This is a genomic window from Snodgrassella sp. B3800 (genome assembly GCF_026535865.1).
Taxonomy (GTDB): domain Bacteria; phylum Pseudomonadota; class Gammaproteobacteria; order Burkholderiales; family Neisseriaceae; genus Snodgrassella; species Snodgrassella alvi_E.
This window is the reverse complement of sequence record NZ_JAFNPH010000005.1, coordinates 1-115,343: the sequence shown is the minus strand read 5'-3', so window position 1 is coordinate 115,343 and position 115,343 is coordinate 1. Positions and strand designations below refer to the sequence as shown.

The 115,343-nt window shown below is 44.0% G+C and carries 85 protein-coding genes and 1 tRNA gene (1 of these 86 running past the window's edge); 41 read left to right on the top strand and 45 right to left on the bottom strand.

Annotated elements, in window-relative coordinates:
- A protein-coding gene (gene pepN, locus J3U64_RS08405; RefSeq protein WP_267408911.1) for an aminopeptidase N crosses the window boundary here: on the top strand, positions 1-680 show its final stretch. It extends 1,966 nt beyond the left edge of the window; only the last 680 of its 2,646 coding nucleotides appear in the window; its start codon lies beyond the left edge, outside the window; the stop codon is at positions 678-680.
- A gap of 123 nt (positions 681-803) precedes the next feature.
- Here pepN and efeB read toward each other — a convergent pair whose 3' ends face one another.
- From efeB to J3U64_RS08380, 5 genes are all read right to left on the bottom strand, one after another.
- Positions 804-2,093 carry an iron uptake transporter deferrochelatase/peroxidase subunit gene (gene efeB, locus J3U64_RS08400; RefSeq protein ID WP_267408910.1) on the bottom strand — a complete coding sequence of 430 codons (1,290 nt, stop codon included), beginning with the start codon at positions 2,091-2,093 and terminating at the stop codon, positions 804-806.
- Positions 2,094-2,101: 8 nt separating this feature from the next.
- Positions 2,102-2,992 carry an EfeM/EfeO family lipoprotein gene (locus J3U64_RS08395; protein ID WP_267408909.1) on the bottom strand — a complete coding sequence of 297 codons (891 nt, stop codon included), beginning with the start codon at positions 2,990-2,992 and terminating at the stop codon, positions 2,102-2,104.
- The gene (locus J3U64_RS08390; protein ID WP_267408908.1) at positions 2,989-3,819 is read right to left on the bottom strand and encodes an FTR1 family iron permease; all 831 of its coding nucleotides are present in this window, start codon (positions 3,817-3,819) and stop codon (positions 2,989-2,991) included. Before J3U64_RS08390 ends, J3U64_RS08395 begins: the two co-directional genes overlap by 4 nt.
- A gap of 14 nt (positions 3,820-3,833) precedes the next feature.
- The gene (locus tag J3U64_RS08385; RefSeq protein ID WP_100140757.1) at positions 3,834-4,169 is read right to left on the bottom strand and encodes a cupredoxin domain-containing protein; all 336 of its coding nucleotides are present in this window, start codon (positions 4,167-4,169) and stop codon (positions 3,834-3,836) included.
- Between the two features lie 98 nt (positions 4,170-4,267).
- A complete protein-coding gene (locus J3U64_RS08380) occupies positions 4,268-4,813 on the bottom strand; it encodes an iron transporter (protein WP_100140756.1) in 546 nt (181 codons plus the stop codon).
- A 429-nt stretch (positions 4,814-5,242) separates the two neighbouring features.
- Here J3U64_RS08380 and J3U64_RS08375 point away from each other — a divergent pair, with 429 nt between their 5' ends.
- Positions 5,243-5,368: a hypothetical protein gene (locus J3U64_RS08375; RefSeq protein ID WP_267391549.1), complete on the top strand. Its 126-nt coding sequence runs from the start codon at positions 5,243-5,245 to the stop codon at positions 5,366-5,368.
- Here the strand turns inward: J3U64_RS08375 and J3U64_RS08370 are convergent, their stop codons facing one another.
- Entirely contained in the window at positions 5,369-5,725 is a 357-nt protein-coding gene (locus tag J3U64_RS08370; protein ID WP_100140754.1) for a hypothetical protein, read from the bottom strand.
- Between the two features lie 71 nt (positions 5,726-5,796).
- On the opposite strand from J3U64_RS08370, the gene J3U64_RS08365 reads away from it, so the two are divergent.
- Positions 5,797-6,018, top strand: a complete 222-nt coding sequence (locus J3U64_RS08365; RefSeq protein ID WP_143558393.1) for a hypothetical protein — start codon at positions 5,797-5,799, stop codon at positions 6,016-6,018.
- A 1,149-nt stretch (positions 6,019-7,167) separates the two neighbouring features.
- On the opposite strand, the gene J3U64_RS08360 is transcribed toward J3U64_RS08365, so the two are convergent.
- The 8 genes from J3U64_RS08360 to J3U64_RS08325 form a co-directional block, all read right to left on the bottom strand.
- On the bottom strand, positions 7,168-15,351 hold the full coding sequence (locus tag J3U64_RS08360) for an ESPR-type extended signal peptide-containing protein (protein WP_267408907.1): 8,184 nt from the start codon (positions 15,349-15,351) through the stop codon (positions 7,168-7,170).
- A gap of 783 nt (positions 15,352-16,134) precedes the next feature.
- Positions 16,135-16,902, bottom strand: a complete 768-nt coding sequence (locus tag J3U64_RS08355; protein WP_267408906.1) for an SDR family oxidoreductase — start codon at positions 16,900-16,902, stop codon at positions 16,135-16,137.
- An 18-nt stretch (positions 16,903-16,920) separates the two neighbouring features.
- A complete protein-coding gene (locus tag J3U64_RS08350) occupies positions 16,921-18,075 on the bottom strand; it encodes an isochorismate synthase (RefSeq protein WP_267408905.1) in 1,155 nt (384 codons plus the stop codon).
- A 166-nt stretch (positions 18,076-18,241) separates the two neighbouring features.
- Positions 18,242-18,988: a 4'-phosphopantetheinyl transferase family protein gene (locus J3U64_RS08345; protein ID WP_267408904.1), complete on the bottom strand. Its 747-nt coding sequence runs from the start codon at positions 18,986-18,988 to the stop codon at positions 18,242-18,244.
- A gap of 64 nt (positions 18,989-19,052) precedes the next feature.
- The gene (locus tag J3U64_RS08340) at positions 19,053-20,633 is read right to left on the bottom strand and encodes an ATP-binding cassette domain-containing protein (RefSeq protein ID WP_267408903.1); all 1,581 of its coding nucleotides are present in this window, start codon (positions 20,631-20,633) and stop codon (positions 19,053-19,055) included.
- Positions 20,630-22,231 carry an ATP-binding cassette domain-containing protein gene (locus J3U64_RS08335; RefSeq protein ID WP_267408902.1) on the bottom strand — a complete coding sequence of 534 codons (1,602 nt, stop codon included), beginning with the start codon at positions 22,229-22,231 and terminating at the stop codon, positions 20,630-20,632. The genes J3U64_RS08340 and J3U64_RS08335 overlap by 4 nt, the downstream gene beginning before the upstream one ends.
- A gap of 53 nt (positions 22,232-22,284) precedes the next feature.
- Positions 22,285-23,160 (bottom strand): isochorismatase family protein, encoded by an 876-nt coding sequence (locus J3U64_RS08330; protein ID WP_267408901.1) that lies wholly within the window; start codon positions 23,158-23,160, stop codon positions 22,285-22,287.
- A gap of 32 nt (positions 23,161-23,192) precedes the next feature.
- Positions 23,193-24,806 carry a (2,3-dihydroxybenzoyl)adenylate synthase gene (locus J3U64_RS08325; protein WP_267408900.1) on the bottom strand — a complete coding sequence of 538 codons (1,614 nt, stop codon included), beginning with the start codon at positions 24,804-24,806 and terminating at the stop codon, positions 23,193-23,195.
- A gap of 215 nt (positions 24,807-25,021) precedes the next feature.
- Between J3U64_RS08325 and J3U64_RS08320 the strand changes: the two genes are divergently transcribed.
- Together J3U64_RS08320 and basC are read left to right on the top strand one after the other, a co-directional pair.
- Entirely contained in the window at positions 25,022-27,868 is a 2,847-nt protein-coding gene (locus J3U64_RS08320) for a condensation domain-containing protein (protein WP_267408899.1), read from the top strand.
- Positions 27,869-27,927: 59 nt separating this feature from the next.
- Complete coding sequence (gene basC, locus J3U64_RS08315) at positions 27,928-29,244, top strand: putative histamine N-monooxygenase (RefSeq protein ID WP_267408898.1); 1,317 nt, start codon at positions 27,928-27,930, stop codon at positions 29,242-29,244.
- Between the two features lie 55 nt (positions 29,245-29,299).
- On the opposite strand, the gene J3U64_RS08310 is transcribed toward basC, so the two are convergent.
- The 5 genes from J3U64_RS08310 to J3U64_RS08290 form a co-directional block, all read right to left on the bottom strand.
- Complete coding sequence (locus J3U64_RS08310) at positions 29,300-31,564, bottom strand: TonB-dependent siderophore receptor (RefSeq protein WP_323811401.1); 2,265 nt, start codon at positions 31,562-31,564, stop codon at positions 29,300-29,302.
- A gap of 102 nt (positions 31,565-31,666) precedes the next feature.
- The gene (locus tag J3U64_RS08305) at positions 31,667-32,653 is read right to left on the bottom strand and encodes a siderophore ABC transporter substrate-binding protein (protein WP_323811400.1); all 987 of its coding nucleotides are present in this window, start codon (positions 32,651-32,653) and stop codon (positions 31,667-31,669) included.
- A 2-nt stretch (positions 32,654-32,655) separates the two neighbouring features.
- Positions 32,656-33,426, bottom strand: coding sequence for an ABC transporter ATP-binding protein (locus J3U64_RS08300; protein ID WP_100156536.1), 771 nt, complete (start codon positions 33,424-33,426; stop codon positions 32,656-32,658).
- Positions 33,423-34,367: an iron chelate uptake ABC transporter family permease subunit gene (locus J3U64_RS08295; protein WP_323811399.1), complete on the bottom strand. Its 945-nt coding sequence runs from the start codon at positions 34,365-34,367 to the stop codon at positions 33,423-33,425. Before J3U64_RS08295 ends, J3U64_RS08300 begins: the two co-directional genes overlap by 4 nt.
- A complete protein-coding gene (locus tag J3U64_RS08290) occupies positions 34,367-35,308 on the bottom strand; it encodes an ABC transporter permease (protein WP_267408897.1) in 942 nt (313 codons plus the stop codon). The genes J3U64_RS08295 and J3U64_RS08290 overlap by 1 nt, the downstream gene beginning before the upstream one ends.
- 426 nt (positions 35,309-35,734) lie before the next feature.
- Between J3U64_RS08290 and J3U64_RS08285 the strand changes: the two genes are divergently transcribed.
- Positions 35,735-37,828, top strand: a complete 2,094-nt coding sequence (locus tag J3U64_RS08285; protein ID WP_267408896.1) for a condensation domain-containing protein — start codon at positions 35,735-35,737, stop codon at positions 37,826-37,828.
- A gap of 69 nt (positions 37,829-37,897) precedes the next feature.
- Here the strand turns inward: J3U64_RS08285 and J3U64_RS08280 are convergent, their stop codons facing one another.
- The gene (locus J3U64_RS08280) at positions 37,898-39,769 is read right to left on the bottom strand and encodes an AMP-binding protein (protein ID WP_267408895.1); all 1,872 of its coding nucleotides are present in this window, start codon (positions 39,767-39,769) and stop codon (positions 37,898-37,900) included.
- A 377-nt stretch (positions 39,770-40,146) separates the two neighbouring features.
- Here J3U64_RS08280 and J3U64_RS08275 point away from each other — a divergent pair, with 377 nt between their 5' ends.
- Together J3U64_RS08275 and J3U64_RS08270 are read left to right on the top strand one after the other, a co-directional pair.
- Positions 40,147-40,578 (top strand): hypothetical protein, encoded by a 432-nt coding sequence (locus tag J3U64_RS08275; protein ID WP_267408894.1) that lies wholly within the window; start codon positions 40,147-40,149, stop codon positions 40,576-40,578.
- Positions 40,579-40,647: 69 nt separating this feature from the next.
- Positions 40,648-41,037 carry a MarR family winged helix-turn-helix transcriptional regulator gene (locus J3U64_RS08270; RefSeq protein WP_267408893.1) on the top strand — a complete coding sequence of 130 codons (390 nt, stop codon included), beginning with the start codon at positions 40,648-40,650 and terminating at the stop codon, positions 41,035-41,037.
- A 211-nt stretch (positions 41,038-41,248) separates the two neighbouring features.
- Here the strand turns inward: J3U64_RS08270 and J3U64_RS08265 are convergent.
- Positions 41,249-41,324: transfer RNA gene (locus J3U64_RS08265), tRNA-Phe, on the bottom strand.
- A gap of 236 nt (positions 41,325-41,560) precedes the next feature.
- On the opposite strand from J3U64_RS08265, the gene ampD reads away from it, so the two are divergent.
- From ampD to galU, 4 genes are all read left to right on the top strand, one after another.
- The gene (gene ampD, locus J3U64_RS08260) at positions 41,561-42,145 is read left to right on the top strand and encodes a 1,6-anhydro-N-acetylmuramyl-L-alanine amidase AmpD (protein ID WP_267408892.1); all 585 of its coding nucleotides are present in this window, start codon (positions 41,561-41,563) and stop codon (positions 42,143-42,145) included.
- A gap of 92 nt (positions 42,146-42,237) precedes the next feature.
- Positions 42,238-43,515, top strand: coding sequence for a cell division protein ZipA C-terminal FtsZ-binding domain-containing protein (locus J3U64_RS08255; protein WP_267408891.1), 1,278 nt, complete (start codon positions 42,238-42,240; stop codon positions 43,513-43,515).
- Positions 43,516-43,603: 88 nt separating this feature from the next.
- Positions 43,604-46,024, top strand: coding sequence for an NAD-dependent DNA ligase LigA (gene ligA / locus J3U64_RS08250; RefSeq protein WP_267408890.1), 2,421 nt, complete (start codon positions 43,604-43,606; stop codon positions 46,022-46,024).
- 11 nt (positions 46,025-46,035) lie between these two features.
- Positions 46,036-46,902 carry a UTP--glucose-1-phosphate uridylyltransferase GalU gene (gene galU / locus J3U64_RS08245; protein WP_267408925.1) on the top strand — a complete coding sequence of 289 codons (867 nt, stop codon included), beginning with the start codon at positions 46,036-46,038 and terminating at the stop codon, positions 46,900-46,902.
- A gap of 130 nt (positions 46,903-47,032) precedes the next feature.
- On the opposite strand, the gene rtcR is transcribed toward galU, so the two are convergent.
- Positions 47,033-48,646: an RNA repair transcriptional activator RtcR gene (gene rtcR / locus J3U64_RS08240; protein WP_267408889.1), complete on the bottom strand. Its 1,614-nt coding sequence runs from the start codon at positions 48,644-48,646 to the stop codon at positions 47,033-47,035.
- Between the two features lie 666 nt (positions 48,647-49,312).
- Here rtcR and J3U64_RS08235 point away from each other — a divergent pair.
- The 5 genes from J3U64_RS08235 (at position 49,313) to J3U64_RS08215 (ending at position 57,154) form a co-directional block, all read left to right on the top strand.
- Positions 49,313-50,890, top strand: coding sequence for a slipin family protein (locus tag J3U64_RS08235; RefSeq protein ID WP_267408888.1), 1,578 nt, complete (start codon positions 49,313-49,315; stop codon positions 50,888-50,890).
- A 58-nt stretch (positions 50,891-50,948) separates the two neighbouring features.
- A complete protein-coding gene (locus tag J3U64_RS08230) occupies positions 50,949-52,169 on the top strand; it encodes an RtcB family protein (protein ID WP_267408887.1) in 1,221 nt (406 codons plus the stop codon).
- A gap of 517 nt (positions 52,170-52,686) precedes the next feature.
- The gene (locus J3U64_RS08225) at positions 52,687-53,115 is read left to right on the top strand and encodes a hypothetical protein (RefSeq protein WP_267408886.1); all 429 of its coding nucleotides are present in this window, start codon (positions 52,687-52,689) and stop codon (positions 53,113-53,115) included.
- Positions 53,116-54,098: 983 nt separating this feature from the next.
- Positions 54,099-54,860, top strand: a complete 762-nt coding sequence (locus tag J3U64_RS08220) for a DUF1837 domain-containing protein (protein ID WP_267408885.1) — start codon at positions 54,099-54,101, stop codon at positions 54,858-54,860.
- The gene (locus J3U64_RS08215) at positions 54,830-57,154 is read left to right on the top strand and encodes a helicase-related protein (protein ID WP_267408884.1); all 2,325 of its coding nucleotides are present in this window, start codon (positions 54,830-54,832) and stop codon (positions 57,152-57,154) included. Before J3U64_RS08220 ends, J3U64_RS08215 begins: the two co-directional genes overlap by 31 nt.
- Before the next feature lie 189 nt (positions 57,155-57,343).
- On the opposite strand, the gene gyrB is transcribed toward J3U64_RS08215, so the two are convergent.
- The 3 genes from gyrB to dnaA all read right to left on the bottom strand — a co-directional run bounded on the left by gyrB (position 57,344) and on the right by dnaA (position 62,789).
- Positions 57,344-59,734, bottom strand: coding sequence for a DNA topoisomerase (ATP-hydrolyzing) subunit B (gene gyrB / locus J3U64_RS08210; protein ID WP_267408883.1), 2,391 nt, complete (start codon positions 59,732-59,734; stop codon positions 57,344-57,346).
- Positions 59,735-60,044: 310 nt separating this feature from the next.
- Positions 60,045-61,148, bottom strand: coding sequence for a DNA polymerase III subunit beta (dnaN, locus tag J3U64_RS08205; RefSeq protein WP_100140729.1), 1,104 nt, complete (start codon positions 61,146-61,148; stop codon positions 60,045-60,047).
- A gap of 15 nt (positions 61,149-61,163) precedes the next feature.
- Complete coding sequence (gene dnaA / locus J3U64_RS08200) at positions 61,164-62,789, bottom strand: chromosomal replication initiator protein DnaA (RefSeq protein ID WP_267408882.1); 1,626 nt, start codon at positions 62,787-62,789, stop codon at positions 61,164-61,166.
- 222 nt (positions 62,790-63,011) lie between these two features.
- Between dnaA and rpmH the strand changes: the two genes are divergently transcribed.
- From rpmH to yidC, 4 genes are read left to right on the top strand one after another with little or no spacing between them, the layout of a single operon-like run.
- Positions 63,012-63,146, top strand: a complete 135-nt coding sequence (gene rpmH, locus J3U64_RS08195) for a 50S ribosomal protein L34 (protein WP_004283944.1) — start codon at positions 63,012-63,014, stop codon at positions 63,144-63,146.
- Between the two features lie 8 nt (positions 63,147-63,154).
- Entirely contained in the window at positions 63,155-63,514 is a 360-nt protein-coding gene (gene rnpA, locus J3U64_RS08190) for a ribonuclease P protein component (RefSeq protein ID WP_267403867.1), read from the top strand.
- A complete protein-coding gene (gene yidD / locus J3U64_RS08185) occupies positions 63,511-63,720 on the top strand; it encodes a membrane protein insertion efficiency factor YidD (RefSeq protein WP_267391578.1) in 210 nt (69 codons plus the stop codon). Before rnpA ends, yidD begins: the two co-directional genes overlap by 4 nt.
- 21 nt (positions 63,721-63,741) lie before the next feature.
- Complete coding sequence (gene yidC, locus J3U64_RS08180; RefSeq protein WP_267408881.1) at positions 63,742-65,397, top strand: membrane protein insertase YidC; 1,656 nt, start codon at positions 63,742-63,744, stop codon at positions 65,395-65,397.
- Positions 65,398-66,614: 1,217 nt separating this feature from the next.
- Here the strand turns inward: yidC and J3U64_RS09950 are convergent.
- On the bottom strand, positions 66,615-67,310 hold the full coding sequence (locus J3U64_RS09950) for an OmpA family protein (protein WP_100151878.1): 696 nt from the start codon (positions 67,308-67,310) through the stop codon (positions 66,615-66,617).
- Positions 67,311-67,611: 301 nt separating this feature from the next.
- Here J3U64_RS09950 and cysS point away from each other — a divergent pair, with 301 nt between their 5' ends.
- Together cysS and rpmE are read left to right on the top strand one after the other, a co-directional pair.
- On the top strand, positions 67,612-69,021 hold the full coding sequence (gene cysS / locus J3U64_RS08170) for a cysteine--tRNA ligase (protein WP_267408880.1): 1,410 nt from the start codon (positions 67,612-67,614) through the stop codon (positions 69,019-69,021).
- Between the two features lie 268 nt (positions 69,022-69,289).
- On the top strand, positions 69,290-69,505 hold the full coding sequence (gene rpmE, locus J3U64_RS08165) for a 50S ribosomal protein L31 (protein WP_100090964.1): 216 nt from the start codon (positions 69,290-69,292) through the stop codon (positions 69,503-69,505).
- A 257-nt stretch (positions 69,506-69,762) separates the two neighbouring features.
- Here rpmE and J3U64_RS08160 read toward each other — a convergent pair whose 3' ends face one another.
- From J3U64_RS08160 to J3U64_RS08150, 3 genes are all read right to left on the bottom strand, one after another.
- The gene (locus J3U64_RS08160) at positions 69,763-70,242 is read right to left on the bottom strand and encodes a contact-dependent growth inhibition system immunity protein (protein WP_267391581.1); all 480 of its coding nucleotides are present in this window, start codon (positions 70,240-70,242) and stop codon (positions 69,763-69,765) included.
- A gap of 302 nt (positions 70,243-70,544) precedes the next feature.
- Positions 70,545-70,745, bottom strand: coding sequence for a hypothetical protein (locus J3U64_RS08155; RefSeq protein ID WP_267391582.1), 201 nt, complete (start codon positions 70,743-70,745; stop codon positions 70,545-70,547).
- Between the two features lie 491 nt (positions 70,746-71,236).
- Complete coding sequence (locus J3U64_RS08150) at positions 71,237-72,199, bottom strand: urea transporter (protein WP_267408879.1); 963 nt, start codon at positions 72,197-72,199, stop codon at positions 71,237-71,239.
- 1,156 nt (positions 72,200-73,355) lie between these two features.
- Here J3U64_RS08150 and J3U64_RS08145 point away from each other — a divergent pair.
- On the top strand, positions 73,356-74,336 hold the full coding sequence (locus J3U64_RS08145) for a TerC family protein (RefSeq protein ID WP_323811362.1): 981 nt from the start codon (positions 73,356-73,358) through the stop codon (positions 74,334-74,336).
- Positions 74,337-74,451: 115 nt separating this feature from the next.
- Here the strand turns inward: J3U64_RS08145 and J3U64_RS08140 are convergent, their stop codons facing one another.
- Entirely contained in the window at positions 74,452-75,003 is a 552-nt protein-coding gene (locus J3U64_RS08140) for a flavodoxin family protein (RefSeq protein WP_267408878.1), read from the bottom strand.
- 473 nt (positions 75,004-75,476) lie between these two features.
- Between J3U64_RS08140 and J3U64_RS08135 the strand changes: the two genes are divergently transcribed.
- From J3U64_RS08135 to J3U64_RS08125, 3 genes are all read left to right on the top strand, one after another.
- On the top strand, positions 75,477-76,868 hold the full coding sequence (locus J3U64_RS08135; protein ID WP_100140785.1) for an NAD-dependent succinate-semialdehyde dehydrogenase: 1,392 nt from the start codon (positions 75,477-75,479) through the stop codon (positions 76,866-76,868).
- Between the two features lie 307 nt (positions 76,869-77,175).
- A complete protein-coding gene (locus J3U64_RS08130; RefSeq protein WP_267408877.1) occupies positions 77,176-77,964 on the top strand; it encodes a YaaA family protein in 789 nt (262 codons plus the stop codon).
- A 113-nt stretch (positions 77,965-78,077) separates the two neighbouring features.
- A complete protein-coding gene (locus J3U64_RS08125) occupies positions 78,078-78,416 on the top strand; it encodes a zinc ribbon domain-containing protein YjdM (protein ID WP_267408876.1) in 339 nt (112 codons plus the stop codon).
- Between the two features lie 108 nt (positions 78,417-78,524).
- Here J3U64_RS08125 and J3U64_RS08120 read toward each other — a convergent pair whose 3' ends face one another.
- The 3 genes from J3U64_RS08120 to hutW are packed head-to-tail and all read right to left on the bottom strand — an operon-like array spanning position 78,525 to position 81,106.
- Positions 78,525-79,169, bottom strand: a complete 645-nt coding sequence (locus tag J3U64_RS08120; RefSeq protein ID WP_267408875.1) for an NAD(P)H-binding protein — start codon at positions 79,167-79,169, stop codon at positions 78,525-78,527.
- Positions 79,169-79,681: a heme utilization cystosolic carrier protein HutX gene (gene hutX, locus J3U64_RS08115; RefSeq protein WP_267408874.1), complete on the bottom strand. Its 513-nt coding sequence runs from the start codon at positions 79,679-79,681 to the stop codon at positions 79,169-79,171. The genes J3U64_RS08120 and hutX overlap by 1 nt, the downstream gene beginning before the upstream one ends.
- A 42-nt stretch (positions 79,682-79,723) precedes the next feature.
- A complete protein-coding gene (gene hutW, locus J3U64_RS08110) occupies positions 79,724-81,106 on the bottom strand; it encodes a heme anaerobic degradation radical SAM methyltransferase ChuW/HutW (protein WP_267408873.1) in 1,383 nt (460 codons plus the stop codon).
- Between the two features lie 611 nt (positions 81,107-81,717).
- On the opposite strand from hutW, the gene J3U64_RS08105 reads away from it, so the two are divergent.
- Positions 81,718-85,974 carry a hypothetical protein gene (locus J3U64_RS08105; protein ID WP_267408872.1) on the top strand — a complete coding sequence of 1,419 codons (4,257 nt, stop codon included), beginning with the start codon at positions 81,718-81,720 and terminating at the stop codon, positions 85,972-85,974.
- Positions 85,975-86,040: 66 nt separating this feature from the next.
- Here J3U64_RS08105 and glmS read toward each other — a convergent pair whose 3' ends face one another.
- The 7 genes from glmS to J3U64_RS08070 form a co-directional block, all read right to left on the bottom strand.
- Complete coding sequence (gene glmS, locus J3U64_RS08100; RefSeq protein WP_100151867.1) at positions 86,041-87,882, bottom strand: glutamine--fructose-6-phosphate transaminase (isomerizing); 1,842 nt, start codon at positions 87,880-87,882, stop codon at positions 86,041-86,043.
- Positions 87,883-88,282: 400 nt separating this feature from the next.
- A complete protein-coding gene (locus J3U64_RS08095) occupies positions 88,283-88,564 on the bottom strand; it encodes a FeoC-like transcriptional regulator (protein ID WP_267403837.1) in 282 nt (93 codons plus the stop codon).
- A 133-nt stretch (positions 88,565-88,697) separates the two neighbouring features.
- Complete coding sequence (feoB, locus tag J3U64_RS08090; RefSeq protein WP_267408871.1) at positions 88,698-91,022, bottom strand: Fe(2+) transporter permease subunit FeoB; 2,325 nt, start codon at positions 91,020-91,022, stop codon at positions 88,698-88,700.
- Positions 91,022-91,261: a FeoA family protein gene (locus tag J3U64_RS08085; RefSeq protein ID WP_100140709.1), complete on the bottom strand. Its 240-nt coding sequence runs from the start codon at positions 91,259-91,261 to the stop codon at positions 91,022-91,024. Before J3U64_RS08085 ends, feoB begins: the two co-directional genes overlap by 1 nt.
- Before the next feature lie 331 nt (positions 91,262-91,592).
- The gene (gene glmU, locus J3U64_RS08080) at positions 91,593-92,963 is read right to left on the bottom strand and encodes a bifunctional UDP-N-acetylglucosamine diphosphorylase/glucosamine-1-phosphate N-acetyltransferase GlmU (protein ID WP_267408870.1); all 1,371 of its coding nucleotides are present in this window, start codon (positions 92,961-92,963) and stop codon (positions 91,593-91,595) included.
- A gap of 81 nt (positions 92,964-93,044) precedes the next feature.
- Entirely contained in the window at positions 93,045-93,314 is a 270-nt protein-coding gene (locus tag J3U64_RS08075) for a spore cortex protein (RefSeq protein WP_100140707.1), read from the bottom strand.
- Positions 93,315-93,384: 70 nt separating this feature from the next.
- Complete coding sequence (locus J3U64_RS08070) at positions 93,385-94,029, bottom strand: pyrimidine 5'-nucleotidase (RefSeq protein ID WP_267408869.1); 645 nt, start codon at positions 94,027-94,029, stop codon at positions 93,385-93,387.
- A gap of 94 nt (positions 94,030-94,123) precedes the next feature.
- On the opposite strand from J3U64_RS08070, the gene J3U64_RS08065 reads away from it, so the two are divergent.
- The 4 genes from J3U64_RS08065 to fba all read left to right on the top strand — a co-directional run bounded on the left by J3U64_RS08065 (position 94,124) and on the right by fba (position 98,937).
- The gene (locus tag J3U64_RS08065; protein ID WP_267408868.1) at positions 94,124-95,131 is read left to right on the top strand and encodes a thiamine ABC transporter substrate-binding protein; all 1,008 of its coding nucleotides are present in this window, start codon (positions 94,124-94,126) and stop codon (positions 95,129-95,131) included.
- Between the two features lie 117 nt (positions 95,132-95,248).
- Positions 95,249-96,817, top strand: coding sequence for an ABC transporter permease (locus J3U64_RS08060; protein ID WP_267408867.1), 1,569 nt, complete (start codon positions 95,249-95,251; stop codon positions 96,815-96,817).
- A complete protein-coding gene (locus tag J3U64_RS08055; RefSeq protein ID WP_267408866.1) occupies positions 96,811-97,746 on the top strand; it encodes an ABC transporter ATP-binding protein in 936 nt (311 codons plus the stop codon). The genes J3U64_RS08060 and J3U64_RS08055 overlap by 7 nt, the downstream gene beginning before the upstream one ends.
- Positions 97,747-97,872: 126 nt before the next feature.
- Positions 97,873-98,937, top strand: a complete 1,065-nt coding sequence (gene fba, locus J3U64_RS08050) for a class II fructose-bisphosphate aldolase (RefSeq protein WP_100140702.1) — start codon at positions 97,873-97,875, stop codon at positions 98,935-98,937.
- Between the two features lie 98 nt (positions 98,938-99,035).
- Here fba and hpaC read toward each other — a convergent pair whose 3' ends face one another.
- From hpaC to ffh, 5 genes are all read right to left on the bottom strand, one after another.
- Positions 99,036-99,566 (bottom strand): 4-hydroxyphenylacetate 3-monooxygenase, reductase component, encoded by a 531-nt coding sequence (gene hpaC, locus J3U64_RS08045; protein WP_267408865.1) that lies wholly within the window; start codon positions 99,564-99,566, stop codon positions 99,036-99,038.
- A 4-nt stretch (positions 99,567-99,570) separates the two neighbouring features.
- Positions 99,571-100,020: a homoprotocatechuate degradation operon regulator HpaR gene (gene hpaR, locus J3U64_RS08040; protein ID WP_100140701.1), complete on the bottom strand. Its 450-nt coding sequence runs from the start codon at positions 100,018-100,020 to the stop codon at positions 99,571-99,573.
- Between the two features lie 320 nt (positions 100,021-100,340).
- Complete coding sequence (locus J3U64_RS08035; protein ID WP_267408864.1) at positions 100,341-103,187, bottom strand: valine--tRNA ligase; 2,847 nt, start codon at positions 103,185-103,187, stop codon at positions 100,341-100,343.
- A gap of 951 nt (positions 103,188-104,138) precedes the next feature.
- Positions 104,139-104,303, bottom strand: coding sequence for an SEC-C metal-binding domain-containing protein (locus J3U64_RS08030; protein ID WP_100140699.1), 165 nt, complete (start codon positions 104,301-104,303; stop codon positions 104,139-104,141).
- A 155-nt stretch (positions 104,304-104,458) separates the two neighbouring features.
- Complete coding sequence (gene ffh, locus J3U64_RS08025; RefSeq protein WP_100151858.1) at positions 104,459-105,817, bottom strand: signal recognition particle protein; 1,359 nt, start codon at positions 105,815-105,817, stop codon at positions 104,459-104,461.
- 224 nt (positions 105,818-106,041) lie between these two features.
- On the opposite strand from ffh, the gene J3U64_RS08020 reads away from it, so the two are divergent.
- From J3U64_RS08020 to J3U64_RS07980, 9 genes are all read left to right on the top strand, one after another.
- Positions 106,042-106,842 carry a cytochrome C assembly family protein gene (locus tag J3U64_RS08020; RefSeq protein WP_100140783.1) on the top strand — a complete coding sequence of 267 codons (801 nt, stop codon included), beginning with the start codon at positions 106,042-106,044 and terminating at the stop codon, positions 106,840-106,842.
- A gap of 51 nt (positions 106,843-106,893) precedes the next feature.
- Positions 106,894-108,279, top strand: coding sequence for an MFS transporter (locus J3U64_RS08015; RefSeq protein ID WP_100156567.1), 1,386 nt, complete (start codon positions 106,894-106,896; stop codon positions 108,277-108,279).
- Between the two features lie 80 nt (positions 108,280-108,359).
- A complete protein-coding gene (locus J3U64_RS08010; protein WP_267408863.1) occupies positions 108,360-109,352 on the top strand; it encodes a nucleoside hydrolase in 993 nt (330 codons plus the stop codon).
- A gap of 242 nt (positions 109,353-109,594) precedes the next feature.
- Positions 109,595-110,434 (top strand): MurR/RpiR family transcriptional regulator, encoded by an 840-nt coding sequence (locus J3U64_RS08005; protein WP_100140695.1) that lies wholly within the window; start codon positions 109,595-109,597, stop codon positions 110,432-110,434.
- Between the two features lie 203 nt (positions 110,435-110,637).
- Positions 110,638-111,099, top strand: coding sequence for a hypothetical protein (locus tag J3U64_RS08000; protein ID WP_267391604.1), 462 nt, complete (start codon positions 110,638-110,640; stop codon positions 111,097-111,099).
- A gap of 99 nt (positions 111,100-111,198) precedes the next feature.
- Positions 111,199-111,858 carry a YiiX/YebB-like N1pC/P60 family cysteine hydrolase gene (locus J3U64_RS07995; RefSeq protein ID WP_267391606.1) on the top strand — a complete coding sequence of 220 codons (660 nt, stop codon included), beginning with the start codon at positions 111,199-111,201 and terminating at the stop codon, positions 111,856-111,858.
- 829 nt (positions 111,859-112,687) lie between these two features.
- A complete protein-coding gene (locus J3U64_RS07990; RefSeq protein WP_416384992.1) occupies positions 112,688-113,326 on the top strand; it encodes an AzlC family ABC transporter permease in 639 nt (212 codons plus the stop codon).
- Positions 113,319-113,621: an AzlD family protein gene (locus J3U64_RS07985; RefSeq protein WP_267408861.1), complete on the top strand. Its 303-nt coding sequence runs from the start codon at positions 113,319-113,321 to the stop codon at positions 113,619-113,621. The genes J3U64_RS07990 and J3U64_RS07985 overlap by 8 nt, the downstream gene beginning before the upstream one ends.
- A gap of 363 nt (positions 113,622-113,984) precedes the next feature.
- Positions 113,985-114,584 carry a nitroreductase family protein gene (locus J3U64_RS07980; RefSeq protein ID WP_267408860.1) on the top strand — a complete coding sequence of 200 codons (600 nt, stop codon included), beginning with the start codon at positions 113,985-113,987 and terminating at the stop codon, positions 114,582-114,584.
- Positions 114,585-115,343: the final 759 nt, after the last annotated feature.

The following is a 115,343-nucleotide window of genomic DNA, read 5'->3' as shown; positions in this document are numbered from 1 at the left end:
AGGATACGCTGACACACTGGCGTGAATGGGCGGATGAACAGGAGCGTACCAGCCGGCATCAGGCACCGCAGGAGTATCATCCTGATCTGGCTGGTGTTCGTAGTTTGCGTAATACATTACTGCAATGGGGTGTATTGGCCACTGCAGATTTGCTACACAACATAGTAAACGAATTCAGCCAGCGTGCTACCAATATGACTCATGAATATGGAATGCTTGCAGCCATAAATCATTTGTCTGATGATAAACGCAATGACTTGCTGAATCAGTTTGGCCGGCGGCATGCGCAGGACGATCTGGTAATGGATAAGTATTTTATCCTTATCGGTAGTAGTCAGCGTCCAGACACATTGCAGCAGGTTGAAAAGGCTTTGCAGCATCCGGCTTTCAGTTTGGAAAATCCGAATAAAGTGCGCTCATTATTAGGCAGTTTCAGTCGTAATATCCCTCATTTCCATGCTGCTGACGGTAGCGGCTACCGTTTCTTGGCGGATTATATTCTGCGTATTGATGAATTTAATCCGCAAGTGGCTTCGCGGCTGGTGCAGGCATTTAATCTGTATGACCGGCTAGAGCCCCGGCGCAAAACGTTGATGGCTGAACAATTGCAGCGCATTCAGAAACATGAGGGTTTATCTAAAGACAGCCGTGAGATTGTAGATAAAATTTTGCATAGCTGAAATATGTAAATTTATTTTGCTGCTGTATATTTTTTCAGAGCACTACTGCTGAACAGTAGTGCTCTTTATTATTGGTGTATAAACAACAGAACCATAAATTACGCTGGATTTGAGTGTAAGGCATCAGCTTTCCAGTAGCTGTTTGCCCAGATAGTCGTTGTCTCTGGCCATGCCAGGCAGGACAAAGTAAAAGCCTCCACCAAAAGGTTTGATATACCGTTCGAGGGGTTCTCCGTTCAGGCGGTTTTGGGTATCGATAAAGCCTTTTTTCAGGTCGTTCTGATAGGCTACGAAAATCAGTCCCATGTCTAGCTGACCGCTGGGTAAAACGCCAAGTGAATAGCTGAAGCTGCGTCGGCGCAGTTTGGCTACGTGCCGCTCGGGAATACGTGGTTCGGCACGACGCATATGTGAATCAAATAAGATACGGTCGCCATGCGGGTCTCGTTTCATTTGCGGATCATCCATCTCATGCTTCATGCCGATAGGGGCACCGCTGGATTTGTAGCGGCCAAAATCGTTTTCCTGATCTTCTAGCGGTGTTCTATCCCAAAATTCCAGATTGAAGCGAATCAGGCGGATGGCCTGATAACTACCACCCAGACACCATGCTGGTTCGTGATTATTAGCAGTGACCCATACCAGCTCGTCCATCAGTTTGCTATCGGTAATGGCTGCATTGCCGGTGCCGTCTTTAAAGCCAAACAGATTGATGGCGGTGCTGTGATGGTCAATATCCCTTGCCGGTAAAAATCCGTCCATTTTCCAAAGTGGTACCATATATCGATTACAGTGATGGATGATGTCGCGCAGAGCATAGATGACACTTTCACGGCTGTTGGCGCAGAACTGGATTGATAAATCTCCGCCACACCAAGATTTCTCCAGCCGGTCGTTGGGGAATCGTGGCATGGGAATCAGTTTTTTTGGTTTCTGCTGAGCCAGACCGAAGCGTTGATCGAATAGGCTGGTGCCAACGGCAACAGTGATAGTGAGGGAATCGGGTGCGAGATTGTTTCCAAGCAGACCGGACTCGGGCGGAGGAAGCTGGTCTGTTTTGTCTGCGCTTAAGGTCTGAGGACGGGTAAGAAAGGCAATGCGCTGAGATATAAGCTGGAGTAATTGTTGCAGCTGAGTTTTGTCTCGTGCGGTAACGTTAAAAGCGACAAAAATAGCCTCTTTGGTATCTGGTGTAATCACTCCGGCCTGATGTCTGCCCCAATAGTCTACGGCTTGATTGTAATCGTGGCTACAGGTTCCAGCAGCGCTAGCTGTGTTGCTGATACCTAATCCTGTCATTCCTAAGCTGCCGGCCAGCAACATTTTCATGCCATGGCGACGGGCAGGACTAGCCGGATTGTCTTTTGCTGTGGTAGCTGTTTCAGATTGGTGAGTTAAGGTATTTTTGTTCATAACTGATATCAATGAGGATATTTGTAGTAAACCTTTACGCCCAGCTGCGCACGTAATTGTGCCAGCCTGCTGCTTTGGAGACTGAGCAGAGAATAGAGGCGGTCGTGGTCTGTTTGGCTCAGCTGACTGAAGCTCTGAAACTGATTATTGGGTAATTGATAGTGCTGTAGGACGGCAAAAATCTGCTGATATCCACTATCAAGTGACATGCGTTGTTGTGTTGAAATAAAGGGAGTCAGATATTGAACGATTTGTGCTGAGCCAGTTACATTGGCCTGAATATCGGCCAGATCGCTGTGACTGTATTGATTTTCTTTACCGGCCAGCTTGGTTTGCAAAATCATTTCTAGAAAATCGGCTGAGGACTGGACAATTTTGGCGATATCCAGTTCATCGGCAGCTACGCGTTTTTGTAGGTCGATGATTTCGTATTGCAGATTGGCAGCTTCAGCCTGTGCCTGTTGCACGTCTTTAAGCACAAATAAATCATATTCCAGACGATGAAAACCGCTAAAAGCAGGGTCGTTAATGCCTTGCAGATAATAGTCGGCACGCGAGTTGATGTTTTCATCGGCATTGCCAAATAATCTAACAATAATTCGGATCTGTTCGTAACTTTGGTGTGCGCGGACATAATCCAGCTGAGCCTGTGCCAATTGTTTGTTACGGCAGGCTGCGACGATGGCGTCAAGGTATTGCTGGGTAGTTTTCAGCTGTGTAACGACCTGTTGCTGATAAGCCTGAATGGCTGCATGATATTTTTGCGGGGTGGGAATGTCGCCTTTGGCTGCAACGGCATTGCTATCGTCGATAATGGGGGCTAATAATCCATGTGCCTGAGAAAGAGACGGCAGTAACAAGGCACACAGATAAAGAGTGTGAAACAGACGCCGTGTCATTTGGTTTTTTTCCTTAAGAACAAAAGAGCCATTATTAGCCAGAATAAACCAAAGGTGATCACGCTGATCCACATAGGCTGCGAACGATATGCAAACAGTGATGATGCAAAGCTACCGAAAAGGCCGCTATCGTCAATGACATGAGAGGTATCCCAAGCCGGATTGATGAGAAAATCAGGGATGGATACGTCGTGTTCGAGTAACATATTGGTCCCGTCTTCAACAGCTTTCAATAATAGTGAAATGGAGAGAAATAACAGCACAACACCGGTGATGGTAAAGAATTTTTTCCATTGGATGAAACGGCTGGTGAGGATAAATACATAAAAGGTAAATGCGGATACAATGATGCCGATTAGTACGGCCATGAAGAAGCCGGTGTAATTGTGGCTATTGAGCTGCATAATCTGACCGGATAGAAAAACGACTATTTCACTGCCTTCACGGGCAATAGCGATGGCAATGATGAAGAGTGCTCCCCACCATGAGTTGCGTGCTACCTGCTGTGCCATTTCTTGTTCGAGTGTGGATTTCATACTTTTGGCATGGCGGTTCATCCAGTACACCATTTGTACAATTAGTATGCTGGCTATTGCGGACATGGCCATCATAAACAGGGTCTGATGGTCATCGCTGAGCTCTTTGAAGACGCCATTGATAATTAAAGCGAGTATGACTGATATCAGTACACCAAGCCCTATGCCTCCAAACAGATAGCGCATGCCGTTACTTCTGTCGGGGTTGCGGTTAATCCATGAATAAATAATGCCAACTACGAGCAGTGCTTCGAAACATTCGCGCCAGACAACAAAGATGACTTGTCCCATTATATATCCTGTTGTTATTTTACGATTAGCTGCCCTTTGGGCTTATTCAGATGAAAGTCGTCGAAAAAGATATAGGTGCCGGGTTTTTTAGGCGATATGACTACTACTGAAGAGGCGCCGGGTGCCAGTACTTTTTCTTTAACTAGCTGGGTGCTTTCAAATTCCACCGGTCCTTTGCCAATGTTGGTGACCTTGATGCGGATTATTTTATTGGCCGGTGCATTGAGGGTGAGAGGCATCATGTCGCCATCTTTCATTTTTAATTCCAGTGTGACTTTGTCTTCAGCGCTGGCTAAACAGGAAAGCATGAGGCAGACTGAACTGAGCACAATAAGAAAAATTTTTTTCATGATGTTTGCGCTTGTGGCTATGGTGTGCTGATGAAAAGCAGGAAGGGATTATTCTGCCGGTTAGGACCAGAATAACCCCGTCCGTACGACTTAATTTATTAATAGCTGCCTTTGCGGCCTACACCGGTGTAATCAAAATCCCAGCTAACTTCAAATGGTTTGAACCATGGTGCTACGCCGGTTTCTTTATCAATATGACGTGCCATTTGATTGGCAGTAGGTGGGGAGATGCGGTAGGTAACACGGTATTTACCATGACCATCCAGTTTGATGTTGTCGCCATAATGTGGACCGTCATTGGCCACCATAGACATAAATTTACCTGAATGTTCGAATTTGCCTTTGTTCAGCTTGGTGACGGCATACTCTACATTTAGGTTGGGAATCCAGTCTCCTTCAGCAAAGCCATTGGGGTTGCCTTCTGTGGCATGAATATCGGCTTCCATGTGGACATCGGATTTGCTGGCCGGCAGATGCATATTGCTGTGATCCATTCCATCAGTATCCATGGTGATGGGGGGTAGGTAGACACCGGAAATTTCCATTCCATTTTTGATAATGGGTTTACCCATCGGATATTCTTGAGCAAAGGCAGCCATGGACACTAGGGCTGCGCTGGCAATCGCAATTTTTTGTAACAGCATGTCTGGTTTTCCTATTTATAGTCATGCTGAATCGGTATGAAACAGCATGACTAGATTAAATTGATAAGTATTATCAATATACTCTTTTTACGAATGTTAGAAAACCATTAAATTGTGTTTTTTTGCGCTGGTTTAGTGTTATTTATTGCTATGCTGAAATGTCTGATTTTTGATGGTTTTTTATTAGACTGGGCTGGTTTCTGTATATTGCTGAATAACTCTCTATATGATGATTTGATTGATAAATGAATGATTTGTGCTGAATCATTTATCTTTCGGAGCTTTCAGCAGTCTCTGTTTAACCGGCGTTGGTGTGAAATTGTGATTTTGTGATGAAATGGTATAAATAATTATTGTTGCAGTGTACACAAGCTATTGATATATAAGTTAAGTAATGTTAAATTATCGCTTCGGCCGGATAGGGTGCCGGTGAAGGATTTGCCGGTAGCGTCTATAGATCATATTTGTGGTTTAACTTTCGGAGATATGTTCTGGCTGAAATCTGTGCAGTCTGATGTGGCTGCCTATGGTGTGGTCACCATAGGCAGGATGTGACTAGGATTTTTGTAATACTTGCCAGATTTGTTGCGCGATGGGTTCGATGCCGTTCCACAGCAAAGGATTCCAATTGCGCTGTTTGCAAAATGAAAACACCATGGTTTCGGCACTGAGGATACTTTTACAGGGCCTGAAAACCAGCAATCCGCTGTCCTGCCAGTCTGAATCGGCTCTGACGATATAGGGCGACAGGATATAGGCGGTATATTCGGCTGCTTCATCTGGTTCATTGAGCCATGGACTGCCGATTGGTGTGGTTTGTTGTAGATAGTAAAGGGCATAGGGATGCTGCAATTGTATGTTGTCGTGCAGTGCAGTGGACAGTGTGTTCTTGTCTGGTGCAAGAAGTTTCATTGTCTGTCTCCCTGTGCATGTTTTATGTCAAATACATTATTTGTATTTGTCATGTAATATATCTGTGTGTCTTGACGATATCTGATTGTGTGGTGTGTTTGCGCAAACAGGTGATGTGGCAGATTGTGATGGGGGAGATTCGCTTTGTAGATGTTCATATTATTGCCTTTCTCTTTGGTCCAGAAGCCGCAAATGTGCTGTCAAACACAGATGGCGGCAGACAAATGGCAGGGTTGACAGACCGACAAAGAGAACCGGCAGGCGCGAAGCCTCCCTGCCACTGTCCACCATGAATGAGGAGGAGGCAATGGATATTTACAGACAAAAAAGCTACTCCGTGGGTGAGTAGCAGGATGTCTGCCTCTTTGATCAGCCTGTCAAAGCTGGTTGCGCTATTGAACGCAACGTCTTTATCTTGCCGTTAAAGCTTGGTACTGTCAAATATTGCCGTGTACCAGATGTTCCGGTTGTTTGCTGTGTGTTTTCAATCGGGGTAAAAGAGGAGTTTTTACCGTTTTTCTTTTGTCTCCTTGGTAACCATAATGATCCCCTTTAAGGTTTTTTGATTTGCCGGCATGTTGGGCTGAATACCGTTCTTTAAACGGTATGTACAAAGAGTAAACTGACTGATTTACTGTTATATGATGAGTATACCCCTTAATTTTTTTTCTGAAGGTGCCTAAACAAGCTTTGATAGTTGCGGGCTATAAATTCGACGGAAATGCGACATTACTGATGAGTATTGTTTTATTTGAGGAATGTTGCTGTGCAGACAGACTGTATGGAATTAGTTGTGCAATTTATGACAATATTTTATTTAAAGTGTTGTTTATTGGTTGCAAAAGGGTATTCGTAAATCTAAATAAAAGTTGTAGATTAGGGTTGTGGTTTGTACGGGGACACGATATTTAAATATTATTGCTTATTCATATGAAAAAAGGATACTCATCTAGAGTAGCTGGTTGGTTAGTTTAATTATCTGATTAAGTTACCCATGATTTATGTTGAAATGATAGTAATGTCTGAATTGGTTGCTGAGTAAAGTCTCTGCTTTTTCAGGATTTTTTTGTTTGATCATTCTTTATTATTTCTGTTTGAAATGTAAGCTTGTCGGCTACTTTAAAGTTTATATGGATGGTGCTGAGGTTATCAATATAATTTATGAGTTTTGGTTTAGTAAATATCTATCTTTTTGTCATGATTAAAACCAATTTAGTAACTTAAGTTTTGTGTTGCTATCAATATGATAATGGTATTATTTGTTGGACTCCAGGTATGATGGGATGGAAATGACTGAAGGCTTTTTTACTTGTAGATAATTGGGTTTTATCAAAATGTTGAGTGAATAACAGTGAAGTGTATGTTATTTGTTGATCAGAATTTTTTTATAAAAAATCGGGCATACTAATGTATGCCCGAGGCTTATGCTGATAATTCAGCTGTTACCATTTATAGCCAACACCAGCGTTGAAACCAGTTTCATGGCCGGTGGTGGATACGCCTGCACCCCATGAGAATTTACCGGTGTTATTGGTGGCTTTGTAGTTGATGCCGACAGCGGTATAGCCATGGTATGAACCCATACCTACGCCTACGGTCTGTTCACCTGCATTAAGCTGTGGCAGATATGCGCCAGACAAGGCCATGGCCAGTGCGGTACCAGAGTAGGCGCGACGTTCGACGTGCTGAACACGATCGTTGACATAGCTCAGATTACGGTTGATGTTTTCCATCTGGGAATTAACACCTTTAAGCTGGGCAACGTTGACTGCATCGGTGTCTGCTGTACCGGCAGCCACGCCAGTAATCTGGCGGTAAACGCCTTTAGATGCATCTCCTACGGACACAGCTGCTTCGGTGCTGGTGGTGGCCATAATGGCTCTTGCCTGCTGTCCGGTAGCCGTTACGGGTATATAACCGCTAATGCCGCCGGCTGTGCTGGCTACTGAGTTGGCTCCCAGTGCGATACCGCCCGCCTGTGTGACACTGGCATGGTTGCCGATGGCCACGCCGCCAGCTGTGCCAGCTGATGCTTGTGACCCAATGGCTATGGCGTCATTACCACTAGCTGAGGCTGCGCCACCGATGGCAACTGAGTTGGTGCCACTGGCTGAAGCGACGCTCAGGGTGGAGTTAACTTTGGCGTATTTGCTGCCTCCGTTGTACAGATTGGTTAAGGCATCACCGACATTATTGGCAGTTATTGTGCTGCCATCTGCGGCTGTGGTGCTGTAGCTTGGCGCATTGAAGCCGCCGTTACCGGCACGTGTAACCGGACTGTAGCTGGCATTGCCTCCCAAGCTGGCAGCCACGGCAGTCAGTGCATCTGCTGTTGAAGTAGACAATTTTTCGGTGTCTGCAATCGCTTTGTTGGCTTTATTGGTGGCTTCCGCGATGGCTGCATTATTGCCGCTGCCGCCCTGATTGGTTAGCTTCTGGTCAAATGCTGTCGACAGGGACTGAATATCGTCCTTAAAGTCATTTCGCATCTTCCACAACTGGCTGCCATTAACGGCGTCTTTGGAGTCCTTATTTTCATCACCAACTGCTACATTGGTAATTTTCTGACCGCTAGACGAGCCACGACCTGCATCGTATACGGTACCATTCCACTGTAATGCGTTTTTCTGCAATGTTTCCAGTGAAGTGGATAATCCTGCCGGTACGTTGCCTGTAGCAATAGTTAGCTGATCCTGAAGGCTGGAGAGGCTAGTTGATGTGCTTGTAGACAGGGAGTATAACTGCCGTCCATTTACTGCCTGATTTGAGTCGGCAGATATGGTGCCATCTGCAACGTTGCTGATGGTTTTTTCATTTCCGGCTCGTGTCAATGAATAGAGGCTATTGATCTCGTCATCGTACATTACGGCGTGTTTTTTTACATATTCGAGTTCAGATTTGGTATTAGAGAGATCTGAACTTACAGATGCAATTTGTTTGGATGTTGTGGCCATATTTTCCTGAGTGGTGGAAATTAAGCCCTGAACGGTCTGCATTTTTTTGTTGACTTCATCCAGATTCAATTTGTTCTGACTGGCAATATTTTCCACAGAGGAAGATACTGAACTCAGAATAGAGGTTGACAGGCTGAATAGCTGTCCGCCGTTGACGGCATCTGTTGAGTTTTGCGTAACATCACCTGAAGCCACTTGGAGAATTTTCTGTGCAGTACCGGAGCCATGGCTGGCATCGTAACCTGAACCATTCCACATTAAGGCGTCTTTTTGCAAAGTACTGAGGCTGTTGGATGTGGTGCTCAATCCTGTAGCCAGACTTGAGATGCTATTGCTGATATTGGTGAGGTCAGTGCTGTTTCCAGATGCAATGCTGGACAGGCTTTCACTGAAAGAAGATGAAAGCGAGAATAGCTGGCTACCGTTGACAGCATCAGTAGAATCTTTGCCGACTCCTCCGGCTGCTACATTGGTAATCCTTTGGGCACTGTCTGAACCATGGCTGGCATCGTAAGCATTACCTTTCCATTGCAAGGCATCTTTCTGCAATGAATTGATGTTGTTTGCTGCGGTAGACAGACTATCGGCCAGTGTCGAGGTGGATTTGAATACATTATCAATGCGTAAATTGGTTGTACTCAGACCGGTGGAGAAGGTATTAGATAAGGTATTAGACAGATTATCCATTCCACTGATGGTAGCTGTGGAAAGAGAATATAACTGTCCGGCATTGACAGCATTGGTGGAATTTTCGCTTATATCACCAGCTGCTACGTTAACAATCCTTTGTGCATTGCCAGTGCCGTGGCTGGCATCATAAGCAGCACCATTCCACTGTAAAGCATCTCTTTGTAATATGCTAATGTTATTGGCAGCACTACTAACACTTGAACTTAGTTTGGAGAGGTTGTTGTTAGTGGTGTTTAGATCATTACTGTTTCCAGCTGCCATGCTGGTCAGACTATCATTGAATGATGATGACAGTGAATACAGCTGGCTGCCGTTTATGGCATCAGTAGAATTACCATTGACGTCACCCGTTGCCACTTTGGTAATCTTTTGTGGAGAGTCTGTGCCGTGGCTGGCATCATAAGCGTTGCCATTCCACTGCAGAGCATCTTTCTGCAGGGTACTGATGTTGCTCACGGCAGTAGATAAATTTCCGGCAATGGTTGAAGTGGACTGCGATATCATATCAATGCGGGTTTTAGCATAGCCAAGGCCGGTAGAAAGGCTGTTACTAAAACTATAAGCAAGATTATCTATATCGGTATTGGTAGACGTAGACAAAGAGTAAAGCTGTCCACCGTTTACTGCATCGGTAGAATCTTGGTTGATGTCGCCGGCAGCTACATTAATGATTCTTTGAGCAGTACCGGAGTTATGGCCAGCATCAAAGGCGGTACCATTCCACAGTAACGCATTTTTTTGCAGGGTACTGATGCTGTTTACGGCAGAAGACAGATTGCCGGCAATGGTTGTTGTAGACTGAGATACTGTGTCTATACGGTTACTAGCTGTATTCAGGCTGGTGGTAAGAGTATTCACTGCATTATTCACTTGCCCCAGACCGCTAGAAGTAGAACTGGAAAGAGAATGCAGCTGGGCACCATTAACGGCATCAGAGGATGTATCGGTTACATCACCAGCAGCTACGTTTGTAATCTTCTGTGGATTACCAGAACCATGGCTAGCATCGAAGGCGGAACCGTTCCACTGTAAGGCATCTTTTTGTAAGTTGCCGATACTATTGGCGGCAGAAGAAAGACTCCTGGCAATAGTTGAAGTGGACTGAGATATTGTGTCAATTCGTCCTTGAGTGGCAATTAAAGATGTACTTAGCTGATCGATTGTATTGTTGATATTTCCAATATTACCGCCTGTTATGTTATTGATGCTGTTGCTAACCGTAGTGGAAAGAGAATATAGCTGTCCGCCATTGACTGCATCAGTAGAACCCAGACTTACATCACCGCTAGCGACTTTGGTAATTTTCTGTGCCACCGATGAACCATGGCTGGCATCATAAGCAGCACCGTTCCATTGCAGAGCATCTTTTTGCAAAATAGTAATGCTGTTGTTGGCAGTAGACAGATTACCTACAATTGCTGTGGTGGACTGAGATAAATTATCAATGCGAGAGATTACTGTACTCAGATTACCAGAAACGGTGCTGGAAAGAGAAAACAATTGTCCGCCATTTACGGCATCGGTTGATTCTCTAGTCTCTTTACCTGCTGCTACCATGGTGATTTTTTGTGCATTGCCAGTACCGTGACTGGCATCATAAGCATCATTATTCCATTGCAGCGCATTTTTCTGTATGTCAGTGATATTGTTCATAACACTGGATAGATTAGTCTGAATCTGGCTGGTCGAATTGGAAAGAGCATTAATCTGTAAGTTGGTGTTATTTAGTGCTCCGGTTAGATTATTCACCGAAGTGGACACCGTACTTAGAGAGCTATTGGTGCTATACAACTGACTACCATTCACGGCATCGGTAGAATTCTGATTGATATCACCTAGGGCAAGATTAGTGATTTTCTGCGGACCATCTATACCACGGCTGGCCGTGAAATTGCCATCTTTCCACTGTAATGCATTTTCCTGCAGGGTGCTGATGCTGGTATTAACAGTACTTAGATTGTTGGACAACATAGTAGTTGTACCACTAAGTGTGTCGATACGATTAATCGCACCATTTAGTTTTCCGGTCAAATTGCCGACGGAGGTAATGATTGAGCTTACGCTGAGGTTGGTATTGTATAGTTGTCCACCGGTTACTGCATCGCTAGAATCTCTATCAATTTTTCCAATAGCCAGATTGGTGATTTTTGTGTATTTAGCATCATAATTTTCACCGTTGATAAGTAAAGCATTTTGCTGCAGGCTATTAATTTTGTCCGTAGCAGTGGATAAACTGCCGGAAATTCTGGAAGTAGAATCTGCGATACTATTGATTCGTATAGCATTGTTGTTCAAGCTGTTGGTTAAATCAGCCATCGAGTTTGTGATAGTAGTTATTTTTGTATTGGTTTCATAAAGCTGACTACCATTAATAGCTTGCGTTGAAGTAGGTGACACATCTCCATTATCAACATTTATCAGTCTCTGTGGTTTACCATCTCGCAGCAGATCGTAAGCACCGTAATCAGTATTCCATTGAATAGAATTGTTTTTGAGTGTACTGAGATTATTATTAGTAGTGCTTAGGCCTTTGTTTAAGGCATCGATATTATCTGCCAGACCATCGATTTTGCTCGTGGTATTCCGGACAGTGCTGATTGTAGTAGACAAAGAGCTGATACCTGTTGAAGCCGAGCTAGACAATTGGAATATCTGGCCAGCATTGACAGCGTCGGTAGAATTGGGGGCCAGAATACCAGTTGCAATATTGGTAATTCGTTGTGGTGATCCGCTATCGTGACTGGCGTCATAGGCTATACCATTCCATTTTAGTGCAGAAGACTGCAATGTATTCAGACTGGCACCAAATGTGGCAATGGAATTATTTGCCTTTTCCAAGGTTGCATTGGTTGTATATAACTGCGAAGCATTGACAGCATCGGTAGAATTTGCGCCCAAAGTACCATTACTCACATTGGTAATCTTCTGTGGTGTACCAGAATCATGGCTTGCATCATAGGCCGCCCCATTCCACTTAAGAGCAGAAGTCTGCAATGTGCTTAGACTGCTTGAAATGTTGATTATGTTATTGTAATTGTTAAAATTGGATGTAGAAACCGAAGACAAAATAGAATTAGTGGTGTAAAGCTGGCCAGCATTAACTGCTTCATAGGAATTAGCTGCTAGCTGTCCGGGAGCTACATTAGTAATCCTTTGTGGGGCTCCTGAATTATGACTTGCATCATATGCAGACATTAAGTCGTTCCACTGTAGGGCATTATTTTGTAATTTGTTTGCAGAAGCAGTAACTATATTTAAGGAGTCGCTAACTGTAGATAGACTTAAGTTAGTGGTATATAACTGGTTTCCGGTAACTGCATCTGAAGAATCTACATTCAGGGCTCCGTTTGCTAAATTGGTGATTTTGTATCTAGCACCTTGGACGCCGTGGCTGGCGTCATATCCAACCGTTCCATCCTGATAGCGCTTCCACTGCAAGGCATCTGTCTGCAAATTATTAACAGTTGTAGATACATTATTTGCAGATGATGATAATGAAGTAAGGATGGAGTTGGTTGTAGACAGCTGACTGCCGGTTACTGCGTCTGTAGAACCGGCTAATAATGAACCGGCTGCAACATTGGTGATTTTTTGCGGTGCACCGGAACCATGGCTGGCATCATACGCACTGCCATTCCATTGCAGGGCATCTTTTTGTAAAGCAGAAACATTGGTATTTAATGTGTTGATGTTGTTATTGACGTTACTAAGGTCACCTGCTTTGCTTAAGGTAGTAGAGAAAGAATTCAGTGTGGTAGAAGTTAAAGTAGAAATACTGTAAAGCTGTCCGGCATTAACTGCATCAGTAGAATTGGCTGCCAGGTCGGAAGCAGCAATATTCGTAATTTTTTGAGCGGTGCCCGAACCGTGACTCGCATCATAAGAAGAGCCATTCCATTGCAAAGCATCTTTTTGTAGGTTTGTAATTTTATTGTTTAGTGTACTAATGCTTGTGTTAGCGGAACTTAAATTAGTGCCTAAAGATATGACGCTGTTGCTTAAAATGCCAATGTTGGAATTAACATTGCTTAAATCTCCGGCTCGCTCTAATACTGAGGAAAGGGTACTTATGCCCGTCGAGGTTGATGTAGATAGAGTATAAAATTGTGTTCCATTGATCGCATCTGTAGAATTAAAGGCTACAGAACCAGCAGCAACATTAGTAATTTTCTGAGCTGAAGTAGTGCCATGACTGGCATCATAAGCATTGCCGTTCCACTGTAAAGCATCTTGCTTCAGACCGGAAATATTGTTGGTTATGGAGCTGATATTGGTATTGATATTAGTCAGGTCACCGACTTTACCCAAGGTTGTAGACAGCGAATTCAGCGTTGTGGAAGTAGATGATGAAATACTGTAAAGCTGACCAGCGTTGACTGCTTCAGTAGAATTGGCCACTAGTTCGGCTGCAGCGACATTGGTAATTTTCTGAGCGATGTTTGTACCATGACTGGCATCATAGGCAGAACCATTCCACTGTAAAGCATCTTTTTGTAAACCACTAACATTCGTATTCAGGGTGCTAATGCTGGTATTAGCACTGGTCATTCCGGTGTTTAAAGTAGAAATACTATTGTAAGCTGAGCTTAGGCTGGTAGATGCAGAGGAAGACAAAGTATAGAGTTGTCCGCCGTTGACAGCATCTGTGGAAGATGATGTGACAGATCCGGCAGCAACATTAGTAATTTGCTGAGCAGCATTCGTACCATGGCTGGCATCATAGGCAGAACCATTCCATTGGAGTGCATCTTTCTGCAGACCGGATACATTTGTGCTAAGCGTGCTGACGCTATTATTCAAAGGGGTTAAATCGGATGCTGCATTGATTGCAGTAGACAGACTGGTGAACCCATCCGAAGTATAGTTTGCAAGATTTTTTAATTGGGCAACGTTAACCGCATCTGTATCGGCTGTACCAGCTGCCAGACCGTTAATCTGGCGGGTAATCTGAGAAGTTGAATTACCGATGGCAACCGCAGCTGCAGTACTTTTCCATGTTGCAGACTGATTAGTGGTATTAGTATTTTTTCCAGAGGGGTCAAAGCCGACAACACCGGCATCAGTATTGGCCAGAGAATCACTACCCAATGCCACAGATTTTTCTAGAGTGGCATTGGCATTGGCACCTACAGCAGTTGCGCTGTCTTTCTGTGCCACACTGCTCAAACCAACTGCTACACTGCCGATACCATCGGAAGTTGCTAGTGACCCCAGTGCGACTGCTGAAGTGCCGGTAGCCTGTGAACCAACGCCCATTGCTATTGAGGTTATTCCAGACGCCAGAGCAGCGACTCCATATGCCTGTGCGCCACCGGCTGTAGCAGTGGCATTATTCCCGAAAGCAGTAGAGTAGTTACCTGTGGCATAAGATCCGCAGCCAGTTGCAAAAGAATAGACGCCGTAAGCTACTGGCATAACATTAGAGTCTCCTCCGGTAGGTGTACCCATAAAACCGCTTGAACCGCTTGTTGTTCCGTTTGTTACGCCGTCACCATTCCAGTTTTGTTGACCGTTACTCGTGCCGTAAGGATTAGTGGTTACAGTACCTCCTAACACGGTTTTGCCGGTAAAGGATGAATTTTGTACAAAACGCAGGTACTCTTCTTGCGCTGAGATGCCAGTTTGACCTATATTTCTACGGCCATTCACTTTGTCTGCACCACACCAGTCATCATCGCCTGCAAGAACAACGCTACCATGGCTTCCATTTGAATATAATTCAGTTGCGGCGCTACTACTTGGATTTAACCCACCTGTAATGGCTACGTTTGCTGCTGTAGCTGGTGTAATGAGATGCAATTGCAGCATAAGTGCGGTAAGCGTAAAGCTGACAATTTTTTTCAGTCCACATTTATTCAGTAATCTTTTACACAAGGGAAGATCAGAGACGATATTCGATTTTGTATGGCTATTTGCTAATTCTGATGCTGCTACCCATGTTTGTGTGTGTTCATTCCAGACATTACGATATACCTTGTTCATAGGTGACTCCTGATTTTGATTAATTAACTAACAAACAAACTAAACCTCTTATTTAAATTTCTTTTTCTGCGGTGTTCTGTTGATACCTACAAATAAAACTGTAAATCTGAAAACAAATTGCCTGTATTGCTATCCATTAATCATTAATTAATAATTAATGGCAGCTTTGATGGCAGATTACGCTTGAAAAAAAGATGCTTATAAGTTCTTAATTTTTAATTATTTATATTTTCGGAAGAATGGTTGATTTAACCTAATGTTGTAACTATTTAATATAATGGTATTAATTCAGACCTAATTTTAATATTTAAATTAATTAATTAACAAATGTGGATATTTAAAAAGAGAAATTAGAATAGCTGAAGCACAGGTGGTTATGCTGAATTTGATTAATTTTTGATTTTGCAGACTATCTATATGAATGTTTGTAAAAAAATATCACTTCTAAAAATAAATATTCTAAACATAAGTTATGTTTTTTGCGTGTTTTGGTGTTGTATTCTTAAATATTTTAGATTTTTTATAAATGATTTAATGTATGAGTTGTTTTATGTCAAAAGTATAATTTATTACTGTTTTGTGAATTGGTTTTATTTTAGTTGTTAGCTTGTTTTTGTTAGGAACGGTGTTCTATAAAGTATTCTGTGTAGTAGGTTATCTGCGTCGATCTGCTTTTGGCAAAATATGATGGTATTTAATTGTTTTGTTGTTGAACACTACAGGATAGATATTAGTAGATGTTATGCCAGCAGTTTTGCTTTCTGCTGGCGCTGTATTTTGCAGCTAAACACCTAGTGTGGCTCCGCCATCTACCACAATTTCCTGCATGGTTATCTGAGCTGCTTCGTCGGAAAGCAGGAAAGATACGGTATTGGCTATGTCTGCGGGCTGAGCTAGCTTTCTGAGCGGAATACCGAGGCGATATTGGCTTAAATCGCCATCAATAATGCTGGCCGGTGGCTGGTTATCTGGCCAGAGTTGCTGCTGCATGGCGGTGAGGGTGGAACCAGGGGAGACGATATTAACGCGGACGTAAGGGGCGACTTCGAGTGCCAGATTGCGACAAAAATGGCTGAGCGCGGCTTTGGTGGTGGCATACAGACCGAGCTGGGTACGAGGCATGCGTGCGCTGTTGGAGCTGATGGTGACGATGCTGCCTTGCTGCTGCTGATAGAAATGGCGTGCCATATGCTGGCTGATGGATACGGGGCCAAGCAGGTTGACATTCAAGCTGGTTTGCCATTGTGCCTGTGTGGCGTTGAGCAGTGATGTGAGAATGAGCATGCCGGCACAGTTGACGAGTCCGGTGATGTGGTGTTGGACGATGAGGGTGTTGAGTAGGATCAGGGTTTCTTCACAGGCGCTGATATCTTGACTTATACCAATCCAGCCGGGTTCATAGGGCGGTTCAATCATTTGCTGTATCGGCCAGCTTGCTGGCGCGGGCTGTTTGTCGATACCGATTACTTTGTAGTTTTGCTGAAGAAGCCGGAGGGCTACGGCTGCACCGATGCCTTGTGCGGCACCGGTGACGATAATGGTTGGCTGCATGTGGTTCTCCTCGAGTTATTAAAACTGAAATACGTTGAGCATGGTTTGCATTTTGGCTTCGGTTTCAAGCCATTCGGTGGCGGCATCGGAGCCCACTACGATACCGGCTCCGGCATAAAGGCGAATTTTGTTTTGGTTGAGCAGGCCATTACGGATGGTGACGACCCATTCGCCGTTGCCTTCGGCATCCATCCATCCATTGAGCCCGCTGTAGTAATGACGGTTGTAGCCTTCATGGCTGAGGATAAATTGTTTGGCTACTGGGGTGGGTGTACCACAGACTGCCGGTGTGGGATGCAGATGCAGTGCAAGATTCAGGGCATCAGGGGCGCTGGGTTGCAGCTGTCCCTGAAATACGGACGACAGGTGAAACATGGTGGAGGTGGTAAGAATGTCTGGCGTTTCTGAGGCGCTGTATTCATTGCAGTATTTGCTGAGCTGATGGCGAATGTTGTCGATGACAAACTGGTGCTCGTACCGATCTTTGGCTGAGTGATACAACTCATTACGGATGCGGTTGTTTTCTTCTGTATTGCTGCTGCGCGGACGAGAGCCGGCCAGTGGGTTGCTGCGAACTTGTTGCTGCTGGCGTGAAAGCAGGAGTTCGGGGCTGGCGCCAAAGATGTACTGGTTATCTTCAACAGGTATCAAAAAGCTATAGGCATCGGGATTTTGCCGCGTTAGGGTGGTGAACAGTTGTTCGGGGCTGTGCTGTCGGTTGAATTCGAATTCTGTGGCCTGTGATAACACAATTTTCTGCATATTCCCGCTGTTCATGGCTTTTAAGGCTAGCTTGACGCTGTGTTCAAATGCCGGACGTTCAACCAGTTTTTTCTGATGCAACATGGTGTTGGGTGCTGCTGTGTGTGCTGGTTGTTGAGCTGAGTTTGGTGTGGTCTGCTCAAATTCGCTGTAGAAATTAAGGGTGGCATTTTGGTTGGTGTCAAAGGGGATGGCACCGATAAGAATGGGGTGGGGATACCCTTGGGCTTTGATGAAATTGAAACAGTCAGTTATCTGCTGGTTAAAAAGGGTATCGGAATTCACGGGCATGTGGATTTGGTGAATCAGATGCTGTGCACAGATGTGGTGATTTCTGCTGGCGAAACAGGCCAGTTGATTCTGATAATTTGAAATCAGGGACTGGGAAGCGCTGGATTTTTGTGTCGTCATTTGGGTTACCTGTGGGGTTGATACTGACCGTGCTGTAATTAAAAATTCAGATAAATCAAGCTATGTAAGTTTTGTTATATTAATGCAAACAATTATCATTATCAATTAATATGTGTTTATTTAGCTGGTTTGATTATGTTTGAAGAAAAACTGCCACAGGTTGGTATCAGATGCAGGCGAGGGTGATGATTTCCTGTTGGCTGAAGCGGTAATGGACAATAACCAGTTGCGGTGCTGCTGGCTGTGCGTGTACCTGAAAAATAAGCTGGTGGCTATCGGCGGTTTGGTAAGTAATGGCACTGAAACTGATGAGGTGCTGATATCGGTGAAACCAAGCTTTGATGATGCTTTCTTTGGCCGAAAAGATTAGTAGTGCCTGCTGTGGGCTAATCTGCGTGGCAATGAGCTGCTGTTCGCGCGGATGCAGAAAAAGATTCAGCCTATTTGGGCGAGTATCTAGGTTGTGTTGATGTTGCCGGTGTTCGATGTCGATACCCATATAGGGCTGTGCAGGCTGTATTTTTTGTACGCTGGCTACGGCTGTGCAGTGCCGGGCATAAATGCTGTGGCTGATACTGCCTTGGAGTGATTCAGGAAAAAGCGGTTCTCCGCAGGTACCAGTGGCAAGGGTGATATGCCGATAGCCAAATGGCTGTAATGCATATTGTGCTGCCAGCCGTCCAGCAACGAATTCGAGTTGGCGTTTGGGTCGGCTGTGGCGGATGGGTTCAGGCAATAAAATGCTGTGTGACTGGCATAGCTCATGCAGTACCGTTGTATCCAAAAAGGGTATGCGAATCTGATGAATGACACTGTGGCCGATGTTTAAGGTGCGATGGCTGAACTTTATCGTGGCAGAGGTGTTCCTTCCGGACGTATTTGTGTTGCTTAGGGTATTTTCTTCTATGTGCATAGGGCTCAGCTTTGCCGGATGTTAATCTGCGCTGCTTTTTTAAAGCCTATTTTATCCATCGCTATCAGGACATATTCAGTGTCTGTGTAGGCTGCCACGGGGCAGAGCTGCGATGAGATACGAATATTAGGGTAGTGCATTGCTCAAGTATGGTGTTTATCAGTTGCTGTTCAGTATGTTCATCCAGAGCTGAGGTGGCCTCGTCGAGTATCAGTATAGGAGCGTTTTTAATCAGGGCGCGGGCAATGGCCACGCGCTGCTGTTCACCGCCAGACAGGGCTGAACCTTGTTGACCAACGCTTTGATTAATGCCGGTTTCTGCACGGTCTATCACGGCACCGAGCTGGCATTTTCTGGCAATGGCTTCGATTTCGGCATCACTGGCTTCAAAGCGGCCGATGCGGATGTTTTCAGCCAGTGTGCCGGTAAAGATGATTGGGTTTTGGGCAACATAAGCCATGTTGTTTACCAGTGTTTGATAGGTCAGTTGTGGCAAGGGGATGCCGTCCAACCGGATTTCGCCCTGTGTGGGATCGTCAAATCGCATGCACAGTTGCAGCAAGGTGCTTTTGCCGCTGCCGCTGATACCGGCTACATGTAGGCGCGCGCCGGCTGGTATATCTGTAGTCACAGCTGTGGAACTGGGGGTGGCAACGATGTTGTGCAGGCTGAGGCGGGGCTGGTGTGGTGTGCGGGTTTCGGCTGCTTCAGGCAGTACTGGCGGATGAGTAAGCTGCTGGAAATGGCGTAGTGTGGTGATTAAGTCGTTGATACTTAATCCAGCCGTGGCCAGTGCACTTAATGGTGCGCCGGCGCGTCCCATCAGCAGTATGGTGGCCAGTATCAGGCGTTCATCACTGATGCCGGACAGGATGCAATACAGTGCCATGCCGGCCATGGGCAGGACGTTGGCAATAGTGGTTATCAGGCTGACCCATGCGGCGCTGCGGTTGATTTTATTCAGTAGGTTTTCCTGCTGTGTCCATTTTTGCTGAATGGAATCGAGTGCACGGGCTGGGCTGGCGGCGGTGCGCCGCAGGGTGAGGTGCTCAACCAATTCGATGGTTGCGGTGGTGCTTTCTAGCTCGGTCTGGTGGCGGCGGGCATCAGTTTTGTTTAGGTCATACTGTGCCCACAACTGAATGGCAAAGGCGATGGCAATCATGGTTAATGCAACCAGCATGGTACCGGCATCGGCTACGAACGCCAGCCCGATGCAGATAAACAGGGGCAGACAGGGGGCATGCAAAAATGTTTGTAGCTGGTGCGCCGGTATGCTCATGAAGTTGGGAATTTCCTGTCCGGCGGTTTTGCTGAGCACGGCACGGCGCTGGTCGTTAAACCAGGACAGTTTGGCGCTAGACAGGGCGTGTCCCAGTGCAGCAAATAAATCACCGGCTAGCCGTACGCCGGTTAGAAAACCGTTGCGGGTGACTACGATGGTGATGATGCTGGCCAGCAGAGCGCTGCAAAGTACCCATTTAGGCGATTGCTGGTTGACGATAGCCAGTGCCAGTAAGGTATAGGCGTAAGCTTCTGCGGCGGCAGCCAATATCCAGCCGATGCTGACAATCAGCAGGCGAGGTCTGGTGGCCGCGGGAATTACTTCTAGTAGATGTGGTTGCTGCGTAGTGGTGGTGTTCATGCCGCGCTCCTGCCATGAGGTAATACCAGTTGTGCATCCGCCTGTTCAGCCAGTGCTTGCTGATGGGTGACCACAACGATAGTTTTGTGTGTGCTGTGTGCCAGTTCGCACAATGATTGAAAAACTGCTTGTGCATGTTGCTCATCAAGTGCGCTTGTGGGCTCATCCAATAGAATAACGTTGGCTGGACTAAGAAAGGCACGAGCTATATTCAGACGTTGTTTTTCTCCTCCAGATAGACTGCTGGCTGGTGTGGCTAAATCTGTACTCAGCTGTGCTTTAGCCAATGCCTGTTGCATGGTTTTTTGGCTGGCTTGCGGTGCGGTCAGTGCTAAGTTGGTGTGTACACTGCTGTTAAGTACGTCGTAGCCTTGCGGAATCAGCAGTATGTGTTGGTGAATGGTTGTTTCATGTAAGGCAGTAATATCGGTCTGACCCAGTTGAACGGAACCGGCACTCAGGGTAACCAGTCCAGCCAATGCATTTAATAAGCTGGTTTTTCCGGCACCACTGGGGCCAGTGATGGCGGTAAGGGCACCGGCGGCAAAGGTATGGCTAAGATCCTGCCATACTGGCTGGTCTTGCTGGAGTAGGGTGGCATGGTTAATAAGTAGTATGGGCGGGTTTTTAATGGCGTGGATTTTGCCGCGCGGCAACAATGGCTGTTGCAGAAATTCTTTTAGACGTCCGGCAGCAGCACGTCCAGTGCGGATATAGTCGACGCTATGTCCGAGGCGTAATACCGGAGTGACGATAGCCAGACTGAATAGTAGGGTGGCTGCCATTGTGGTGGTATCCGAGGTGTAGCTGACCCAATAGGCAATGGCAAAAGTAGCTACGGCCTGAAGCAGAGCCACAGCGATGGCAGCCGGTGTAGCGACTTTGGCGACCCAGCGTACCATGTCCTGGGTGAAGCGTTCGGTGGATTGTGTATAAGCCGTAAGGGCGCTGGAGTGCTGGCCGTAGATGCGGTATACGGGAATGCCGCGTACATATTCATCGGCTTTGTTGATGATATTCAGCATGACTTGCATGCGGGCGTGTCCATCACGACGGGTCATGTAGGGCAGCAGAAGTAGATAATACAGGGAGGCGATGACACCGGGCAGCAGTACCCAGATGGCGGACAGGCCGTTGAAGTAAAACAGAACAATAATGGATAACAACGGGATAACGGTAAAAACTGCAATTTCAGCCGGCAGATGCGCAAGCATATGGTGCAGGCTGCCAATGTCGTTGGTCATCAATTGTTTGAGTGTCTGCTCGTTCTGTCTGGCCAGTGTATTCATGGGTAGGCGGATCAGATGCTGCGCGACACTGCGGCGTAAGACAGCGGCAAAGCGGCTTTCTGCTTGATGGGCTATCCAGGCAGACCAAGCTGTGAGTACGGCACCTGCTGCCCAGCACAGCAGTGCGTATTCGAGCCAGAGCCAGCGGCTATTGCCGATGAATTTCACCACAAACCATAATGCAGCCAGCATGGCAATACCAGCCATCACCGCGATGGCGGTACCACCAATGAGACCGGGTAAGGCAACGCGCCATTGCTGAGCCAGATTCGGGGGCGCGTCGTGGCCAGACAGGTGTGAATCATTCATGATTTGGTTTCCTATGGCTGTTTGCCAGTGTTTTGCTTGTGTGGTTAGAGGTTTTAGACCATGGCTGCGGTCTGCTCTGCTTCAATCAGGCGCCACCAGTTGTTTAGTGTGGGCTGCTGTCCCAGTGCTTCGAAGCCGATTTGGATGTTGTGCTGCTTGAGTTCGGCGGCAAACTGCATGATGCGTAATGAATCCAGTCCATACAGAATTAAGTTTTCTTCGGGGTCTATCGGTTCGGACGCTGTTTCGAGCAAGGTCTGAATTCTGTGTGTCAACCATGCACGTGTCAGTCCGTCGGTTTCGGGTAGTAAGGCGGCAGTGGTGGTCACCTGCCCGCAGCAACCAGCTACGTATTCCAGTGCATAGAGGTGTTGTTGCAGGGAAAAATCAGCTAAGGCATCAGCCACAAAAAAAGCCTGAATATCCTGCATAAAGGCTTCGGCAGCAGTAATCATGCAGCCAATATGCGCGTATACGCCACCGATAATCAGCTGGTCGCGCTGCCATTGCTGCATCAGAGTATGTAATTCGGTACGCTGAAAAGCGCTATAGCGCCATTTGGTCAGTACGGTATCTTGCGGCAGCGGCGTGAGTGCCGCCACGATGTGCTGTTCTTCTGCCGCGGCGGTGGTGATACCCGGCCCCCAGACATCGGTGAGAAGCGCACGTTCCTGCGGGCTCTGTTGGTGTGGCTGGGCGGTATAGACTACGGGTATCTGCAGTTGTGCCGCCCAGCTGCGCAGACGGTGTAAGTTCTGAATCATTGTCTGTATCAGCGGACTGTCAGGCTGATAAAAATTCAGAAAATATTTTTGCATGTCGTGGATTAATAGCACCGCGCGGGAGCTGTCTGGCACCCAGGTGGTTTTATTCTGCGGCAATTGGGTGACTTCCGGCATGGGATAATCGGTAACTTGTCTAATCGTCATACTGTTTCTCTCGTTCTCTCAGGATTAAATCATCAGGCTGGATGATGCTGTAGGCTTTCGCGCAGGCGTTTTTTATCGGTTTTACCCACGGCTGTGAGCGGCAGACTGTCTATCATGCACACCTGATCGGGCAGTTTGTAGTGGGCAATGCCCAGATTGAGCAGATGGCGTTTCAGGCTCAGTGCGGATAACTGCGGATTGTGTGACACAATAAAGGCACAGCTTTTTTCACCAAAACGCTCATCGCTGACGGCCACCAGTGCCGCAGCGCTGACATCGGGATGGGTAATCAGCAGTTTTTCAATTTCTTCGGCGGCTATTTTTTCGCCACCGCGGTTAATTTGATCTTTTACGCGTCCGACCACTTTTATATAGCCATTACTGTAACGTTGCACTAAGTCACCCGAGTAGTAGAAACCTTCAGCATCAAAAGCCTGAGCGTTGTGTTCTGGACTCTGATAATAGCCACGAAAAGTATAGGGACCACGTGTTTTGAGCATGCCGGTTTCACCGTCCGGCACGTCGTTGCCGTCTGCATCCACTACGCGTACTTCATCATCTGGACTGATGGGACGCCCCTGTGTGCTGACAATCAGCGCCTCGGTGTCATCCAAACGTGTGTAATTTACTAATCCTTCAGCCATTCCGAATACTTGTTGTAACTGGCAGCCAAATACATGTAATACCTGCCGTGCCACAGACTCTGGAAAGCTGGCTCCGCCTACCTGAATGAGCTGCAATGAACGGGTTTTCAGCCGTTCTTGTTCTGGCTGCTGCATCCACAGGGATATGGCACTGGGCACAAGGGCTACCATGTTGATCTGATGCTGCTCAATCAGTGCAAAGCAGTTGGCCGGTTCGGGACTGGGCGCCATCACCACGCAGCCGCCGGCATGAAATACGCCTAGAGCGCCGGGTGAGCTGAGGATGTAGTTGTGCGGAGCCGGCATGGCACAGAGAAAACGTGTGTGTGCGCTCAGGCGGCAGATTTCGGCACTGGCGCGAACGCTGTAATCGTAATCATTATGGGTGCGCGGAATGAGCTTTGGCGTACCAGTGCTGCCTCCAGAGAGCTGGAAAAAGGCAACTTCATCCGCCGGCGTGGGGGCAAATTGGCTATAGGAGGCGGGCGGATTGCTGTACCAATCGGCTAAATTCTGGTCACTCTCAAGCGCGTCCTGCATTAGAACGAATTCGGGAAACAGGTGTTGAGCGGACAAGTGTTGAAGAAACTCGTTGTTGTTGAATACTTCATGTCGGCGGGAGGCAATCAATAGTTTGGGTTTTATCTGGCGGCAAAAACTGCCCAGTTCATGTTGGCGATGGTTGTACAGAGCATTCAACGGGACGATGCCAGCTTTAAGCAGTGCGAAAAACACAATATAAAATTCGGCGCAGTTCGGCAGCTGCACCAGCGCTGTGTCACCGCTGGCTAATCCTTGTTCCATCAGTCTGGCGGCCAGAGTATCTGAATAATGATTGAGTTCCTGATAGCTGATGCGGCGCTCTGCACAGATAATGGCGGTGGCTAATGGAGACCTTTCTGCCGTTCGGGTCAGTACACGAGTTAACGGTTGATCCAGCCAGTATCCTTGGTCTCGGTAACGGCGGGCAAATTCTTCCGGCCAGTGTGTGAAGCTAATCATTTATCAGCCTTTTGTGCTTAACCGGCTAAAGCAGGCAAAGAGTGTTGATTTATTGTTACTTTATTGCTGCTGCAACGTTCTGTTGATTGTCTGCTCAGCGGTTTCTGTTGATGAGTTTACTTTTGTTTTTAATTAAACAAATGAAACTGGTAATCATTTTCATTTACATGTATCATCGTCAAAAATCGTAAATTTGTCAACAGAGTAAAGAAATAATGCGTGAACTTACTTCAATGCAGGCTGCATGCTGGTTTGGGCGGGCGCATGGTGCCATGCTGGGTGGTGTGGCTGCTCATTTGTATACCGAATTCAATGGCAGCCATATCGATGCAGATAAACTCAGGCATGCTATCGAAAATCTGTACCGGCGGCATGAGCTGCTGCGCCTGCAACTTAATGAGGCGGGAGAGATTAGTTTTTGGGATGAACCGCCGGAAAATGTTTTGGAAATAGATGATTTTTTACATTTATCTGCGGCACAACAGCAACAAATGCTGGAACGCAAACGCCGGCTTTGGACACATCAGCAGCTGAATCTGGCAAAAGCGCAGACAGCGCGCTTTTCGCTCAGTCTGCTGGGTGCCGATGCGTTCCGTCTGCATATCGATACCGATATGATTGCGGTAGACCCGTCCAGTTTTCGCATCCTGATGGAAGATATGGCGCAGTTGTATGCAGATGGCGGAGCAGTGTTGCCACCGCCTGCATCTTTTTACGATTGGCGTTGCAAGTTGCAGCAAAACCGGTATGAACAGCAACAGCAGCAGCGTGCCCGTGCATGGTGGCAAGCGCGCATTGCCGCACTGGCACCGGCCCCGACTTTGCCGTTGAAAGAAGTTGCTGAGGCAGCGGCGCAGAGTATGCGGCTGAGTGCCACCCTGGACGCAGCGCAAAATCTACAGTTACGGCAACTGGCGCGTCAACATGAGTTGACTTTTTCCGCACTGATGCTTGGGATTTTTACCTATACACTGGGCAAGAAAACCAAAGATTTAGCTTACCGGCTGAATGTGCCATTTTTCTGGCGCGAACCCATCGTGCCTGATATTGAACGCACCATCGGTGATTTTGCCGATATGGTGTTGCTGAACATTGATATGACTTCTGCCTCCAGTTTGTCTGCATTCTGCCGGCAGGTGGCAGCAGAATGGCGTCAGTGTCTGGATCACCGGCAGTTTAGCGGCGTGAATGTGATGCGGCGTCTGTCGCGCCATCACACCACCCCGCAAATGTCACCGGTCGTATTTACTGCCGCAGTGGATATGCCTGAAAAAAATCTGTTTTCCAGCCGTGTACATGAGCTGTTTGGCAGCATGGACTGGTGTATTTCTCAAGGGCCACAGGTAGCGCTAGACGCCCAGTTTGTCCAAATACAGGATAAGCTACTGATAAACTGGGATGTGCGTTTAGATGCCTTGCCGGAAGACTGGGTAAATGAACTATTTACGTGCTGTTTAACTCTGCTAAATACCTTGATTGCGGAGCCAGAGCGCTTTACCCAGCCGTTGCCAGCACTCAATCAGCTGCTGTATCCAGATGAAAATAATGAGAATGTCATTACTCTGAATCCTTTGCAAAAAGCCTATTTACTGGGGCGCAGTACCACATTTGCGCTGGGTGGCGTGGCTATGCAGGAATTTCGTGAATATACCGGTACATTGGATTTACCGCGCTTTCGGCAGCGTCTGGCTGATATGGTGCAGCATCATGCCAGTCTACGCACCTATATCGATGCCAGCCGTTGTGTCCAGCGTGTGAGCCAGCAGGCAGTGATAAATCTCACTGAAATCAATTTGTGTGAAGACGAGCCAGCAGAGGCTACAGCAAAAATCGATGCCTTGCGCCAGCACTATCAGCAGGCCATATTTGATTTAAATGAGTCACCATGGGATATCACTCTATTTCAGTTAAAGCATGAGCAGTTTGTGCTGTTTGCGCGCTTTGATGCATTGATTCTGGATGGACGAGCCATTGCTGAATTGATGCGGGAATTGTTTACCACGACGCCCTTGCCGGCTATTGGCATGTCGGAAAGTGTAGCGCTGCCGGATAAATACAAGGTGGCTCAGGACGCAGCCTACTGGCAGCAGCGCCTGCAAGCTATCAACTCAATTGCGCAACTACCATGGAAACAGCCTTTGGCCACACTGGTGACTTCACGCTATGTGCGCCAGAGTGCAGCTGTATCCGAACCCGTCTTTCGCGCCTTATGCCGCATGGGCGCTCAGCAGGGGCTGTTTAAGAATTCCTTATTAACGGCGCTGATACTGGAAGTACTGTCACGCGGCCAACAAACAGCAGAATTGCTGTCTGTGGCGGTACCGGTGTTGCCCTTATATAAGGGTGCATTGTCTAATCAGTCCACATTTATTGTCTCCACATGGGAAGCAGAAGCCGGATTCATCGAACAGGCCAAAAAATTACAATCCGATACGCTCGAGGGTTTGCAGCATCTGGCGTTTTCTGGTGTGGAGCTGGCGCGTATGCTATTTGAGCAGCATGGACAGGCACCGGTTTTGCCGGTAGTGATTACTAATGGTCTGTCATGGCCAACGTTACCGGCAGATATTCCGCTTCACTTTGTCAATGGTCTGACCCAAACACCACAAGTAGCCATGGATATCCGTTTTATGCTTGGCGCGGATGGCGCATTGGTGTTTAACGTTGACTATGCTCAGGAAGCCATCAGTGATGCAGTTGTCAGAGACTATCTGGAAGCATTAGTAAGTGTTTGCACTCAGGTGGCAGCTAGTGGGCTGGTAAACATCGAATCCATTTTGCCGCCGCCGCATTTTCTGAATGCACAACAATCGGCTGTTATCTCCGCGCAGCATCAGCAACTGATGCATATCTATCGTGAAACTCTGAATATTGCTCCAGAGTGCGTAATTCAAATATCGCAACCATTCACCCAGCTGGGCTTGCGTCCGGCTCATGTGAAAGCCATTACCGGCCAGATAAATCAGACATTCGCACTGGCTTTGAATCCACGTCAGCTCATTGGCTGCCGCAACATTGAGGAAGTGGCGCAACTGATTAATACAGCCATGGCCATGGCGTAAAGATAATACCCGCAGTAAACATTTGAATATTGTCTAGTTAACATAGGGATGAAATAAACATGGATATGAAACAAACCGATCTGGCTGGTATTGGTATCGGCCCTTTTAATCTGGGATTGGCTGCTTTATTGTCACGTCATACCGAAGTCAACGCAGTGTTTTTGGATAAAACCCCCACCTTTCACTGGCATGCGGGACTATTAATTCCTGGTACCACCTTGCAAGTGCCGTTTCTGGCCGATTTAGTGACCATGGCCGATCCGTGCCATCCCTTAAGCTATCTCAACTATCTGCATCAGCAGCAACGGCTGTATCTGTTTTGCTATTACGACCGCTTCCTGATTCCGCGGCAGGAATATGATGATTACTGCCGCTGGGCAGTCAGCCAGCTACCGTCCTGCCATTTCGACGCCTGCATCACCGCAGTTAATTACGACCGCCAACAGCAGAAATTTATTATTGAAAGTGAATCTGCCGCAGGCGAAAAACAAACGTATTGTAGTCAGGATATTGCTATCGGCGTGGGTACTCGGCCTTATGAACCAGACTGGTTGAAAAAATCCAACCATCCTTTAATTCAACATTCCACCCACTTTCTTAGCATGCAGGAGCAGTTGCAGCAATGTAAGCAAGTTACTGTGGTAGGAGCAGGGCAGAGTGCCGCAGAATGCGTGCTGGCACTGTATCGCGCCTTGCAGCCGGAGCAAATCAAAGCCGGTGCCTCTATCCGCTGGATTACCCGCTCTGCCGGCTTTCATCCGATGGAATTTTCTAAGCTAGGACAGGAATGCTTCACACCGGTGTATATGCAGTATTTCCAGACGCTGACCGCACAGAAACGGCGGGAAATCAGCGCCAATCAGGGACAACTATACAAGGGCATCAGCTTTACTACCATTGGCGACATTTATAATTTGCTGTATGAACGCACCATCGCTGGTGCGCCTGCTGGCCTAAGCCTATATTCCAATTGTGATGTGCAATCGGTGGAAGTACAGCCGTCCGGCGTGATAAACATGACTTGCCTGCACACCCAGCTGAATCAGCACAAAACCATCCAAACCGATGCTATCGTTGCCGCCACCGGCTACAGCCATCAATGGCCGCAATGGTTTGAAGATTTAAAAGGTACGGTGCTGCAAACAGATGACCAGAATGATTATTTAATCAACGAAGACTTTACCGCTGTTCGCTGCGATGGTGGCAAAGGCCGAATTTTTATTCAGAATGCTGAAATTGCCAAACATGGTGTTGGGTCGCCTGATTTAGGTATGGGCGCTACCCGTAATGGCGTAATTGTCAATCAACTCTTGGGTAAAAACTACTATCAGGTACCTGAATATTCAGCTTTTCAGCGCTATGGTTTACCAGAATAAAATTCATAGCCAAAAAAATCGCCTGCGGGCGATTTTTTTGATGGCTGGTAGGAAATCAGAAATCGTATGAACCCGATACATAGAATGTACGTGGTGCTCCCAGCGATAGATTCGACAGGCGTGGCATGCCCCAATAAGCTTTATTGGTAAGATTCTTCACTTCTGCGCGTACCGTAAACGGATGGCCGGATACTTTAGCGTTATAGCGGGCACCCACATCATAGACAGTGTGACCGCCCACAGATAAGGTATTTTCCTGATTTAGGTATTGCTTGGATACAGCGGTGGCGTTGGCAGATAGGGTCACAACACCAGCAGCGGCACGGATATCCCATTCTGCACCCAGCTTGCCCTGAACCTTGGCCACACCAGTGGCCATATTGCCTTCATTGTCTCGTTTGGCTAGCCGAGTGAGCTCCGGTTTAATGTAGCTGGCACCCCCCATCAGACGAACATTTTCAATCGGCGAGGCAATGAAGCTCCACTCAATACCACGGTTGCGCTGCTGGCCACCAGAGGTAAACATATTGGTGACCAAATCCGTATAACTGCTGGGTTTTTTAATGGTGAACAGGCTGATTGTTTGTGACAGCTTGTCGTAATCAAATTTAATCCCCAGCTCAGCCTGCTTGGTTTTATACGGTGCAAATACTTTCGGGTAGTTGGCCGCCGTAATTGGCGCCGAATCACCCTTTGTCAGCCCTTGTATATAATTACCATACAGCGATATATGGTCATTGGCTTTAAAGAGCAGTGCTGTACCGGGCGTTAAAGCATGTTTTTTGTAATGAGTCATCAGCGTTTTATAGCCGGGAGAGAACATATCGCTTTTCACCTCCTGATAACGCAGCCCCAGTGTTAGTTGCAGTCTTTCATCCAGAAAAGACATGATATCGGCCGCTCCATAGCTGGTGAGCTCAAGCGTACTGACTGAAATCGGTGGTTTATTGAACGGTACCGTTTTGCCCCATTTGGGGTGATACATATTGGTAATCCAGTCAGCACCGGCTACTCTTCTCACCCCGTAATCATGCTCATCATGTTTGTAATAAGTGGTATTCATTACCCACTGATGTGCCACCGGACCGGTATTGAATTGACCTTTCAAACCCACGTCTGCGGATTTTTTATCCACATCGAATGCTAGCTGGCCAATCATCGTATTGATGGTGCCTTTATTGTCCAGCAGCTCAGAAGAAGTGGCACCGTTGTATTCATATTTGGTTTTACTGCGACCAAACGCTGCATAAGCCGTGATGTTATCGTTAAAATCATATTCAGCCCGCATCATTGCACCGCGGTCTTTATTGCTGACATAAGACCAGTCGGGATTGACCAGCGTTTTCGGGTTTGGCGGTGCAGGAACATCTTTTATCTTGCCCAGATTGATCCCCCTCACTACGCCATCCACACGGTCATTAGCCATATACACATCGGCTGAAACTCTGGCTCGGTGGCCGCGCCAGTCCATTCCTATCGAACCAAGCTGCGTTTTCAGATCCTGCTGCCTCACCGGTCCGGAACCATCCTGATACACACCGTTGACACGGATACCAAACTGTTTGTCCTGACCAAACCGACGGCTGGCATCAATCGTGCCGCCCCATTGCGAATCAGACATATAGGTAGGTGATATTCGCAGCAGCGGTTCATCTCCGGCGCGTTTGGATACCAGATTAACCGTACCCGCCACCGAACCGGACGGCGGCATACCATTCAGCAGCGCAGAAGGTCCTTTCAGAACCTCAATCCGTGAAAACATGGCCGGTGGCGTACGGTAATATGGCGCAATACCGAATAACCCGTTCATCGACATATCATTGGTATCAGACTGAAAACCACGAATATAGTAATTTTCACTCCAGCCGCCAATTGCCCCATTGGTAAAAACAGATGGGTCGGTAGCTGCAATCACATCTGTAATATTGCGTGCCTGACTGTCTTCAACAAATTTATCCGTATAGCTCACCGTATTAAACGGCGTTTCCATTGCTGTTTTATTGCCAAGAAAACCAATACGACTGTTTTTAGACACATGGCCGCCGGGGTAAGTGCTACTTTGTCCTGCCTCAACCACCACTTCGGCCAGGTTGGCTTCACCGGAAGGCTGTGCCTTAGTAGTAGAAGCTTTCCTCACCGCTGCTTTAGCCTCATCATCAGCCGGTTGAGCATACAGCACCGGCGCATACATCAGCATGGCACTGGCCATACTCAGTAGCAGCGCTTTGGGTGCAAAAGCAGCAGCTTGTAAGCCACGGCTATCGCGTTTCTGGGGCGCAGACAGGCCATCCTGCCTGCGGTGATGCGTGTGTTTACCCATCAATTTCTCCTGAAAATTCAGTCTACAAAAATGTTTAAATTTATTGGCAGTAGTTGATTCCTGTAGGCTGATAAGGGTTTGGTTGTGAAATCGTTATCAGTATTATTGATAACCTTTCATCACATCCTGCATCAGCAAACGCATCGAAGTAGGGCTGGCACCAGTGGTATACCAGGCATCGGCATCCACAAAAACCACGCGCTTATTCTTCCATGCTTTGGTGGCGCGCAATAACGGATTGGTTACCTGAGCCTCCGTAATCACTGGCTGATGTTCCATTACCGAAGTGCGGTCGATGATATACAGAATGTCTGGGTCAGCCCGTTTGATAAACTCACTGGAAATTGGCTGCCCATGCAGCGTGGTGCTGGTGTCATTGCTGGCCGGTTTTACTCCCAGATCGCTGAAAATAAAGCCGTAACGGGAATCCACCCCGTAATTGCTAAAAGAACCATTGTTGTACAGTACCACCAGCGCCTTTTCCGGCCGTCCTTTTGTTACCGCGCGTACTTTATTCACCTCTGCATCCAACTGCGCCACCTTAGTGCTTGCCAGCTCTTCACGGTTGAAAATCTTACCCAGCGTCAGCAGATGGTTCTTAATTGTGTCTAGATGTCCGTGTTCACTGTTATTGAAATTAATTTCATAATACAGCGTGGGTGCAATCTCACTCAGCTCCTGATAATGGTCTTTCTGAATCGGAGTCATTAAAATCAGGTCTGGTTTTAAGGTATGGATGCGCTCCATATTCGGCTGCACAATACTGCCTAAGTCCGCAATATCATCATGATTATTTTGATATTTTTTCAGAAAATGCGGAATAAAATCCTTAGGCATGCCGGCAATCGGCACATTGAGCTGATCCAGAAAGTCTGCTTCATTCATATCCAGCGCCGCCACCCGCTGTGGCACATCATTAATTGTGGTGGTACCCAGCTGGTGTTTGATAACCAGTGGTTGGGCACGCATTTGTACCGGTGTGGCGGTTGTCGGTGCCGCCTGCTTATCACATCCACTCACCGCCAGCAGAGACATCACCGCCGTCAGTCCCAGCACACCGAGTGCACTTTTTCTGAGTTTCCCGTTCATATTTATCCTTTCAACGTATGAAAATACTGACACACATAACCATGCTTACCCTGACTGATTTCAAATTCCAGTTCATATAGCCCGCTCAAACGCTCTTCTGTTATGACTTCATGAGTAGCCCCGCTGAAATACACCTGTCCCTGTTTTAAGGCCACAATATAATCAGAATAATTGGCCGTAAAATTAATATCATGCACCACCATAATCACCGTTTTTTGTTGCTCCTCACACAGCCGCCGCACCGCTGACATAATCTGTACCGCATGATTCATATCCAGATTGTTTAGCGGCTCATCCAGCAGCAGAATCGGTGTTTCCTGTGCAATCGTCATTGCTAAAAAAGCCATTTGGCGCAGACCGCCACTTAATTCATCGATATACACATCGCGCAGCGCGCCCAGCCCCAAAAAATCAATGGCCTCATTTATCACCTGATGGTCGCGTGCAGACAGCACCCCGTGCCCATACGGAAAACGGCCGAAAGACACCAGCTCCTTTACCGTTAGGCGCAGGCCGAAATAAGTCGACTGGCGCAGCGTTGCCACCAGACGGGCATATTCAGCAGTCCGGATGGCAGCGATATCCTGCTTTTCCAGCAGAATCGTGCCCGAAGTAGGGGATAGTAAACGGGCCAGAATCATGAGCAGTGTGGATTTACCTGCCCCATTCGGCCCGATCAATGCCGTTACCTGATGCAGCGGCAGCTGCAGATTAATATCCTTCAGCACCGGCTTATGGCCATAACTTTTACAAATATTCCGAATATCAATCATGCCATTCCCCGATGACGCACAATCAGCAGCAGGAAATACACCCCGCAAATCAGATTAATTAAAATACTGACCGTGGTCTTATAATTGAACACATGCTCCACCAGAATCTGCGCCACCAGAAACACCGCCACCGCCACCGCACTGGCAAACCATAGAATGCGTTTATGCTGAAAATGGCCGGCAAAGGCATAAGCCATATTGGCAATAAATACACCCATAAATGCCGTCGGCCCTACCAGACTAGTCGATACCGCTACCAGCACCGCAATCAGACCAAATCCCCAGCGCACAAAACGTGCGTAATCTACTCCCAGCGACACAGCCTGTTCTTCACCCAGTGCCATCACATCCAGCGTGGATAGATACGGGTAGCCCAAGCTGCCCACAACCAGCATCGCTACTGCTGCATAAATTAGAGTCTGAATTTCCGAATGATTAAACGAAGCATAATTAATACCCTGAAACACCGAAAATTCACCTGGGCTAATTTTCAGCTCAATAAACTGCGTCAGCGTCGTAATCACCATCGTCAGCACCAGTCCAAACAACAGCAATAACCACAGATTCTGCCGTGCGCGTGGCAGCAGAAAATGATGAATCAGCCATGAATACAACAGCATCAGACCCATTGAAGCAAAGAAATTGCCATTGAGTCCCAGCAGCCCCAAACCACTCTGTCCGAGAAAAAACAGCAGCAGCACCTGCCAAAACAGATACACCGATTCATAGCCCATCACTGCTGGCGTGAGAACACGGTTGGTCACCAATGTCTGAAATACCACCGATGACACCGCAATGCACATACCCGCCAGCAGAATCGTTCCCAGCCGCAACAGGCGTTTGGGCAGTACATAATCAACATCAAAGCCGGAGTCATACAGCATAAAAAAAACCGCTAGTCCGACAATGCAGGCACATAGTATCCAGAAGCGACGGTTCATCAGCGTAACCCCCGCAAAATCAGCAACAGAAACACAATGCCGCCCACCGCTCCAGCTGTTAGCCCAATCGGTACTTCGAACGGATAAATCAGCAGACGGCCGCAGATATCACACAACAGCAGCAAGCAGGCACCACCAAGCGCCACCAGTGGCAGGGTTTTAGCCAAATGTTCACCATATTTCAGCACTACCAAGTTTGGAATCACCAGCCCAATAAATGGAATCGATCCCACCGTAATCACCGTGGCAGCCACCGTTATCGACACCAGCAGCAACCCCAGCGCCACCGTACGCCGGTAGCCCACACCCAGACTAGTGGCCATTTCCGCCCCCATGCCCACCACTGTAAACCGCTGAGCAAACACAAAGCTCAGCACAAGCACCGGAATCAGCACATACAGCAGCTCATAATGCCCCTGTACCACACGGGCAAAATCACCCAGTAGCCAACCTTGCACATTTTGGAGAAGATTATATTTATAAGCATAGAATTCAGCTGCGGCACTGAGCACACAGCCATACATCAGCCCGATAACCGGAATCAGCACAACTTGTTGAAAACGGATTCTGGCAACAATCAAAATATAAATCGCACCGGCTACAAAACAGAACAGCAGTGCCGTCAGCATTTTGCTGAACACACCGGCTGAAGGCAGCAGCACCAGCGATACCAGAATGCCCAGCTTAGCCGCATCCAGCCCGCCAGCTGTTTCCGGCTCCACAAATTTATTGCGGACAATCTGTTGCAAAATCACCCCGCTAACAGACAGTCCCATACCCGTCAGAATAATGGCTATCAGCCGTGGCAAACGGCTGGCGCGTAGCGTCAGCCAGTCACCCTCTGCACCGGCCAGTAAGCCCGACCATGACACCGGATCTGAGCCTACCAGCAAAGACACAATGCACAAACTGATAAACACAGCTGTCAGCGCGCGATACATCAGCCTAAAGCCTTATCAGCGTGACAACAGCACCTTGCTATCGACATTGAATTGAAAATAAGAAAAACCCCAAGCCGGCAGGATAAATTCTGCGCCTGCTCTGGCTGAAACCGCCCGCGCATTGATTCTCCTCAAGAAGGTGTATTGAATTCTTATCTCATGAGCACATGATTCATTACATATGCCAAAAATAGATAACACCGATTATTATTGATGGAAATGAGAATCAATTGTATTATATTGCTAAATTATATGTAAAGTCTTATTAATACAATAAAAACAATCTAGCTTCAAAAGCAGAATAACACCGACACAAGCCCCTCAAATAGTTAATAAAAGTTAATTTATTGGCTTTTTATACCAATAAACGGCCATCAATTAACATTTACTCACTTAGCATAATCAGGACAAGAGAGGTTAAACAGCATGCTCAACACCCAAACAGCACCATCACCCGCTACCGAACATGAAGAATATATCTGGATGCAGCAATTGCAGGAACCGGAGCAGATAAAATATCAGCTCACAGCATGGCAGATGCATCCTGCTCCGGAGACTGCCATCCTGCAACAAAGCATTCAAAATCTGCTCAGCAACCATCCCGATTTAAATACCCGTTACGAATTCACCGATGATGGCGATTTATACAAATATCCAGACACAGACTGGACAGCCTGCATACATCATGAGCAGACAGACTCAGACAGCGTTGCCGGCTTATTAACCACTCTGGCGCAGCTTCAATGGCAACCAGAAAGCATGTCACCATTTTTGGCCGATATCATCAGCACCAGCACCGGCGTTACACTAGTTTTTCGCCTTCATCCAGTACTCTCACAATCATTCACAACCGAAGAACTATGTGAAGAAATAATGGCTGAATACACCAAGTTGAGTCATTCCACCCACCCACCCGAGCTGATTTTTATTAATCTAAGTGGCCTCAACACCATGGCTCAGGCACATGATAACAGTGCCATTTCTGACCTTATTCTGACCGAGTTCAGAAACACACTGGCCGAGCCGGATATGTCAGCGGACGATGACTTCTTCGACTTTGGTGGCCATTCACTGCTGGCTACCCGCGTCATTGGCAACCTACAAAACAACCACGGCGTCAAACTCACCTTCAACGACTTCTTCAAATCACCCACCGCCCGTGCACTTGCTACCGTCGCGCGGCAAGAGCAGGCACCAGCCAACACCACTGAAGCACAGCCGGATGAGCAGGCACCCCTAACACTGGCGCAGGATTTTCTATGGCAGGCCTACCGTGCCTTCAACTTTAGTCCCATATATAACTTACCCTTTGCTGTAGAATTTCAGCAGCCAATCAATGAAGAAGCTTTGCATCAGGCTTTTCAGGATTTAATCATCCGCCACGTTGGTTTGCGTACACTATTTCGCAGTGATGGAAAGCAAACCATACAATACACCGTGCCTGTAGCCGAACTAAAGCAATACCACTGGTTCTGGCCAAGCAGCGACAGCACCGGCGCCACATTAGCCAGCGAAGCAGCCTACCAGTTTGATCTGACCCGCGAACTGCCACTCAGAATCCGGTTATTAAAAGCCAAAAACGGCCACACCATTCTTTCCTTTCTCGTGCATCACATGGTCATCGACGAATGGTCTCTAAATACCATCATGGCCGATTTAAACACTGCCTACGCCGCGCGCCTGCAAGGTAAAGCGCCTGAATGGCCAAATAGCGTACCGAGTATTCATGAATTTGCACGCCAGCAGCGTTTGCACGGCATCGACCCGCAACACCTCGAATACTGGCGCAGCCGTCTGCAAGGAGCCGTTACCGGCCTGAACCTAAAAACAGCCGTACCCGCAACCAGCAACAGCGTCCCACAGGTAGAATGGCTGCAACTCAGTTTCGACCACACCTTCCATCAACAAATTTCTGCCTTTGCCAGAACCCACCACACCTCAATTTTCAGCGTGTTTTACACCGCCATCGCCAGCGTGCTGCAAAAAGAGGGCAATTTACAGGAAATCGTTATCGGCACCTCCGCTTCCGGCCGTACCGACCCAAATTACTTTGACACCGTCGGCTACTTCACCACCATGGTGGCTCACCGTATTCATTTTAGTCCGCAGCAGACATTCGATTCCCTGCTGGCTGCCACCAGCCAGCAAATCAACGAATCCATGGAATATGCCGATATCCCGATAAACTACATCCAGCAGGCCATCGGCATCCCCGATAATCAGGGCTTAATGTTTGATGTATACATCCACATCCACTCCGGCAATGCCCTCAACGGCGAGCTCAACACCCCACAGGGTAGGGTTCCCTACCGGCAAATACTGCCCGAGCGCAACGAATCCATGTTTGGCCTGCATTTCGAAATCATGGAAAATCTCATCAATAACCAGCCCAGCCTGAGCATGATCATCACCTATCAGGCACACCGCTTCCCGAGCGCATTAGTCCAACGCATCGCCGCTGAAATACAACAGCTATTGCTGCAATTGGCCGCTCAGACTGTCATCAAAGCAGGTTGCTAAACCATAGTCCCAAAAACAATAAAGTGCTTAAATCTACTTTAAGCACTTTATTGATATTATTTTCTAACCCTAATGCCGCATCTTCTGCTGCACCTGTCGCACCACATCCTGTATCGTCTTACAACGCAGCAGCAACGGCGCCTCAAGCTTAATATCAAACTGCTCTTTAATCCGGCCAGCCACCTGCATCAATTGTTTCAGTCGCATGCCCATCGCTAGAATCTCAGTGTATCCAGTGATATTTTCAGTACTGGCAGCCGATTGCGAGTGGAAGTCGCGGAAAATCGCCACAATATCCGCAGCCAGAGTCTGCTCCTGCACTGAAATGGTCTCAGCCTGCGGTGCAGACGGATACAATTGTTCCTGTGCCATTTGCTGAACCAGCTTGCGGTCAATTTTTACATTGCGTGTTAGCGGAATTTCCTCAACCGCCAGCCAGCGCGTTGGAATATGCGATTTAGGCAGGCTCAACAGCAGACGTTCTTTCAACGCCAAAATATCCACATCCTCCATCCCCGCCGGCAGCTTATACACGGCCACCAGCTCCTGCATCGCTGTTACAGGATGCGTACAGCCCACCACCACACAATCGGCTAGGCCGCCGGATTTAGCCAGCACCGCTTCCACCTCTGCCGCCGAAATCCGTACTCCCTTAATCTTCAAATAACCTTGCGTACGCCCCGCAAAAATAATATTGCCATCCTCACGGATATAGCCCAGATCACTCATACGTATTGCAACTTTTCCGCCTGCGCAGTCCAGCGGCACAAAATCATTGGTCAGCATCTGCCCATTAAGCAGATAACCATTGGATAGATTCACACCTGACATATACATTTGCCCCACCTCACCAAGCGTACACGGCTGCAATGCTTCATCCAGAATATAGTAGCGGTTGTATGGCAAGGCCTGACCATAAGGAATCACATCCACATCTTGTGCTGTTATTTCATGCCATATACTCCAGATAGTGGTTTCCGTCGGCCCCCCCAGCGAAAACAGACGAGCCTGTGGTAGTTGCTGGCGTAAATACTCAATCAGAGCAGGCTTAATATAATCACCTCCCTGTGCCACCAGCCGCAACGATTGTAATTGCTCCGGCCGCGCCACACTGCACAGCATATCCACAATTGCCGGCACACTCACCCACACTGTAATCTTGTGTTCGGATACCAGCTCAGCCCATGCACACGCATCCTTCACTTGCATTATCGTCGGTACTACCAGCGTTGCTCCCTGAGCCATCGCCGCAAACACATCGAATACCGACATATCATGATGGAATGGCGTTACCGCCATCAACACATCTTCCTGCCGCACTTGCCACCTGTCGATTGTGTGTTCGAGCACATTGGCCGTAGCCTGATTATTCAGAACCACACATTTCGGCACCCCCGTACTGCCGGAAGTATACAAATAATAAGCCGCACTTCTGTCCAGCCGGTAGCGGCATTCCGGCACCGGCATTAACGAAACTGCCGGTAGCTCATCCAGCACAATACATTGCCGGTCAGCAATATGCGCTTGTGCAATCACGACATCAACCTCACTATTGTCGAGCAAATACACACGCCGTGCCGGTGGTGCGTCCATATCCACCGGTAACCAAATAATGCCCAGCAGCGCGCATGCCACCACCGCATACACATGCTCCGCGCTTTTAGGCAGACACACCGCCACCACCGCGCCAGCTTGTAAATCTTTTTGTTGCAATGCCTGCATGAATCTGGCCACCTGTTCACCCATCTGTGGATAACTAATGGCCTGACCAGCATAAAAGAGAGCTGTTTTATCCACCGCACCTGCAAATAAATTACGCCGGATACGTTCCAAAAAATCAAATACCTGCTTCCCTGTGCCTTCTGTATGCAATCCGTCCGGTACATAGTCATCTGATGCAGAAGGGTAGGGTTGCTGTAGCGCGGCTTGGTCAGATTGCATATCAATTTCTCCCATTATCGTGATAACACAGCGGCAGCCATCAAGCATTGCCCGCTCAGTTAACTGCCTGCTGACAAACACATTCTATACATGATTAACGCTTTTTAAAAGATAATAATAATTATTTTCATTTATAAATATAGGTATGATTTATAAATATTTTTCTAATCGTATCTGATTGTCAGATATATTTTGTCAAACTCAGCAGGTAATAATTGCCAGCCGCAGAAGAGTAGGGACAAATTGGCTGAAAGAGCAGATTTGTATAAAACATAAACAGCCGCAAACATTTAGCAGGAATAAATCACAACAATATTTTTGTTGCTCCTTATTATATGTACACATATAATAAGTTTGCTTATCAAAAAGGGAAAACAATGGACAAAATAGCAATCACTTTCACTCTGCCAACCACAGCTACACCAGAAAAAATCTGGCCTTACTACACTGAAATCGCATTGAGACAGCAGTGGGAAACCGATCTAGAAGAATTTCACCTCACAGGCAAACTCAAAACCGGCGTACAGGGCATGTTTAAAATTCAGCATATGCCTGCAATGCCTGTAACACTTTCAAAAGTCATAACCAATCAGGAATTTACCGAAGAATTTAATATGCCCGATATCGGCTTATTATATTTTTCCCACCAGATCGTGCAGCTAACAAAAGACCAATATGCCCTAAAAGCTGAAATTGCGCTCATTCCTGATGAAAAACTTGATAATGCCGCAACGCGTGATTTTCTAAAACAAATCTCTGATGATATTATGGACAAAGCATACGCATTGAAACATCTCGTCGAGAACTAAAAAATGAGTCAGGACAATAAATTTCATACACAATTTACCAAAGATAGCGATTCAATTGGTTTTGTTTTCATGAAAACTTATTCGTCCTGGCACAACCAAATAAAAAATTGTCTCAAACAGCAGCACATCACCCATCCCCAGTTTATCGTACTAGCCACACTTGCCTATTTGTCACAATATGAGCAAGAAATCACACAAGTCTTACTCGCCGATAAAACCAATATCGACGTCATGACCATCTCACAGATACTGGAAAATTTAGAAAAAAAAGACTATATCATCCGCAGCGTTTCCAGCAGAGACAGTCGTGCCAAATCCATTACCCTCACACCAGCCGGCTTCGACAAGGCCAATCAAACCGTGCCTCTAGTCGAGCAAATAGACCAGCAGTTTTTCGCGGCATTAGGGAAAAATAAAAACCGCTTCCATCAGATGCTTTTAGCCCTGTTGAAAGTTTAAAACTAAGTTTTCTTCGGTTTACTTTAACTATAGTAGACTTAAAATGTTAATTATACCAACATCATTTATATGGCAATTGGCTGATATTGCCAATCATTGTTTCCCCAAATTATAGAAAAATTTGCCACAATTATGATCAAAGATTGATTTATATTTGAATAAAAATTGTTTTATTGAATACAAAAAAATAACCGCTCTTGGCGGTTATTAATGGTGGCCAGAGGCAGGATCGAACTGCCGACACACGGATTTTCAGTCCGTTGCTCTACCGACTGAGCTATCTGGCCATCGGGGAAGAGTGCGCATTAAACCAGATATTAGCGTGCTTGGCAAGTATTTTATTGGTTTGGTTGTTTATATGATTGTTTCTGTAACAGAAAAATCTGATTCATGACATTTTGCCTGCTATATTGGCAGCCAAAGCTCCACTCTAAATGCTTTCTAGGTCTAGTTTTTGGTTAATAGTGGACGGGTAAACGGAGCTGTATTAAGGTAAGCATTTTTTATCACAAAGGCGAAACAGATGCAGGGCGAAGATAAGCCGCAATGGTTAAATGGCTGGTGGCAGCAATGTACGCATACACCGTCGCCGAATTTTAGTCCCCGCCCGCAGCCGGCCGATATATCGCTAATTGTGTTACATAATATTTCCCTGCCACCCTTTGAATACGGACAGGAAGCAGTACAGCGGCTGTTTACCAATCAGATTAAAGCGGATGAACCGGATGATTTTATGCGCTCGCTTACTGCTTTGCGCGTATCCAGTCATTTCTTGATTGAGCGCAGTGGTGCTTTAGTGCAGTTTGTATCCTGTGATGATGCAGCATATCAGGCGGGCGTATCGCGGTTTGAGGGGCGAGAAGGCTGTAATGCGTTTTCGATTGGTATTGAGCTTGAAGGCTGCGATTTTGAGCCGTTTACAGAGTTTCAATATGCACAGCTAATTGAGTTATTGCAAGCATTATGTGTCCGTTATCCGATACGCGCAATTACTGGTCATCAGCATGTGGCGCCGGGACGTAAGTCTGACCCAGGGCATTTTTTTCAGTGGCAGCGGCTCTGTGAGCATCATTTGCCAGTAATAACGGATTATCAATGGCCTTTGTAGCTTAAAGCTGCCTGTGGGTGGTATTTTTGGTTATAATTCCGGTTAACTGTTAATTAAATTGCGGCTTTCGCAAATTGTCTAGTAGGAATGTAATGAGTGATTCTGTATTGATTGTGCTGGTGGTGGGTGCAGCCATTATTCTGGCGGTACTGGCCTATAATATTTATCAGGAAAGCCAATACCGCAAGCAGTTGCGTGATCAGTTTGGTCATGCCAATAAAGATGCTTTACTGGACAGTCAGGTAAATTCAGTACGCGATGGTGCAGAAGCACAGTCGGTGCTGAATACCAAAGCCATGGTGCCAGAGCCTGAGGCGGATAAAGCTGCAGATGCTGTGGCGGCGCAGGCTGAAACCATATTTACCGGTGAAAACGTCGTGCCCGAAGCCTCTGAAGAGCTGGTAGCGGAAGAAGAAATCATTGAGGCGGTAGAGCCTGTGCCGGCAGCGGATTCTGAAGAGATTACAGCAGGGAATACATCTGAACGTGCCCCGATGGTGCCTTTATCACGTACTGTTGCAGTAAAAGGACGTAAAACTTTGCTGGACGTACACGATATGTCCAAACAGCCACTGCCATGGTTTGATGTTCGTTTTGATTATCTGGCTTATATTGCTTTGTACGAACCGAAAGAATTGCATGCTATGCCGCGCTTGAGCAGCCGTTCCCGTTTTAGGCTGGTGGGCTGCACCATGGACGACCGGTATCAGATAGCTGAGCCGATTCCTAGTGTTTACTATCAGGGATTTGTGGTTGGTTTACAGGCAATCAGTCGTAGCGGTCTGCTGACCCATGAAGAGCTGGCGCATTTTGGTGAACAGGCAAATCGCTTCGCTGAGCAGATGGATGGTCAGTTATTGTTAACTGATATTAACACTTTCCTCGATGTGGCGCGGCCGCTCGATGAGCTGTGCGCCCGTGTTGATCAGACCATTGCCATTCATCTAGTATCGCGTAGCAATGTTAGTGGAATGGAATTGCGCACGGCGGTGGAAAAACAGGGATTTGAGCTTGGGCACGATGGGGCGTTTTTTTATGCCGGTAGTGATGGTGAACCTTTGTTTAATATTGTTACCTTGGATAACACGCCGTTTACATCCACTTTGTTAGCAAATCAAAATTATCGTGGATTCAGTATGTTATTTGATATAGTACATATACCGAACGGCGAAAAATGTTTTGATCAGTTTATGGATATGGCAGTTAAGCTTTCTAGTCAGCTGGGTCTGGATCTGGTTAATGATAAAGTGGAAGAATTATCCACTGAATGGCTGCGAGAAGTGCGCCGTTATGTGATTGACCGGCAGAAAGAAATGAAGCAAGTTGAGCTGGAACCCGGAAGTGAACTGGCAAAAAGACTGTTTTCCTGATATTGCCTGAGATTTTAATTACAGAAGAGATGGCAAGCCGCAGAATGGGGTTTGCCATTTTTTTTAGCTGCTTTAAGGAAAGACTGCTATGGATTCAGTAAGCGAACAGCAAATAATTGATTTAACTGCACTGCTTAATCGCTATGCCCATGAGTACTATGATTTGGATGCGCCTACTGTCCCAGATGCTGAATATGACCGGCTGTTTCGACAGTTACAAGCATGGGAAGAACAGTATCCGCAATGGCGCCAACCAGACAGCCCAAGCAGACGTGTGGGTGGGCAGGCGCAGCAAAAATTTACTGCAGTGGTGCATCAGATTCCGATGTTATCGCTGAATAATGCATTTTCACCGCTAGACGACAATAATAAGTTTGACCACAGCGAAATGTACGCTTTTGATAAACGTGTGCGTGATGGTCTGGGTGCTGAGCCTGATTATATTGTGGAACCGAAATTTGATGGTCTGGCCATCAGTCTGCTTTATCGGGATGGCTTACTGATACAGGCTTCAACCCGTGGCGATGGCTATACAGGCGAAGACGTAACCGAAAACGTACGCACCATTATCAATATTCCTTTGCGCCTGCAAGGAGAGGATGTACCCAGTGTGCTCGAAGTGCGGGGTGAGGTACTGATGCTGAAAGCAGATTTTGAGCGGCTCAATGCGCACCAGCAGGCAGAAAATCTGAAAACTTTCGCCAATCCGCGTAATGCCGCCGCCGGCAGTTTGCGCCAGCTTGACCCAAAAATTACCGCGCAACGACGCTTGCATTTCTATGCTTATGGTGTGGCACAACTGGATGAACGCTTTGCCGTAGCAAGTCACAGTGAAGAATTAGCTTTAATGGCTCGTTTGGGCTTAACCATTCCGCCGCAAGATACTTTATGTTATCACGCCAATATCGAAAAAATACTTGCCTTTTATGAACATATTTATCAGGTGCGTGCTGATTTACCATTTGGTATCGATGGTGTGGTGATTAAGGTTGATAATCTGGCACAGCAGGACAAACTGGGCTATGTGGCACGCGCACCGCGCTTTGCTATTGCGCAAAAATTTCCAGCTGAGGAAATGTTGACTACGGTAGAAGCCATTGATGTACAGGTGGGAAGAACCGGTGCGGTAACACCGGTGGCGCGATTAACGCCTGTATTTGTCGGCGGTGTGACCGTGACAAATGCTACATTGCATAATGAAGGTGAGGCTCAGCGCAAAGATGTGCGCGAGGGTGATACCGTGATTGTGCGTCGTGCTGGTGACGTGATACCGGAAATTGTATCGGTGGTGCTGGCACAGCGGCCGATGGTGGAACAACAAACCGATTTAATCACGCCTGCAGAAGCAGTACCAAAGTATCCGCCATTTCGTATGCCGGAGCATTGTCCTGTTTGTGGTCATGAAATTGTGCGCGAAGAGGGCGAAGCAGTAGCGCGCTGTAGTGGCGGCATGCTGTGTCAGGCACAGCGTGTACAGGCGCTGATTCACTTTGCATCACGCCGTGCCATGGATATCGAAAATCTGGGCGAGCGCCAAATTGAATTGCTGGTAGCTCAGAAACGCGTTCATCATTTTGCTGATGTCTATCACCTGCAACTAGATGATTTACTGGCGATGAAGCAGCAGGCTAAACAGGAAGCGGCCAATAGTGAAGAGGCTGTGGCAGATGAGCTTGCTTTATCTACAACCGGTAAAGCGGCCAAGCAGCAGCCTTCCAAATGGGCTGAAAATATTCTTGCTGGTATTCAGGCTAGCCGTCAGCGCCCGCTTGCCAATCTTATCTATGCTTTAGGCATTTTTCATGTTGGCGAACGTACAGCCAAACAATTGGCACAGGCTTTCGGTGATTTGACTACCCTAACACAGGCTACCGAGCCTTTATTAGCCTGTTTGCCAGATATAGGCAGTGTAGTAGCACATTCTGTGGCTTATTTTTTCAGTCAGGAAGATCAAACCAGCCAGTTAAAGGAATTACTTGCTGCCGGTGTGCAACCTCAGCCGGAAACCCGTCGTTTGCCACTGCAAGATTATTTTATTCCTGAGCGTATACTCGCACGCTTACCAGGAGCAAATCTGACTGAGTCGCGAGCACAGAAATTATGGCAACTGGCCGGTATGGATTGGGTTAAGCTCTTTACCGACAAAGCTTTACCCGAAAGCTGGCAGCTGTGGTGTGCTGAACCACAAAATCATGAATTATTAAAACAAACTATAGCTTTGCGCGAGCAGTTGCTTGCCGTTCAGCCGGAACAAATTACATCAGCAGCCAATGAAGCCGTAGCCGGTAAAACCTTTGTGCTTACTGGCACTTTACCTAGCTGGTCGCGCGATGTGGCTCAGCAGCATATTGAAGAATGTGGTGGAAAAGTAAGTGGCAGTGTGTCAAAGAAAACCGATTTTGTAGTGGCTGGAGCAGATGCGGGCAGTAAGCTGGCCAAAGCGGAAGCACTTGGTGTTACCATATTAGATCAAAGCGCATTGATGACCATGTTGGGAATAAAAGAATAGAACTGATGAAAATACAACCAATTCGTAAATGTGTATTTCCGGTGGCGGGGATGGGTACCCGCTTTTTACCGGCTACTAAAGCCAGCCCTAAAGAAATGCTACCGATTGTAGATAAACCACTGATTCAGTATGCAGTTGAAGAAGCAGTGGCAGCCGGCTGTACCGAGCTGGTTTTTATTACCGGCCGTAATAAACGCTGTATTGAAGACCATTTCGACAAAGCGTATGAGTTAGAAACCGAGCTGGCATATCGTAACCAAAATAAACTACTAGATTTTGTGCAGGATATTTTGCCACCCAATGTTACCTGTCTGTATATCCGTCAGCCCTTAGCACTAGGGCTGGGACACGCTGTATTATGCAGCCGTGCGGCCATCGGTAAAGAGAATTTCGCCGTGGTTCTGGCTGATGACCTGATAGATGCCCAGCCGGGAGCATTAAGCCAGATGATGGAGGTTTATTATCGTACTGGCTGTAATGTACTGGGCGTGGAAAATATCGATCCGCAGCAGACTGGTGCATATGGTATCGTGGAAATCGCCAGCGAAGATACGGATGATTATATCCAGAGCATCGTCGAAAAACCGCATCCTGATGATGCACCTTCACATCTAGGTGTAGTAGGTCGCTATATTTTGTCTGCACGTGTATTTGATTTTCTGACAAATCTTCCGCGTGGTGCTGAAGGTGAAATTCAGCTTACGGACGCAATTGCCCGCCTGCTAACTGAGCAGAAGATGATTGCGTATGCTTTCAGTGGCACCCGTTATGATTGCGGTGATAAGCTTGGTTATCTTGAGGCTACCGTAGCTTATGGTTTGAAACATCCTTTAGTTGGAGAAGATTTCCGGAAGCTATTGCAACAAATGGTTTGTTAATTATTTCAATAGCCGGCCTGTATCAGGTTTTGCTCCCAGGCCGGTTATGAAAATCACGTTATTTAATTCAGACACCAGTTATAGTAAATATCTATTTCTAAATTCCGGTAGCTAAAAGGTTTTAACAAGATCAGTTTTTTATTTGTTCCCAACTTATATCATATTTAGCCAGATATTTTTTCAGTCTGTCAGCATCATTGGCACGCTGTTTCTGCGCTCGTGACACCGCAAACAGATAGCGACCCGCTTCAGATAAAGTTCGGCTCTTGCGGCATATTTCCAGCACTTTTTCCAATTGATAGCGGTCAAACTCATCTAATTCAGCCGGAATCAGCGCATCCCTAAGAGTGTTTTGCTGCCAATGTCGCTGTAAACGCTGAATTTCATCTTCAACCTGCGCCAAAGTAATATTACCTTGAGTAGCCAGCGTCGCCATGCGGGTAATGGACGCAGTAAGCTCGCGGAAATTACCAGTCCACAAAGCAGTAGCCGAAGTGGCAAAATTTACATAACGGCTTCTTGATTGCTGATTAAACCGTGGCATGGTGCCATATTCCTGTGCAAAGCGCGCCAGCTCAAAATCGATATTTGGCTCTATATCTTCCTTACGTTCCGCCAGACTGGGCAATTGATAGCTCCATAAATTAATGCGCGCGTACAAATCTTCCCTAAACTTGCCTTCTGCAATAGCCTGCTTTAAATCTTTATTGGTACCGGCAATCAACTGAAACTGACTGGATACCAGCTTATCCGAACCAAGCGGATAAAATTGTTTTTCTTCAATCGCTTTCAGCAGAATAGCCTGCTCATCCAGCCCCAGTTCGCCAATTTCATCCAGAAACAGCAAACCATTATCCGCCTGTTTCAGTAAGCCGCTTCTGGCCGTAATGGCGCCGGTAAATGCCCCTTTGTGGTGACCAAACAAAGTGGACATAGCATTATCACCACACAGCGTGGCACAATTAATTTCCACAAACTGCCCGCTTAGCTGATGCTGATTCAGCTTAAGCTGGTAAATTTGCTTAGCCAGAAATGATTTACCCGCACCAGTAGGGCCACACAGCAGAATGGGCGCATGTGAACGGCTGGCCACCTGTTCTATTTCAGAAATTAACTGATTGTAATGTTGATTTCGGGTGGCAATACCTGATTTAAGTAACTCAGTCGCCTGACTGGCATACTGCTGGAAACGAGTCAGAATCTGGTCGTAGCGGTGTAAATTCAAATCAATAATATTAATCTGCCCTCTACTGCACAGATGCTGGTGTTCTTCAGCTACAGACAACACATTTTCCGCCTTGGCTGTATTTTTTTCAGGGGGAGAAGGTTGCAACAATCTAGCCGGATAAAAGCGTGATTCAGCCAACAGAAACCAGCAAATCTGCATCACATGCGTACCAGTAGTGATGTTTAAAAAATAATTCTCCGCTTCAGCATCAAACTGATAAGTTTTAGCTAAATCCAATAAACAGGTATACACCTCTTCGAAATCCCACGGGTCGCGTATCTGTACCTCTACCGGATTTACCTGAGTCTGCGGCGCAATAGTGTGAATATCCTGCATAATTTCAGTCAGTAATCTCTGATCACAGGCTTGATACAACAGCTCAAGGCGTGAAACCGGCAATTCTGGATGATTGCAGACATCTACCGTAGGCCGCCAGCGCCCCCAGCGTTTTCTTCCCTTGCCGCGCTGGTCAAGAACATTACCCAAAAAGCCAAAAACAACGTTTTTCTTATTCATCTCTTCTTTCTTATCATTTATAAATATACATAAAATTATATATAAAAAGATAAAAAAAGGATGCATTTTATACGATAAAAATGTGCATAAAAAACTTAATAGATTTTTATTTAAATATTAAAAACAATTGTTTATAAATTTTTCTCGAAGAAATTCCCACTTGGTACAGAAATTGCAATAAGTATGTTGTCTGTCATACAGACTGTCTGTTAGGGCAGTCAGGTACTTAGCGAATGCAGTCAGAACAGGTACAAACCAGTTTAGTTGCATTATCAACATGTATTCCTGCGTAGAGCAGACAACTCCCTTTAACGGAGAATATTTGAATAGCTCACTGGTAGAGCAATTGGAACTGATCCAATTTGTAGCAGGTTCGATTCCTGTTTCAAATCCTTGTCAAAAACTTTGTTGTAAAAGCAATACCAGCCAGTAAACAGAAATAAGCTAGTAGTTAAAGCTTAGGCACAGGAAAAACCGCTTAACCGGACAAAATCAGCTTAAGATGATTTATCCGGATAAAAAAACCGGATAGCAGGCAAAAAATTAAAAAAGCATAAACAGGCAGTTTCTAGCTTATGCAGCTTAATCTTTCCCCTGTTATTTCGTTACTTAATCCGTTTGAATGTGTTCATCCTGTTTGCTGGCTGCCGCAACAGGAGAATTAAAATGTTGACCATCATAGATGTAAAAAAGGGTGAACTAGCCATAGTCAGAAAACGCGGTGAGATTGATAACATCATCACCGCAGGCCGGTATACTTTCTGGGATCCCTTTTCAATAATAACTTTTGATCAGGTGGATTTGGCCGATACACAAATTGAGCCGGACACCGCCAACAAACTTATCAATTTTTATCCACAACTGGTTGAAAAATATTGCCATCACGTCAGCCTAGCAGCGGATGAAATAGGCCTGCGCTATGAAGAAGACAAACTGGTAGAAATAATAATGCCCACTACCAAAACAGTGTACTGGCAGAGTTATAAACCACAATTACTAAAAAAAGTTACCTTGCAACAAGGTTACCGCTTGCCGGATGAAATAGCCCAAGAGCTGATACAGGCTAAAAATACCGGCAAAATAATAAAAGGCTTAAACAATCTAACCCTGCATAATTTTACCGACGAAGAAATAGGTACCCTGTTTGTGGATAACCAATTTGTGCAGATTATTCCGCCCAAATCCATATTTGGCATATATGAATTTAAACATAAACTGATACTGGGCAAATTCAAATTACAGGATAGCCGCATTAACGACGTACTGGCAGCATCGATAGAGCAGAACGCACCATCACAAATGGCACATTTTTGCGTGCAGATGCAGGTGGGCGCCAATCAGGCCGGCTTACGATTCGAAGATGATTTATTGGTAGAAATCCTGCCACCAGGTACCAAACGCCTATATTGGCAGAATAACTGCAAGCAACACATGCAGACCATAGAACTAAGCGATGGCTATCAATTGTCTGAACAGATGGTGCAGCAGCTATTACAGCCCAAATTGCGCCAAAAAGAAGTGCAGGGAGACAGCAGCGTACTGATTGCCCAAGTACCGGCCTATCACCTTGGTGTACTGAAAGTAAATGGCAAAGTGGAAAAACTGCTAGATGTGGGTATCACCGCCTACTGGCGTTTCAACCGTGAAATCAGCGTTGACATCGTCGATACACGCTTGCAGACCAAAGAAATATCCGGTCAGGAAATACTCACCCGCGATAAAGTCAATCTGCGTATCAATCTAGTGGCCAACTGGTGCTACACCGATGTATTAACCGCCTATGCCAAAGTTGCACAGCCGACGGATCTGTTGTACCGACAACTGCAATTTGCACTGCGCGAAGCGATTGGCACACGCACACTGGATGAATTACTGGAAAACAAAACTGTAATCGATGAAGTAATCAACGCTCATATGCAAACCAATATGGCTGGCTATGGCATCGAAACAGTTAGTGTCGGCGTCAAAGACATCATACTGCCGGGAGACATGAAAATCATACTTTCGCAGGTAGTGGAAGCAGAAAAAGCGGCACAGGCCAATGTCATTCGCCGGCGTGAAGAAACTTCCGCCACCCGCTCCCTGCTCAATACCGCCCGCGTAATGGAAAACAATCCAGTGGCCTTGCGTTTAAAAGAAATGGAAACACTCGAACGCATCGCCGAACGCATTAACAAAATTTCCGTAGTTGGCGGACTGGATCAGATATTGCATGGATTAATCAATATCCAGCCAAAAATATAGAAAACAAAAACACAAAATCATGCCATCAACTATGGCATGATAAAACCATGGAATAAAAATGACTCAATATAATTTGTTACAAGCGGAAAATGCAAAACCAATCAAAATGTGGACACAAGGCGTATCAGTCGAAGATGAAGCCAAAAACCAGCTAATCAAAACAGCCCAATTACCATTTATCTTTAAACATATTGCCGTCATGCCCGATGTCCATATCGGTAAAGGTTCAACAATCGGAAGTGTTATCCCAACCATGGGCGCAATTATTCCGGCAGCCGTGGGCGTGGATATCGGCTGTGGCATGATTGCTGTACAAACTTCTTTAGTGGCAACTGATTTGCCCGATAATTTATTGCCTTTGCGTCAAGTTATCGAAAAAGCCGTGCCACATGGCATGACCCCCAAATACCGTGGACGAGATAACGGTAGCTGGCAAAATCCACCACCAATTGTCAATCAATACTGGCAGCAACTGTTACCGGGTTTTGAAAAATTAACCGCAAAATATCCACGCTTCTTAAAAACCAAGAATCACAAACATCTAGGTACACTGGGTACCGGCAACCATTTTATCGAAATCTGTCTCGATGAAACTGATAGCGTGTGGATAATGTTGCATAGCGGTTCACGAGGCATAGGCAATGCTATTGGCAACTTTTTTATCGAATTAGCTAAAAAAGATATGGAAGTGCATATCAGAAATCTACCCGATATAGATCTGGCTTATCTTCAGGAAGGGACAGAGCATTTTCAAGATTATGTTGAGGCCGTACATTGGGCACAGGAATTTGCGAGGCTAAACCGTGAAGCCATGATGCATAACGTTATCGCAGCAATGCGCAAAATTATTACCAAACCATTTACCACCCATCTATCCGCAGTAAATTGCCACCACAACTACGTGCAAAAAGAACAGCATTTTGGTGAAGAGATTTTTATTACCCGTAAAGGGGCAGTATCAGCGCGTAAAGGCGAACTAGGCATCATACCGGGTTCAATGGGCACCAAAAGCTATATCGTGCGGGGATTAGGTAATGAAGAAAGTTTTTACTCTTGTTCACATGGCGCAGGAAGAATAATGAGCCGAACCGATGCAAAAAAGCAATTTACCATAGACGACCAAATCAAAGCCACCGCCCACGTTGAATGCCGAAAAGACGCAGACGTAATTGATGAAATACCCATGGCTTACAAAGATATCGATGCCGTCATGACCGCCCAAAAAGTACTAGTGGAAATCGTGCATCAATTACGGCAGGTAGTGTGTGTAAAAGGGTAAAAGGCATCGAGAAGAAATCATCTATATCAATAAAATATCAAATATCACCAACCTTGATACTGTTAATAGATATCCTGATGCAAGCAAGGTTTTGCTTATTATCCAATAACTTATTATAAATGCTATTTATAATAAGTTATTGGATAATAAGGTGAAATATAACGTTATCTTAATATTATTTTATTTGTTCTGTTTATGCAGAATCTGCATAAATAAAACTATTCAGTGAGAAAAAAGGAATTAGATATTATTTATGGTATAGAAAAGAGAATTTTATTGATTGAGTAGTAACTTAAAAAATATTTAGAATAATCAATTCTAAGAGGCAATATGTCTATATTAAAAAATCCAATATTAAATAATCCAATATTAAATAATGCAGTTGATTCTGTCCAAATTGGCCTAGAAGATTATCAAGCTATAGAAAAAGATCCACGTAGAGAGTTATCATCTATAAGAAATATTTACGCGGGGGTTTTGCTTCTCTATAAATATAAATTACAGCAACTAAGTCCTGATGGTTCAGATGAAGTGTTACTTAAAGCAAAAAATTGTTCCTCAAAAGGATACCAATACAGAGCATATTGCTTGGGTAGGTTTAGGAAAAAAAACAGTTGATGTGCAAGAAATAAAAGATAGACTTAAGGCTTTAAATATTTCAATTAATGAAAATAATCTAAATACGTTGCAGAAAATCCGTAATGATATAGAGCATTATTACATACAAAAAACAGGATTAAATGTAAAAGAACTTATTACAAAAGCTTTTCATCTAATTATAGAATTTTGCCCTTATATTAAACATGAACCAGTCAAATTATTAGGTAAAGATTACTGGCAAATCATGCTTAATGTTGCAAAAATTTATGATGAAGAAAGGAAGATGTGTTTAGAAAATTTAAAAAACGTTTTATGGAAGTATAAACAGGTTGAAGATAATATTTAAGAATTAAGATGTCCAAAATGTGATTCAGAATTAATTAAAGCAGTTGATTTCCACAAAAAAGATGATTTTGATTTTTTCTGTTGTGCTTGTGGTATAAAGTCTTCCTATGAAGAAGTGATAGGTTCATCAATTGTTGATGCTTTGAACAACCATTATGATAATGTTAAGGGAGCGGAGCCTCAAACAGAAACTTGTCCCGAGTGCGAATATGATTCTTTTTCAGTTGTTGAGAGGCGATGCCTAGCATGTCACTGGGAACTGGAATATAATTATTGTAATGTTTGTGATGCAGATTTAACTTTAGATGAACAAGAATTAAATGGTTTATGTAGTTATTGTTCATACAAAATTGAAAAAATCATGAATGAATAAAAATTTGTAGAATTATAATTTTCCCAACAAATTTCTGCTATTTCGGCTAAATTGTTATTCATAATATATTTGATACTTCTACTAAAGCATTTTAATTTTAATTCAACAATTTATAGATAGCAAAATATCTTAGCTATCTATAAATAGTATTTCAAAATTCTTATCTTTTATTAGTTACAATTTTATGTAAAATAAATCCATTTAAAATAGTTGCTTAGTTATATAAAGATTTAGATGTTGTGTAGGCCAAGTAAAATAAACTGGATAAAATTGTACCCAAATAGAACAAGTATATTGTTTGAAGGTGTTATTGTCTTTGCTTTTGAGTTTTTACGTAGTATTTTAAAGATTTTGAAGTATAGTTGTGCTCGATGCTACAAAAAATATTACATAGATTTTAAAATCTGACCAAAAAAAAGAAAAAAACTGATATTATCCTTTGCGTAAAAAAATCATATTTTACATAGGGGGTATCTTGAGAGAGCAATTACAAAATTTAATTAAAAAAAACTTTAGCAAGCAAATGTAAGTTACCTGATGATAGTCTTGGTTTTAAAAAAATAGATATCAGTAATCATAATGATCATGTTTTTATCTGTCATTCTAATGAGTTGTTAATTGATTTAATTTATAACTCTATTATTGACTATTCTTTTAATCAGTTTGATATAGATAAATATCCAGTCGATAACCTTATGAGTAAGGCTTTACAGCAAAAGATAAAATATTCTCAAAAACAAGGTTTAGATATCAAAATTAAATACGGTTTTTATGGTGAGGTTTTGTTGTACTCAATTTTGTACTATTTTTTTCAGGCAAAACCGCTCATTTCAAGAGGATATTTTTATAGTCCTCTTACAAGATCAGAAACTTCAGGTTATGACTCTTATCATTTGGCTCAACATAATGATAAAGTTTATTTATGGTTTGGAGAAGTCAAATTTAAAACATCATTATATTCGTGTGTAACAAGTGCCTTAGATGGATTAAATAGAGCACTTTCAGATGAATATTTATCTCGTAATATTTTAGCGCTCGAAGAATTTACAGATAGATTTTCTATCAATGGTTCTAAAATTGAATCTATTTTAACTAGTTGGAGTGAAAATCCATGTATCAATATCATTGATGAAGTAAAAAAATATGAAATGACCCTCGTTTATCCTATTTTATTAATTTATTCATATGATTCACCTGATTTTGAACAAAAAATCATTAAGGCTATTGAATGTATTGATAATCATAGCAATAATACAAAAATTTCATTGTCAATTGATTATAGATTGTTTTTTATATTAATGCCTCTTGAAGACATAAAAGTTATTAAACAAAGGGTAATTGAATGCATCGAATCGAAAAAACCGCTAATTTAATTAGAAGCCTCAATAATTATAAATCTAATAAGTTAGAAGAATATAAGTTTATTTCAGAAGTATGTAACTATTTTGATTATATTAAAGATGAACCTTTATCAGCATCTGATTTAGAGTTTTTGAAATATATATCCAATGCTGTTGGTATACCACATTATTATGATTTATTAAATAAATTTGAGAAAAATAATAGTTTATCAAATATAAGTCTTAATACAATATCCTCTCTGATTTATGAATCGACATTACATGTCGACGAAAATCTTAAAATACATAGGTACCAAAAAGAAATCTTAAATCAATTTTCACCAGATAAGAAAAACCGGTATTTCTTATCGGCAACAACATCTTTCGGGAAGACTTTTTTAGTTTATGAAATAATACGAAAACTTAAATATAAAAATATTGCATTAATATTTCCAACAATAGCCTTATTATCAGAAAATTTTCAAAAACTAATTTCGAGCCCTGAGTACAAATATTTTAATAAATTTTCTATCCATACTCTTAGCGATGTTCCTATATTAGGTGAATATAATCTATTTATCTATACACCTGAACGGTATTTGTCTTTTATTGATAAACATAAACATATTTCTTTAGATTTTGTTTTTATTGATGAAATCTATAAAATAGATAATGAATATTTAATAGATTCAGAAAATAAAGAAAATAAAGAAAATGAAAGGGATACGGCTTATCGCATAACTTTACATGAAATTTTATCAAAGGCTAGAGATATTTTATTAGTAGGTCCTTATATTGAGTTTCCAGAAAAAGAAGATACAACAATTAATCAATCATTTAATAATTTTTTAAACGAAAATGGATTTGAAATAATTAATTTTAACAAATATGAAATTGTTTCCAAAAACATAATATCAATGAAAAATGGAACAAATAAGATTACAGATGATCTAACTATAACTTTAAATTCTTCAGAAGAAAAATTTATTAAGATTTATAAGATCATTTCTTCGTTATTAAATATTCCAGAAAATGTTCTTTTATATACTAAGGGGACTACAACTGCAGAAAAAACTATTAAAGATATTCTGGAATTAAAACCATTAGTGAATTCAAAAGATTTATCTACCCAACTTAAAAAATTTATTCAACATTTAGAAAAAAACTTTAATATTAGGGATAAAGATAATAATACTTGGATATTAATTAATGCTTTAAAAAACAGGATAGGAATACATCATGGGCGTATTCCAAAATATATTCAAAAAGAAATTGTAGAGCTTTTTAATCAAGGTTCTTTGAATGTGTTGATATCAACTACAACCATTACTGAAGGTGTAAACACATCAGCAAAAAATCTTGTTGTTTTAAGTCATTATAAAGGGAAAAAAGTATTAAAATCGTTTGATGCTAAAAATATAGTTGGTAGAGCTGGGCGGTTTTTACACCATTACAGTGGTAGAGTTTTGATTTTAGATTTGAAGTTTAAAGAAATATTTGAGAGCAAAGGCGATGTAATAAAGTACAAAAACTATGATGAGGCGACAAAAAAAGATGAAATTGATTTATTTATAACAGATGATAAATATTTAAACGCCAAAGACAAAATTCGCAAGTTGGATATTTTAGCAGAAATACAAAGTGAAAATATACCAAATGAAATTATATCAATGTTTAAAACTGTATCTTTTCACGATAAATTGGATATTTATAAAAAAATTAAAGGGCTAAATTCAGAGGAAATAAATCAAATAAAATTATTAATTAGAAATATTAATTCTTCTAAATTATCTATAAATTATGATGGATTAAAAATTATTTTGTATATAATAAAACCTATTATTACTAATTTTGCGCTTAAAAATATAATAGATAGAGAATCTCCAACAAAACAAGGCAACTCTTATCCTATTATTATATATATGTTATCAACATATATTAAGACAGGTTTTCTAGGATGTGTAAGATATCAGTTAGATAAAAATAGTGTAAATATTGATAACGCAATCAGAAAAACTGCAGATTTAATCTTTAATATATTTAAATTTCAGCTAGTTAAATATCTTGGTGTTTTTAATATAATGTATAAATACCATCAATCCATCCTAAATAATTCATCAATAGATAGAGAGGTTGGAATAGATAGACTTTTAATAAAACTTGAATATAACGCAGTGACTGAAAAAGGACGATTAGCCAGTGATTATGGTGCACCGCAAAAAATTATTGATTATTATGAATTTGAAGAAAATAATGATATAAAAAATAGTTTTGATGATTTTGAAACCGAAAAATTTGAACAACTATCTAATATATTAGATAAATAATTCGGATTGAACTCATAAATAATAAGTATTTTCTATTTTTCTAAAGTTACTGCCAAACGCTTTTATTTTTACTATATTGAAATTGGTAAGGCTCCTTAGTAATCAATTTGAGCTGAAGAATAAAATACACTTTAATTTTTTTAAAAAAGAATGGCAATAGCCATCCTTTTTTGATTAGAGAAAACTTGCTTAAATATCCACCTGCGCATTCAACGCATTGTTTTCAATGAATGCCCGCCGTGGTTCCACTTCATCGCCCATCAGGGTAACGAATACATCATCCGCAGCCATCGCATCTTCGATTTTAACTTTCAGCAGGCGGCGTACGGTTGGATCCATGGTGGTTTCCCATAGTTGCTCTGGATTCATCTCGCCCAGCCCTTTATAGCGCTGAATAGATAGCCCTTTTTGTGCTGTGGTCATCAGGAAATCCAATGCTTGCGCAAAGCCGGTTACTGCGGTTTTTGTTTCGCCTTTCACAACATCAATCGGGGCATCCACAATACCGCTTAAGGTTGCAGCTGTCTGACGGATAATCTGATAGGCGCGGCTTTCGGCAAATTTCTGTTCTAGGTAGCTCACCATCTGATTGCCATGCAATTGACGGGTGATTTTAATCATTTGCACTTCATCTTCGGCACCGATGCGTTCCAGTGTGAGGTTTTCATCATTGATGAGATTAGTTAAGGCTTGTGTGGCCTTTTCTGCACTGGCTACATTGCTTAAATCCAGATTTTCATTCCAGTAGAGCAGGGCATTTAATACAGCGCTGTCGATAATGCGGCTTTCACGCATAATCATGCTTTGCGCTAAGATGAACTGTTTAGCAATCTCCGCCAGTGCATTTCCTTCTAAGGTAGTCTCGCCAATATTCAGGCGTGCTTTATCCAATGCAAGGGTAAGCAGAAACTGGTCTTTTTCAAACTCATCTTTCAGGTAGCGCTCCTGTTTGCCATGTTTGGCTTTGTAAAGCGGAGGCTGGGCAATGTATACATAGCCGCGTTCTACCAGTTCAGGCATCTGCCGGTAAAAGAATGTCAGTAGTAAGGTACGGATATGGGCACCGTCTACGTCGGCATCGGTCATGATGATGATGCGATGGTAGCGCAGTTTTTCCGGATTGAATTCCTCTTTGCCAATGCCGGCACCCAGTGCAGTAATCAGGGTGGCTACTTCCTGACTAGCCAACATTTTTTCAAAGCGTGCTTTTTCGACATTCAGAATTTTACCTTTAAGCGGTAAGATGGCCTGAAATTTGCGGTCACGTCCCTGCTTGGCAGAACCGCCGGCCGAATCCCCTTCGACCAGATACAGCTCAGACAATGCAGGATCTTTTTCCTGACAGTCGGCCAATTTACCCGGCAGACCTAATCCATCCATAACGCCTTTGCGGCGGGTAATTTCGCGTGCTTTGCGTGCGGCTTCACGGGCACGGGCTGCATCCACAATTTTACCGGTGATGATTTTGGCTTCAGTGGGATTTTCTTCCAGAAATTCAGACAAACCTTTGCTTAAAACTTCATTGACCACTGGTCCAATTTCGCTGGAAACGAGTTTGTCTTTGGTTTGTGATGAGAATTTCGGGTCAGGCAGTTTCACGGACAATACGCAGGTAAGACCTTCGCGCATATCGTCGCCGTTGGTGTCTACTTTGGCCTTTTTGGCTACTTCATTGGCTTCGATATAATTGTTGATGGTACGGGTCATGACCTGACGTAAAGCAGTCAGATGGGAGCCGCCATCACGCTGAGGAATATTATTGGTAAAACACTGCACGTTTTCCTGATAGCTATCGTTCCATTGCATGGCGCATTCAACGCTCATGCCGTCTTTTTCGCCGCTGGCGTAGAATACTTTGTTATGTAGCGCAGTTTTATTGCGGTTCATGTATTGCACAAAACCAGCCACGCCGCCACTAAAAGCAAAATTTTCATGTTTGCCGTCACGCTTATCAAAAAGTTCAATACTGACGCCATTATTCAGGAAAGACAATTCGCGGATACGTTTGGCCAGAATGTCAAAGTGATATTCAATATTGCCGAATGTTTCGGTGCTGGCGAGAAACTGTACGCGCGTACCTTGTTTATCGGTGTCGCCTACTACGGATAGTGGTGCTATGGCGTCGCCATGATTAAACTCTACAAAATGTTCTTTGTGATTACGGTAGATAGTCAGGCGCAGCCAATCGGATAAAGCATTCACTACAGATACACCTACGCCATGCAGACCACCAGAAATTTTATAACTATTGTTATCAAATTTACCGCCGGCATGCAGGATGGTCATAATAACTTCAGCCGCAGAGCGGTGTTCTTCGGGATGCATGTCGGTGGGAATGCCACGGCCATTGTCTTCAATGGTAATGGAGTTGTCAGCGTTTATTGCTACGGTGATATGATCACAATAGCCGGCCAGCGCTTCATCAATCGCATTGTCCAGAACTTCGAATACCATGTGGTGTAAACCAGTACCATCCTGGGTATCACCAATATACATGCCGGGACGCTTGCGAACGGCATCCAAGCCTTTTAATACTTTGATACTGTCGGCGCTGTAATCTTCAGGGTGTTGATCTGTCATAAGAATTCTTTATAAATCTGGGGTAGCGGTTATGCTTTTAATATGATGCCTGTAGGCAGAAAAGAATATTAAGGATGCTCAATTTTGCCATATTTACAGGGCTGAATCGAATAATTCATTAGATAATTATTATAGCAGAAATTAAGTTTTTTTTCAGCCGGTTGATATGTTTAAGATTATGTTTTATCGAATTTTTTATTGAATGATAATCGTGTTGAATGTAAAGAAAAAACTGCCCTGAATCAGATATGGATGAGGGAATCATTTATTCTGATTTAGGGCAGTTGCTAAGTCTTTGTATAAGAGATATTTATATTCTCATCGGCATGACTATGTATTTAAAATCAGGATTGTTGGGGATGGTAAATAACGTTGAGCGATTGGCATCGCCGAATGCCAGTTGCAAGTCATCGGCATGTAAATTGCGTAATACATCCATCAGATAATTGATGTTGAATCCGACTTCCAGTGTGTCACCCTGATAAGCGATTTCCAATTCTTCACGTGCTTCTTCTTGTTCATTATTGTTACAGGTGACGCTGAGCAGCCCCGGCTGGATTTGCAAACGCGCACCGCGGAATTTTTCATTGGCCAGAATAGCAGCACGTTCTAAAGCACCCAGTAATTCGCTACGATTGGCAAGGAAGATTTTGTCATTATCTAGCGGAATCACGCGGTTGTAGTCTGGGAATTTGCCGTCTACTACTTTGGAAACGATGATGGTATCGTTACAACGGAAGCGAACCTGATTATTCAATAGTTCTATAGTAATCGGTTGCTCAGGGAATGTAAGCAACTTGAATAGTTCCAGTACCGTTTTGCGGGGCAGAATCACTTCTGCTTTAGGTAAATCTGTATCTAGACTACAGGCGGCATAGGCCAAGCGGTGCCCGTCTGTGGCTACTAAACGCAGCTGATTGCCTTCGGTCTGCATCAGTAAGCCGTTTAGATAATATCGAATATCCTGAATGGCCATGCTGTATTGGACCTGTGACAGCATTTCTCTGAAGGTCTCCTGAGGGAGGGAGAAGCTGGCATTTACGTCTTCTCCTACACTCATCAGTGGAAAGTCTTCTGCCGGCAAAGTTTGTAGATTAAAGCGGCTTTTGCCGGCTTTTAGGACCAGACGGTTATTGTTCCAGTCTAGTGAAACCATGGCGCCGGCTGGTAGGGCGCGCAGAATATCCTGTAGTTTTTTAGCATTGGTGGTAATGCGGAAATCTTCAGCTTCGCTTTTTGGGCCTATGGTATCAATCTGAATTTCCAGATCGGTGGCCAAAATTTTGATTTGCCCCTGATGGTTCTCCAGTAATACGTTAGACAGGATCGGCAAGGTATGGCGACGCTCGACAATGCCGGTTACGGCTTGCAGAGGTTTAAGTAAACTATCACGTTCTGCTTGTAGAATCAGCATGTTGTTTTCCTTGGTTTAATCTCGCAAAATCATCATTAAGGTTTCGTACGCTTTGGTTGTCTCGGCATCTGATTTACGGAGTTTGGAGATGCTTTTTACCGCATGCATGACTGTGGTGTGGTCACGGCCACCAAATCCGCTGCCAATAGCGGGTAAACTAAGTGGGGTGAGTTCTTTAGCCAAGGTCATGGCCATCTGACGTGGACGTGCCAGATTACGTGTACGTTTTTTGCCTACCATATCACTGATGGTGATGCCATAGAATTTGGCTACGGTGTTTTGGATGTGTTCCAGTGTCATTGGTTTGTGATTGACGGCCAGAATATCCTGTAGTGCTTCTGTGGCTAAACCGACATCAATCGGCCGGCTGGCAAAACGGCTTTGAGCCACAACACGCTTGAATGCGCCTTCTAGTTCGCGCACGTTACTGCGGATATGTTTGGCAATAAAGAACGCAGCTTCGTCTTCAAGTTTTACCTGTGCCAGCTCAGCTTTTTTCTGCAGAATGGCAACACGCATTTCCAGTTCAGGTGGTTCCAGCTCTAGACTTAGTCCCCATGAAAAGCGTGATTTTAAGCGATCGTCCATGCCATCAATATGAGTAGGCAAGGTATCACATGTAAGAATAACCTGTTTTTTTTCGTCAATTAAATGGTTGTAGACGTAAAAAAACTCTTCCATGGTGCGGTCTTTGCCAGCAATAAACTGAACATCATCCATAATCAGCAAGTCCACCTGTTGGTATTGCTGACGCATGGCATCGAAAGATTTAGCATGGAAAGCGTTCATGATGCCACGGATGAATTCATCGGCATGTATATAACGGATTTTGACTTTGGCATCTGCAGCAAAGAGCTGGTTACCAATGGCCTGTACTAAGTGAGTCTTACCCAAACCGGTGCTGCCGTAAACAAAAAACGGGTTGTACATGCTATTGCCTGGGTTTTCAGCTATAGAGAGGGCGGCCGCATGAGCCAGCCGGTTACCTTTGCCTTGTACCAGTGCAGCGAAGGTGTGTTCAGGATTGAGATTAGTGTCGGTATAGCGTGATTTTTTACTGTTTGTCAGTACATTATCAGACTCAGTTTTAGGTATAGATGTTTCTTTTTTATCTACTTTGCTTGGTTTGCTAGGGTTGACTTCACTGTTTTCAGCCGTGTTGTTATCACTTTTAGACTGATTATTTTTTAGCCTTTTGGCAATAATGTCCTGAGCGGATTCTGTGCGTTTAGTTGTTGAACGCGGTTTGGCTTCTTCAGGTGCAGGGGTTGTGTTTAAGGGTTCATGTTTATTAAGGTTTTCAGTCTCCACCTGAACCGGAGTGCCGCTTTCAGCTTTCACAGAATTAATGGTATTGGTAATTGCCTGAGCCTGTGTAGCTGCTTGTAAAGATTGCCCCTGACCAATTTTGAGGATTAAAGGAGTTTGTCCGTGTGGGAGTATGGCCTGACGGGCGTTTTCCACAGCTGGCCAGAAACGCTCACGTATATGGTTGAATGCAAAGGTATTGCGCGCGAATATTACCCAATTGCCATTTTCTTCACCTACGGTTAGGGGAGCAATCCACATCTGGTATTGCTGGGGCGGTAGGTTTTGTTTAAGTTGTAACAGGCACTGCGGCCAAAATTCTGTTAGGGTCATGCGTGAAGCTTATTTTGTCTGCCAATGGGACTTGGCTTAAGTAATGGAAACAGGTATCGCCTATTATGCTAATTATACGCAATAAAGAACTTTATGACCACGATTTGCACTCTGTGTTAACCCGTTTGCAGTCTGGGTTTCCTGTAGATTATATTGATTGACAAAGTGCTGTTCTTGTTGTGTAATGCTACGTTTTATTTAAAGTTAATTCGGGAATAAATTATGAAACGTACTTATCAACCATCCGTTACCCGTCGCAAACGCACTCATGGCTTTCTGGTTCGCAGCAAAACACGCGGTGGACGTGCTGTACTGGCTGCCCGTCGTGCCAAGGGTCGTAAACGTTTGGCTGTGTAAGCACAAGAATGGATTATCATTTTGGCAAAAAATATCGCCTTTTAAAAACGGATGATTTTTCATCCGTTTTTGCGTTACGTTGCCAGAAAAGCCGTGCTTGGATTCAGGTGTTTCATGCACGCAATACACTTGGTTTTCCGCGTCTGGGTTTGGTAGTGGCCAAAAAAGTGGCCAAACGAGCCAATCGGCGCAATTACATGAAACGTGTATTAAGAGAATGGTTTCGCCTGCACCGGCATGAATTGCCGCCGGCAGATATAATCATTCGTGTACGCCAGCCCTTCCGGCATGCGGATTATGCTGGTGTAATCAAGACTTTACAACAGTTGCTTGTGGCAGCTGACGGGTGTAAAGCAAAGTCGCAATGAAATATTTATTGCTGGGTCTGATTCGGTTTTACCAGTATGCCATCAGCCCGCTTTTACCGCCCCGTTGCCGCTATAGCCCGACCTGTTCGCAATATGCAGTACTCGCTCTGCAAAAATACGGGGTATTCAAGGGTGGCTGGCTGGCAATCAAGCGCATTTGCCGCTGTCATCCTTGGGGTGGTTGCGGTCATGACCCACTTCCTTAGCGAATACACACGGAATACACTATGGATTTTAAACGATTACTGATATTTTTTGTGCTGACCATGGCTATTTTGCTGGGTTGGGAAAAATTATACCCACAACCCGAAAATCATCCAGTGGCACAACAAACATCATCTACGAGCAATGCAGTTTCCACTGGTGTGGGAGCTGAGGGTGCATTAAGTAAAACTGAACCAGTTACGGTTACTACGGATACTGTTAGGGCGGTTATTGATGAAAAAACTGGCGATTTGCGCCAGCTTACACTGACTAAATACAAAGCTACCAGTGATGCCAGTAAGCCATTTGTGCTGCTGGATAATGGTGCGGATGGCCATCAGTACATTGCCCAGTCGGTATTATTAAACCGTCAGGGTGATTATCAGTTTAAAAATCTGATTTTTACTGCGCCGCAAAAACAATACACATTGAATGGCGACAAGCTGGATGTGCGTTTGACAGCAGCAGAACAGAACGGTGTGCAGGTAAGTAAGATTTATACCTTTACTAAAGGTAGTTATTTGATTGGCCTTCGCTATGAAATTGCCAATCACAATGCACAGCCGCTGCAAATGGATGTGGCCTATCGGGTTTTGCGTGATGACAAGGAGCCGGAAGGTACTGGCTATTTCGATCACACCTATACGGGGCCGGTGCTGTATACGCCCAATGGCAAATTTGAAAAAGTGGCTTTTAAAGATCTGGACAGCGATTATGCTTCCGGTCGTGACCGAGCAGACTATCAGCGTAAAACCAATACCGGCTGGATCGGTATGACCCAGCACTACTTTATGACTACGTGGATTCTGCAGCCGAAAGAGGGCAGCAGTGTTTGTGGCAGCAATGACGATTGCAAAATTGATATTCGCAAACGTAGTGATGGCTTATATTCTGCAGGCGTACGCGTACCAGTAAAAGACATTCCCGCTAATTCCAGTGCTAGCTTCGGTATTTCTTTATATTCTGGTCCGCAGATTTATTCAGTAATTACTAAGGTTGCTGATCATCTGCAAATGATTAAAGACTATGGCAAGGTATCGCTGTTTTCTTCGCCGTTATTTTGGCTGTTAAACTGGTGGCATGGACTGGTACAGAACTGGGGCTGGGCAATTATTCTGCTGACGCTTACAGTAAAAGCTATTCTTTTCCCGCTTACTCATGCTTCATATAAGTCCATGGCTAAGATGCGTGCTGTAGCACCTCGCTTGCAGGCATTGAAAGACCAGTATGGCGATGACCGCATGCGTATGCAGCAAGAAATGATGTCGTTGTACAAAAAGGAAAAAATCAATCCTGTTGGCGGCTGCCTGCCTATGCTGTTGCAGATACCGGTTTTCATCGGTTTGTACTGGGCACTGTTTGCTTCGGTAGAATTGCGTGGTGCTCCATGGATTGGCTGGATTACCGATTTGGGACGTCAGGACCCTTATTACATTTTGCCGGTATTGATGGCACTGACCATGTATCTGCAAACCTTTATGAATCCGCCTCCTACGGATCCGATGCAGGCTAAAATGATGAAAATCATGCCGGTAGCGTTTTCTGTGATGTTCTTCTTTTTCCCTGCCGGTTTGGTACTGTACTGGCTGACGAACAATATTTTAACGCTAGCACAACAATGGTTTATTAATAAACGTATTGAACGGCAGGCGAAACTGCACCGCTCATTGGATGTATGAGTATAGCTTGTTAGTAAAAAGCACTTCAGTTTGAAGTGCTTTTTATTTGTTCAGTGCTTCAGAGACATATCGCCGGTGTAAGAGTTAATCATTAATGAGTTTGTCTATATAAATAGTTTGAAGCTGCTCTTATATTTTCTACTGTGAGCATTGGTGCACATTTATGATATTCGTTCAGGTATTTTCATAAATTAGTTTATGTAGAAAATATGCTTGCTTATTTTTTTATAAGCTGATGTGTATTAAATGTAATCAGGTACTTGATTTCTAGATGAAAAAAATAAACAAAAATACTTATGGTAGGGAATTAAATTTAATTTTTAATGGAATGCATCACTGACCGTTATCGGTTTTTTGGCTTGAGAATCGCGATAAATGTTTTTTGTATTCAGATTTTTATTTATCAATAATCAATTTGCATATTTATGTTTTATTCTTTTAGGAGAAAAATGAGATTGGTATGAATAGTAACTTGTTCGGGTAATTACAGTAAATTAAGATTGTCGGAATTTAGTAAGTCTATCCGACTTTAGTATTGCAATGATGGTCGTTATATCTGCTCAAATTTGCTTTTGGCTGGATTAACTCCTCCAAATTGAGCTATGAATTTTTTATTTTTAATATCTCTTTTTTACGTTAGTATTATTATTAATACTATCATATTTTATTTTAAAACAAGCACTTCTGTCTGAAGTGCTTGGTGATTATTGCGCATATTTTATTACGGATTAGATGATGGATAGCTTGGCTTAATTGTGATTAAGTTATCAAACTTAATCATCATTGCTTTAAGCCTTAAAACTGATGCGCTGAATTAGCGATAATGCTACCGAAAATGGCTAGGGCAATTATATATAGTATTATCGTTATTGCCACGACTATCAGGTATGCTTTGCAAAAATTAGAGCGGTTAGGATTGCCGTTGCCACTAAAAGCCCAGACTAAAACCATGATCAGATTGACAATGGGTATGCAAAACACGATAAACATTATGAGCCAGTCCCCAATAGACATGACTGGCGCAAGGTTGCCTGAAGAAGAGTTGAAAGTGTTATTTTTTGTTGTATTTTGCATAATTATTCATTTCAATAGTTAATAAATGTTATTAAATATTAACACATTTAATATTGTAAATGAATATCATTTTGAAAAACTTGTAAATTTAAGGCGTGACAGACTGAATGAAACGATATAGTGTCTATCACGCCTTTTAGTCGTTACTGTACGTAGGTAGTGGTTTGTTGTGTAGTAGTGGTAGCTGTTTGTTGAACAGGGTTAACACGAATTTCTACACGGCGATTTTTGGCACGGCCTTCCACTGTAGCATTGCTGGCAATTGGATTAGCAGAACCGTAGCCTACTGCGCTAATACGATTGCTGGCGACGCCACGGGCGCTCAGGAATGTGGAAACAGACTCAGCGCGACGTTGTGATAATGGCCTATTGATATTGTCATTACCGGTGCTGTCGGTATAACCAGCGATGGTGATATTGGTATCCACATATTTAGCCAGAATCTCAGCTACAGAAGATAGGGAAGATGTGGCGGCGCTGCTTAATTCAGAGCTATTAGTTGCAAATGTGATGTTTTCTGGCATGGTGAGTTTAATCTGGTCACCTTCGCGCTGTACTTCAACATTTGTATTAGCCAGTTTTTGACGCAATAGTTTTTCTTGGTAATCCATATAAGCGCCGATGCCAGCACCGATAGCACCACAGCCCAGAGCAGCATTACGTGCACCTCGGCTATTGTGGGTAATTGCACCAACGATTCCGCACACGGCAGCTCCACTTAGGCCGTAAACAGCGGTTTTGCTGGCATGGGTTTGGCCGGTACTAGGATCGGTAACACAGCCAGTCAGGGCTAAGGTAGTGGCGGCAGCGAGTGCAGCCAATGGTTTCATGATGGTCATACTTACTCCTTCTCTTAAAATTTGATTATGGTTTTCACAAGTATGTTTTATGCTATCTATAGCAGAAAAGCAAGTGAGGGAGGGAGGAGGTGCGCAAACTGAAAATATTCTGTCCGGTTTGCATATCTGTAATTTATTTTGTAGCAATGCTGGTTTAAGCGACAAGTTTACTGCGCTATATTACAATTTAGTCTTATTTAAACGTGTTTGAGGCTCGTTCGCCCTTGAAAACGGCCAGTTTAGCCTCATTCAATTAAATTACCTGTATTCAGGGCTACTATCAGTCACTTTGGAACCAGACATGCTCAGCTTGTATAACACCTTAACTAGAAACAAACAGAAATTTACACCGATTAATCCACCACAGGTGCGTATGTATGTGTGTGGCATGACCGTTTATGATTATTGCCATCTGGGGCATGCACGGGTGATGATTGTGTTTGATATGGTGGCGCGCTGGATACGTGAGCTGGGCTATAAGCTTGATTATGTGCGTAATATTACTGATATAGACGATAAGATTATTAATCGGGCAAATGAGCGCGGCATCAGTATTTCTGAACTGACTGATTATTATATTCTGGCTATGCATGAGGATGCGGCTGCTTTAGGTGTGCTGCCACCAAACCATGAGCCGAGAGCCACACAGTATATTGGACAGATGATTGCCATGATTGAAGAGATCATGGCAAATGGTAAAGCTTATTTGGCTGAGAATGGTGATGTATTTTATGCGGTACGTGAGTTTCCTGACTATGGCCAGCTGAGCGGTAAGAGTTTGGATGATTTGCGCGCTGGTGAACGAGTGGATGTGGATGGCTACAAGCGTGATCCCTTGGATTTTGTGTTGTGGAAAGCGGCCAAACCCCATGAACCGGCGTGGGACAGCCCGTGGGGACGTGGTCGGCCGGGCTGGCATATTGAGTGTTCGGCTATGAGCAAAGCTTTGTTGGGTGAGAATTTTGATATCCACGGTGGTGGAGCTGATTTACAGTTTCCTCACCATGAAAATGAGATTGCTCAGAGCTGCGGTGCAGAAAAACAAGGTTGTTGCACGGAAAAAAATCACTTTGCTAGCCATGTAAAATATTGGCTACATAATGGGTTTATTCGTGTGGATAATGAAAAAATGTCTAAATCCCTTGGAAACTTCTTCACTATCCGCGAAGTGTTGCAAAAATACGATGCAGAGGTGGTGCGTTTTTTCATTTTGCGTGCCCATTATCGCAGTCCTTTAAATTATTCTGACGCACATCTTGATGATGCCAGAGGCAGTTTGACGCGTTTGTATACAGCATTGAAAAACACAACAGCCGCAGATGTTGAAGTTAATGCGGATTTAAATGATTATACGCGCCGGTTCTATGCTGCAATGAATGATGATTTTGCTACAGTGGAAGCTGTTGCCGTTCTATTTGAACTGGCCAATGAAATTAATAAAACTCATGATGCGCAATTGGCAGGGTGCTTAAAAGGGCTGGGTGGTCTGCTGGGTTTGTTACAGCGTGATCCGGAGGCGTTTTTGCAGAATGAAGTGGGTGAAGGCGTACAAGGTCTTGATAATGCCACCATTGAAGCGATGATTGCTGCACGGCAGCAGGCGCGTGCAGAACGCAACTGGGCAGAATCAGACCGTATTCGCGATGAGCTAACGGCTGCCGGTATTGTGTTGGAAGATGGTGCTAATGGTACAAGCTGGCGCCGTGCCTGATTTTTTCTTTATCTAAAACAGATATTAAAGAGACTATGGATCTATTCTGAATCAGGGGCTTGACAGCAGTATTATACTTTTAATGTATGGTATGTTTTGAATCTGGTAATAAGTGCATCTTTTTCACAGGTCATCTGTGTAATATGGCTGTTCTGTGTGCTGATTTACTTGAAAATTTTACTCATGCGAGTATAATCGCCCGATTCCAGACATCCGTTTCAAGAGGTACAGGCACATCCCCTGTGCCCGCTTAACTAAGGACGATACTATGAATAACAGCATTCAACCTAACTACCACGACGTAACTGTGACTTGCTCCTGCGGTAATACTTTTGTAACTAAATCTGCAATGGAAAAAGATACTTTCAATATTGAAGTATGCTCTGCTTGTCATCCGTTTTATACCGGTAAACAGAAAATCGTTGACTCTACTGGTCGCGTGGACAAATTCAATCAGAAATACGGCAATATGTTCAAACGTTAATCTTGTTTGCAAGATATTGCACCCAAAAAGACTGCCATTATGGCAGTCTTTTTTAATAGTAAATTAATTTGCCTTTTATCCGATGGGATATTATCAAAATTTTTTTTCAAATTTCTTTACTCACTTTACTCATACGATCAAAAAAATCAAATCTATCTATTTTATATCCGTTTTATTTACGCAAAAATCCTCAGAAACATGAAATTTCTGAGAAATTTTTAATTAAGGCAACCTAACTACTGGCTATTGTATTGCAGTTAAGAGGCTAAATGCTCATAGTTACTGCGTTTGAGCAAAGGAATCAAATGTTCATAAATACTCTCTGCATCGGGAGAGCACGTTACCTCTTTATCGACAAGGTGTGAAAATCCGCCATCTTTACGGTCATACTCTGTTGGCGTAATCGTGATCACATTATTCGCCAATTTAATTATCACACAGGCAGTCTCTTTTTCCAGCCTTCTAAAATTTTTATAGCCAGCAAAGCTTAAAAAGGCCTTGTTATATGAATCTTCATCTTTTACCCATTCTTGAACGTCAATAAACTTAGAAGTATTGGTTATCTTTAATACAAGTTTACCTAACAATACCGGTATCAGCTCTTTTGAAATACGCGCTCTGACGTGAGAATGGACAAGACCAGGACCGTAATTATCATGAAAGAATCCTTGTATAATCACAGAATCGTCAGGTAGTATATATAAATTACATCCCTTTGCTTTCGGTTCGTGCAGCATTTTTCTACTCCTTAATTTATGGTATGGATTGTACTATTACAGAAATTCCTGACCAACGAAAAGCAGCCTATCGCTGAATTTGCTCATGCATTTAAGCCTGTTCTACATTTGCCGCATCATTTTCAGTTACACTAAGTAATATTTTTTTGCAGTGCACTAAGCGCATAATATGAATACTATTTCCGTAGTGTTATTTCACTATCATCTAAATTTCTTTTTATTATTTCCTCGCTCCCATTTATAAACCATATGATATGGAAAATCTTTATCTCAAAGCACTTTAATCTTTTCTATTTTAAAACCTATTGCTCCGCTATAAGCATCATTTTTCCTTTAAAATCATAGTTAATCCTGAATAATTGACGATCTCCAGACATTTCCACACCTGTACCAAAAATAGCTCCTGTTTCATTTTTTCCTGGTCCACCAAAACCAAATGATAGTTTTACAGGATGTCCATTGACTTTATCTAAACGAAACTGAGATTGTGCCTGAGGTAACATTGTTGATTTATATAATATATATGATTTCAAATATTTAACGTTCAATTTTTGATATATATCCAGCTCCCAACCTTGGTTCTCCTATAAGTTAATGCTTATGTTTCATACCTTATAAATTGAGTACCTGCATCAGAAAAATCAAATCCCTTGTATGCTACTGCACTGGCAATTGTATTTTCCAATAGAGCATATTTCCTCCAACAACACCAATCATTCGAACAGTAAGGAGTACATCTAAAACAGCATTAATTTTATGGTATACGTTAAGTATTCTTTAGGCTGTATTAAATAAATTCAAATTTAATTGGATATTAAGCCATGTCATAACATCGCCCAACCCCATATATCCGCTTGGATCGAATTTATTTACCGGATCTACACTAGTATGAATATACTTATGCAGAGCACTAAGTGTTTTATTTTTACCCTCAAAATCATTTTTACTAATGAATCTTTTTATCATAAAAGAATGTTTTTATTTTTGCATTTAACTAGCGTTGATTTAGTGTCTGGTTAATCAGCAGCCATAACCAGCTGACCAGTACAAAAGGCATTGTCAGTACCGGAAGTGAATAGGGTTTCAGAAGAGTAGTAAGGGCAGACTGAGTAAATACGGTGAGAATTATAGCCAGTAAAATATATAAATTGGTTTTACTGTCTGGTGAATTGCTGAAGGTAATCAATGTAATAGCAGTTAATACCGCATTGAATGAATAAAGCCCCAGTGTAATAAGCTCAAGTTGACCTCCGTACAGTAGGGCGATGCCGATGGCAAGGATTGAACCGATTATGGCATATAGGGTGATTCGGAGGGAATTAACAGCCAGAGCGATTAAAAATGTTATTCCCACCAGTGTACTGTTGAATAAAAATACCTCAGCAATGCCAAGAATGCTGTTTGGCAGCAGGTGCAACAGTGTAAAGCTGGTAATGTGTGCGGTAGCGGTATCTGCCTGTACTCGTGACAGCGCTGAAAAAGAAGGAATTGCCAACAGGAATATCCATGTAATCAGGATGAAGGGCATGGTCAGACAGGGTAAATACCATTGCTGTAATATTGTGCTCAGGGCTTTGGTAATGAAGACCGAAAGTATGGATGCCAGCACGATAGTGCACCATAAATAGGGTGAATTTTCACAAAACGTAGCTAATGCAATGCCTGTCAGACAGGCATTAAAGCCATAGATTCCTTGCTGCCATGCTTTTACATTAAGCTGATACACATAGGCCATGATGTTGGCGCTGATTACGGCCACTAAACTGGCTACTCCAATAATTGGTTTGCCGGTAAGGCACCCTCCCATCAGTACCCCTAGCAGAAAAATCAGTCCAGATAATGCATTGTTTTGGAGCATGACCTGACCGTAGCTGCGGAGAATCACATCGGTAAAGCGGATACAGTGGTTGTGGTTGCATAATTGATGCCATTGCGCTGCTACAGACATTGTTTTCATTCGTTTTCTCCTTTATTAATATTTCGGTTCAGTAGGTTAGACTGCTTTTATACTGTTTATGCGTAGGTAAATGTTCTGGTAATGTGGGATGGAAATAAATATACGATATTTAATGCTGGTTGGGCGGAAAATTTTATTTTTTAAGAGCTTGAAATATTTGATGATGAAAATGTTCCTGCCAAATTGAGAGTATGCTTTTTCAGTGCTGTTGTTTGGCTTTAGTTCTTTATTGTTTAGTTTGTTTTTTAATATTACATGTTTATAAGTTTTTTATTTGGGCAGGTAAGTAGTGCTGAAACGTTTAAGAATCTGAAATTTAAAGCAAGTAAACATTGATTGGTTGGTAAAATCAAATTCAGCTTAGAAAAGTTGAAGTTTGTACTAAATTTGCATTTTGAATAATTTTTGTAATATTAAAGAAGAAATGATTAAAATATTATTTCTAAATTTAATTAAATAGGCTAAAGATGTGACTATTCTAAATCTGTATCTGGCCGTCAGGCTAGCAGTGACACGGTACAATCAGAAAACAATTTTGCTCTGAGTAACACGCAAAATAATTAAATAAGCTAAACCAAGCGATATCTGCTTTCTAAAGTTGCACCTATACTGAATTGGTTGATATTAATAAAGAATGGGCTCTTTCAATTATAAGTATGTGATCAGTGAAATTAAAGGCAAACTGGATTTAACCAAAAGTAAAAAATGACAGCTGAAAATTTGAAGATTGTAGTGGCAGAACTGCCATCTCAGTTTTTTTTTTATATAAATCTAGCGATGATTTTGTATTCTGAAACTTTCAGCATTATGCTTGGTATTAAGTAAGGTTGATAATAATTGAAATGTGCTGAAATGAGCTTAAATCGTTCTCCGTGGTAGGGATGGGCTTTATTATCGCTGTTTTGGGATGATTTTTAAAACGCAGTTTTATTTCATGATGCATGTATCAGTCAGACCCTGGTTTTCTGCTTTGGAAGTTATTGCAATGAATTATCCGTTTACTTGGAACCGGAATAGTGTTTGTATATGCACAACTGTTGCCAGTAATAGTTGTATCTATGTTATTGTTTAATACTGGCTCGTTTCTGATTTTGTTTAGAAGAGTGGCTTCCAGCAACGGGAATTGAATGATAAAAATATTAAGAAGAAAGAATTTATGCAGCCTCATTTGAATTCAGTGGGCACACCTTTATTTTATGGGGTGTTTATCGTCATCATAATTGTAATGATAGCGATAGATATGCTCACGCTGAAAAAAGAAGGCGTACATCGCGTTAGCACTAAAGAAGCGCTGCTGTGGACATGCGTCTGGATTGCTGTTTCACTTGGTTTTGCTGTCTGGCTCTATTTTGAGCTGCTGCATAATCCGATGCTGGGCAGTGAGGTGGCTGCTGATTCGGTGATGGATTTTCTTACTGGCTATGTGCTGGAAAAATCGTTATCGGTGGACAATATTTTTGTCTTCGTGCTGATATTTAGTTATTTTAAGGTGCCGGCAGAGTATCAACACCGAGTGCTATTGTACGGAGTATTGGGGGCAATTGTCCTACGTGCTGTGATGGTGGCTTTGGGTGCAGTTCTGGTCAGCCGCTTTGAGTGGGTGCTGTATCTGTTTGGTATATTCCTGCTTTATAGCGGGATTAAGCTGATGCTGCCGGAAAAAGATGAGAATAAAAGTTTGGCTGATAACCCACTGATAGGTTGGCTGTACCGCCATATGCGTGTAAGTGAGCAATTTAACCGTGAGAAATTTTTTACCATCGAAAACGGTCAGCGCATGGCCACGCCATTATTGCTTACATTGGTAGTGATTGAATTGAGTGATGTGGTTTTTGCTGTAGACAGTATACCGGCTGTCTTTGCTGTGACCACTGACCCGTTTATTGTGTTTACTTCGAATATTTTTGCGGTGCTTGGTTTGCGTGCGATGTATTTTTTATTGGCCAATGTGGTTGAAAAATTTGTTTTTCTCAAATATGGGTTGGCCGTGGTTCTGACTTTTATCGGTGCCAAAATGCTGGTGGCAAAATGGTGGCACATTCCTTCTTTTGCTTCACTGGCTGTGGTATTTACTGCTTTACTGCTGGCGATTCTGGCTTCATGGTGGAAAACCAGAAAGCAGCCGCATAATCTGTAGACGACAAAGGAATTTTTTCACAATAGCCCGCTTCAGCTTATTTTGAATGTTAATACACACAATAATGGCTGGCGGGCTGATACTCTGTAAGTAAGCTAAAAACAGAATGAAAAGCTCAGGCCAATTTGTCTACAATTTCACTTACTCGAGCTACGTAGATTTTTACAGTTTCGATATCACCGGCTGGAATCTCATCGACACTGGCATCGGCTGGTGTCTGAACCATTGCTCCGATGGAACCTCCGAGTACATTTACATCATTGCGCGTCGCTTCTTTGGAGTTAGCCGGCAGTAGTCCGAGACTTACCCAGATGCCGCCATGCTGTGCTGCCAGTGTCTGCATCCAGATTAAGGTTACTTGTTTGTCGCCACTAAAACTGGCACTGTTGGTGAAGCCGCCAAACACTTTATTTTGCCATGCCCGCTCCGCCCACAGGCCGGATGTGGCGTCGGCTACTTTCTTAAACTGCCAAGGTACATTGCCCATATAGGTAGGTGCGGCAAAGATAATACCTTTGGCCTGATGCAACTGCTGCCACTGATCATCATCCAGCTCGCCATTGGCATCGATTTCTACCAGTACAGCATCGGTATCGGCTGCAGCTGCCTGAGCAATTTTAAGTGTATGGCCATAACCGGAAAATACCAAAATAGCTAGTTTACTCATGTATCTGTTCCTTATGATTGATTACCAAAACAGCTTAAGCGGGTGGCGCTACTATCGCAAGTATGATTCAGGAAATAAAAACGAGGATTATTGCCTGACAGTAAACTATCAATGCTTGGGTATAAAATTCTTTACAACCCGGTAATTGATCCAGAAACGACCCTTTGCAGACTCAGATGAAAGACTATATTGCACAGTTTAGTTGCATACTTGATAACGCAGTAAATAATTGTTAAACTGAATTAAATACATAATCATGTCTGAAACGTTTCAGGTATGAAAAGAAAACCTCGCCTGATTTCATCTGAAATATTGGTGTACAGAAGCGCGGTAGCATTCACATCAGGCACACAACCATTTCCAGATAGTTAAACACAAAAGATTGTCTCAAAACCTGCCCGAACTGCAGCCATTCATTTGTATGCTTAAGGGCAGCAAACGTGGTGTAACTTCTATAAATGAAAGGTAAATATATGGCGTACGCAAGTACCAATCCCTACACCGAGCAACAGGTAAAAGCATTTTCTGATACCACCGATGTTGAACTGGAAACTGCTTTGAATCATGCAGATGCTGCTTTTAAACAGTGGAAAAACACTACGTTTGCCCAGCGTGCGCGTGTTTTACAGAATGCTGCTGATATTCTTCGAGCCAATATTGATGAATATGCCCAGTTACTGACACTGGAAATGGGTAAACTGTTTAGCGAAGCTAAAGCTGAAACCGAGCTTTCTGCGCAGATTTTTGAGTATTATGCTGTTCATGCTGAGCGTCAGCTTCAGCCGGAAGTGTTGCCAGTTACTTCCAACAAGGGCAACCGTGCTCGCATTGAGTTTGCTCCACAAGGTATTATTTTGGCAGTTGAGCCGTGGAACTTCCCATATTATCAGATTGCCCGTATTGCAGCCCCGCAGCTTGCTGCCGGTAATGTGGTTGTGCTGAAACATGCGTCCAATGTGCCGCAATGTGCCGCCAAAATGGCTGCCATGCTGTTACAGGCTGGTTTACTGGATGGTGCGTTTCAGAACCTGTACCCAACGCATGCACAACTGGCAAAAATCATTGCCGACCCGCGCGTACGCGGTGTAGCCTTAACCGGTTCAGAAGGTGCTGGTGCTATTGTGGCTGCACAGGCTGGAGCAGCATTAAAAAAATGTACTCTTGAGCTTGGTGGCGCCGATGCATTTATCGTTCTGAATGATGCCGATATCGAAAAAGCAGCCAAATGGGCTGTATTTGGCCGTCACTGGAATGCAGGGCAGGTGTGTGTGAGTGCCAAACGCATTATTGTAGAAGAAGGTGTTTACGATCGTTTCCTGAATCTGTACCGCGAAGGAGTGCGTCAGCTGCGCATGGGTGACCCGATGGATGCCGCTACCACACTGGCACCGCTATCTTCTCGCTCTGCGGTGACTGGTTTGCAACAACAATTGGATGAAGCGGTAAAACTGGGCGCTCATGCTGAAGAAATTGCATTGGATATGCCGGCTCAGGGATGTTTTTTCCGACCGGTTATCCTGACCAATATTCAGCCGGATAATCCGGCACGTCACTGGGAATTTTTTGGTCCGGTTTCTTCTATTTATCGCGCCAAAGATGCAGCTCATGCCATTGAAATCGCCAACGATACCCCATATGGCTTAGGAGGTTCTATCTTTACGTCTGATGAAGAACGCGGTGCCAAACTGGCTCAGCAGATTGATACGGGTATGGTCTTTATTAATCATCCCACCATGGTTAAAGCTGATTTGCCGTTTGGTGGAGTGAAACGCTCCGGCTTCGGACGCGAATTGCTTGATTTAGGATTAAAAGAATTCGTGAATGCTAAACTGGTAAGTATTGCAGACATCGACGCTGAATTCTAAATTTGTTTGAAAACTAACGGGGCTGCTGGACAAATAGCAGCCCCGTTTTTTATTTTTAAGATAATTCTTTCACAAATATTTTGTCTGAATAACATTGGGCCAACAGCCATCCAAACAGAAGTGTTTAAAAGATGAGACAGATAAATTACTGAAATGTAATATAAATGTAGCATTGTGGTAAAAGTCAGCCAACTTATCCTGCTCCAATCATTTTTCAGCTAAAGTAGTTTCATCAGCGTCATGTGTATCATCATGTTGATACTAATTAGCTTTTTTAAAGTGTGCCAGCAAATAGACAGGAGGCAGTATGCTAACCATAATCGCCGCACCCACCACTCAGGACTTTGCTAATCCGCGCCTGAGCGACACTTATAGCCAGCCGCAATTTCTGACACAGAGTGAGCAGCTGGTACAGATTTGCCGAAAACTTAGCCTCAAACAATTAGAAGAAATTATGCACATTAGCCCGCATCTGGCTGAAGTGAATCAGCAACGCTTTCGCGATTGGAAGCCGCCTTTTACCCTCGATAATGCTTTACAGGCTATCTTTGCCTATGGCGGTGATATTTACAATAGCATGCGCGTCAGTGAATTATCATTGCACGAACTAGACTACATGCAGAAAAGAGTATCCATTCTTTCTGGCCTTTATGGTTTACTGCGGCCACTGGATTTAATTCAACCGTATCGTCTGAGTATGAATGTGCGACTGGAAAATCCAAAGGGAATCAATTTGTATCATTTCTGGCATGACATTCTCACCAACCATCTGAATCAGATTGAAACCGATACCATCATCGACTTAGCCTTTGACAATTATTTCAAAGTAATTGATAGCGATAAACTGAAAGCCAAAGTAATTAAACCTGTATTTCTTGATGAAAAATCCGGTAAATACATGAATGTCAACGCCTATGATAAAGAAGCGATGGGTTTGATGACTCGCTTTATTGTGCGAAACAAACTTGAGTCGTCTAAAATGCTGCATGAATTCAGCGACTATGGTTACCAGTATTGCGCAAAAGAATCGAATGAACACGAGCTGGTGTTTAAACGTTCTGAAAAAACAGCGCAGCAGTATCAAAATCGGAATTAATTTCAGCATCCGGATACTAACGGCTGAAAAAGCGCGTAAGTTACACATAAAAATGTGGTGCTTGCAGTAGATTTCGGTACAATCCCCGCTTTAAACCATATAGAGATCTGACCATGTCTGAAATAACGCCGATTTGCCCGCAATGCGCTAGTGAACAAAATTACTTTGATGGCACATTTACTGTTTGTCTCGAATGCGGACATGAATGGGATGCTAATAGTACAACTTCAGCCACACAGGAGCTGGATGTCAAAGACAGTAACGGCAATCCGTTAGCCAACGGTGATGATGTGATTCTGATTAAAGACCTCAAGCTTAAAGGCAGTAGCACCGTATTAAAAAAAGGTGCCAAAGCCAAAGGAATCCGTCTGGTTGAAGGTGACCACGAAATAGACTGTAAAGTAGACGGTATGAAAATCATGCTCAAAGCATGTTTTGTTAAAAAAGCCTGATACTCTGAACGATAGAAATACCGCCAATCTAAGTGCCTAAACAAAGCATTGTAGACTGGCGGTTTTTATATGTGGATCATTAAATTATCCACAAACTGTAATTACAGCTTAGTTATCCACAGTATCAAGCCCCGGATCAACTACAGCATACACACGGTTATCAAGCTTATCCGCACTGATTCTTTGTAAAATTATCCGCGCTAACTCTGCTCTATGAATATAACCTTGTATCTGCTGCTGATAAAAACACTTGCCAGTGCCAGTAGCTTCACCTTGCGCCAGACCACCTGGGCGCAAAATCTCATAATTTAGCGTACTGGTTCGCAGCCACACCTCAGCCAGAGATTTTTCTCGCACTGCATGTCCGAAAGCTTTTTTCGCACGCTCTGACATTGTTGCCCAAGTATCACCACAGCCCAATGATGTCACCAGCAGCATCTGGCCGATACCACATAGCTCTGCCGTATCCATAATCAACCGCTGTGCCAGATAGTGCGCGCCTGCCGAACCACCCAAGGTAGACACAATCACAGTATCCTGACCAGCTAGCTTGCACACTTCGCGCACACTGGATTCATTCGTGGCATCACCAACTATTGTTTCCACTCCTTGCTGTTGTAACTGGCGGGCAAAATCCTCATCCCGTACCAGAGCCACACAGCGCCAGCGACCGGTTTGTTGTAAAGCCTGCTGCAATACCTGATAAGCTGTGCCCATTTTTTGGCTTACCCCGAACAACAGTAATGTTTTCATCATTGCTCCTGTGTGGTGGCAAAACGCTGCGCCAGTCTGCGGAACTTAGTTAATTGCTCCGCTTTCAGCTGCCGCTGCTCATCTCGCCCCACAAAAATTTTAAACATTGCGTCACCATGCTGGTTGAGAAAAATAATCGACGCCGTAGCCATTTGCATAAAACCGCGTTCTACAAAAGCAATCTGCGCACAGTTTTCTGCGCGAATATGGCCGCCGAACCCCTGCTGATGTTGCAGATTAAAATAACCGGCACCATATTTACCTGCTGGTAGTAAACCCGAAAATTCCGCAATAATATCTGCTGTATGCACCAGAAAAGTAATTTCTCCCCATGATTGCACATCTTGCCACACTGCATCAAAGCGGCTGCCAGCGGTTATCACCACATCCGGTATTGCCTTAATCACCTCAGCCAGTGTCACCTGATATTGTTGCGCAATCTGTTCCAGCGTCCCTTCTGGATTGCTACGCATAAATAGTTGCAGATTATTGTTTTGTGAATGTTTTGTCATCGTTTTCCCTTAATCAAGTCAATTGGACTAAACGTATTTTTGTCACGACGTTGTGGCAAAACGCTGTATTGGTTTGCCGGTGGGGTGGCGTTGCATCATTTTTTCCTGCCACTCAATATGTTCAGGATTATTTAAAGCCAGCAGTAACTGCTGCAATGCTTGCAACAGATTACTTGACCAAAAACGGCCAGACGGCGTTAAACGCGCGTAGCCCCTTTCATTGACCAGCAGACCAGCCTGCTGCCACTGCATAAGCAGCGGTTCCAACAATTCCGCCTGAGACGTTAGCGCGGGTAAATTCACCCGTCCCACTTCAATCCCTGCCTGAAGCTGATGTAACCAGCTACCCAACAATGATTTATCCGTTAGCATCATCAAAGGCTTTTTACCTGACTGCATCAGTGTATAGTATTCAGCCAGATCACGATGCAGCATAAACGAATGCCCATTTAAACGCCCACCTGCGCCGGAGCCAAAAGCAAAAAAATCTGCTCCCTGCTTAATCAACAGGTTATATAAATTTCGTTCACGCGTGGTTTTTGCCCAATGGCTGTTACTCAATTGCATCCAGGCCTGCTGGCGTAAAAATGCCTCACCTTGTAAATAAAAATCACATTTAGCTGCCACGGCCGGCAATTCAAGCTGTCCTTTATCTACTCTTCTAGCCAAAGGCGTAGTTGGCAGCAGATTCAATGCATACAAATCTAACCCGTCCAGCGGCAAAGCGGCGGCCAGCTCCAGATCAGACTGCCAGCTTTGCACAGTTTGCCCCGGCAAACCGAACATCAAATCACACACCAGTGCTACACAGTCTAGCCGCCCAATACGCTCAAATGTCTCAACAATCTGCTCACGGCTGGATAAACGTCCCAGCTTCTGCCGGATATCCGTATCAAAAGTTTGCACACCGATAGAAAACCGATTCGCACCAGCGGCAATATAACTTTCTGTACGTGCCTCATTAAAATCGGAAATTCGCCCTTCAATAGTAATTTCACAATCTGGCGCCAGTGGCAAAGATTGTCTGAGTAGGCTGATAACCCGCGCCAGTTGACCTGCGGGCAGAGCAGATGGTGTACCGCCCCCAAAATAAATAGCGTGAATCGGTGCAGACTGCATCACCGGATTATTCATTTCCAGAGCAATCTCAGCTAGTAAAGTCGTTATATACTTATCCGTATCAAATTTGCGCAGCAGATTCTGGTAAAAACCACAAAACTGACAATGCGTTTCACAAAAAGGAATATGAATATAAATCAGCCTTTTATTGCCAGATATTGGCGATTGCTGCAATAAATTCCATTGCTTTTCTATCTTTTCAGCGGCTAAAGGCAAACTGGCACGTAATGGCATCACCGCCCATCTATCCTGAAACGGCAGCTCCGCAGAGGCGGCGTAAAAACGGCTTAAATCCAAAGAGTTCATAACACAGACATCAAATCAAAGTGTCAGGATTAAATAATAATTATTCTCATATGGCAATGGTTTTAAGTCAGCAAAATGCTACAACTTCCGCTTTATTGACACATATCAACAGACATAAAATTGCTAAGATACTGTTAGATGATGTACTAAAGTGCCCCTACCTGCATGCTTGATGAGCAACATGCGGAAAAAATAATGCGATTAAATTAGTGTAGCTACACTGATATTTCCAGACGGATTAATCATTACCAACCAATCCAACATCCCAACTGCTATCTTACTAATGGATCTGGTATATAAAATTTAAAATAACTAATAATTTACCAAACTCTACACGACTGGCTGTAGTTAACACTTGGGTACTGAAAAAATTTAAAAATTAACTGCTTACATTTTGAGCAGTATCATGGAATATTGCGAATCCATACTTTTTGTATTGCCATTAACCATTAAGTACTGCGGTTATTTTTAGTCCTCACTTTTTTAATTCTGTTCTGTTTTAGCTAGCCCTCCGGATAATTTGGTCTAAGTAGTCATTGTCCTAGCTTATTCTTTGCTAAAATTAAAACATAAAGTATATGAATAACTGATGAATTAAGCTGAGTGAGAACATGGTAATAGACTGGCACCAAATCCGACCGTTTAATGGTTCCCAGAATAATGCTTTCGAAGAACTGGTGTGCCAGTTGGCTCGGGAGGAGTTTGGTAATGAAGGCGAATTTACACGCTTTGGTACCCCAGACGGAGGACTGGAAGCCATCTGCAAATTTGATGATGGCAGGGTGTATGGCTGGCAGGCTAAATATTTTCTGTATAGTTTTACCAGTATTCAATGGCAGCAAATAAAAGATTCTTTTGAAAACGCCGTGACTAATTATCCTAATCTGACCCATTTTTTTCTATGTGTACCGTTGGATAGAAATAATCCTTGTGTAAAAGGAAAAGAATCTTTTAGAAACAAATGGGATAACAAAGTGCTGGAATGGAAAGAATGGGCTAAGGAGAAGGGAAGGGAGGTTGACATAAAATTCTGGGGTAGTTCTGAGTTAATTGGTTTTTTATCGCTGAAAAAAAATGAAGGAAGAATATATTTTTGGTTTCAAAAAAAAATATTTAATAGTGATTGGTTCAAAAGGCAAAATAAACTTGCCATTGAAGATTTGGGTCGTAGATATACTCCGAAATTTAATATAAAGTTGCCAATTTCAGAAAAATTTAAAGCATTATCTCGAGATAAAAAATATAATAAGGATATTTTAAATAATATTAATGATATATTAATTCAAATTTATAAAGAAATTCCTTCACTGTCAAAGTTTCCAGACTTAAAAAATGAAGCTGAAAAAAAATTTAAACATTTACGAAGAAAATTAAATTTAAATAATTACAATATTGAGAATAAGATTCCTGTTAATGCTATCAGTAAATGTATAAGATCATTTATACTGAAGATTTGTAAGTTTGCTGAAAATAAATTAGTTAATGAAAATATCGATATTAAAAAAGATGTTGATATTATTTTAATGTATTTAAATTCATTATTTGATGAAATATTAAATTCAAATGAAATTAAGTTATTCAATGGAAATGTTCTATGGTTAACTGGTGAAGCAGGTGTGGGTAAATCTCATTTGTTAGCCGATCTAATAAATTTTAGATACGATAATAATAAATTTTCTCTTTTTTTTCTAGGACAGCAATTTACAGAAAGTTCAAATCTTTGGCGACAGATTATAGATAATAAATTAAATTTAGGTTCTGATATGTCGTCTAATTTGTTTTTATCTATTCTTGATTCAATTGCTGAAGCCCAAAAAGAAAGGATTTTTCTTGTAATTGATGCGTTAAACGAAAGTAGAGACAAATTGTTATGGCAGAATAATTTAAATAGTTTTATCAGAGAAATTCAAGAACATCCATATATTGGGCTAATTTTAAGTATTCGGAATACTTATCAAGAAGTTATATATGAAAAATTGAATCCAGAAATAAAAAAGCAAATTTGTATAATTGAGCATCAAGGTTTTGCTGAAAATGGATTAATAGCTATAGAATCTTTTTTTGATCTTTATAACCTTCCGTATCCGACAATTCCTTTACTTAATCGCGAGTTTAATAATCCACTATATCTAAAATTATATTGCGAAAATTTGCAGAAACAGCCAAATAAAATAATACCTAAAGGTGGAATTGGGATAAATTTACTTATTTTCAGTTATGTTCAAAATGTTGAGAGAGAAATTGCTGAAGAAATGGATGAGCCATTAAGTTTAAATTTGGTTCAGCGTGTTATAAATAAAATTGTAGAAGATAATCTTAATGGAATATGTACAGACTATGTGTCAATTCGGCAGTACATCAGAAAAGAGTTACAAGATGTAATTGATATAGATTCAGTCAAAAAACTTATAAATTTACTGCAAAAAAAAGGTTTTTTGAATACATTTACGCAAAATGAAAAAGAATTTATTTATTTCACATACGAGCGAATAGGTGATTTTTTATCTGCTCAGTCTATCCTGCAAGATATAGTTAATGTTCACCAATTTAATAATTGGTTAAATACAAATCAAGGGCAAAATTTTACTTTTGAATTTCATCAACATCAAAAGTTATGGGAAGCTTTCAGTGTTTTAATCCCAGAACATTTAGGATTCGAATTGTTTGAAACAGATATATGGAATAACCGAGGGAGTCAATATCGTTCGAATATAATCAATCTTGTTATCAGAAATCTGCCTTGGCGAAGACCAGAATCTATAAATGAAACACAGTTGACCAATTTTATAATTCAAAATCTTGATAGTGTCGATAACAATATTTTTATAGATTCTATATATCAGTTAGCAATTGAACCTAAAAATCCACTTAATAGTTATTATCTGAATAAGCTACTATTTCCTATGTCTATGGGAGTTAGAGATGCCCAATGGTCAGCGAGATTAGTATCGTATTTAAAAAACTTGCAGAGCAATCAGAACAAATTTCTTGCCATTAAAAGATTATTGGAATGGTGCAGACAAAATAAAAACAAAAAATATGATATAGAGATGCTATCATTAATAGCCATAGCATTATGTTGGGTACTACCTGTAACATATATTAAACAACGTAATAATGCATTAATTTCATTATCTTATTTGTTTGTTAATCGTTTAACTTTGGCTAATAAACTTTTTAAGTTATTTGAAAAAATCAATGACCCTTATATATTGCAAGGAATATTGGCCGCCATTGAAGCTGCGGCACTAAATTCAGAAAACTTAGGTGGTCTGAAAGAATTAGCAAATACGATTGATAATTCTATTTTTAATAAAGCCAATGGTGAAGAAATCTGCCCAAATGTTATTGTTCGAGACCATGCTCGCTATATTATAGAGTTTTCATTATTAAAAAATGAATATTCTATAGAGGAGGTTTTACAGATTCGTAATAGAATAACGCCACCCTATAACAGTATCTTACCTGAACGTTTACCATCGAATGAAGAAATCGATAATAAATTTACTACACAGTATCAGCAAATAATAACACATTCGATGCGTCCAGGGTTAGGCAGAGAATCAGGTGAATATGGTGATTTTGGCCGTTATGTGTTTGAAGCAAGCTTAAGATTTTGGAATGAAAGTTTTAAACAAGTTGAAGGTATCAATGCTAATTTATTAAGTAATTATGCATGCTATTTAATATTTACAAAATACGGGTATGATGAAGATAAACATGCATCATTTGATAAATACATATCTGATAACAATCGCTACGATAAAATAGAGCGTATTGGTAAGAAATACCAATGGTTGGCTTTGAGTGAAGTATTAGCCAGAGTAATGGATAACTATCAGGTTTTCGTAACTGAAAATAGTCATGACAAAAAAATTGAATGGCTAAAAGAAATTGATGAATTTGCTTTACCTAAAATACAAATATATATTTTGCCTTCTAATCAAGAGGAAACATTTCAATATAAACTTAGAAAAGATTTACGCTTCATTGCGCAAGATTTTTGGAAGAAAAATCAAAATATTTGGATTAAAAACTTCAAAGATATACCTGATATTCCTGCATTAATTGAACAAACAATAAATGGCGAAAAATGGTTAGTACTGAAAAGAATTATTAATCAGGAGGAACCGGATAAATTGGATTTTAGAAAAGAATTTAAAAATTTTAGGTTCTCAATTAATGGCTATTTTGTAAAAATAAATGAATTTAATGAAGTGAAATCAATAATTGAAAAATTTTCCTTTCATAGAATTATCAAAAATGAAGCATTTACTATTTATAATATAGATTATAAAAAATTCTATTTAATACAATCTTTTACAGGACTTCCACATAATATGTGGGAAAGTATTCAACTCGATTCAGGGACATCTGAATTAGAAAAATCGTTTAATATTTTACCATGTGTCATCAATCATAAATGGGAAGAAATTTATGGTAATAAAAGTTATTGGGCAATAATTCCCTGTCGAGAAATATATAATGGGATGGATTTGAGCTGTAATGAAAGTTTCTACGAATGGGCTAATAAAAATAAGGAACCCATTTGCATTTTTGTGAATGATGTATCAGAAAATCAATATACTCTTTTGATTAAAAAAGAACCCTTTTTAGATTTTCTTTCTAAAAATAATTTGCAGATTTTTTGGACATTTGAAGGTGAGAAATCTTTTTTTAAAAAGTGTGCAGGTGCTGGCTTTGATAAATATAAAACTAATGAACTTTCAGGAGTCTACTTTTTGTCCGGTTCAGATAAAAAAATAAAAGGCAAATTTTCATCGATGTTAAATGATTACGAAGATAAAAATAAGGGTAAGAAAAAGTTTTCCAGTAAAATAAACAATAATTGCAAGATGAAATTATAAATCCCCTACGTTTTGAATTTAAGTAGAGGATTTATTTAGCATAACCATGAAAAATCAAAATTAAACTTACTCTACCGTTACCGATTTCGCCAGATTACGCGGTTTATCCACATCGGTGCCGCGTGCCAGTGCGGTGTGATACGCCAGTAGCTGTACCGGTATGGTGTGAACAATTGGGGAGAGTACGCCCATATGTCGCGGCGTGCGGATGACATGTACACCTTCGCCAGCGGTGAATTCGCTGTCTAAATCGGTAAAGACAAACAGTTCGCCGCCGCGTGCTGCAACTTCCTGCATATTGGCTTTGACTTTCTCAAGTAAGCTGTCGTTGGGCGCGATAACCACTACCGGCATATTCTGGTCTACCAGTGCCAATGGCCCGTGTTTGAGTTCGCCGGCTGGATAAGCCTCTGCATGAATATAGGTGATTTCTTTCAGTTTCAGTGCACCTTCAAGGGCGATGGGGTAGTGGATGCCGCGGCCGAGAAACAGGGCGTTGTTTTTGGCGGCAAACTGGTTTGCCCAGCCGGCGATTTGCGGTTCCAGATTAAGTACATGCTGGATACTGCCCGGTAGCAGGCGCAGTTCGCTGGTGTATTGCTCTTCTTCCTCTGGGGTAACCAGTCCGCGCATTTTGCCTAGGGTAACCGCCAGACCAAACAAAGCCACAAGCTGGGTGGTGAAGGCTTTAGTGGAAGCAACGCCGATTTCGGCACCGGCACGGGTATACAGTACCAGCTCGCTTTCGCGCGGCAGCGCAGATTCCATTACGTTGCAGATGGACAGGCTATGCTGCATGCCCAGTGATTGGGCATATTTGAGCGCCTCCATGGTGTCGAGGGTTTCGCCGGACTGGGAAATAGTAATCACCAGTTGTTCGGGGTCAGCAATCACTTTGCGGTAGCGGTATTCGCTGGCAATTTCCACATCGGTGGGTATCTGGGCGATGGCTTCGAGCCAGTAGCGTGCGGTTAGGGCGGCGTAGTAGGAGGTGCCGCAGGCAAGAATTTTGATGCTGCGAATGCGCTCAAAGATGGCGGCAGCATTAATGCCGAAGTTGGCCGGTTCGAAGCCGCCAACTAAAAATACTTCGGCGGTGTCGGTGATGGCTTTGGGCTGTTCGTGGATTTCTTTCTGCATAAAGTGGCTGTACAGGCCAAGTTCGAGCGAAGCGAGTGATAGTTCGGACATTTTGATTTCGCGCTCTACCGGTTGCTGGTGTTTATCGAGCAGCAGGTCGATGCCGTCTGTGGATAACTGTACGATATCGCCATCTTCCAAGAATACCACGCGGCGTGTATAGGCAATTACAGCGGATACATCCGAGGCGATAAAGCTTTCGTTTTCGCCCAGTGCCACTAACAGCGGGCAGCCCATGCGTGCGGCTACCAGTTTTTCGGGATTATCGCGAGCGATAACGCCAATGGCGTAAGCTCCTTGAAAACGCTGGCAGGCGTGCTGTACCGCTTGAAATAGGTTGCCAATGCTGCTGTGGGTGTATTCGTAATGAATGCTGTGGGCAATCACTTCTGTATCGGTTTGTGAGGTGAACTGATAGCCCAGTGCTTCAAGGCGGTTGCGTTCGCTTTCAAAGTTTTCGATGATGCCGTTATGGACGATGGCTATCAGATTATTGGAAATATGGGGATGGGCATTGGGTTCGGTAACACCGCCGTGTGTTGCCCATCGGGTATGGCCGATGCCAAGGCTGCCTTTTAGACCTGCAGCTTGTGCGGCTTCTTCCATCAGTTTAACGCGGCCGACGCGACGTACGCGCTCTATGCCATTGGGTGTCCAGACGGCAATACCAGAGGAGTCATAACCGCGATATTCCAGCCGTTCCAGACCGCTGGTTAAAAATTCTACTACGTTATTCTGAGCGCGAATGGCGCCAACTATGCCACACATGTTTTATCCTTTTGCTACAGGCTGGTTGCTGGTGTGGCTGCGCGTGTGAAGGGTAAGACTGGCCGCGGCTGTTGTGCATGAGAGATGAATGCAGCGGTTGTTGTCTATTTGGTGCGCAGTGCCATGCCTGTTTATGCTGTTTTCAATTGTTTAAGAAGACGATTGTAATGGAAATAGGCGTTTTGCACAGTAATGTTTGCTGATGCAGGCAGCTGAGTGTTTGTTTATTTGGTAGGGATGTGGTTGGGTTGTGTTGATGATTTAGAAAAATTTATTTTTATTTATCAATAATATTGATTTTTATACGCTGATCGACGGCGGTTGTATTTACATGCGGTATGTTGCTGGTATTGATTTATGCTGTCACTTTGCTAATCAATTTTGACTGAATCTGGCTTGTTTAGATGCTGTGTTGTGCGGAGGTGATGGGGATGGTTTTGCGGGGGCTGCTGATGACCTGATAAATTTTTTTGGCACCATCGGGACAGGCGAAGCAGTTGCTGCATTGGTTTGGACTACATCCGGGCTGAGTAAGACTAATTTGGCGTATGGTTCCTTTACGCAGCCAAAAGCTGAGCATTTGTTCCATAGCGCTTTCCTGTACTTGGAAATGGCGTGCTAAATCTTGCAGGCTGGCCTGTCCGATGCTGATAAGGTAATCGCGAATGGCAGTGATGAGCATATTTTGTCTATCCTGTGCTGTTATGGTTCCTGTTGGTTAGGTATTTGAATACAAACAGATAGTGACGATAGGGCAGATATCACTATCTGTTTGGGTAAATCTGTTTTAGCGGCTGGTAAAAATGTGCATCTGGTCAGTGGCAACAGCTGCCTTTGCTATGTGGACAGGTTTTCATGGCTATCTGGCAGGTTTGGCGCCGGCTACCGATGATTTTCATGGCACAGATTACAAGAATCAGTAAAATAGCAACACCACCAATCCAGTAGGAGGCACTGGCCGAACGGCTGAGCTGGTGATACTGGTAGTAGACGGTGGCACAGCTCCAGCCAGTGAGGAATGTCCAGCCAGCAACAAATAGCATCCAGCGCCAGCCGGCTTCACGGTAGATGGTACCAAGCGCAGCGGCACAGGGGGTGTAGAGCAAAATGAATATCAAATATGCCATGGCAGCGGCGCTGCCACCAAAGGAACTTTCAAGTTTAGTTATGGTACGGCTGCTGATGTCCATGTCCTGCTGGACGCTGGCTGTATTTTCGTCAAGGGCTCTGAAGCCAAGCGGGTCAAGAAATGAGCCGGCCATTTCGCGAAGGTTGGCAGGAATGGTTTTCAAAGCTTTGATGATGCCGGCTTGCAGGTTGAATTCTTCCTCACCACCGTCTTCTTCTGCTTTCATTGAATAGAGGGAATTAAGCGTGGCGATAACGGCCTCTTTGGCAAAGATGCCGGTGAAGATGCCAACGGTGGCTGGCCAGTTTTGTTCGCTGATACCCATTGGGATAAACACGGGGGTGATTTTTTGGCTGGCTACAGATAGTACAGACTGGCTGCTATCGGGGTGGCCAAATGAGCCGTCGCTTCCAAGGGAGTTGAGCAAGCTAAGAATGGTAACCATCAGCACGATGGCCTGTCCGGCACGGAAAATAAACCCTTTTAAGCGTGACCATGTGAGGTAGAGCATGCCACGTAGTGTTGGTAGGCGATAGGCGGGCATTTCCATGATAAATGGTGTGGTATCACCCGGTAGCAAAGTGTGTTTGAGTATCAGGCCGGTAAAGATGGCGACACCGATACCGAGTAAATACAAGATAAATACGACACTGGAAGCATTATTAGGAAAGAAGATAACGGCAAATAAGGTATAGACGGGTAATCTGGCGCCACAAGACATAAACGGAATCATGCTGATGGACATCAGACGGTCACGTGCGCAGTCTAGGGTGCGTGTGCCCATAATGGCTGGCACACCGCAGCCGAAACCAACGAGCATGGGAACGAACGCTTTACCCGGTAAACCGATGGCACGCATGCCTCTGTCTACAACCATGGCTGCTCGTGCCAGATAGCCGGAATCCTCGAGAAACGACAAACACAGAAACATGGCGGCAATGACAGGGATAAAGGTGGCTACAGTTTGGATGCCGCTACCGATGCCGTTAGCCAGTATAGCTATCAGCCATTCTGGTGAGCCAATATGAGTAAGTAAGGTAGAAAAGCCATCTACAAATATTGTGCCAAAAAGAACATCGAAAAAGTCGATGAATACGGAGCCGAATTTTACTGCCAGCATAAACATAAGGTACATGACAAACAGAAAAAACGGTATGCCGGTATATCGACCTAGGGTAAAACGGTCGATTTTGTCGGATAGTGACTGGTTTGCTTCACGTGGTTTTTCGATAACCGTACGGCTTAGCTGGTCAATGGCATCGTAACGAGAGCTAGCCAGTGCGATGTCGATTTCATAGTTACACCAACTAGATAGTTCGTCGCGACATTGCTGAACAATGTGCTCTTCGTCACTGCTAAGAGAAATAGAACTTTGTTTTAGCAGCAGTTCAATTAATGACCATTGATCAATTTGGTTTACTACACTGTCTGCCGGCAGTTGCGACAGATAGTGGCGGATGATATCACTTTGTTTTTTTCCGAGGGTGTCCAGTTGCGGGTCAGCAGCTACAGGCTGTCTGAAAGCTATGCTGATTGCTTGCTGCAATTGTATTAAACCCATCTTTTTCGCTGCAGATATGGCTATAACAGGGCAGCCAAGCTGCTGGGTAAGGGTACTGATATTGATGTTTTCGCCCATGTTCTGCAGGGCATCCATCATGTTGAGTACGACCAGCATTGGCTTTTTCAGATCAAGCAGCTGAAAGGTAAGGTACAGGCTGCGTTGCAGGTTGGTAGCATCGATTATATTGATAATTAGGGTGTCAGGTTCGTTGAGCACAAACTCGCGCGCGATCATTTCGTCCTGTGAGGCTGCCATGTCGAGGTTTTCGATGGCATAAGTACCGGGCAGGTCGACGATTTCTACTGACTGCCCATTTATCTGGGTACTGCCAATTTTGCGCTCTACAGTAACACCTGGCCAGTTGCCTACTTGCTGGCGAGAGCCGGTAAGGGCGTTAAATAATGTGCTTTTGCCGCTGTTGGGGTTGCCGATTAATGCTATTTTCATTACTCAGCCTCAACTACGCCAATAGCCTGTGCTTCGCTGCGGCGCAGGCACAGGTAAAAACCACGGGTTTTGATTTCCAGAGGGTCACCCATGGGGGCGGTACGGATAACAGTAACGTGGCTGCCGGGAGTGATGCCCATGGCTAACAAGCGGCGGCGAAATGGCATAGATTCGGGCAACAGTCGGGTAATAACTGCCGGTTGCCCGAACGGTAGTTGATCGAGAGTTAGTGTTGACACTGCGCTAAACCTTAGGTGGTAGATTTGGTTTGTTGTTTTTATTGGGAATCATTTTTATTGTGCATGATATTACTTTTGCTTGTTAATTTGCATGCAAGGTTTGCTAAGGGAGTTACTGTGGTTAAGCAGTAATGTCAAGAAAGCGCTAATATCTGTGTTGGTTTTGCAGATTATAATTTCGATGTGTTGAATTTACTGCTGCTAGTGTAAGGATATATACAGATTTTTAGTCAGTTTTGGGAAAAGTGCAAAAAGGAAGATAGAGGGTAGCGTTAGTTTCTCAGCCCATCTGGCTAAGCGAGATGAGCTGAGGCTGACAATGATGGCAGGATTATTCCTGTGTTTTTTTTTCAGGGCGCTGCCATTCGTTCAAGGTAGTTTGCCGGCTGCGGGCCAGAGTGAGCTTATCTGGCGGGCAGTTTCTGCTCAAAGTACTGCCGGCACCGGTGGTGGCGCGGTCGCCAATGGTGATAGGCGCTACCAGCATGTTGCCGGAACCGATGCGTACTTGATTGCCAATGACTGTACGGTATTTATTGACGCCGTCGTAGTTGCAAGTGATGGTGCCGGCACCGATATTGGTTTGTTCGCCAATGGTGGCATCGCCCAGATAGGTGAGATGGTTAGCTTTGCTGCCATAGCCAATGGTGCTGTTTTTGACTTCAACAAAGTTGCCGATGTGTACGGCATCACCAATCTGTGCCTGTGGTCGCAGACGAGCAAACGGACCAATTTGAGCGTTGCTGCCGATAACGCAATTATCTAGGTGCGAGTTGGGTTGGATTACAGTACCTGCGCCAATGGTAGCGTTTTTTATGACGCAGTTGGCACCAATGCTGACGTTGTCGCCCAGTTCTATGTTGCCTTCAAGTACGACGTTTACATCGATGATGACGTCCTGTCCGTGTTTTAACTGGCCACGTAAGTCGAAGCGTGCCGGATCACGCAGGGTTACGCCGGCCTGAAGCAGGGCGTTGGCCTGTTGCTGTTGCAAAATCCTTTCTAGCTGCGCCAGTTGAAGCTTATTGTTGACACCCGCCGCTAGCCATGAGACACGTACCTGTAGGGGATGTACAGGGATTTTATCGTGTTGTGCTAGTGCGATTACGTCGGTTAGGTAGTATTCCTGCTGAGCGTTGTGGTTTTGCAAGGCATTGAGCCATTGAGCCAGTTTGCGGTTGGGCAAAACAAAGATGCCGGTGTTGGTTTCGCAGATGGCTTTTTCGGCAGCGCTGGCGTCTTTTTCTTCAACGATGGCGACTACGTTGCCTTGCTGGCGGATGATGCGGCCATAGCCGGTGGGGTTGTCGAGAACGTCGGTAAGTAGAGCGACATCTTCACCAGCGATACTGAGTAAATCCGCTAATGTCTGCTGGTCTATTAAGGGCACGTCGCCATAGAGTATCAGGGTACGTCCGCTGTCAGCCAGATTGGGTAACGCCATTTTAACTGCATGGCCAGTGCCAAGCTGTTGGTCCTGTTCGACCCAGTGTACGTTCGCCTGAATGCGTTGCCTTACTAGCTCTTTACCATGGCCGATAACCACGCTTATGCTGTCAGGGTTCAGACTCTGAGCTGTGTGGATCACCCGTTCCAACATGCTGATGCCGCCTATTTCATGCAGAACTTTAGGCAGACGTGAATACATGCGGGTGCCTTTACCAGCAGCGAGGATAACGATATTAAGGGATGAAGTAGCCATATATCTATATGTGTATGGATGTGAAAAGGGGCTGCAGGTAATCAAGTCTGATTCCGGCAGCCCTGTGTGTTTAAACGCAGTTTATTCAGCACTGCTTTCTGGCTGATCCCACTTGGTGTGAGCCGGCAGCTTTTCATTAACGTCGCCCACCCCTGGTTTCATAGCATGTGGTTCGGGGCGCATTTTGTTGTACAGCATGTTGTGGGAATAAGTGCCATCCTGATACACCACGCGTGTACCCGGTTCGTATTTCTGGCGCAATCTGGTCTGGCCGGTGGCATCCTGATAAGTTTCCCATGTACAGCCGCTGAGTGCCAGTATTGTGCATATCAAGCAGATTCCCGCACGCATGGTGTCATCCTTTGTGGTTGGTGATTTGTAGTCTGTTATTGTAGAGAATTTGTGTGCTGACGTATAGCTTTCACAATAAGGTAAGCGCAATGTCGCGCAGGCCTGCCATATCAGTAACTGCAGCATCAATATTTGCTCTCGGATAACTCTGTGGACCATACCATACAGTACGCATGCCCAGCATATGTGCAGTGTGCAGATTGGCTGGGCTGTCATCAACCATAATGCATTGCTGAGGATGAATATGTAGCTGCCGGCATAGGCTGTGATATGCATGGGGATGGGGTTTACAGTGCATTTCTACATTATCCGTTCCAATTACTGCATGAAAATATTGCTGGATTCCCATTGCTTTGATTAGTGCCTGTACATAGTGGCTGGGACCATTAGAAAAAACTATCTTGTGCCCATGTAGATAGGTCAGTGTCTGTGATAGCTCAGGCATGGGTTTAATCAAAGGCAGAAGCTTTTCAAGTGGGTGGCAGGCAAGCAGAAATTCGTGCAGATTAATTTCAGGATGATTCAGCCCGATTCCGATAAGTGTAGCACCGTAATCGTCCCAATATTGCTGGCGTAGTTGTGAAGCGGCAATTTGATCAATGTGCAGTTGAGAAGCCAGAAAGTGTGTCATATTCTGATTAATGACGTTGAAGATGCCGGCATCTGCATAATGCAAGGTGTTGTCTAGGTCGAAAATCCAGTAATGAGTTGTCATGGTTTGTAAGATGGCGTCAGGTTTTTACTATATACGCGTAAAACAGGTATGATTGCAGGCACGATATAGATAATTTTAACAACTGGAGGCTGGAATGAAAGCGGGTAAGTGGTTAATCGGTACGTTGTGCATGCTGGTTGCGGTATGGGCACAGGCACAGACTGAGGTGCGTCTCGCGGTACATGATTCTTTTGCTTTACCGAAAAATGTTCTGGCCGGATTTGAGCAGCAAAATCAGGTTAAGTTAACCTTAATCAAGGTGGGCAGCGGTAATGAGATGCTGAATAAGCTCATTCTTACCCGCGGCAAACCGATTGCCGATGCCGTATATGGTCTAGACAACAGCAATATCAGCAAGGCGCAACAATATCAGCTCTTTGCCACCACTCAGCCGGCCAGCCGTGCAGTGAATGTTGATTTACCTCAGGCACTGGCCATCGATTACGGCTACATTACCATTAATTATGATAAGGCTTGGTTTCAGAAACATAAAAAACCCTTGCCGCGGTCTTTAGAAGATCTTGCCAGTCCGGCTTACAAAGATTTGCTGGTGATGCCGAGCCCTGCTACATCAACGGTGGGATTGGGGTTTTTGCTGGCGAATATCGGCGGTCTAGGGGAACAGGCTACATGGCAGTGGTGGGCAAAAATGCGTCAAAATGGTGTCAAAGTGACTAAGGGCTGGAGTGAAGCCTACTACACTGATTTCACGCTGAATGGTGGCAGCCGACCGCTTGTCGTAAGCTATGCTTCCAGTCCCGTAGCTGAAGTATATTACGGTAAAGGGAAATATACTACGCCACCAACCGGAGATCTGCGCTTTAAAGGAGCGGTATTCCGCCAAATAGAAGGTGCGGCGGTATTGAATCATGCTAGCCAGCCGGCATTGGCGGCAAAATTGGTGCAGTATCTGCAAAGTAATCAGGTGCAAAGTGCCATACCGACATCTATGTGGGTTTATCCGGCCGTGAAGGGGGTGTCATTGCCACCGGTATACGCACACATCAGTATTCCCACTAAAGTTGTGCAGCCAACGATGGCAGATATGGCAGCCAAACAGCAAAGCTGGGTGAAACAATGGGTAAAGGTAGTGCAACGCTAAGAGGTCAGGCCTGCAGTTAGGTCTGTGTGACATCAGACAGAACTTAATTAAACGGGGCATGCTAATGCCCTGTTTGATTTTGGTAAGCGTTAAGGTAAAGGTAATAAAACAGTGCATATGAAGCTGAACAGCCTGAAAGTCGGCGCCGGCAGAGTGGGAGAAAAGCTGCCTTACTTGCTGTTATTACTGCCGCTGGGGTTTTTGCTGGCTGTAGTAGTGTTGCCTCTGGGGGCGATGCTGCAACAAACTAATGCAACCAGTTTCCACATGGTGTGGCAGGACGAATATATGCGCCGTCTGCTTGGGTGGACAACTTTGCAGGCTGCCGGTAGTAGTTTGCTGACTTTGCTGTTGGGCGTGCCGGTGGCATGGGCGATTACGCGGTGGCAGTTTGCTGGCCGCAATCTGGTACTGCGGTTGGTCATGCTTCCGTTTGTAATGCCAACACTTGTGGCCGGTGTAGGAATTTTGGCGCTATTTGGTTCACAGGGTTTGCTTTGGCGTGGCTGGGAGGGTACGCCTTGGTTACTGTTGTACGGCAATGTGTTTTTTAATTTACCAGTAATGGTGCGTGCAGTCTATCAAGGCTTATGTCAAGTGCCGGCATCGCGTCTTTATGCAGCGCAAACGCTTGGTAGCAGTGTGTGGCAGCGCTTTATTCAAGTGGAGTTGCCGCAGTTGCTGCCATGGCTAGCTGGCGGTATGTGCATGGTGTTTTTATATTGTTTTTCGGGTTTTGGTCTAGCCTTATTGCTAGGCGGTGAGCATTACATTACGCTGGAAGTACAGATTTATCAGCTGATTGCCTATGAGCTGGATATGGCGCAGGCCGGTGTGCTGGTACTGTGGGTGCTGGCCAGTACGTTAGTATCGGGTATGGTATATGCGCTTGTAAGCCGGTTGAGCACACAGGCCAATATGGTACGAATGCTGCCACCACGGATACCAGTCAGATGGCAGAAATGGGCGCTGTTACTGGCTTTGTTGCTACTGCTAGGTTGCTGTGTACTGCCGCTTATGGCTGTTGCTTGGCGTGCCGTACTTGCTGGCAGCTCTTGGTTAGTGCTGTTGGATGGTAGTACATGGCAGGCACTGTTTAATACGGTACGATTTACTGTAATGGCCATGCTACTGGCACTGCTGCTGGGTATGACACATGCAGCGCTGGCTCATCGCTGGACATGGGTACGTAGTCTGACTTTTTTACCGTTCATGGTCTCACCTGTATGTGTGTCGTTCGGGCTGTTGTTATGCTATCCGGAATGGACGGCTTCGCTGACCATGTTGATATGTACATATGCATTGCTTGCCTATCCGTTTATTACCAAAGATGTACTGTCCGCATGGGACAGCTTACCACTCAGTTATATACAGGCTGCGCGTACGTTGGGTGCCAGTAGCTGGCAGGTGATGGTGTATGTGATTTTGCCTTTGTTACGGCCGGCCTTGCAGCGGGGGCTGGCACTGGCGGCAGCAACCTGTGTGGGTGAATTCGCAGCCACACTTTTTCTATCACGGCCAGAATGGCAGACCCTAACTACCCTGATTTACCATTATCTAAGTACGGCCGGCCGGGATAATTATGACAGAGCAATGGTGCTGACCTTGCTGCTGATGTTGCTGGCTATGCTTTTTTTTGGGTTGCTAGAATGGAGTAAGAGCAAAAAGGAACAACACTTATGCTGAGTTGGCAGCAGGTTAACAAACAATTTGGCCGCAAAATAGTGGCTGCTGATTTAAGCCTGCACGTAGCTGATGGTGAGCTGGTAGCGGTACTGGGTGAGAGCGGCAGTGGTAAATCAACGTTGCTGAATATGGCAGCCGGTCTGGTGCAGCCGGATAACGGACAAATCCTGATTGATGAAGCGGATATTACGTTTTTGCCGGCAGAGCAGCGCCGTATCGGGCTCATGTTTCAGGACTACGCTTTATTACCGCATCTGAATGTATGGCAAAACGTGGCTTTTGGTTTGCGCATGCATGGGGTTAGCAAGGCACAGGCAAAGCAGCAGGCGCAAGAGTTTCTGGCTGAAGTGGGTTTGGCTGACATGGCAATGCAGTCAGTTGAGTTGTTGTCTGGAGGTGAGCAGCAACGAGTAGCACTCATAAGGGCACTGATTTTGCAACCGCGGGCTTTGCTGCTGGATGAGCCTTTCTCTGCATTGGATACAACCTTGCGAGGTAGTTTGCAGCAATTAACCTTACGCCTATTGCGCCAGCAGCAATGTCCGGCTGTACTGGTCACTCACAGCCCGCAGGAAGCATTTGCGCTGGCCGACCGTATCTGCCTGTTGCGGCAAGGACGCTGGGTGCAGGAAGGCAATGCAGCAACACTGCTAGCGCGACCAACAGATGCATGGGCAGCACGTCTGTTAGGCTGTGATAATGTGACAGACCATTGCTATATTCCGCAGCAGGCTTTGTGTTATGACCTTGAAAACGGCGTGCAGGTACAGGTAACTGACGTTTGTCTGACCGCCAGAGCTTATGATGTACAGTTGCTGCATCCGCAATATGGATTATTACGCTGGTGGCTACCGCTGCATCGGACGGTGAATCGGGGAGACCAACTACCTTTAACTGTGCTGCAAGATCAAATCGTTTTTTTTCACTGACTCTTTCTTTCAGACGGTATGCACACGCTGACACAACTCTGCATGTGATGCCTACAAACCAAGCGCAAGGTGGTATAATTGCGCCGAATTTTTACCCATTATTGCCAAGTACACACGGAGAACCTCATGGCTTTAGTTTCTATGCGCCAACTGCTCGACCATGCTGCTGAAAACAGCTATGGCTTGCCGGCGTTTAATGTCAATAATCTTGAACAAATGCGTGCGATTATGGAAGCGGCCGATGAAGTTAACGCTCCGGTGATTGTGCAGGCCAGCGCCGGTGCGCGTAAATATGCCGGTGCACCATTTTTGCGCCATCTGATTTTGGCAGCTGTAGAAGAATTTCCGCATATTCCGGTAGTGATGCATCAGGATCATGGCGCTTCTCCGGAAGTGTGCCAGCGTTCTATTCAGCTGGGATTTTCATCTGTAATGATGGATGGTTCTTTGTTGAGCGATGCTAAAACACCTTCTACTTATGAATACAATGTAGATGTGACGCGTAAAACTGTATATATGGCGCATGCGTGCGGGGTTTCGGTTGAGGGAGAAATCGGTTGTCTGGGTAATCTGGAAACCGGCGATGCCGGTGAAGAAGATGGGGTCGGCGCCGCAGGCAAGCTCAGCCATGAACAGATGCTGACCAGTGTGGATGAAGCGGCACGTTTTGTCCAGGATACCGGTGTGGATGCACTGGCAATTGCCATCGGTACCAGCCACGGCGCTTATAAATTCACCCGCAAACCGACAGGCGATGTTTTGCGTATCGACCGCATCCGTGAAATCCACGAACGCCTGCCCAATACCCATCTGGTGATGCATGGTTCCAGCTCAGTGCCACAGGAATGGTTGCAGGTGATTAATGAGTATGGCGGCAAGATTCCGGAAACGTATGGTGTGCCGGTAGAAGAGATTGTCGAAGGGATTAAATACGGTGTGCGCAAGGTCAATATTGACACCGATTTGCGTTTGGCCAGCACCGGTGCCATCCGCCGTTTTCTGGCTACTCATCCGGCAGAATTTGACCCGCGCAAATACTTCACCGAAACCATTAAAGCAATGAAACAGGTGTGTATTGATCGTTATGTGGCTTTTGGTGCTGCTGGCCACGCTGGACAGATTAAACCGGTGTCGCTGGAAAAAATGGCTAACCGTTATGCTGCTGGTGAGCTAGTACAGATTGTAAAATAAATTTATCTGCTATTGAAAACGGACTGTTCCGATAAGGGGCAGTCCGTTATTGTTTATCTGACGCGCTCTTTAATGCAGCAAAAGTGTGAAATATCTGCTTAGACGCAGCCTGCCTCACATACCGGTACAGCAGTGTGCGTAAACTGACGCTGAAAATACAGTAAACCCTGATTGTCCTGTTCATTAACATTGATATACTCAATGGCCACATAAAATACACTGTGACTGCCCATATCATGGCTGTCAATAATACGGCCATGCAGATGAGCCAGTGCCCCTACCAATTGTGGCTGGGTTGTATGCTGGTGATTCTGCCAATCGTGTTGCAAAAACCGCTCATGAGCCGGAATTGAGGTTATACCTGCAAAATGTTCCGCCACATCTTGCTGAGAGGCCGCCAGAACATTTACGCATAATTGTCCGTTGGCGCGCAAAATCGGTTGAATACGAGCATTGCGATTGATACAGAGTAATAGTGTAGGGGGAGAGTCGGTTACCGAGGCGACTGCGGTGAGGGTAATACCATAGCGTCCGGCTTCCCCTTCTGTGGTGATGACATGCACTGCTGCGGCAACTTTCGACATGGCTTCGCGATACAGTAAAGCCATGGCTGAAGGTGATTGGTTCATGTTGTCAGGGTTCTTTTTCTTCTTTATCAACAGCGATATTAGTAAATTCTTTCAGCAGAGTACCCAGTTGCTGTAGTTTTTCCTGAGTAAAACGCTGCTCCAACACTTTATAACGGGCATCTACCGCTACACAGAAATCTTCATATAGTTTCTCGCCTACTGGCGTTAGCTTCAGAAACACCCTGCGCTGGTCGTTGGACGGTTTCAGGCGTACTACATAATTGAGCCTTTCCAGTCGTGTCAGGATACCGGTGAGGCTGGGGCGCAGAATGCATGCCTGTCTAGCCAGCTCCTGAAAGTCCATAATACCATTTTCTGCCAGTAAGCGGATAATACGCCATTGCTGATCTGTAATTCCGATATCGTTCAGCATGGGGCGGAAATGGGAAAGTAATGCTTCACGAGTCTGAATCAAAATGATGTTGAGGGATGAGTATTTAGATGTGTTTGCCATCTGTTTGCTCCAATCTTTCAGTATATCTAGTTCATATGGCGTATGAATAATGAACCAAGGTATAAGACATTGTTCAGGAATTTTACAGAAGATTATTATAAAATTGAATAATTATGTGTAAATCAAATACAAAATAAAGACATTGTAGTTGTTTAATGGATTGTTTAATAATTAAATATTCTGATTTTGAAATTATGCACTATTCACAACAGCTATGAAGAAGCCACCAGATTTACAGTATAAGCACATTGTGGCGGATACCTATTTATGCTAATTATGCTGCCGGACTGGTGGCTATCGTAAGAATATAAATAATTTAATTAACGATATTTTTGCAATTGTAAGTGGATTTTGGCCATTCTGTCCTGCAATTGCGCCAGCTCACTGCGGTCTTTTTCAACCAGATGTGCCGGTGCCTTATCGGTATAGCCAGGTTTGGCCAGTTTGGCAGCTATCTTGTCGATGTTTTTCTGAAGTTTTTCAGCTTCTTTTTGCAGGCGTGCTGTTTCAGCTGCTTTATCGACTTCCACTTTCAGCATGAGGCGTGCGCCCTGACACACTGCTACGGGAGCATCGTCACTTTCTGGCAGATGTGACACCTGTGTGGCTTCACTCAGACGTGCCATCAGTGGCAAATAGGGCAGTAACGTGCTTAAATCAGCAGCACTTTCAAGTAACAGTGGCACTTTCACACTCATCGCCAGCCCCATTTCGCCGCGTAGATTGCGAACGGAATTAACCAGTTCCTGCAAATAATGCATCTGGTCTACAGCTTCGCTGTTAATCAAGCTACTATCAGGTTGTGGCCAATCTGCCAGCATAATGCTGTCGGTGTTTTTAGCATTAGCCAATGGTGCGATGGTTTGCCATAGCTCTTCTGTAATAAACGGCATAATCGGATGCAATAAGCGCAATACTGTTTCCAGTACCCGTACCAGGGTGCGTCGTGTAGCACGCTGCTGTGCTTCGTCACCGCGCTGAAGTTGAGTTTTAGCTAACTCCACGTACCAGTCGCAGTATTCATTCCAGATAAATTCATATAAAGTCTGTGCCGCCATGTCGAAGCGATATGTATCTAGTTCCTCGCTAACGGCAGAAATGGTTTGTTGCAAACGAGTCAGCAACCATTTATCCACAAAACTGTAGCTTAACGGCAGACTTTCATCCTGTCCGCAGTCGTGGTTTTCAATATTCATTAGCACAAAGCGGCTGGCATTCCACAATTTATTGCAGAAATTGCGATAGCCTTCAGCGCGTTTGAAATCAAAGTTGATACTGCGGCCAAGACTAGCATAGCTTGCCATGGTAAAGCGCAGTGCGTCGGCACCAAATACCGGTATGCCGTCTGGAAACAGCTTTTGAGTCGCTTTAATGACCTGAGGTGCTTTTTCCGGCCGGCGTAAACCAGTCGTGCGTTTAATGAGCAGGTTTTCCAAATCGATACCATCAATCAAATCCACTGGATCAATGACATTGCCTTCGGATTTGGACATTTTCTTGCCTTCATTGTCGCGCACGATACCGTGAATATACACATCGTGAAACGGCACTTTACCGGTAAAGTGAGTAGTCATCATAATCATGCGTGCTACCCAGAAGAAAATGATTTCATAGCCGGTTACCAGCACCTGAGAGGGCAGGAACGCCTTTAATTCATGTGTGTCTTCCGGCCAGCCCAGCGTAGAGAAAGGCACCAGTGCCGAAGAAAACCATGTATCCAGCACATCTTCATCACGTGTTAATACCGCATCCGTACCGGCCTGTGCCTGTGCTTCGGCGGCATTGCGTGCCACATACACGTGGCCGTTCTGGTCATACCATGCCGGTATCTGATGTCCCCACCATAGTTGGCGTGAGATACACCAATCCTGAATGTTATTCATCCATTGGTTATAGGTGTTGACCCAGTTTTCTGGAATAAAGCGTATTTGTCCGCTTTCCACTGCATGAATACATTTTTCGGTTAAGGATTTGCCTTTAAATTCCGATTCTGGTTCTGGATGCGCTACATCGTTGTTGGCGCTACGCGTCATGGCCACAAACCATTGGTTGGTCAGCATCGGTTCAATCACACTGCCAGTGCGGTCACCCTTAGGCGTCATCAGTTTGTGTTCTTCAACCTTAAGAAGTAGACCTTCTGCTTCTAAGTCGGCCACCATTTGTTTGCGCGCAGCAAAGCGGTCCAGACCAGCATATTTAGCTGGCAGCTCGATACCAGCTTGTTCTTGTCCCTGAAAATCAAATACTTCAGCCTGAGGAAGGATTTTTGCTTCCAGACTGAGGACATTAATCAGTGCCGTCTGATGGCGTTTGCCTACTTCATAGTCATTGAAGTCGTGTGCTGGTGTGATTTTCACACAGCCGGTACCAAATTCTTTATCCACATATTTATCGGCAATCACTGGAATAGTACGGCCGGATAAAGGCAATATCAGTTGTTTCCCGATAAAACCAGCATAACGTTCATCGTCAGGATGGACGGCTACTGCTACATCACCGAGCAAGGTTTCTGGGCGGGTAGTGGCCACAATCAAGCCATTATCTGGATCATCAGCCAGTGGATAACGGATGTGCCACATATGGCCGTTTTCTTCGATATTTTCCACTTCCAAATCAGATACCGCAGTACCCAATACTGGATCCCAGTTCACCAGCCGTTTACCACGGTAAATCAGCCCCTGCTCAAACAGCCGTACAAATACTTCGGTCACGACTTTTGCACGCTCATCATCCATGGTGAAATATTCACGGCTCCAGTCTACCGAACATCCTACACGGCGCATTTGTTCGGCCATGGTGCCGCCGGAAAATTTTTTCCAGTCCCATATTTTGGCGATAAATGCTTCTCGACCCAACTCATGACGGGAAATATTTTCCACAGCCAGCTGTCGTTCCACCACTATTTGCGTTGCAATACCAGCATGGTCTGAGCCAGGAATCCAGCACACATTTTCACCTTTCATGCGGTGATAACGGGTGAGTCCATCCATAATGGTCTGGTTGAATGCATGCCCCATATGCAGCGTACCAGTTACGTTCGGCGGGGGGAGCTGAATAGAGAACGACGGTTTGCTTAAATCCATTGACGGGGCAAAATAGCCGCGTTCTTCCCATTGCTGATACAAGCGGGTTTCAATTTCACTGGGAGAATATTGGGTGTTTAACATGGTTAATGAGTAGCAAAAAATCAAAAAATAAGAGTCTGATTATAACCCATGCGTAGAAGCATGGTTTAAGACGATGCACTTTTATCAGATTGTGAACAGAAACAATTAGCTTCTAAATTTTAATAGAATAATATTTAGCCATATGCTTCGTTACTTCTATAAGCTTTTCTAACCAGGACAGTATGCCTTACAAGCCTATGCGCTGAATACAGGCTGGCCAGCACAATTAGAACAGCAAGCAAAAAAGGTATTTTAGTGTCAAAATATTTATCTGATGCTGACATCAAATAAAATATTAGCACAGCCTCAATAAGTTGTTTTTTATGGCATATGTGCCAGCATTAAGCCGACGTAGCTGGGAAGGAAATTAAGTTTGTGGTTAAAAATAAATTTTGTTGAACATTGTACCGGAAAAGGTGACATATTTTGGCTGAGAAGAGGTAGGAGCATATATCTGTGCATGTAGTTTATAGTATGTCGTGATTGTGGGCTCGTTGCCTTCTGGTACTGTTGATAACATATTATTTCTATTTTTTTTTGTCATTCTAGAGATAGTGGCAGAACTAAGTTGAAACCATGTTTATAGTTGTTTTAGTTTAAGAATGGTACAAGCAGTAATTAAATTAATTTCATTAATGTCTAAAGTATTACAGCTTAAGGTGTGAACATAAGGAGTAATATTTTGCTAATGTATTAATTGGCTTGTGAAGTAGCCATAGTGCAAATGGCTTAGAATAGATAAATTAAAATCTGGAAATAGCTAAAAACAAAAATTTATGTCTGAATCTAAGTATAAATAATTCCCGCTGAATAATAGTGATTTACAGGCTTATTCAGGGGAAAGTTTTTAAAGGGTGATTAAATAATGTGTCCGTTTATCTGAGGATAATCAACGGTAATAATCATGTCTGTTACTGCCATCGAAAGCAGCCTGATTTCAGGCAACATTTCCTAAAAGCTGCGGCCAGAACCGCACGGGCAACGGTCATTGCGCCCGAGCTTTTCATGCAGAACTTTATCGCCATGCACAATCCGCACCAGACCACGCTTTACACTGGTTTCAGACGGGTAGCCTTTGCGGCGTTTGCTGGTTGGCTCAAAAAAAGCCTTTATCATTAATTTTACGCATCATTGTACTCCTTATTTTATATCGAAGTAATCAAGACAAATTTAATTGCCATAATCATTTTAGACTAAATGCATAATAATGTGCAGTGTCAGATAAAAAAACTGCCTGAATTAAAATTCAGGCAGTGCGTGAGGAGGAGAAATTATTGCGGCATAATACCTTTCATGCCTTTAGCTAGACGCATTAGCTTGCCCATGCCGCCTTTGGTAAATGATTTCATCATTTTCTGCGATTGTTCAAACTGGCGAAGCATTTTATTCACTTCCTGCACACTGACACCGGAGCCATTGGCAATACGGCGTTTGCGGCTGGCCTTAATCAACTGAGGGTTGGCGCGCTCTTTGGCCGTCATCGAATTAATAATGGCCTCCACTCGACCCATGGCTTTTTCAGCGGTGCCTTCCGGCACTTGCTTGGCCATTTGTCCCATGTCACCTGGCAGTTTGGACATAATCGATTCAATACCGCCCATTTTGCGCATCTGCTGAATCTGTGCTTTAAAGTCATTCAGGTCAAAACCTTTGCCTTTGTGCAGCTTTTTTGCCATCTGCTGCGCGGTTTTTTCATCAATGCCTTTCTGCACGTCTTCAATCAAAGACAGTACATCACCCATCCCCAGAATGCGCGAGGCTAGGCGGTCAGGATAGAATGGTTCAAGACCATTGATTTTTTCGCCTACACCGATAAATTTAATCGGCTTACCTGTTACATGGCGTACCGACAGCGCCGCACCGCCACGGGCATCACCGTCCATTTTGGTTAACACTACACCAGTCAGGGGTAGGGTATCATTAAATGCCTGTGCCGTATTTACCGCGTCCTGACCCTGCATGGCATCAACCACAAACAAAGTTTCCACCGGATGAATTGCGGCATGAATCTGTTGGATTTCATCCATCATTTTCTGGTCGATAGCCAGCCGGCCGGCGGTATCCACCATCAGCACATCATAAAAATGCTTTTTAGCGTGATCCAATGCATTTAAGGCTATGTTTACTGGTTGTTCACCTTCGTGTGACGGAAAAAAGTCCACTTCAACCTGCTGAGCCAGTAATTTTAATTGCTCAATCGCAGCTGGCCGGTACACGTCTGCAGAAACTACCAGCACTTTTTTCTTCTGGTCATTTTTCAGCAAGCGTGCCAGCTTACCGACAGTGGTGGTTTTACCGGCCCCCTGTAAACCGGCCATCAAAATTACTGCCGGAGGCACTGCTGCCAGATTCAGACTACTGTTCTGTGTGCCCATCAGCTCGGTGAGCGCATCATTTACCACCCCGATAAATGCTTGTCCGGGTGTCAGGCTGCCAATGACTTCTTGGCCCACCGCACGTTCTTTTACTGAAGCCATAAATGTTTTTACAACTGGCAGGGCAACATCGGCTTCTAATAATGCCATGCGTACTTCACGCAAAGCATCTTTGATATTGTCTTCACTCAAACGCGCTTGTCCGCGCAGGGTTTTCGCAATTTTACTAAAGCGATCTGATAGATTATCTAACATCGGAACCATCTCCGGCTAATTGTAAGCAGCCTGTATCTGTCGGGTGAAAATTGCCAGTTTCTGGTCAATTCACACAGTAAATGGGTAGGATAAGAAGCAATTTGGTTATAAAATGGCAACCTGTTGTGATGCCTGCCCAGTTTCTGAGCAGGCATCACAATAAATAAATGCCTATTTTACACTACGCGCGCCAAATTTTGGCGCGCTATTGCTGCGGAAAAATCATGAGCTTATTGCTGCTGGTGCTTATTTTTGCCTATGCCGCACTTTCGGTGCTGGCCTGGCGGTGTTGGCAACGTCATACTGCTGTGCCCTATCCGTTGCGAGGTGAGCAGCTCTTGTTGCTGTCAGTATTGCTGCTGCATACTTTTACAGTATGGCAGCCAATGTTGCAGCAACGGGTACTGTTGGTGGGATTTGGTCACGCACTCAATCTGATTACCTGGTTAATGGTGCTGCTGTATTGGGTGGGTAGTTTTCGCTATCGTTTACAGGGATTGCAGCTGGCGCTGTTTCCTTGTTCGGCAGCGGTGCTGCTGTTGGCCTGGCTTCTGCCTGGTCAGCCTACCGCTTATCCCATGCATAATAGCGCATTCATGATACATGTTTTGTCGGCATTGTTGGCGTATGCCCTATTTGGCATCACCACATTGCTGGCGGTGCTGATGCTGGTGCGTAACCATTATCTGCATCGACGCAAAACAGTACCTCAGCAATCTTTTCTGCCGCCATTGCTGTCCATTGAGAAATTAATGTTTCAGGGTCTGCAAGCAGGATTTGTGCTGCTGACTATTGCGGCAGTTAGTGGCACGGTGTTTTCCGAGGCCGTGTTTGGCGAGCCGGCACGCTTAACCCATAAAACGGTGTTTGGCGTGCTGTCGTGGCTAATCTATTTGGTTATCCTGCTCCGACACCATACACAGGCTTGGCGCGGAAAAAAAGTGGCATGGTGGGTCATTGTGTCATTTGTCAGCCTAATGCTGGCTTATTTTGGCAGCAAGTTTGTGCTGGAAATTTTGTTTTAGTCTTTTTGTTTTAACTAGTAACACCCTGATTTGTAACCATAGGATATTTGAATGAGTGACTTACAATCGTCAGTTGACAGCCATAAGAAGAGCGCAGCTGAACAACGTTTAGCCACACCTGAAGGACGACGGGAATTTATTAAGGCAACACTTTCCTGCTGGCTTGGTACCACCATGGAATATGTGGATTTTGCTTTATACGGCCTCGCCGCAGGCCTAGTATTTGGAGATGTGTTTTTTCCAGAATTAACCCAGACAATTGCTTTGCTTTCAAGTTTTGCCACTTATTCAGTAGGCTTTATTGCACGCCCAATTGGTGCCGTTTTCTTCGGGCGCATGGGTGACCGCAAAGGAAGAAAATTTGTACTGGTCACCACCATCGCTCTGATGGGCATTTCCACCACTCTGATTGGTTTTATTCCCAGCTATGCCACTATCGGCCTATGGGCACCTCTGATGCTGGTGATATTGCGTTTTGTGCAAGGCTTTGGTGCCGGTGCCGAGCTTTCTGGTGCTACAGTTATGCTCGGAGAATATGCTCCGCCCAGACACCGCGGCCTGATTGCTTCTATTATTGGCATTGGTTCCAACAGTGGCACATTGGTGGCGTCTGCGGTATGGTTATTGGTGTTAATGCTTGATCCAGAAGATGTGAATAGCTGGGGCTGGCGTATTCCGTTTATTCTCAGTGCCCTGATTGCGGTTGCTGCCACACTTATCCGCCGCCATGTACGCGAAACACCCGTATTTGAGCAGGAACAGAACGAATCAAAACAATCTGATTCACAAACTACTAATGCCAAACCGGCACCAGCTGCCAAAACTTCATTCCTGGCACGTAATAAAGCATTTTTTGTGATGCTGGGCTTGCGAATCGGCGAAAATGGCCCATCTTACCTCGCGCAAGGATTCGTAATCGGCTATGTAGTTAAAATACTGCATGTGAATAAAACTGTGGCTACCACTGCGGTATTTGTCGCCTCATTGCTAGGATTCTTTGTGATTCCTTTTGCTGGTTGGTTGTCTGACCGCTACGGACGCCGTATCGTTTATCGCTGGTTCTGCTTTCTGCTGATGCTGTATGCCGTGCCAGCTTATATGTTTTTGGAAACGCGGGATCCTTTTATCGTAGCTAGCATTATTGTTGTGGGTATGTGTCTGGCTTCATTGGGTATTTTTGGTGTGCAGGCAGCCTATGGCGTAGAATTGTTTGGCGTGCGCAACCGCTATTCCAAAATGGCATTGGCCAAAGAACTGGGTGGCATTCTATCTGGCGGTACCGCAGCCTTAGTTGCTTCAGCCTTGTTTGATCATTATAAAACTTGGTGGCCGATTGCCATATACTTTGTTTTAATGGCTGGTATTGGCTTTATCACTACATTCTTCGCTCCTGAAACTCGTGGTCGCGATCTGAATGCAGTGGAAGACGCCATTTAGAGCTTATACAATCTGATTGAAACATCTATAACGGAGTCAGAGCTACTGACTCCGTTGCAATTGAGGCATAGGTAATCCTTATGAAGCGCATCGTGATTGACTGTGATCCGGGTAATGGCATTGCAGGCGCAAATGTAGATGATGGTCTGGCATTGGCACTGGCACTGGCTGCAGACTCAATCAAACTCGAACTCATTACCATCGTAGCCGGTAATACTCCGCGCGACACCGGCTATCAGGTCGCTCGCCAACTGATGCGGGAACTAAATCAGAGTATTCCTGTCGTTAAAGGTGCCGCACAGGCACTGATAGAGCCTGCTGCTCCTTGGCGCGAACAGCTGGATAATAATGTACGTAAACAAGGATTGCTGTCACTGTGGGATAGTTTACCTCCGGTACTGCCACTCAATGATAACAGTGCACCACATGCAGCACAGGCGATTGGCGAGCTAGTGTGCAGCAATCCTGGTGAAATTACTGTGGTGGCAATCGGTCCGTTAACCAATATCGCTCACACAATTCAGCTTTATCCCGATTTTGCTCGTTCTGTGGCCGAAATTGTTATCATGGGTGGTGTTTTTAAAGTAGAAGGCTATTTGAAAGATACCAATTTTGCCGTTGATCCTGAAGCCGCCAAAATTGTGATTGAAAGTGGAGCCAATATCACCCTGGCACCACTGGATGCCACCACACAGACTATGCTCACACATCAGGATCTGGATAGGCTAGAAAAATTTGCTAATCCGCTTACTAACTTTATCGTCCGCACCTCACGTCCGTGGATGGACTATTCCATTCAAACTCGCCATCTGGCTGGTTGCTGGATTCACGACGTATTATGCGTTGCTAAACTGATAGACAGTAATGTTGCTACCTCGTCACCTTATATTGTAGATGTATCCACCACCCGCGACTGTACTCGTGCCAGCAGCCGGCGCTGGAAAGAAGGCACACTGCGACTCACTGTAGGCATGCCTGAAGTGAAACATAGTCCAATCAATGTAATGGAACACGTCGATAACCAGCGTTTACTGGAGATAATTTTCAACGCATTGGGTCAGTTCCACTGCTGAAAAGCAAAGACAAGCCATACCAGTAGCTTAAAATTTTCATAAAGTCATTAATCACAATAAATCGGTTCTAATTAACCTGCCGTTGCCAGAACGCTAAATTGCAGTACAGATATTGCAATTGTTTAAGCGTATCGTTAGGATAAACGCGTAATACAAGAGAAATCAGCAGGTATTTATTGTGAACGTAATCATTACACATTATTCTTTTCCTGTTTTGTTGCGACACAAAACAGGAGAGTAGTATGTTAACCAAAATCAGCCAGAAGCTGCCTGAGTTATCAGCGGCTGAAAAACGCGTAGCCGAATGCGTACTGGCACAAACCAAATGGTTTGTGCATGCAGCCGTGGCTAATATTGCTAAAGAAGCACGTGTCAGCCAGCCTACCGTCATCCGTTTTTGCCGCAGCATGGGTTACAGCGGTCTACCCGAATTCAAGCTTAATCTCTCTGCTAGCATTGGCCACGAAGGCATGCCTTATGTGCATGAAGAACTCAACAGCACTGATTCCATGCAGGATGTGCTGAACAAGGTTATTGCCAATACGGCTGCTACTGTGCTCGGCAGCCGCAAATCTCTGAACGCTTCCGAACTGGATACCGCTGTCAGAATGATGGCTACAGCACGGCGCATCGAATTTTATGGTGCTGGCAATTCCGGTATCGTGGCTATGGATGCACAGCACAAATTGTTTCGCTTTGGTCTTTCCACCGTGGCGTATACCGACAGTCATGTACAACTGATGGCAGCTGCGGTATTGTCACCGCAGGATGTGCTGGTGGTGATTTCCCATTCCGGTTCTTCACGTGATTTATTAGACGCCATTAAAATTGCCAAAGGCAATGGTGCCCGAATTATCGGCCTTACCCGTGCCGGTTCACCGGTAGCGCAGGTCTGCGACTGCGTTATAAGCGTGGTTACTCCTGAAGACAGTGAAAAATACACTCCCATGATTTCACGCCTGTTGCAGCTAATGGTTATCGACATGCTCACCATCGGGCTGGCATTACATCTGGGTGAGAACGTTAGTGAAATGCTGGCCAAAACCAAAGCCGGCGTTAAGCTGAAATTTCTGCAACACTGATGACAATACTGGCATAAGTACCCGTCTGATTTATCTGAAGCATTACAACAATTAACCGAATTGAAGCAGCTTCAGGTATGATTCAACCTCAAAATCTTTGGTAATCCTGCTATTCAAACCGAAACTAAACTGGCTGCACGATACAGCCACTTGGATTATAGCCGGATTAAAAACTTAAATTGGTCGCCATGGAATAAGCGCAAGTGAGTAATAAAACCCGACAAATCAAACGTCAAGCCGAACAACAATCTGCCAAAAAAAACACTACTGCAACAGCCGCTGAGCAAAAACGAGGTTCTGCTGTACTGGTAGGCATAGTAGGTGCCTGTCTGCTGGCTGGTGGTCTTTATATTGGGGGCTGGTTTAATCTGGTAACACCAGCACAAATTCAGCGGTGCGAAACTGAAGTGAGACAAACTTATCCACAGTTAGCTGATCAGCAGGCTTTGCTGCCCAAATGTAATAACCGCCATATGATTGAAGGTATGAGTAGTCCGGCTAGCCAGAAACTGAGTGCCAAACAAGTATTAGACAGTCTGGACGTAGGCAAAACTGTTGATCTGGTTTCTATGTTTATCGGAGGTGCGCTGATTGGAGCCGCCATCGCCGCCTTTGCTGCCAGCTACCGCATTTTTCAGCGCAAGCGTGGCAAAAGCGTTGACTGACACAGCTTAATTTATTTCAATCCAGCATGTAAATTCTTACTGAGCTAAATAAATACTGTATCATTAACCATTATTTACCAATTATTCTAAAATGCAGACATGAGTAAAAAACTTATCCGAACATGGTTTACCGCTGTAGTTTTCCTGTTGTTCAGCCTGAATGCCTATGCACAGAAACCTTTTCATCTGCAAAACGGCGACCTGATATTTATAGAAGAATGTGATGGCGGTATGAATAGCGCCATCAAAGCGGCTACAAGTGGGCTTGATGGCTATAACTTTACCCATGTTGGCATCGTCTGGCAGAAAAAAAATGGTCAGAATAGCATCATTGAGGCCACTCCGCCTAAAGTCAGAATTACACCAGTGCAAACCTATTTGCATCCGAAAAATCAACAATGTGTACCGCGTGCTGTGGTTGGCCGCCTTAAAGCCCAATATCAGCCTTTGATACCAGCTGCCATTACATCGGCCAGACAGAAAGTGGGCAAACCGTACGATAATGCCTTTAATATTCACAACGACCAATATTACTGCTCCGAATTAATCTATCAGATTTTCAAAGAAGCCAATCATGGTAAAGAAGTATTTCCATTGCGCGCCATGACCTTCAAATCTAAGGAGACCGGCGAATTTCCAGTTTACTGGGTAGAACATTTCAAAAAAATGGGTATTCCTATTCCTGAAGGAGAACAAGGAAACAACCCCGGAGATATGTCTCGTTCAGATTTAATTGACATTGTGCATTTTTATCAGTAATTAACGTATAAAACAGGACTTCTTTATTCTGCCTATCTGGCAAATTGGATAAAAAGTCCTGATATAAAAGCAGCTATTTATATTGTAATCATTAACTCACTGTATTCTATTTAGTCCGTTTAAATAAAACACAGCTCTTGCTTTTAAAAAATCCAGTAGAGAAAAAATGTAATCTCTCTAATCAATTTAAGAGAGATTTGTTTTCCAATTGATGAAAATAATTATTAATTTATATGATATTGTCTCGGATTTTCCGATATTAGATAATCGATAAAGTGGAAATAAATTTTGCAACAGTTTCTTAGGCTAAATAACGGCTAAAACTTGCCAAATAGAAGCTATGGGTATTAGTTTTGAATGAAGGCAAATCGAGAGCTAAATCATAGCTTACTATCAGTATCATTACTGACTTGGTGCTAAATATTTTGTTTTGACCCAAATAATAAAAATAGTTAATTAGTCATTCAAAAAATAAACTAAAAATTTTTCGCCGCATGAGCAAGGAGCTTGGGCTAACCTAATACCAGTTTTACTGGCATAGCAACGCTGTTGAGCCTCAAGCATTTTAAGCTATTTTTTTATTATTTCACTGTTGAATATACTTAGATTATTATTGAATAAGCTTACATTTCTCAATTATAATGTTGCTTTCATTATTATCTGTAAAGATATGCTATTTACTGTTCTGAAATCGGTTTTTGGCGTGAATAAAAATATATTCTGTCTCTAATTTATTGTGTTAAATCGGAATTTTTGATAAGTGTCTACAGCTAGCGTACCCTCACCAGTACAGGAAATCAAAAGGGGGCTTATTACCGCTCTGCCTCTTATGCTCAGCTTTATTCCATTCGCAATGGTATTGGGCGCACAGGCTATCCAGAAGGGCATGAGCACAGGCGAAATATCTCTGCTTACTGCTCTGAACTTTGCTGGTGGTTCTGAATTCGTTGCCGTAAATTTATGGACATCCCCGCCGCATCTGCTCCTCATTGCTCTGATGACTTTACTCGTCAATAGCCGTCATATTCTTATGAGTGCAGCACTTACCCCTTACCTAAGCGCATTGAGTAAACGTAAAGTACTTGCCTCCCTCTTTTTTATGTGTGATGAAAGCTGGGCACTGACATTTACCGATATTAGAAAATCTCCAGCGCAGACATTCAGTTATTACTTTTTTCTGGGTAGTGGCGTTGGTCTGTATCTGTCCTGGGTGGGTTTCACTACTTTAGGTGCTCTGATAGGACCGCTTATTGGCGATGTTTCCCATTATGGTTTTGATATGGCCTTTGTAGCCGTCTTTCTGGTGTTAATCAAGGGTATGTGGAAAGGGATTAAAGCTGCTATCCCATGGATAGTAAGTTTGTTAGTAGCCATTGTTACTTACAATTTGCTGCCAGGTGCTTGGTATGTGTTGCTGGGTACACTGGCAGGTCTGGCACTGGCATTTATTATGGCGGCGTATGATTGATTTATCGGCTTTCTTTACCATTCTTGCCATGGCGGTGGTAACTTACATAACAAGGATCAGTGGCTATCTGTTACTACGTAGACGTAAACTTAGTCCTCGTCTCACTCGCGTACTGGAATCCATTCCTGGATGCGTACTGATCGCGGTAATTGCGCCGGCTTTTGCTACTACACAGCCAGCCAATCTATTAGCAGTAATCATCACCCTGCTGCTGGCGTGGCGATTTTCTCTATTACCCACCGTTATTCTAAGTGTCGGCATTACTGCTGTATTGCGCCATTTAATGCTTTATTAAATGAGACCGTTTCATCCAATAATCACCCTATATTGGATGAAATTATATTTCTATAAATAAAAAATAATGTAAAAACAGTTTGTTTATTCATATCATTCAGTTGCACCAATCAGCATAAATAAATCAATTCCTGATAAGAAATGCTGAGTAACCAGCACTTAAAAACACTGTTTTCCAGGCAAATTAATATTGTTTTTAATTGCTATTTATTGTTTTATAAGTAATAAAATTATTTTTTACCATCATTTAAATTAAAATTGTATTCGCCGAGAGGGGTGGGAATACTGTTTTTTTTCCGTTAACATGGTAATAGATGTTGTTTCGCAATTCATAATTTAATTACAGAATGATAAAGGAACTAAAATGAGCAATGCATTGATTGAAGCCATTGAGAAACGTCGTACCCAGTATGCACTTGGCAAGAATATTACTCAGGAGCAGGAAGAAATCACAGCACTGATAGAACAAGCTGTAAAGCTGTCACCATCTGCTTTTAATTCACAAAGTTCACGCGTTGTGGTTCTATTTAATCAGCAAAGTGAAAAGTTTTGGCATATCGTTATGAATGAGTTGCGTGCCATCGTACCTGCCAACAAATTTGCGCCTACTGAAGCCAAAATCAATGGCTTTGCCGCAGGTATTGGTACCATATTGTTTTACGAAGATCTGCAAACCATTGCCGGCCTGCAACAGCAATATCCGAGTTATGCTGAGCAGTTTCCGATTTGGTCAGAGCAGGGAAGCGGTATAGCTCAGTTTGCGGTATGGACAGCACTGGCCAATGCCGGAATCGGAGCCAGCCTGCAACATTATAACCCGTTGCCAGATGCAGCTGCCGCCAAAGAATGGCAGATACCCGATAGTTGGAAACTACGCGCAATGATGCCTTTCGGTTCCAATGAAGCACCTTTCCCTGAGAAAACCTTTATAGACGATACCGAACGCTTCAAAGTTTTTTATTAAATGAAATGCTAAATATTTGCCGTGAATGAAAAGAGAAATTATCCGGTCGGATTGATTATCAATCCGGCTTTCTTTTAATGAGTGACAGAGATGCAATATCTTATTTAATTATTCAGAAAAATAGCTTAACCTTCTCAAAAAATGCGATAAGCAGCAAAATATGTGTAATTTATTTCAAAATATTGATTCTAAACAAAAATATTATTTTTTACTAATTAAAAACCTTTAATTTATATTGGTATTTATATTATTTAAATAAAAATACCAAATAAATACATAAAATAGCAATTTATCATTAATAAGTATTGATAATCGCAATAAAATGCTAATATAGAGTTTATTAATTTTTAATGTATACTGATTTAGGAATATATTCAATATCAGTAATTTTATTTTGTATTTATTTTAAAATCAATTAGATATATTATAATAATGATTTTTTTTGTACCTAAATTTCTTAAAATATAAACACTATTTTTCTTGATATGATGTTCCATTTTATTATCTGATAATAATCAACTCAGTTGTAATTATCGCAATCTAACTTTAGAATTAACCAACTTTAACATTCAATAAGCATTAAATGAAATGCGTTTAAAAAAAATTGTCGTGCTGGTATGGCTGCTGAGCAATGGAATGGCAACTGCTTACGCCTCGCCGGTATCAGAAGTAGTTTCCCAGCTAGACCGTCAGCAGCAACAGCAAATCATTCGCGAACAGCAGCGTCAGCAGCAGTTTCAGCAGCAAATGCAGCCCGAA

Coding starts and splice junctions, on each gene's coding strand:
- efeB (WP_267408910.1), bottom strand. CDS start 2,093: ATGAACAAAAATACCTTAACTCACCAATCTGAAACAGCTACCACAGCA.
- J3U64_RS08395 (WP_267408909.1), bottom strand. CDS start 2,992: ATGACACGGCGTCTGTTTCACACTCTTTATCTGTGTGCCTTGTTACTG.
- J3U64_RS08390 (WP_267408908.1), bottom strand. CDS start 3,819: ATGGGACAAGTCATCTTTGTTGTCTGGCGCGAATGTTTCGAAGCACTG.
- J3U64_RS08385 (WP_100140757.1), bottom strand. CDS start 4,169: ATGAAAAAAATTTTTCTTATTGTGCTCAGTTCAGTCTGCCTCATGCTT.
- J3U64_RS08380 (WP_100140756.1), bottom strand. CDS start 4,813: ATGCTGTTACAAAAAATTGCGATTGCCAGCGCAGCCCTAGTGTCCATG.
- J3U64_RS08370 (WP_100140754.1), bottom strand. CDS start 5,725: ATGAAACTTCTTGCACCAGACAAGAACACACTGTCCACTGCACTGCAC.
- J3U64_RS08360 (WP_267408907.1), bottom strand. CDS start 15,351: ATGAACAAGGTATATCGTAATGTCTGGAATGAACACACACAAACATGG.
- J3U64_RS08355 (WP_267408906.1), bottom strand. CDS start 16,902: ATGCAGCCAACCATTATCGTCACCGGTGCCGCACAAGGCATCGGTGCA.
- J3U64_RS08350 (WP_267408905.1), bottom strand. CDS start 18,075: ATGACGACACAAAAATCCAGCGCTTCCCAGTCCCTGATTTCAAATTAT.
- J3U64_RS08345 (WP_267408904.1), bottom strand. CDS start 18,988: ATGCACATAGAAGAAAATACCCTAAGCAACACAAATACGTCCGGAAGG.
- J3U64_RS08340 (WP_267408903.1), bottom strand. CDS start 20,633: ATGAACACCACCACTACGCAGCAACCACATCTACTAGAAGTAATTCCC.
- J3U64_RS08335 (WP_267408902.1), bottom strand. CDS start 22,231: ATGAATGATTCACACCTGTCTGGCCACGACGCGCCCCCGAATCTGGCT.
- J3U64_RS08330 (WP_267408901.1), bottom strand. CDS start 23,160: ATGACGATTAGACAAGTTACCGATTATCCCATGCCGGAAGTCACCCAA.
- J3U64_RS08325 (WP_267408900.1), bottom strand. CDS start 24,806: ATGATTAGCTTCACACACTGGCCGGAAGAATTTGCCCGCCGTTACCGA.
- J3U64_RS08320 (WP_267408899.1), top strand. CDS start 25,022: ATGCGTGAACTTACTTCAATGCAGGCTGCATGCTGGTTTGGGCGGGCG.
- basC (WP_267408898.1), top strand. CDS start 27,928: ATGGATATGAAACAAACCGATCTGGCTGGTATTGGTATCGGCCCTTTT.
- J3U64_RS08310 (WP_323811401.1), bottom strand. CDS start 31,564: ATGGGTAAACACACGCATCACCGCAGGCAGGATGGCCTGTCTGCGCCC.
- J3U64_RS08305 (WP_323811400.1), bottom strand. CDS start 32,653: ATGAACGGGAAACTCAGAAAAAGTGCACTCGGTGTGCTGGGACTGACG.
- J3U64_RS08300 (WP_100156536.1), bottom strand. CDS start 33,426: ATGATTGATATTCGGAATATTTGTAAAAGTTATGGCCATAAGCCGGTG.
- J3U64_RS08295 (WP_323811399.1), bottom strand. CDS start 34,367: ATGAACCGTCGCTTCTGGATACTATGTGCCTGCATTGTCGGACTAGCG.
- J3U64_RS08290 (WP_267408897.1), bottom strand. CDS start 35,308: ATGTATCGCGCGCTGACAGCTGTGTTTATCAGTTTGTGCATTGTGTCT.
- J3U64_RS08285 (WP_267408896.1), top strand. CDS start 35,735: ATGCTCAACACCCAAACAGCACCATCACCCGCTACCGAACATGAAGAA.
- J3U64_RS08280 (WP_267408895.1), bottom strand. CDS start 39,769: ATGCAATCTGACCAAGCCGCGCTACAGCAACCCTACCCTTCTGCATCA.
- J3U64_RS08275 (WP_267408894.1), top strand. CDS start 40,147: ATGGACAAAATAGCAATCACTTTCACTCTGCCAACCACAGCTACACCA.
- J3U64_RS08270 (WP_267408893.1), top strand. CDS start 40,648: ATGAAAACTTATTCGTCCTGGCACAACCAAATAAAAAATTGTCTCAAA.
- ampD (WP_267408892.1), top strand. CDS start 41,561: ATGCAGGGCGAAGATAAGCCGCAATGGTTAAATGGCTGGTGGCAGCAA.
- J3U64_RS08255 (WP_267408891.1), top strand. CDS start 42,238: ATGAGTGATTCTGTATTGATTGTGCTGGTGGTGGGTGCAGCCATTATT.
- ligA (WP_267408890.1), top strand. CDS start 43,604: ATGGATTCAGTAAGCGAACAGCAAATAATTGATTTAACTGCACTGCTT.
- rtcR (WP_267408889.1), bottom strand. CDS start 48,646: ATGAATAAGAAAAACGTTGTTTTTGGCTTTTTGGGTAATGTTCTTGAC.
- J3U64_RS08235 (WP_267408888.1), top strand. CDS start 49,313: ATGTTGACCATCATAGATGTAAAAAAGGGTGAACTAGCCATAGTCAGA.
- J3U64_RS08230 (WP_267408887.1), top strand. CDS start 50,949: ATGACTCAATATAATTTGTTACAAGCGGAAAATGCAAAACCAATCAAA.
- J3U64_RS08225 (WP_267408886.1), top strand. CDS start 52,687: ATGGTTCAGATGAAGTGTTACTTAAAGCAAAAAATTGTTCCTCAAAAG.
- J3U64_RS08215 (WP_267408884.1), top strand. CDS start 54,830: ATGCATCGAATCGAAAAAACCGCTAATTTAATTAGAAGCCTCAATAAT.
- gyrB (WP_267408883.1), bottom strand. CDS start 59,734: ATGACAGATCAACACCCTGAAGATTACAGCGCCGACAGTATCAAAGTA.
- dnaN (WP_100140729.1), bottom strand. CDS start 61,148: ATGCTGATTCTACAAGCAGAACGTGATAGTTTACTTAAACCTCTGCAA.
- dnaA (WP_267408882.1), bottom strand. CDS start 62,789: ATGACCCTAACAGAATTTTGGCCGCAGTGCCTGTTACAACTTAAACAA.
- rpmH (WP_004283944.1), top strand. CDS start 63,012: ATGAAACGTACTTATCAACCATCCGTTACCCGTCGCAAACGCACTCAT.
- rnpA (WP_267403867.1), top strand. CDS start 63,155: ATGGATTATCATTTTGGCAAAAAATATCGCCTTTTAAAAACGGATGAT.
- yidD (WP_267391578.1), top strand. CDS start 63,511: ATGAAATATTTATTGCTGGGTCTGATTCGGTTTTACCAGTATGCCATC.
- yidC (WP_267408881.1), top strand. CDS start 63,742: ATGGATTTTAAACGATTACTGATATTTTTTGTGCTGACCATGGCTATT.
- J3U64_RS09950 (WP_100151878.1), bottom strand. CDS start 67,310: ATGACCATCATGAAACCATTGGCTGCACTCGCTGCCGCCACTACCTTA.
- cysS (WP_267408880.1), top strand. CDS start 67,612: ATGCTCAGCTTGTATAACACCTTAACTAGAAACAAACAGAAATTTACA.
- rpmE (WP_100090964.1), top strand. CDS start 69,290: ATGAATAACAGCATTCAACCTAACTACCACGACGTAACTGTGACTTGC.
- J3U64_RS08160 (WP_267391581.1), bottom strand. CDS start 70,242: ATGCTGCACGAACCGAAAGCAAAGGGATGTAATTTATATATACTACCT.
- J3U64_RS08155 (WP_267391582.1), bottom strand. CDS start 70,745: ATGTTACCTCAGGCACAATCTCAGTTTCGTTTAGATAAAGTCAATGGA.
- J3U64_RS08150 (WP_267408879.1), bottom strand. CDS start 72,199: ATGAAAACAATGTCTGTAGCAGCGCAATGGCATCAATTATGCAACCAC.
- J3U64_RS08145 (WP_323811362.1), top strand. CDS start 73,356: ATGCAGCCTCATTTGAATTCAGTGGGCACACCTTTATTTTATGGGGTG.
- J3U64_RS08140 (WP_267408878.1), bottom strand. CDS start 75,003: ATGAGTAAACTAGCTATTTTGGTATTTTCCGGTTATGGCCATACACTT.
- J3U64_RS08135 (WP_100140785.1), top strand. CDS start 75,477: ATGGCGTACGCAAGTACCAATCCCTACACCGAGCAACAGGTAAAAGCA.
- J3U64_RS08130 (WP_267408877.1), top strand. CDS start 77,176: ATGCTAACCATAATCGCCGCACCCACCACTCAGGACTTTGCTAATCCG.
- J3U64_RS08125 (WP_267408876.1), top strand. CDS start 78,078: ATGTCTGAAATAACGCCGATTTGCCCGCAATGCGCTAGTGAACAAAAT.
- J3U64_RS08120 (WP_267408875.1), bottom strand. CDS start 79,169: ATGAAAACATTACTGTTGTTCGGGGTAAGCCAAAAAATGGGCACAGCT.
- hutX (WP_267408874.1), bottom strand. CDS start 79,681: ATGACAAAACATTCACAAAACAATAATCTGCAACTATTTATGCGTAGC.
- hutW (WP_267408873.1), bottom strand. CDS start 81,106: ATGAACTCTTTGGATTTAAGCCGTTTTTACGCCGCCTCTGCGGAGCTG.
- J3U64_RS08105 (WP_267408872.1), top strand. CDS start 81,718: ATGGTAATAGACTGGCACCAAATCCGACCGTTTAATGGTTCCCAGAAT.
- glmS (WP_100151867.1), bottom strand. CDS start 87,882: ATGTGTGGCATAGTTGGCGCCATTCGCGCTCAGAATAACGTAGTAGAA.
- J3U64_RS08095 (WP_267403837.1), bottom strand. CDS start 88,564: ATGCTCATCACTGCCATTCGCGATTACCTTATCAGCATCGGACAGGCC.
- feoB (WP_267408871.1), bottom strand. CDS start 91,022: ATGAAAATAGCATTAATCGGCAACCCCAACAGCGGCAAAAGCACATTA.
- glmU (WP_267408870.1), bottom strand. CDS start 92,963: ATGGCTACTTCATCCCTTAATATCGTTATCCTCGCTGCTGGTAAAGGC.
- J3U64_RS08075 (WP_100140707.1), bottom strand. CDS start 93,314: ATGCGTGCGGGAATCTGCTTGATATGCACAATACTGGCACTCAGCGGC.
- J3U64_RS08070 (WP_267408869.1), bottom strand. CDS start 94,029: ATGACAACTCATTACTGGATTTTCGACCTAGACAACACCTTGCATTAT.
- J3U64_RS08065 (WP_267408868.1), top strand. CDS start 94,124: ATGAAAGCGGGTAAGTGGTTAATCGGTACGTTGTGCATGCTGGTTGCG.
- J3U64_RS08060 (WP_267408867.1), top strand. CDS start 95,249: ATGAAGCTGAACAGCCTGAAAGTCGGCGCCGGCAGAGTGGGAGAAAAG.
- J3U64_RS08055 (WP_267408866.1), top strand. CDS start 96,811: ATGCTGAGTTGGCAGCAGGTTAACAAACAATTTGGCCGCAAAATAGTG.
- fba (WP_100140702.1), top strand. CDS start 97,873: ATGGCTTTAGTTTCTATGCGCCAACTGCTCGACCATGCTGCTGAAAAC.
- hpaC (WP_267408865.1), bottom strand. CDS start 99,566: ATGAACCAATCACCTTCAGCCATGGCTTTACTGTATCGCGAAGCCATG.
- hpaR (WP_100140701.1), bottom strand. CDS start 100,020: ATGGCAAACACATCTAAATACTCATCCCTCAACATCATTTTGATTCAG.
- J3U64_RS08035 (WP_267408864.1), bottom strand. CDS start 103,187: ATGTTAAACACCCAATATTCTCCCAGTGAAATTGAAACCCGCTTGTAT.
- J3U64_RS08030 (WP_100140699.1), bottom strand. CDS start 104,303: ATGATAAAGGCTTTTTTTGAGCCAACCAGCAAACGCCGCAAAGGCTAC.
- ffh (WP_100151858.1), bottom strand. CDS start 105,817: ATGTTAGATAATCTATCAGATCGCTTTAGTAAAATTGCGAAAACCCTG.
- J3U64_RS08020 (WP_100140783.1), top strand. CDS start 106,042: ATGAGCTTATTGCTGCTGGTGCTTATTTTTGCCTATGCCGCACTTTCG.
- J3U64_RS08015 (WP_100156567.1), top strand. CDS start 106,894: ATGAGTGACTTACAATCGTCAGTTGACAGCCATAAGAAGAGCGCAGCT.
- J3U64_RS08010 (WP_267408863.1), top strand. CDS start 108,360: ATGAAGCGCATCGTGATTGACTGTGATCCGGGTAATGGCATTGCAGGC.
- J3U64_RS08005 (WP_100140695.1), top strand. CDS start 109,595: ATGTTAACCAAAATCAGCCAGAAGCTGCCTGAGTTATCAGCGGCTGAA.
- J3U64_RS07995 (WP_267391606.1), top strand. CDS start 111,199: ATGAGTAAAAAACTTATCCGAACATGGTTTACCGCTGTAGTTTTCCTG.
- J3U64_RS07990 (WP_416384992.1), top strand. CDS start 112,688: ATGCTCAGCTTTATTCCATTCGCAATGGTATTGGGCGCACAGGCTATC.
- J3U64_RS07985 (WP_267408861.1), top strand. CDS start 113,319: ATGATTGATTTATCGGCTTTCTTTACCATTCTTGCCATGGCGGTGGTA.
- J3U64_RS07980 (WP_267408860.1), top strand. CDS start 113,985: ATGAGCAATGCATTGATTGAAGCCATTGAGAAACGTCGTACCCAGTAT.